Here is a 109,764-nt window from a genome sequence, read left to right as displayed (position 1 = left end):
CCATGTCACGTAACTGGACTGCGAGGTGATGGCGCAGCAGGGCATTATCTTCCACAACCAGAACACGCATAGAATTTCCTTACCTTCAACTCAGTGATGATGGCGAAAAGTATACGCTACGCCAGCTAAACCGCAGATTAACACTCCGCTGTGATGCACTGGCAGGGAAACCTCAGCCACCACGTGACGTGCGTGACTGAGGTAACACCAACTTGCCATAGCCTGAGTTTTCAGAGCAAGGAATTACTTCAGGTCGTCAACCATCTGAATCGCGCGGCCGAGGTAGTTGGCTGGCGTCATCTGCTTCAGGCGCACTTTCTCTGCTTCCGGCAGCTCCAGGCTGTCGATAAACGCCTGCATACCGGCTGCGTCCACGCGCTTGCCGCGCGTCAGCTCTTTCAGCTTCTCGTACGGCTTTTCAATGCCGTAGCGGCGCATCACGGTCTGGATCGGCTCAGCCAGGACTTCCCAGTTGTGATCCAGCTCGTCCAGCAGGCGATCGCGGTTCACTTCCAGCTTGGAGATACCTTTGAGCGTGGCCTGATAGGCGATCAAGGCATAGCCGACGCCGACGCCGAGGTTACGCAGCACGGTAGAATCGGTCAGATCGCGCTGCCAGCGTGATACCGGCAGTTTGCTGGCCAGGTGCTGCATCACCGCATTGGCCAGCCCCAGATTCCCTTCGGAGTTTTCGAAGTCGATAGGGTTAACCTTGTGCGGCATGGTTGAAGAGCCAATTTCGCCAGCAATGGTTTTCTGTTTGAAATGGTTCAGGGCGATGTAACCCCAGATGTCGCGGTCAAAATCAATCAGGATGGTATTGAAGCGCGCGATGCAGTCAAACAGCTCGGCGATGTAGTCATGCGGCTCGATCTGCGTGGTGTACGGGTTCCAGCTGATGCCCAGTGAGGTCACAAACTGCTCGCTCAGCTGATGCCAGTCCACTTCCGGATAAGCGGCGATGTGCGCATTGTAGTTGCCCACCGCGCCGTTGATTTTGCCCAGCACTTCCACCTTGCTCAGCTGACGCAGCTGGCGTTCCATGCGGTAGGCCACGTTGGCCATCTCTTTGCCCATGGTGGACGGCGTTGCCGGCTGACCGTGAGTGCGCGACAGCAGCGGAATGTCGCGATACTCCTGCGCCAGTCCCTTCACGGCGGTGATGATCTGGTTCCAGAACGGCACGATCACGTCGCGGCGTGCGGTTTCCAGCATCAGCGCGTGTGACAGGTTATTGATATCTTCAGAGGTGCAGGCGAAATGGATAAACTCAGACACCGCATGCAGCGCCGGCACGTTGGCCACTTTCTCTTTCAGAAAGTACTCTACGGCTTTCACGTCATGGTTGGTGGTGCGCTCAATGGTTTTGATGCGCGCCGCATCTTCTTCGCTGAAACCGGCGACAATTGCATCAAGGAAAGCGTTTGCGTCGGCATCAAATGCAGGAACTTCCTTGATCTCTGCGGTCGCGGCCAGTTTCTGTAACCAGCGAACTTCAACCTCAACGCGGAATTTCAGCAAACCGTACTCGCTGAAAATCGCACGCAGCGGGCTGACTTTATCGCCGTAACGACCATCGACAGGTGAGACGGCGGTCAGAGAGGATAATTCCATCAGTGCAACTCCTGAATCGTTAACAATATAGGGCAGGGCGGCGCTTAATACGCCGGACCCAGCCGGGATAAAAGGGTTTTCGCTTCGCGCAGCAGACGCTGGCGCGCAAACATCAGCTGCAGACGACCGCCGCCGACCTGCTGCCACAGCACCGCCGCGCGGATACCGGCCAGCAGCGCAGCGCGAACTTTGCTCTGCACCTGCGAATTCTGCAGCACCTGCGGTGAGCCGGTCACCTGAATGCGCGGGCCGAGCGGCCTAATCACATCGACGTAAATGCCGGCCATAGCGCTGGTGATGGTGTCTGATTCCAGTTCGTAATGCGCCAGCTGACGATCAAGCTGGCTGATGCGCTGTGCCAGGGTGTTTAGCGCGGTTTTGTTACCGTGCAGTTTACGCTCCAGCACCATCAGGCTCAGGGTATAACGCGTCAGGTCGGCGCTGGCACCCTGCCGGCTGCCGCTGTTCAGCACCGCCATCAGCGCTTCCAGCCCGGGGCGCAGGTTGGCTTCATCGTTGCCAAACACCGCCAGCGTTGAGCCTGGATTTAAATCCAGCAGGCTGCGCAGCGACACCTGCAGCGCCGCGTTGTTGCAGTGCCCCTGGTGTGCCAGCTGTTGCACCAGATGGGCTGCCTGGCAAACGCCGGCCAGCGCCAGCGTTATCTCATAATAGTTTTTAGCCACGCTTCACTCCTGTAGACGCGTCGGCAGTGCCGACTCAGGCCTCTGTCAGCGGCAGGCGCTGTTCAATAATACCGCCACCAAGGCACACGTCACCGAGGTAAAATACCGCGGACTGGCCCGGAGTGACGGCCGCGACCGGCTCATCGAAACGCACTTCAATACGATCGTCGCCGTGCGGAATGATCTCGCAGGGAATGTCGCTCTGACGATAGCGGGTTTTCACCGTGCAGCGTAGCGCAGCGGTCACTGGCTGGCGATCGACCCAATGCAGCTGCTGTGCTATCAGGCCCACCGACATCAGGCGCGGATGATCGCCGCCCTGTGCCACAATCAGCGTATTGCGCGCGACATCTTTGTCGACCACATACCACGGATCGTCATTGCTCTCTTTGCGTCCGCCGATGCCCAGCCCTTTACGCTGACCCAGGGTGTGATACATCAGCCCCTGGTGTTCACCGACCACTTCACCGTCAACGGTTTCGATGACGCCCGGCTGAGCCGGCAGGTAACGACCGAGGAAGTCGCGGAATTTACGCTCGCCGATAAAGCAAATACCGGTGGAGTCTTTTTTCTTCGCCGTAATCAGATCGAGCTGTTCGGCGATGCGGCGCACCTCAGGCTTCTCCAGTTCGCCGACCGGGAACAGGCTCTGTGCAATCTGCTGGTGACTGAGCGTGTAGAGGAAATAGCTCTGATCTTTGTTGCCGTCGAGACCGCGCAGCAGCTGGCTGGTGCCGTTGACATCGGCACGGCGCACATAGTGGCCGGTGGCAATGTAGTCTGCGCCGAGATCGTCTGCAGCGAATTCGAGAAACGCTTTGAACTTGATCTCTTTGTTACACAGAATATCCGGGTTCGGCGTGCGTCCGGCCTTGTACTCTTCCAGAAAGTGCTCGAATACGTTGTCCCAGTACTCAGCGGCGAAATTGATTTTGTGCAGTTTGATGCCGAGCTTGTCACACACGGCCTGTGCGTCAGCCAGATCGTCAGCGGCGGTGCAATACTCCTCGCCATCGTCTTCCTCCCAGTTCTTCATGAACAGGCCTTCAACCTGATAGCCCTGCTGCTGCAGTAACCAGGCGGAAACGGAAGAATCGACGCCGCCGGACATCCCGACGATCACTTTTTTCTGGCTGTTGTCAGACATGACGCACTCTTGATTACGATAAAAACAGGCGGCGCATTCTATCACGCGGAAGCGTTGTGCGCACCCTCATGAAACGGCCACTGATACGGGGCTATCAGCTGCAGCGGATAGCGGACCCCCTGCTGCCACAGCCGCACGCTTTCGGCCACCAGCGGCGAACGCAGCGTCTCTGCGCTGAGAATCTGCTCCGGCGACAGCCACCAGCAGCAGTCAATATCGCTGTCGTGCGGCGTGGTGGCAAGGGTGGCAGGCAGATCGAGGCCAAACAGAAAACGCACAAAAGGTGTATGGTCCGGCGCAATCCACTGCTGCACGCCGAGGAAATAGTCGGGCTGCGCGGCAATGCCGGTCTCTTCATACAGCTCGCGCTGTGCCGCTTCCAGCAGCGTCTCATCGGCCTCAAGATGTCCGGCCGGCTGATTCCAGGTGATGCGTCCGTCGACACGCTCTTCCACCACCAGCAATTTACCCTGCGCGTGCACCAGGCAGGCGACAGTTACATGAGGTTTAAACATCGTTTCTCCTGAATCGTTAACCTGACGTTATCGAAATGTATAAATTACGTCCGGTCGCTGATGTCGCGCCATTCGCCCGGTGCCAAATCCTGCAGCTGGTAATCACCCATGGCAAAACGGATCAGGCGTAATGTCGGAAAGCCAATGTGCGCCGTCATCCTTCGGACCTGGCGATTGCGCCCTTCATACAGCGTGATTTTCAGCCAGCAGGTGGGGATGGCTTTGCGCTCGCGAATCGGCGGGGTGCGCGGCCACAGCCACGCGGGTTCGGGCACCACTTCTGCGCCCGCCGGCAACGCTGGACCATCGTTAAGGGTGATGCCACTGCGCAGGCGGGATAAATCTGATTCCTGCGGTACGCCTTCCACCTGAACGTAATAGATTTTGCCGGTGCGCTTGCCCGGCTGCGTCAGCTGCGCCTGCAGTGCGCCATCGTTGGTCAGAATCATCAACCCTTCGCTGTCGCGGTCGAGACGGCCTGCGGCATACACCTCGCTCACCGGCACAAAATCTTTCAGCGTGCGGCGGCCAGCCTCATCGCTGAACTGCGGCAGAACATCGAAAGGTTTGTTAAAGAGTATGACGCGACGCGGACCTTTTGGTCGTGTGTCACGCCGCGCGGGCTGGCGCGCCGGGGCAGCAGGGCGCTTATGCTGGTGAATTCGTTGAGAAGTTTTTCGCATGGGCTTTGCAGTTGGTAACAATCGGCGCATTATAGCGCGAAACTGCGGTGATTGGCGTGGCGGAAATATTCAAGTAGTATTGACGCGCATCTTACAAATCATTAACAAAAAATCGCTCGAAGGAGAGGTTAATGGAAAGCAAAGTAGTTGTTCCGGCGGAAGGTCAAAAAATCACCCTGGATCAGGGCAAACTGAATGTCCCGAATAACCCGATCATCCCCTACATTGAAGGTGACGGTATTGGGGTTGACGTTTCCCCGGTGATGCTGAAAGTGGTTGATGCCGCTGTGAAGAAAGCCTACAACGGCGAGCGAAAAATTTCCTGGATGGAAATTTACACCGGCGAAAAATCCGTCGAACTCTATGGCCAGGATGTCTGGCTGCCGCAGGAAACCCTCGATTTAATCAAAGAATACCGCGTGGCCATTAAAGGCCCACTGACTACCCCGGTAGGTGGCGGTATTCGTTCCCTGAACGTGGCACTGCGCCAGGAACTGGACCTGTACGTGTGTCTGCGTCCGGTACGTTACTACAAAGGTACGCCAAGCCCGGTTAAACGTCCTGAAGATACCGACATGGTGATCTTCCGCGAAAACTCCGAAGATATCTATGCTGGTATCGAGTGGAAAGCCGGTACGCCGGAAGCGGACAAAGTGATCAAATTCCTGCGTGAAGAGATGGGCGTGAAGAAAATTCGCTTCCCGCAGCAGTGTGGTATTGGCGTGAAGCCGTGTTCAGAAGAGGGCACGAAACGTCTGGTGCGTGCCGCGGTTGAATACACCATCACCAATGACCGTGATTCCCTGACGCTGGTGCACAAAGGCAACATCATGAAGTTCACCGAAGGCTCTTTCAAAGACTGGGGCTACCAGCTGGTGAAAGAAGAGTTCGGCGGCGAGCTGATCGATGGCGGTCCGTGGATGAAGTTCAAAAACCCGAACACCGGTAAAGAGATCATCGTTAAAGATGTGATCGCCGACGCCTTCCTGCAGCAGATCCTGCTGCGTCCAGCCGAGTATGACGTTATCGCCTGTATGAACCTGAACGGTGACTACATTTCTGATGCCCTGGCGGCACAGGTAGGCGGCATTGGTATCGCACCGGGCGCCAACATCGGTGACGAGTGCGCACTGTTCGAAGCTACCCATGGTACTGCACCGAAGTATGCGGGCCAGGATAAAGTGAACCCAGGTTCCGTGATCCTGTCTGCAGAAATGATGCTGCGTCACCTGGAGTGGTTCGAAGCGGCTGACCTGATTGTTAAAGGCATGGAAGGCGCAATCGCTGCCAAAACCGTGACCTACGACTTTGAGCGTCTGATGGACGGCGCTAAGCTGCTGAAATGTTCTGAGTTTGGTGACGCGATCATCGCGAACATGTAATTTGCCCTGAGCAAATGCAACATGAAAGGGAGCCGCAGGGCTCCCTTTTTTATGCTGGCAGCCGGAAGGACTTCATGTCACCGCCGGTTTGCCATGCATGACGACTGTGCGATGCGTGGCTTTATTCCGCCGGAGGCTGTAACTGACCGATCTGGCTATCGCGCGCCTGCGACAAACGCCAGAAATCATTGCCGGCCGGATGCTGGTAAATCCGCAGCGAAAACTGACCGACAATCGCGTAGATGAATTCAAATATCGCCGACTGGGAATTCTCGTAATCAACCCACAGCACCGAGGAGGTAAAGCAGTAAACCTCTACCGGCAATCCCTCCGGTGAGGGTTTCATCGCGCGCACCACGATATACATATCTTTTTTAATATCGTCGCGCTGCGCCAGCCAGGCGGTGAAATAGTGACGGAACACCGTGAGGTTGGTAATGCCGTTTTCGGCAAACCAGCGGTCACCGACCACGCTGCTATCGCGGCCATCCATCAGGATTGAAAGCTGCTCACTGACGCCGCGAATCTGGCTCATCTGCTGCACCATTTGCTGATCGAGAAAGCGAATCGAGGTCTGGTCGAGATGAAAGCTGCGCATGATACGCCGCGCGCCGGAGGAGAACATCGCCTGCCAGTTGGTGTAGGTTTCGGTCAGGAAATTTTTGGTCGGGATCCGCGACAGCGTATTGTCCCAGTTGCGGATGGTAATGGTATGCAGAGCGATATCAATCACTTCACCGCTGATGCCGTTATCCGGCATTTCAATCCAGTCGCCAAGCTGCAGCACATCGTTCGATGACACCTGAATATTGGCCACCAGCGACAGCAGGGTGTGCTGAAACACTAACATCAATACCGCCGCGACCGCACCCAGACTGGAGATGATAATTACCGGCGATTTGTTCGACATGATAGCCAGAATCATGATGGCGGAAATGATGTGCACCAGGATCTTACCGATCTGGATATAGCCTTTTATCGAGTGGTTCTTACGCTTCGACTTACGCGAATAGGAGTTATTAACGATCTCCAGCACTTCGTTAAAGAACAGCGACAGATATACAAAAAACAGAATGCCGCAGATGGTTTTCACCGCGATCAGCAGATGCTCGGGCAGGTCCGGCATAAACTGCAGCAGGTAATAGACGGTGATCACCGGAATAAAATTCGACAGCTTTTCTGAGAGCCGGACGTCTTTATCCAGCGGCACCTGGTTTTTATGCGTGCTAAAGAACACGCGGCGCACCACTTTTACCACGAAGAACTTGCAGATCAGATGGGTGACCATGCCGGCAACCAGTAACAGCAGCAGGCTGAAGGTGGCGGAGAGCACCGTGTTGCCTTCAATAAACGTTTGTATGTCGCGTAAGTAATTCATTTTAACCACATGCCGGCCGGTTGAGGCGGGAATTCAAACATAAAGCGGCCACGGACGATAAGCGACGCGTGCGCAAAAGTGTTGCTACGAGACCAGCGCTTTGCGTGCCGCCTCGGCAAGAAAATGGCTGCGGCTGCTGTAGCGCGCGTTATTACTGACCATCTTATCGATCTTCTCAATCAGCAGATGCGGCATAGTGATATTGATGCGCTCGGATTTGCCCAGATAGCGGGTGACATCAATATCAACGTAGATCCACACGCCGGGCTGGCTAAATTCCTGCTGCCAGTGCTGCGCCGGCTCCGGAATCAATAAGCCTTTCTCCGCCATCAGTTCAAAGTGGGCATGCAGCGCAGATTGCGCATCCTGCAGCGTTTGCTCGGGCGTATCACCGGCAAAATAACAGCCGGTGACATCCGGGAAATAACCACTGGCCGAGCCGTCAGCGTCAATCTCTACCAAAGCGGGAAACAGCATCATGTCACCTCTGAGCAAGCGGAATAAAACCAGCATGGATCAATCCAGCCTGGCGTCTTTCAGAATCTGCATCAGCGTGCCTGTCTTCATATCCTTCTGCGGATGCGGCACGGTGATCAGATGAGCAAAATCCGGGTGCGAGAACTGATGATGACTGCCGCGTATGCGCTCCAGCTTCCAGCCATTCTTTTGCAGCAGTTTAATCAGCGTCGCGCTCTTCATCGGACTTCCTGTAGGTGAAATTATACACACAATACACACTGATGCAAGGCGGTCTCTGCCATCACATCGGCGGGTCATGGCCAAACTAACCGGGACGGCCGCGACAGGCACCCATTGATGCTGCGTTCTGCGTGCTGTTTTCCACGGCTTTTTCCCGCTGCGATAGTGGTTTGCGTAAAACTTTGAAATAGTTAACATCCCGGCACCGGCGCGCGTGCCATTTGCGGGCTGAACCGCTATCTTCAGCCTTCATCAATCCGGAGGTGCTATGCAAGGTGTGATCAAGTTTGTAAAAGGCTGGCTGATTTTTTCCCTGCTGTGGGGCATTTTCATGTGGTTTGTATCCTGGCAGGCACAGGGCAAAACGCCGGGCATGATGATTGTCATGAGCCTGTATGCCGGTTTGATTTATCAGGCATTAATGACCATGGTGGCGCGTTATAAAGCGCGGCGCGCACAGGCCTGATTATTCACAACTGCCGACATAGCTTTGCGTCGCGCTGACGCTAATTTGCATGCCATCCGGCAAGCTGAGCGCTCACTAATCAGCGTGTAAGGCGGGCAGGATGGGAAGAACGTTACTGACGGGATGGTTTTTTTTGCTGCTATCACTGGCGGCCAGTGCACAATTACCGGTGGGGCCTGTGGTGATAGCGGGGCAGCATGGGCGCCACCTTGCCGGGCACAGCAGTACGGCAGATGTCGCCGAGACGCCGGATGAACATATTCAGGAACGACGGGACGGCGTGCCGCAGCGGCATTGAGTATCGGGGCCGCACGGGCCCCGATCGCCGGGGATTATTTACGGCCCAGCAGGAAACCGACAATCACGCCGATGCTGGCGGCAACGGCCAGTCCGGTCGCCGGGTTGTCGCGTACCGATCTCACCACGCAGTCTGCTGCATCCTGCACCGCATAACTGGCCTGCGCCGGATAGCGTCGCGCGGCACCGCGTGCCTGATGACGGCGTGAACCGGTGAACTCGCCAAATTTTTCCTGTACGGCACCCGCCGCTTCATTCAATTTTGCTTCCGCTTTATCGGTCATATTGACTCCCTGAGAGTGGTGAATGTCTCTTTCAGCGTAGACAGAGAAGTGCAGACCAGCAACCTGGTGGCTTTTCAGGATGTAACAGTGGTTTGCAGGAATCGGCATTGCTGTCCATACCTGGTAAGGACCACGTTAAGCTGCACGAACCTCACGCAGCGCCCACTGAACGGAGGAGAAATGAAACGCGATATCCTGAATGAAGACGATTACGATGAAGTTTGCCGGGTGATTGGCGATGCGGTGATTGTCCTTTCCGAGTGCGGTCATGAAACCAGACGGGAGGAGATTGCCCGTTTGCTGCAGCGTACGCGCCACGATCGCGCCCACGACGAACGCGATGAACAGCGTATGCTGGAGCACGCGATTCGTCTGGTACGGCCTTGAGCGCAGGGCGTCACGCGGACGCCCTCACTGCTGGCCGCGATACGCCGGGTACCAGCTCACCAGGAAGTGGCGCAGATGATCAAAACACCATTCGGCATCGTCCGCCTGCTGGCAGTAATAGCGAATGGTGACCTTCTCATAGCGACGATGGCGCTGCTGCAGCGGCGACCAGCTCCAGTCCAGCACCGCGCGCGCATAGTTGACCAGCGCGTCGCGCGGCATGCTGTGCTGCTGCTCCTGGCGGCGCAGATACATCTCAAAGAACTGATCGAGACTCTGTGTCTCTTCGCTGCTACAGTCCAGCGTGGGGCGGAACGCCACATCGAGAAAGCCGCACACGCCGTCTGCGCGCTGCTGCCAGTCACAGGCCAGCGTCATAAACAGGCCATCCTGCAGATTGACCTCTTCCAGCAGACGACGCAAATTTTCAGAATGTTTACCGGCGGCGATCTCATCAATGCGATCGGTTTCCAGCGTCAGGTCAAAACCGCACGGGTTGACCGAGCCATCCGCGTCTCGGGTGGCCGGAAAGGGGAAATCGATATAACCGTTATTGTCCAGACTCTTTTCCATAATGCAGGTCCGCAGCATGACAAACGCTGACAATAAACCATCTGCGCGCGCCACGCACGGCTTATGGACACGTCCAGGTAATCATGGTGTTACGCGCCGGGTTGATCAGGCGGAACTGCTTGTCGCTGAGCCGCTGTGCATAAAAGCCTTCCGGCGTCACGGCAGAAGGGACATAGCGGAAACGGTCGGTGGAGTGCAGTGCGCCGCTGCTCAGCGTTACGCCATCGCGCGCCACCGAAAACGAATTCACTAAATCGAAAATGCGCCCTTCGGTGTGGCCCAGCGACTGACCATAGAGCGTTGCGACCTCGCCGGGGCAATCGACGCCTTTCGGCGTGGAGCTGCAGCCAGCCAGCAGGATAAGTGTGAGTAGAAAACTGAGTCTTAACATGGTCCTGTTCCTGGTGCATTCCCTGATTTATGCTGGCCTGACGATGCGCGCCACTGATCCGATCATAGCATGTCTGACGCCACTGCCCATTTGCCATTTGTTTAATCGTTAAGCGGTAAGCATGTAAAGGGGTGACTTTGCTAGCAGATAAACGTTATTCTTGCCAGCGTTGCGCACCAGGTAAGCAAAACAAGGGTAAATCCATGAGAGAAGAAGAAGCCAGTTTAATGATTCTTCAGCACGCGATTGATAAGTTAGACGCCGACAAAAAACAGCAGGTGATGAACTGCGTGACGGCGATCCATGAAGTTATGCAGCGTTTCGATCCAGACGATGCCGGACTGGCGCTGATGCTGGTGGCCGCGCAGGTCGCGGCAGAGTAGCGCCATCCCATCCCGGTCTTAACCATTTATTTCACCCACCAGCCAGCGGTGGATCACCCGCACCATATATTGCTGCTGCTCTGCCGTTAACGGCTGATGCGCAGCAATGCCATGCCATTTTGCCAGACAGCCGCGGCAGCAGGTTGCCGTGGCGTGCTGGGCGATAAATACCGGATGGCCGCGCATTGGCGTCTGTTTGCCATCATTCTTTGGTTCGGCTGCGGCCAGTCTTTGCTGGATAAAATCGGCCGCGTGTTGGTCGATCACCGCCGGGCCTTTCTCAATACAGTACTGTCGCTCTTTCGCGCCTAAATGGAAGCGGCGGCGAAACGGCGATTGCGCCAGCCGCGCGAATAATGCCTGTTCATCTCGCATAACATCCTCCTGACGCGATCTTAGCGCATTTTACTTAACTCGTTACAAAGATATCCCGATCGCATAAAACCTCACAAAATCAGTGATGTGGAGGCGTTCTTCCTGCCCGCAGTGGCTGACCCGCGGTCGCAGGTTACCGCACCGGCGGCGGTTGTATGTTACCCTCTGGCCAATTAAATTCCTGTAAAATCATGATCTAACCTCAGTGGAGAACCCCATGAAGGCGATAACCCTTGCCGCGCTCCTGATGGCTTGCCAGATTGCCCCCGCGTGGAGCGAAAGCGAATTCCAGATTACCTGCCCGGGCCGCCCCACCATGACGGTATCGCGTGCCGCTTACGGGCTCAGCACGCTGATGTGGCCAACCCGGCATTTCCAGATTGCCGCCGGGCAGCAGCGCACGCGTCTGCAGGACGGCGATAAGGTCGCCATTACCCGTTTCCGCAATGGCGATCAGTTGATCGTGAATAAAAACAGCGGCGAAACCTTTTTCGTCTACGCCGACAGCGATAAGCTGTTGCCATGCAACCGCACGGAAAAACGCGATGCTGATATTCTGTCGCTGGAGCGCTACGACGACCGCCAGCACCCCTCTTCATAATGCCGCCACAAGGAGCCGACCATGCAATTAAGCGTTACGGATAGCGTCACGCATCAGGATCTGGATGAAATGCGCCTCGGCCTGAACGCCTTCAACAGCCGCTTTATTGACATCAATGAGATGAAAGCCATCGGTGTGTTCATTAAAGACGGCGCCGGGAAAAAGCTGGCGGGACTGACGGGCTCAACCTATGGCAACTGGTTACGCATTGATATGCTGTGGGTCAGCGATGGGTTACGCGGGCAGGGCGCCGGCAGCCAGCTGATTCAGGCTGCCGAACAGGAAGCCCGCGCACGCGGCTGCCGTTACGCGCAGGTGGATACCGCCAGCTTTCAGGCTCGGCCGTTTTATGAAAAGCTTGGCTATACGCTACGTTTCAGCCTTGATCACTATCCGCGCGAACATCAGCGTCACTATCTGAGCAAGACGCTGTAATCACAGCAGTGGCTGCTGGCGCAGATCCAGCGGCGACTGTTCCGCTTCATCAATCGCGGCCAGCCAGCTCTGTAAATCGACCTTCGCCCAGGAGAGATGTCCGCGCGTGGTGCTCATCAGCACTACATCCGGACGCAGCGAGCGGTACAGCTCCAGCGACTGCTGCAGCTCCGCAGGATTACTGTCCGGCACCAGCACGCTGATCCAGCGATGGTAATCCCGCGTCAGGGTGTCGCCGACAAACAGGTAGGTCTGGCCGAGCGGTGAATGGTACAGGTAGCTGCAGCTGCCTGGCGTGTGGCCCGGCGTGGGCAGCAGGTGAAAGTCGCCAAAGTGCACGTCCTGATGCGTGAAGGTTTCGTCCGGCTCAATCACCAGGCTCACCGGGCCGAGCGATCGGCTGTGGCAATACAGCGCACTATTGAAGCGCTGCTGAATGGCCCGCGCGCCCGGCGCGGCTTCGTGCCAGTGGGTAAAATAGTGGCGAATCACACCGCCCGCGTCCGCGAGCACTTCATGATCCAGTAGCTGCTCAACGCGGCCAATCAACAGGTTGCCGCGCGGATGGCGCAGCATAAACCCGTGCATCATTAAATCATTTGCCGTCTCTTCCGCGGGAAATTCCGGCGTGGAGATCCACAAGTCTTCGTACAGCGGCTTCAATAGCGGTCTCCTGCGGCAACACGTCAGCGCAACGTCGGATGGCCGGTAAAGGCTAACCGCGCGGCGCCCTGGTCAATTTCAAGCGTGGCGCTGGCGCCGAGCGGCAGCGTCACGGTATCGGCATCATGGCCAAACGGCAGATCGCTGATTACCGCAATCTGGTACTCATCACGCAACCGCTGCCACACCGTGGCGAAATCAAAGCCGTTGTCGTAATCGGACAGGGCGGTGCTGGTGAAGCTGCCGGTGACAATGGCGCGCTGGCGCGCCAGAATACCGCTCTGCTGCAGCTGAATCAGCATACGCTCAATGCGGAACGGATGCTCATTCACATCCTCGATCACCAGAATGCCGTCTTCAATCTGCGGCAGCCACGGCGTGCCAATCAGGGAGCAGATCATCGCCAGATTGCCGCCCCACAGCGTACCCTGCCAGCGGCCGCGATCCGAACTGACGCTGTGCCACGCCAGATTGACTGTAGGAGATGTTAGCGCCTGCCAAAAGTGGCTGACGGTAAATTCAGATAAAGCCTCCGCGCCAAAATTGCCGGCCAGCATCGGTCCGCTGAAGGTGATCAGCCCGGTCTGCGCCAGCAGCGCCAGCTGAATAGCGGTGAAATCACTGTGGCCGCACAGCGCGACAGGCTGATTAAGCAGGCGACGCTGCAGCGCCACATAGTCGAGGTGATCGAGCAGGCGTGAGGCACCATAGCCGCCGCGCACCGCCAGTACGATATCCGGCAGCGACGCCAGCGACGCCAGCGCATTCACATCCTGCAGGCGCTGCGCGTCATCACCGGCAAAACGCTGCCAGCGGCGCGTAATGGCTTCCGGGTTTTGCAGTTGATGGCCTTCCGCCTGCAGGCGCTCCACCGCGCGCCGGGCGGCGTCCTGATTGTGGCAATAACCGGAAGGGGCGATGAGGCGTATTGAACGAGGGGCGAGCATAACTTCCATCCTGCTGTCTGTTGGCCTGCCGATGATGACGAAATGCGTTACTGAAGTCACGGTAGCACAAGGTTTTTTACGTATTTAGGATAAACGGTAATTTTACCTTTTACCGTCATGGTTATGATAGCTTGCGCCAATCTTATAGCGGAACCAAAAATCAGTGAAAATTCGACTACTTATGCTGTCTGCTTTGCTGCTGGCTGGCTGTGCCAGCGAGCCGGAAAAACCGGTGACGCCGGAGAAGAATACGCCATTAACCCAGGCGCCGCCGTCGAAAGTGAATGATGCATGGTCACTGTTTACCGAAGATGCCGCCAGTCATTATGGCGTTGATGAGAAGCTGATCAGCGCCATTATTAGTGTCGAATCCGGGGGCAACCCAACCGTGGTAAGCCGTTCTAACGCGGTCGGGCTGATGCAGATCAAAGCCGCCACCGCCGGACGCGAGGTGTATCGCGCACAGGGACGCCACGGCCAGCCGAGTAACTCCGAACTGCGCGACCCGGCGAAAAATATTGATATCGGCGCGGCCTATATCCGGATTCTGCAGGATTCCGCACTGGCGGGCATTCGCGATCCGCTGACGCTGCGCTATGCCACCATTGTTTCCTATGCCAACGGCGCCGGCGCGCTGCTGCGCACCTTCTCGCGCGACCGCGATCGCGCCATTGCAATGATCAACGCCATGACGCCGGATGAGTTCTACCAGCACGTGCAAAACAAGCATCCGGCCGCCCAGGCGCCGCGCTACCTGTGGAAAGTCACCACCGCCTATCGCACCATCGGCTAAGGCTGCTGGCGGGGCTCAGTGCTGTGCGCGCTCTGCCGCAGCCTCATTTGAGGCATCGCTGAGGTTAATGCGCGGCAGCACGCCGCCGGTGAACTCCACGCGGCGCATCGGGAAGGCGAAACGAATCTGTTTCTGCTCCAGCTGAGCCATCAGTTGCAGGTTAATCTCCTGCTGAATGTCCATGTATTTGTTGTAATCGGCGCTCAGCACGAAATAGACCACCTCAAACGTCAGCTGCGATTCGTCAAACGACAGGAAATGGGCGCGATCAAAACGCGTGTCCGGCACGCCTTCAATGATGCGTTGCACCATGCCGCCAATCTGCCGCACTTTCTCCGCCGGCGTGCCGTAATTAATCCCGAACTTAAACACGATGCGCCGCTGCTGCATGCGTTTGTAATTGTGGATGGTTTGCTGCAGCAGAATGGTGTTGGAGCAGACAATCTGTTCGCCGCCGAGACTGCGCAGCCGGGTGGTTTTCAGGCCAATGTGCTCAATGGAGCCAGCGATGTCGCCGAACACAATAAAGTCGCCGTGCTCAAAGGGCTTATCGAAGCCAATCGCCAGCGAAGCGAACACATCGCTCAGCACCGTTTGAATCGCCAGCGCGATGGCGATACCACCGACGCCGAGGCTGGCCACCAGCGCGGTGATATTGATCCCCATATTGGAGAGGATTGCCAGCAGCATCATCACCCACACCACGACGCGCAGCAGAATGCCGAGGATCACCGTGGTGACCGGATTGCGCACGTGCAGCGGATCGCGCAGCAACGAGTGCAGCCACAGGCGAATGCCGCCGTCAATCCACAGCGTGAGTTGCAGAATCAGCGCCAGGAACCAGCCGTGGGCGATGGCGACGCTCCAGCTGTCCGGCAGATCGACAAATTTCAGGGTGATCAGCAGCGAGAAGATCAGCAGCAGCAGCTGACTGGTGCTGCGCAGAATCTCCACCAGAATGCCGGTGAAGCGCACGTGGCGCTGTTCGCTGTAGTGGGCGATGCGGTTAGAGACAAAGCGAATGACGGTGCGCAGCAGCCAGTAAACAATCAGCGTGCCGAACACAATGATGGCGCTATTAATCCAGAAGTTTCGATTGAGAAAGATAAGTTGTAAACGATGGGCAGAAAGCCAGTTTTCCATTGGGGAGAATCTCCTTGCCGGGAGCCGGTGAAAAGAATGTGCAAGGAGAAAGCATAGACTACGCTGGCGCCGCGCGGGACGCCGGCGGTTTACTGGAAACGATTGGCCTTGTCGCGCGCCAGCCGCTCCAGCGCAAAAATCACCTGCTGCAGCTGACGCTCCTGCACCGGTTCGATGGCGGTAAAACGGAAGCTGAGTCGCGGCGTGATGCGGGTTTCGTTCTTGCTGGTCACGGTGCTGCGCTCGCCGATGTGCAGCAGCTGTGCGGTCACTTCGAACTGGCCATATTCGCCCAGCTCAACGCGCAGCTTTTTGAAGGTATCGCCACGGTTAAGACCTTCCGGCAGCGCCTCATCCAGCAACACGCCGACGCCGCCAAGCGACAGATCCTGCAGGCGAAAGCGCGCGGTACTGCCGTCCGGCCACTGGCTGTGGCAGTAGAATACTGGTTCGAGCGGCGCGTTGACGCGAAAGAATTCCCGGCGCTGAATCTGCCACACCAGGTCGGGCAGCGTGGCGGCAAAGGCGGGCAGGCCGTCATAATCGATGCGGGTTAATCCCTGCAGCCCAAACTCCACTTTGGCACCGTGGGTTTCGGCCGCAATATTCACTTCGCCACCCTGCAGTGCCAAATCATTGTCCAGCGCGTTGCTGCCGAGATCAAAAATCACCCGATCTTCATCCGCGGCCAGCAGCCGGCTGATGAACTGACCACGGGAGAAATTGACCATCAGCAGGGTTTGATAACGCAACAAATCCTTCATCACGTTCAACACCGCCAGCGTACCGCGCTTGAGATATTGTTCTTTATCGGCGTCTTTCACGTCCTGCTCCACCTGTCCGATTGCTATTTTACGAGTGCCACTGCTCTTCGTCGGTTATCGACCGGGGCGGTAAAAGCTTTAGCCGGCGTGAACGAATTCATCATGATGTTGATGTAGCAGAGAAAAAATTCCCGGCTATACTTAGCGCGATGAACACCTTGATTCATAACGTAAGGAGCAGCAAATGGGTATTCTTTCATGGATTATTTTTGGTCTGATTGCCGGGATTATCGCTAAATGGATCATGCCAGGTAAAGATGGCGGCGGATTTATTTTGACCGTGGTACTCGGGATTGTCGGTGCGGTGGTGGGCGGCTGGATCAGTACCCTGTTCGGCTTTGGCCGGGTTGACGGCTTCAACTTTGGCAGCTTTGTGGTCGCGGTGATCGGTGCCATTGTGGTGCTGTGGATCTACCGTAAAGTCCGCAGCTGACGCCAAATCACGATTCAACAAGATCCGCAGTCCCGTCCGGGGCTGCGGATTTTTTTATGTCGTCAGAAATCGTAGCCGATTGTGGCGGTCAGCGTCCGCTCCGCGCCGCGATAGCAGTAACCGGTGCCGTAGCAGGCTGCCAGATACTTTTTATCCGTCAGATTGCGGGCATTCAGCTGCAGCCAGGCACCTTTCAGGCTCGACTGCCACGCGCCCAGATCGGCGCGCAGCGAGGCGTCAAACAGGGTCACCGACGGCAGACGGGTGGTGTTTTCGTTATCGGCCCACTGGCGGCCAATGTAGCGTACCCCGGCACCCGCGCTCAGGCCGTAATCAAACTGATAATGCCCCCACAGCGACGCCATGCTATTTGGCGTGACGTACGGCGTATGGCCATCGTTGCCGTCCACGGAATCCTTAAAGCGCAGATGGTTGAGCGTATAACCGGCAATGGTGCTGAACCGTTCGGTCAGTTGGCTGCGCGCCTCCAGTTCAATGCCCTGCGCATGCACTTTGCCGGACGGGGTGTAGGTGCCGTCCTGCACGTTACGGTTGGCCACATCGTTCTGCGTCAGATCGTACAGGGCCACGCTGTAGAGATCGCGCGTGCCGTTCGGCTGGTATTTCACTCCGGCTTCATACTGTTCTGAGGTGGTCGGTTTCAGCTGATTCCCGTCGGGATCGGTCAGCGAAGCCGGGGTAATCGCCTGGCTCCAGCTGACGTACGGCGACACGCCGTTATCAAAGGCGTACAGCAGCGCGGCGCGGCCGCTGACGTGATCGTCCTGACGACGACTATTGCCATTCTCTGACACGATACGGTCATAGCGACCAGACAAATCCAGATGCCAGCGCTGCCACGCCATCTCATCCTGCAGATAGAGGCCGGTCTGGTAATAGCGGCGCGTCTGCGCTGTCCAGAGGTAATCCGGCTGGCTGCCGATGGCCTCGCCGCTCCAGGCATTCAGCGGTGAGGCAGCACCGCTGGCGTCGCTCAGATCATTTTTGTAGCGGTGATACTCCGCGCCAAGCGTGACGCGATGCTGCAGCGCACCGCTGGCAAACTCCGCCTGCAGCTGGTTATCGGTCGCCCACGCGCTGAGCGAAGAGCGCTCAGCGGAGTAGTAGCGATTAAGCAGGTCCGGATTGTCGCTGTTCCAGCCAATCTGGTACACCTGGTCGAGCGCCACGCTGGAATGGCTGTAGCTGCCGGTGCTGTGCACCGACCATACCTCATCGAAACGGTGCGAAAAGTCGTAGCCGTAAATCTGCTCATGACGTTTGAACTGATCCAGCGCGCTGTCGCCCTCATAGAAGCCGTCGCTCAGCCAGCGGCCATTGTGGCTGTACAGCGTGCCTTCCGCCGGCACCGAGCCGTGATAGCCGCCTGAGGGATCTTTTTGCAGATAAGCACGCAGCAGCAGGCTGGTGTCTTCATCCGGCTGCCACAGTAGCTGGGGTGACAGCGCGTATTTCTCTTCGCGCGTGTGGTCGTACTGGGTATCGCTGTTGCGCGTGATGCCGGTCAGGCGGTACGCCCATTGATCGTTAATTGCGTCGGTGTAATCAAAGGCGGCGCTGTTACTGGCATTGCTGCCGGTGGCGAAGCGTAAATGGCCCTGTGAAGCAAACTGCGGCCGCTTCGTGACCATGTTCACCAGCCCGCCCGGCACCGTCTGGCCATAAAGGGCAGAAGAGGGGCCTTTAATTACGTCGATGCGGTCAAGGAACCAGTTATCCACCTGCAGGATATTGAAGCTGCCGCCGTCGCTCATCACGCGCAGACCGTCAAGGAAGGTGTTGTCGACGTCACCGCCGTGGAAACCGCGCAGCGAGATAGTGTCGTAACGCGTGGCCGCGCCACCAAAGTTGGTGAAAACCCCCGGGGTATAGCCCAGCGCCTGGTTCAGATCCTGCGCACCCTGATCGTCAATCTGCTGGCGCGTCACCACGGAAATGGACTGCGGCGTGGTGACGAGTGGACGATCGCTTTTCGTGGCGCCGCTGCGGGTGGCGAGATAGCCCGCCGTAGGCGAGGTGGCGCTCTCCTGCGGCTGTGCGGTGACCACCAGAGAGGGTTCGGCTACGCCGAGTGCCGGAAACGCCAGCGCCAGCGCGCACAGCAGCCGGCCACGGTTGAGGGGGAACAGCGCGGTCATAATGATTCCTTTGGCTGAGAACAAAAGCCGCACCACACCAGCGCGGCGGTTAATGATGAGAAAAAGAGTCATTTTAAGATTGAGAATTATTATCTTTTAGTAAGGGGTGTTTCAAGATGTAAAAGATAAGTAATGGAAAAGTGTGATGCGCAGGGGGATGCCGCAGCGCCGGGCGTGGCCATCGCCTGGCTGTGGCATCGGGCCTGAGAAGCAGGTGCGCACGGCGGCGCACCTGACGTCAGGGTTATTTCGCCGCGTTTAGCGTCGGCATTGAGGGGATGTCGCGTGTGCTGTTACAGGTTTTATCTTTCGGACAATACTTATCCAGCAGCTTCAGCGTTACGCCGTTGGTCCAGCCAAAACCGTCCTGCAGCGGATACTCGCCGCCACCACCACCGCCCAGCTGGGCGCCGTCGACCACATACTTCTCAACCAGCTTGTGCTCGCGATCGTAAGTTTGCTGCACATTTTGCAGGAAGCGCTGACCAATCTGCTGCGCCAGCTGGTTCTGCTTATAGTGCTCCAGACCTTCGACCGCTACCCACTGCAGCGGGGCCCAGCCGTTAGGCGCATCCCACTGCTGGCCGTTGTTTACCGTCGTGGTGACCAGCCCGCCCGGTTTCAGCAGCTGTTTTTCCACGGCGGCGGCGGTACGTTCCGCCTGTTTGTCGCCCGCCAGCTGCATATACAGCGGGAACAGCGTGGCGGCGGTGAGCTGATTGTGCACCTGCTTTTTCTGGAAATCGTAGTCGGCATACCAGCCCTGTTTGTCATCCCACAGGTAACGATTGATCGCCGCCTGGCGCTTCTCTGCATCCGCCGCAAACTGCTGCGCTTTATCATTCTGTTTTGCCAGCTTCGCGGCTTTCGCCAGCGTCTGCTCCAGGTGGAACAGCAGACTGTTGAGGTCAACCGGGGCCAGCTGGGTGGTGCGAATCGAGGCCAGATTGTGCGCATCGGTGAACCAGCGTGAGCTGAAGTCCCAGCCCGAGGCGGCGCCCGCGCGCAGATCGCGATACACCTGCTGTTTATTGCGCTCAGGCGCTTTTTTCGCGGTGTTGACATCGTCCAGCCAGGATTCGGTGCGCGGCACGTCACGGTCATCCCAGTAGCGATTGAGCAGGGTGCCGTCGCTCAGCTTCACCACGCGCTTGCTCGCCTGGCCAGCAGCCACCTTGTCGCTGTCCGCCATCCAGTAGTCATACTCTTTTTGCAGCTGTGGCAGATACTGGCGGTAGACATCATCTCCCTTGTGGCTGGCCAGCAAATCCACCATCAGGCTGAAGAACGGCGGCTGCGAGCGGCTGAGATAGTAGCTGCGGTTGCCGTTGGGGATGTGGCCGTACTTGTCCAGCTCGCTGGCGAAGTTGTCCACCATATCCTGCACCCGATCCCAGTGGCCGCTCTCTGCCAGCCCGAGCATGGTGAAGTAGCTGTCCCAGTAATAGACTTCGCGGAAACGCCCGCCCGGCACCACGTACGGTTTCGGCAGTGGCAGCAGCGAATCGTACTGGCTGGCCGTTGGCGTGCTGCGCGTCAGCACCGGCCACAGGCCATTGATGTGCGCGCGCAGGCTCTGGCCGGCGGGCGGCACGTATTTATCCTGCGCTTTGGGCAGGGTGAAGTTGGTTTCCACGAAGCGCCTGAGATCGAAATTACGCTGATTTTTCTGCATCTGCCAGTCGGCGAGAATCGACGCCGGGTCATATTTGGGGACCGCATCGGCAAAGGTTTTCTGGTCCGGATAAAATCTGGCCTGCTGCACGGCACTGAATAGTGGGCCGAGTCGCACATCCGGCGGCTGCGGCTGGGCGCTGAGCATGCGGCTGTTATCCTCAGCGTGCACAGCAGACGCGCTCAGCAGCGCCGCGCTGAGCAACAGGGTAAGACGCGCAGGCGTAAACACTACATTTTTTATCATCGGTTTTTCTCCTTGTCCGAAAAGGTGGTGCGCTAACGCATTGACCACCCGAACAACTTTAGACGTTAACGCGCCGCTTAGCCTTTTGCAGCGGCGGAAATGTGAAGCCTTCGCGATTAATCGCCGGAAAATTGCGGTGCGGCGCGGGTTTTTACTTGCCCTGCGCCGCTATTTGACTGAGGCTGAAAGAAAAAAAGGAGAGCAGTATGGAGATCATCTGGTATCACCCGTCACTGAATCCGCAGCCGTGGCTGGACGGCATGCGCCAGCGTCTGCCGTCGGTTCGCATCCGCCAGTGGCAGCCGGGCGACAGTGCGCCCGCCGACTACGCCATTGTGCGATCGCCGCCGGTGGAGATGCTGGCGGGACGGGCGCTGCGTGGCGTATTCGCCATGGGGGCCGGCGTGGACGAAATTTTGCGGCAGCTGCGCACGCACCCTGAGATGCTGGCAGATGCGGTGCCGCTCTACCGGCTGGAAGACACCGGCATGGCACGCCAGATGCAGGAGTATGCGAACTGGTGCGTGCTGGGCTGGTTCCGCCGCTTCGCCGACTATCACCAGCAGCAGCGACAGGCGCTGTGGCAGCCGCTGCCGGACCGCGAACGTGCTACTTTTACCATTGGCGTGCTGGGGGCGGGCGTGCTCGGCCGCAGCGTACTGGAGAGCCTGCGCCAGTGGGGCTTCCCGCTGCGCTGCTGGAGCCGCTCGCCGAAGCAGATAGCGGGGGTCACCACCTTTCATGGCCGCGACCAGCTAACTGAATTCCTTGCCGGCACGCAGATACTGATTGATTTGCTGCCCGCCACGCCGGAAACCAGCAACCTGATCGATAGCGCGTTTCTTAGCGCGCTACCGCACGGCGCCTGTTTCCTCAATCTCGCGCGCGGTGCGCACGTGGTGGAGGCCGATCTGCTGGCGGCGCTGGAGAGCGGTCAGCTGGCCGCCGCCGCGCTGGACGTATTCCAGGTGGAACCGCTGCCAGCCGCGAGTCCGCTGTGGTCTCATCCGCGTGTCATGATTACCCCGCATAATGCCGCCACCACCTTGCCGCATGAGGCGATGGACTATATCGCCGGTGCCATCACGGCACTGGAGCAGGGCCAACAGCCGCGCGGTCTGGTCGATCGCCAGCGTGGCTATTAATTCAGCAGAGGAGAAGAGGATGTATCCCGTCGATTTACATATGCACACCGTGGCCAGCACCCATGCGTACAGCACGCTGCACGATTACGTCGCGCAGGCGAAACAGAACGGCCTGAAGCTGTTCGCCATTACCGATCACGGTCCGGACATGGCCGATGCGCCGCACTACTGGCATTTTGTCAATATGCGCATCTGGCCGCGCGTGATTGACGGCGTCGGCGTGCTGCGCGGCATTGAAGCCAACATCAAAAATCAGCAGGGTGAGATTGATTGCAGCGGGCCGATGCTGGATGCGCTGGATTTGATCGTCGCCGGCTTCCATGAGCCGGTCTATGCGCCGCGCGACAAGGCTCACCACACCGAAGCGATGATCGCCACCATGGCCAGCGGACTGGTACACATCATCAGCCATCCGGGTAACCCGAAATTCCCGGTGGATATTCGCGCCATCGCGGAAGCCGCCGCGCACTACGATGTGGCGCTGGAGATCAACAACTCGTCATTTACCCATTCGCGTCCGGGCAGTGAACCTAACTGCCGTGCGATTGCGGAAGCGGTGCGTGACGCCGGTGGACGGCTGGCGTTTGGCTCCGATTCGCACACCGCCTTTACCCTCGGCGATTTCGAACACTGCCTGCGTATTACGCGCGAAGTGGATTTTCCGCAGGATCGCGTGTTAAATGTCACGCCGCGTCGCCTGCTCGACTTTCTCGAACAGCGCACCGGCAAACACATTGCGGAATTTGCCGACTTTTAACTTTTTTGCCTCAAGGAATTCTGTTGCATGAATGAGTTTTCCATTCTCTGCCGCGTCATCGGCTCGCTGTTTAATCGCCAGCCGCAGGACCCGCTGCTGGTGCCGCTGTTCACCCTGCTGCGTGAAGGCAAACTGAAAGAACAGTGGCCGCTGGAGCAGGATGAACTGCTGACCCGGCTGCAGCAGAATAGCGATCCGCAGGCGCTGGCGGCGGATTACAACGCGCTGTTCGTCGGCAGCGACTGCAGCGTACCGCCGTACGCCTCACAGTGGCCGAACGGACCGCAGGAAGCCGAGGTGCGGGCGTTTTTAACCTCACGCGGTATGCCACTGAGCGAGTCGCCGGCCGATCACTTTGGCGTGCTGCTGCTGGCGGCCTCCTGGCTGGAAGATCAGTCTGCGGAAGATGAGGCGGCAGCCCAGCTGGCGCTGTTCGATGACTACCTGCTGCCGTGGTGCGGTGCCTTCCTCGGTAAAGTGGAAGCCCACGCCACCACCGCGTTTTATCGCACGCTGGCGGCGCTGAGCCGTGAGGCGATTCAGGCGATGTATGACGAACTGCGTGAAGAGGGCGACGACGCCTGAGTCGTCACCAGCAGGGATGGCTGCTGCCGGGCAGCTGCGCCGGTGCCCCGCACAGCATCGGCGTACCGGGCAGATAAGCCGCGGCGCGCAGGCGCTCGCCAATCCCCCAGCGATTGATCTCCAGCGCGCTCAGCGCATCGTGCGGCTGCGGCGTAATGCCACGCTGTTCGCCTTGTGGCGCTGCGCCGTGCTGCTGAAGCAGCAGCGCGGTACGCGCCAGCGACAAACGCGCCTGCCAGCCGGTGCCGTTAACGCGGCGCTGGCGTAATCCTTCCAGCACCGCGGCCGCCATCATATAGCCGGTGGCGTGATCCAGCGCCTGCACCGGCAGCGGCGTCGGTTTAACGCCTGCCTGCCAGCGCATACCCTGTTCGGCGATGCCGCAGGCCATCTGCACCAGGCTGTCAAAACCGCGCCGGTTGCGCCACGGCCCGTGCCAGCCCCAGGCGTTGAGGCTGACATCCACCAGCCCCGGCGCCAGCCGCTGACGGCTCTCCGCATCCAGCCCCAGCTTTTCCAGTGCGTCCGCGCGGTAGCCGTGCACCAGCACGTCCGCATGCTGTAGCAGCGTAATCAGCCGATCGCGCCCGGCGCGGGTTTTGATATCCAGCTGCGCGCAGCGTTTGCCGCAGTTGATCTCCTCTTCCAGCGTCGGTTCACGCCAGCCGGGCGGATCGATGCGCAGCACCTGCGCGCCGAGGCTGGCCAGAAAGCGGGTCGCTACCGGTCCGGCAATGATGCGCGTCAGATCCAGCACCCGCACGCCCAGCAGCGGTCGCGCCGGCAGCAGCGCCCAGCCCGGCGTGGGCGCTTCGCCGGTTGCCCGTTGGGCAATCAGCGCTTCTTCGCTTACCGCCAGCCCCTGCGCGTGCTGCTGCCACTGCTGTGCGCTGCGCATCCAGGCGGCACAGCCGCCGGCGTCGACCACGGCCTGCTCCAGCGCGTGTCCCTGCCAGCGTGCCACCACCGCCGCCAGCGATGACCGATCGGCGTGCTCGCCCAGCACGCTTGCCATGGCGGCGCGATGATGCGGTGCGTTGGTGTGCAGGCGGATCCAGCCATCCTCGCACGGATAGTCACCGGCCAGCGCGTCCCACTGGTCGGCTGGCGGACGGTTTAGCGGCGTCAGGCTGTGCTGAAACCAGCGCGAGGCCAGGCGGACGTTGACGCTGACCGGGGCCGGACGCTCCAGCAGATCGCTCAGCGCCTGGCTGGCGAGGCCGATGCTGGTGGCGGCGAGTTCGCTAACGGCAAAAGCCGAGGGGAAGCTGTCGGTCTGAAGAAAGTGGATCGTCGGCGCGTGTTCCGCACCCCGCAATCCCTGCCACAGTTGCTGCCACAATGCGGCAGCGCGTTGAGAATCCATGCTAAACCTCCGGAAAACACGCGAGCTTCAAGCATAGCAGAGTGGATTAGCGGCGGCGCAGACGCGGAAAGCGGGCATGCATGCGCAGGTTACGCAGGTTAATCACCGCAATCGTCGTCCCCAGCACCACCAGCGACGCACCCAGAATTTTGAAGCTGTTCATGCTGTCGCCCAGCACCAGCACGCCCATCAGTACCGCCAGCACCGGCGTCAGCAGCGAGTAGGGCATGATCAGGTTGACGTTATATTTTTTCAGCAGTGCATACCACAGCGTGTAGGCGACAATCGACGAGGCGAGGGCGCTGTACAGGATGCCAAACCAGCCGCGCCAGCCGGCGTGGCTCAGCGCGGTAAACTGCTGCGATTCAGTCAGCCACGAGGCCGCGCCGACAATCGGCACCGCAAGGAAGGAGATCCAGCCGGTCAGCGTCAGCGGTTTAATCGGCGGCGACTTTTTCACAATCATGTTGCTCACCGCCCAGCCGGTGGCGCTGCACAGCAGAATACACAGCACCCACCACGCCGGAATTGTCGGGCTGCCGGAGAGCACCACCACCCCGGCCAGCGAGATGGCGATACCGCACAGCTGCACCAGCCGCAGTTTCTCCTTCAGCACCACCATCGCCAGCAACATGGCAATCGGCGTACCCAGCTGGACCACAATGGCGCCGGTGCCGGCATCGGTATAGCGCATGCCGACAAACAGCAGCGAAAAGTGCATGAAGCCAAAGGTAAACGCCAGCGTCAGCAGCCACGGCAGCTGGGCGCGCGTGATGCGGCAAAACGGCACCAGCACGATGGCCACCACGACAAAGCGCATCCAGGTGAGAAACAGCGGCGGAAGCTCCAGCAATCCCCATTTCACCGCCACGTTATTGAAGGCCCAGATGCAAACTACCATCAGAACCAGAAAAAAATGCCGCACCGCCACGCTGCTGTCCTTGGTTTGAGAAAGGTTGTCACCGTCTAATGATGGCACGAAGGCGATCGGTTAGCGCAGGCGGGCGGTGCTTTTTTTCGCGCTGGCATGAGCTTATGCCAGAAAAATACAGGACAAGGCGCAAAATTACTGTCAGAGTGGATGTCCGAAACACGATCATTTGAGGACCGTATTCGGCATGACACAGACCCGCACCTTACCCCTTGCTTTGATTCAACTCGAAACGCCGCCGCCGCAGGTGGTGGCAAAAATTGGTGAACAACCACAGTGGTTTATTACAGCCCTGGCGCTACAGCCGGATGATTATGTCATTGTGCGGCCGCATCTCGGGGAAGAGCTGCCGGCTTTCTCTGGCATTAGCGGCGCGATTTTCAGCGGTTCGTGGGCGATGGTAACCGATCACGCCGACTGGAGCGAGCGCACCGCCGCCTGGATTCGTGCGGCCATCGACGCGCAACTGCCGCTGCTCGGCGTTTGCTATGGTCATCAGCTGATGGCCTATGCGCTGGGCGGTAAAGTGGGTGATAACCCGAACGGCTGGGAGCGCGGGCTGAAAACCCTGACGCGCACCCCGCACCGCGATCCGTGGCTGGCACAGTTGCCGGAGGCCTTCCCGGCGTGGTTGTCGCACCGCCAGTCGGTGCTGGTACCGCCGCCGCAGGCACAGGTGCTGGCGCGTTCAGCGCTGGATGGTTGCCAGATCCTGCGCTATTCGCCGCAGGCGCTGTCAGTGCAGTTCCATCCGGAGTTCGACCATAACATCATGACCGCCTGTCTGCCTTCCGGCGTCAGCGATGATGGCGCGCAGCTGTCAGGCGAAGACTGGGCGCGCGAGCTGCTGCAGCGTTTCTGGCAGCAAACGCGCCCGCAGGCGCAGGCTCAGGGCGCGTAATGCCGCGTACAGCGATAAACCCAGGCGGGGGGCATATTTTTCAGCACCCGCTGGCGCTGCCAGGTGAAGTAGCGTGACAGGCTGGGCTGCGTCAGCGAGGTGTATTGAAACTGGACAAACACGCCACGCGACCCCAGTCCTTCATGCACCGCGCTAAGAATGGCGTCGCGCGTTACGGGCGGCAGCGACAGCAGCGGCAGGCCGGAAAAAATCACGTCGTACTCCCCGGACAGATATTCTGCCGAGCAGGCGCGCACCTGCATGCGCGCATCGTTCCAGCGGCGTAACCCTTTTACCAGTTCGGGACTGATTTCAAATACATCCAGCCGCGCCTGCGGTGCCATATGTGCCAGCAGATGACGGGTCAGCACGCCGTCGCCGGCGCCCAGCTCGGCAATGCGCAGGCTGTGCTCCCAGTTGACCGTTTCACACATGGCGCGACACAGGGCGGCTGAAGAGGGCGTGATGCTGCCCATTTTGCGCGGATTGCGGATAAATTGCTGAACGAAGTTCGCTTTGGCGCGCATTACCATCAGGGCTGAAGCCAGCATCTTGTTCTCCTGTTCACGGGTCTGCTTCATATTGACCGCACAAATCGCACATGTTCCGCTTTTCATCGCGCTTATGGCCAAACTCGGAATTATCTGTCTGCGACAGGCGCAGGTTATGGCGTGACGGCAGGGCAGTTTCTTAATGCCTTCTTTTCCTTCGATGCGGTCACAGTTTCCCGCTGAGCGATCTGACAGGCTGGCATTGTTCGCTCAATGTTAATAACAAGTTTAAATGTTGTTAATCGCTACTCTGTCCCGCAAGGAGAAACACCATGCGTTACGCTGCTCCGGGAGAAACCGGTTCTCTCATCCACCTGCAATCGCGTTATGGCAACTTCATCAACGGCGAATTTGTTCCGCCGGTAAACGGTAACTATTTTGTTAACACCACGCCGATCAACGGTTCGACCATCGGCGAATTTCCGCGCTCGGATAAACAGGATATCGACAACGCCGTGGCCGCCGCGCAGGCCGCTGCGGACGCATGGGGCAAAACCTCGCCGCAGGCGCGTTCGCTGCTGCTGCTGAAAATTGCCGACCGGCTGGAAGCCAATCTGGAAGCCATCGCGGTCAATGAAACCTGGGATAACGGTAAGCCGGTACGTGAAACCCTGGCGGCTGATTTGCCGCTGGCGGTTGACCACTTCCGCTACTTTGCCGGCTGCGTGCGCGCCCAGGAAGGCACCGCGGCAGAGATCGACGAATTCACCGCCGCCTACCACTTCCATGAGCCGCTTGGGGTCGTCGGACAAATTATCCCGTGGAACTTCCCGCTGTTGATGGCGGCGTGGAAACTGGCGCCGGCGCTGGGTGCCGGTAACTGCGTGGTGCTGAAGCCCGCCGAACAGACGCCGCTCTCCATTACCCTGTTGATGGAGCTGATTAAAGACCTGGTGCCGCCGGGCGTGATTAACGTGGTGCACGGCTACGGCAAAGAGGCCGGCGAGGCGCTGGCTTCGCATCCGGGTATCGCCAAGATCGCCTTTACCGGATCGACCGCCACCGGCGGCCACATTCTTGAGCTGGCGGCAAAAAGCCTGATCCCGTCCACCGTCGAGCTGGGCGGCAAGTCGCCCAACATTTTCTTTGAAGACATCATGCAGGCGGAGGAGAGCTTCATCGAAAAAGCGGCCGAAGGCGTAGTGCTGGGCTTCCTCAATCAGGGCGAAGTCTGTACCTGTCCGTCACGCGCGCTGGTGCAGGAGTCGATTTTTGAGCCGTTTATGGCGGCGGTGATGAAGCGCATCCAGACCATTAAACGTGGCGATCCGCTCGACACTGAGACCATGATCGGCGCGCAGGCGTCGCAGCAGCAGTTCGACAAAATTCTCTCTTACCTGGAGATTGCTCAGCAGGAGGGCGCGCAGGTGCTGCACGGCGGCGGGGTGGAAAAAATCGGTGAGGCGTTTGCCAGCGGTTACTACATTCAGCCGACGCTGCTGAAAGGTGATAACAGCATGCGCGTCTTCCAGGAGGAGATTTTCGGACCGGTGGTCGGCGTGCTGACCTTTAAAGACGAAGCGGAAGCGATTGCCATCGCCAACGATTCGATTTACGGCCTCGGTGCGGGCGTGTGGACGCGCGATATTAACCGTGCTTACCGCGTAGGTCGCGCGATCAAAGCCGGTCGCGTCTGGACCAACTGCTATCACCTCTATCCGGCGCACGCCGCGTTTGGCGGCTATAAAAAATCCGGGATTGGCCGTGAAACCCACAAAATGATGCTCGATCACTACCAGCAGACTAAAAATCTGCTGGTCAGCTACAGTACGCAGCCTCTCGGCTTTTTCTGATTTAACCGGCAGCGGTGCGCGCCGCTGCCGCCTTCATGGCAACGTCACACAGCCCTGTCACAGTGCTGACAGAAAAAACAGATTATTCCCCCTGTTATTAAGACGCGTCTTGTCGATATTAAGAGACGTGAGTTTATACAGTAACGCACCGTTTTTAAGGAGAGAAGATGAACACCCTGTACCACTTTCAGGAGCAGCACGACGAAGTGCTGGATGCGGTCGAAGAGAATATCATTACCGTAAATCTGCCGGGCCGCCAGGCGATCTACGTGATTGGCCAGAACGACGACGATGCCGATCTGTTGCTGGACGTGCAGCTGCGCGGTGTGTGAGCGCAGCAGGGGCTGGCAGACAAAAAAATCCGCAGCTTTTACGCCGCGGATTTTTTTATTGCTGGCCGGCTTATTTCACGCAGGCAGCACACTGGTTGTGGATCTGCTGGAAGAAGTCATTGCCTTTGTCATCCACCAGGATGAACGCCGGGAAGTTCTCCACTTCAATTTTCCAGATCGCTTCCATGCCCAGTTCGGCATACTCCACGCACTCCAGACTCTTAATGCTTTGCTGCGCCAGCACCGCCGCCGGGCCGCCAATACTGCCCAGATAGAAGCCGCCGTGTTTATGGCAGGCATCAGTGACCTGCTGGCTGCGGTTACCTTTGGCCAGCATCACCATGCTGCCGCCGTTAGCCTGCAGCAGATCGACGTAGGAGTCCATGCGGCCGGCGGTGGTCGGACCGAGTGAACCGGACGCGTAACCTTCCGGCGTTTTCGCCGGGCCTGCATAGTACACCGGGTGATCTTTGATGTACTGCGGCAGACCTTCGCCGTTGTCGATGCGCTCTTTCAGTTTGGCGTGCGCAATATCACGCGCCACGATGATGGTACCGTTCAGCGACAGACGCGTTGCCACCGGGTAAGCGGAGAGCTGGGCGAGGATCTCGCTCATCGGGCGATTGAGATCGACGCTGACCACTTCGCCTTCACCCTGCTGACGCAGCGCTTCCGGGATATAGCGACCCGGATTGTCTTCCAGCTTCTCGATCCAGATGCCTTCGCGGTTAATTTTGGCTTTGATGTTGCGGTCAGCCGAGCAGGAAACGCCCATGCCCACCGGGCAGGATGCGCCGTGACGCGGCAGACGCACCACGCGGATATCGTGAGCAAAATATTTACCGCCAAACTGCGCGCCGAGGCCGAGTTTCTGCGAGGCTTCCAGCAGTTCCTGTTCCAGCTGCACGTCACGAAACGCCTGACCGTGTTCGTTGCCTTCGGTCGGCAGCGAATCGTAATAGTGGGTTGACGCCAGCTTGACGGTTTTCAGCGTGCTCTCAGCGGAAGTGCCGCCGATGACAAACGCAATGTGGTACGGCGGACAGGCCGCCGTGCCGAGCGACATCATTTTATCAATCAGGTAGTTTTTCAGCTTCGCTGGTGTGATCAGCGCTTTGGTTTCCTGATACAGATAGGTTTTGTTAGCAGAACCGCCACCTTTGGCGATGCACAGGAATTTGTATTCGTCGCCGTCAACGCTGTAGAGATCGATCTGCGCCGGCAGGTTGGTGCCGGTGTTGACCTCTTTATACATATCAAGCGGCGCATTCTGCGAGTAGCGCAGGTTATCTTCGATAAAGGTGTTGTAAACGCCCTGAGACAGCGCAGCTTCATCGCCACCGCCGGTCCAGACGCGCTGGCCTTTTTTACCCATGATGATGGCGGTACCGGTGTCCTGGCAGGTCGGCAGCACGCCTTTGGCGGCGATTTCCGAGTTGCGCAGGAACTGCAGCGCCACGTATTTGTCGTTCTGGCTGGCTTCATCGTCCGCCAGAATTGACGCCACCTGCTGCTGATGTGAGGCGCGCAGCATAAAAGAGGCATCGTGGAACGCCTGCTGCGCCAGCAGCGTCAGCGCTTTCGGGTCGACTTTCAGGACTTCTTCGCCGTCAAAGTTGGCCACCGAAACATGGTCGCGGCTCAGCAGATAGTACTCGGTATCATCTTTGGCGAGAGGAAAGGGATTCTGGTAGTAGAAGGGTTTGTTCGACATGTTGGCTCACTTAGCTTCGTGTTGCCCGCCAGCATGACGGGCGACAAATTAGGCGATCTGTTATTCGATTTTCTCTCGCCAGTCCGCGGCAAGAGCTGACTGGCGAGTATCATACCACTTTAACGTTGTTACGCGGCTGCGTTTTTAACATCAAAGCAACATCATCAGAACATCATCACCATCCACGGGTAGGCAATGACCATCAGCGCCACCAGGAACAGGGCACCAAAGATGGTACCGAGACGCCAGTAGTCTTTGGTTGGCAGGTAGCCGCTACCGTAGTAAATCGGGCTTGGGCCCGTGCCGTACGGGGTGATAATGCCCATCACACCCAGTGAGGTACACATCATCAGGCAGAACACCGGCATGTTGATGCCCGGAATCGAGGCGGCAATGGTCAGCATGGCAGGCAGCAGGGCGGTGGTGTGCGCCGTGGTGCTGGCGAACAGATAGTGCAGCAGGTAGAAGGCGACCAGCAGTACCACCGCAGACACCTGCGGGTCGTAGCCGTGCAGCAGCAGCGCACCCTCTTTACCCAGCCAGGCGATGAAGCCCACGCGCGCCAGACCATCAGCCAGTGCGACCAGCGTGGCAAACCAGGCGAAGGTGTTCCAGGCGGCTTTGTTGCTGGTGATGTCGTTCCAGTTCAGCACGCCGGTCCACAGCATCAGCACGATAACCAGCAGGGCGGCCATCGCCGGTTCAATCCATGCAGTGGCGAAGATCCACATCATCAGCGCAGCGACCACGAACACCAGCAGCAGAATTTCATTGCGCGACAGCGGACCCAGTTTCTCCAGCTCGGCTTTAGCCCAGCGTGGCACTTCGTCATTCACTTTCACTTCTGGTGGATAGAGCCAGTAAGCCAGCAGCGGCATGGTGAGAATCAGCAGGATCCCCAGCGGCAGGAAGGCGAGGAACCACATGCCCCACGAGATATCAAAGCCAACCACGCTTTTTACCAGCGCCAGCGCCAGCAGGTTAGGGGCCAGCGCGGAGAGGAACATTGAGCTGGTGATACAGGCGGCGGTGATAGCAACCCACATCAGGTAAGAACCAATTTTGCGTGCGCTTGGGTCGTTAGGTTTAGAACCGTACAGCGGCGGCAGGTTGGCAATGATGGGATAGATCGTCCCGCCGCTGCGCGCGGTGTTGGATGGCGTAAACGGTGCCAGCAGCAGGTCGGCAAAGGTGATGGCATAGCCGAGCGTCAGGCTGCGACGGCCGAGATATTTCACCAGAATCAGCGCCAGGCGGCGACCGAACTGGGTTTTATCGTAGCCGGCGGCAAACATGAAGGCGCCGAAAATCAGCCACACGGTGGAGTTGCCGAAGCCGCTCACCGCCCATTTAAACGCCTGTCCGGCCGTTTTGAACTTCGGATCGGCCAGTTCTGCCGGGCTGAACAGCACGTACTGGCTGAACAGCGCGATGATCACCACACCGGTCAGGCCGATGACCGCGCCCGGCAGCGGTTCGAAGATCAGGCCGACAATCACCCCGACGAAGATGGCGAAGAAGTGCCACGCGTACGGCTCCAGCCCGGCAGGGGTGGGCACCAGCAGCAACAGCACGGCAACCACGATCGGCAGGCACAACATGACTAGCCGGTTCTTTTTCCCCGGTGCGGCAGGTGGCGCCTTTAGGGGTTCACTCTGGGTTGTTTGTGTATTCATAGTTTTGGTCTGCAAGTTATGGGAATGCGATTGACGGCCCGGTCGGGTTGATTTTTTTAGTTACGAAACGCTTGTAGCAGATCAACCGGGACGTTTTAAAGTGTCTTTTACATGAATCTTCGTTATTGCAATTTTGCTTCGCGAATTATCAATTGAATGACGCTATGATGCGATTAATTAAAATATCTATTTTGATCTGGATCAATAAAATTATTAGCGGGTTTTTTGTTTTAACGTTTTGCGCCGTAATAAATGAACCAACAGGTGTAAAATATGTGTTAAAAGTGAACGGAACGGCAAAAATACCGCCATAATTGGGCGAAAGTCGCTTTTTATCTCTTTGATATTACTTCATTTGTTTTAAATGTAAGGAAAAAGTTGATTTTTGTCAAGTATTGGTTAAAACTTAGCGGAGCGCGGATTTCAGCAATGAGCAATAAAAAGTATTTTCACGCGTAAAACTTATATAACTAACATTCTGGGTTATGTAACTAAATAAAATGGTATATTTATACCATGAAGTCGGACCACTTAAATTAATTATAAAGACCTCCGAACTGCCAAAGAATTGAATACACGATTTCTTAATTCTGGAGTTGCTCATCATGAATACGCTCACCCCGATTCTTAATCCGCTGACCTTACCGAAAGGGGCGGTGCTGAAAAACCGCCTGGTGATGGCCCCGATGACCACCTGTACCGGCTATTACGACGGCGGCGTGACCAGCGATCTCGTTGAGTATTATCGCGTGCGTGCCGGCAGCATCGGCACCGTGATCGTCGAGTGCGCCTTTATCGATAACCGCGGTCCGGCGTTCCCGGGCGCTATCGGCATCGACAGCGACAACAAAATTCCCGGCCTGGCCAGAATTGCGCACGCCATCAAGTCCCAGGGTTCCAAAGCCATTCTGCAGATTTACCACGGCGGCCGCATGGTTGAGCCGGCGCTGATCGGCGGGAAAACCCCGGTCGCGCCCAGCGCTATCGCCGCGCCGCGTGAAGGCGCCAGCACCCCGCAGGCGCTGACGGCGGAAGAAGTGGAGGTGATGATCACTAAGTTTGGTGATGCGGTGAACCGCGCCATCAAAGCCGGCTTCGACGGCGTGGAGATCCACGGCGCTAACACCTACCTGATTCAGCAGTTCTACTCGCCTAACTCTAACCAGCGTGACGACAAATGGGGCGGCAGCCGCGACAACCGCGCGCGCTTCCCGCTGGAAGTGCTGGAAATCACCCACAAAATGGCGGAGCGCTTCGCCGCAGCGGATTTCATCATCGGCTATCGCTTCTCGCCGGAAGAGCTGGAAGTGCCCGGTATCCGCTGGGACGACACGCTGTACCTGCTGGAAAAACTGGCGGCGCGCGGGCTGGATTACGTGCACTTCTCCGTCGGCCAGCTGCTGCGTCCGTCGATTGTCGACACCCAGGATCCGACGCCGTTAATCAGCAAATACATTGAACAGCGCTCGGCGACGCTGGCGAAAGTGCCGGTGATTGGCGTTGGCGGCGTGGTGAACAAAGAGGATGCCGAACTGGCGCTGGCCTCGGGCTTCGATCTGGTGGCGATTGGTAAAGCCTGTATTGCCTATCCGGACTGGGCCGATCGCATCATCAAAAACGAGCACATGGATCTGTACATCGACAGCACCAAACGCGAAGCGCTGACCATTCCGGAACCGCTGTGGCGCTTCTCGCTGGTGGATGCGATGATCCGTGACGTCAGCGATGGCCATCGTAAGTACAAAGCCGGCGTTTACCAGGCGAAAGTGGAAGCCGAAGCGCTGAAGCTGAAAATCAACGTAACGCTCGACACCGACCGTATCACCGACATTTCGCTGGTGCCGGATCCTAACCTCGACGTCGATTTCACCAGCACCTTTGAAAGCCTGCGTGAACGTATTCTGGTGGCGAACAGCCCGCACGTCGATGCCATCACCGGTGCTACCACGCAGAGTGAGGCGCTGAAGAAAGCGGTATCGCGCGCGCTGACCACCTCCAGCAAAGAGTATGTGATTGAAGAGGGCGGTAACCCGAATGCGCCGGTCAATTACGATGTGGTGGTGGTTGGTACCGGCGGGGCCGGTCTGGCGGCGGCGATTCAGGCGCACGATGACGGCGCGCGCGTGGTGATCATTGAGAAGATGCCCACCATCGGCGGTAACACCATCAAAGCGTCGGTGGGGATGAACGCGGCGGAAACCCGTTATCAGAAACTGAAAGGCATCGAAGACAGCAAAGAGCTGTTCTACGAGGAAACGCTGAAAGGCGGCAAGTTCAAAAACAACCCGGTGCTGCTGCGTGAGTTCGTTGAGCGTGCGCCAGAAGCCATTGAGTGGCTGGCGGCGAAAGACATTGAGCTGAGCGATATCACCATCACCGGCGGCATGAGCATTGACCGTACGCACCGTCCGGAAGATCGCTCGGCGGTGGGCGGCTTCCTGATTAGCGGCCTGGTGAAAAACGTTAACCAGCGCAACATCGAAGTGCTGCTGGAAACCTCGGTGGCCGAGATCCTGTTTGAAAACGGTGCGGTGACCGGCGTGAAAGTGGTTGATGAGTACAACGACAGCCGCATCCTGAATGCGAAAAGCGTGATTGTGGCCACCGGTGGCTTCAGCGCCAACCGCGAGATGGTGGTGAAATACCGTCCGGAGCTGGATGGTTTCGTCACCACCAACCACAAAGGCGCCACCGGCAGCGGTATCGCCATGCTGCAGAAAATTGGCGCCGAGACCGTCGACATGGGTGAAATCCAGATTCACCCAACGGTTGAGCAGACCACCTCGTACCTGATTTCCGAAGCGATGCGCGGCGGCGGGGCGATTCTGGTCAGCCAGGCCGGTAAGCGTTTCTACAATGAAATGGAAACCCGTGACAAAGTTTCTGCCGAGATTATCGCGCTGCCGGAAAAAAGCGCGTGGATCGTGTTCGATGAGCAGGTACGTGCCAACAACAAAGCGGCGGACGAATACATCGCCAAAGGCTTTGTGATTAGCGCGCCAACGCCACACGAGCTGGCGGTGAAACTCAACATGGATCAGGAAACGCTGCAAAGCACGCTGGGCCGTTACAATGAGTTTGTAATTAACCAGAAAGACGAAGACTTTGGCCGTGCCACCGCGCTGCGTCATCCGCTCAATCAGGGGCCGTTCTTCGCGATTCGTATCGCACCGGGCGTGCACCACACCATGGGCGGCGTGACCATCAACACCGAGACCGCGGTGCTTGACGCGCAGAAACAGGTGATTCCTGGTGCCTGGGCGGCGGGTGAAGTGGTCGGCGGTATCCACGGTGCGAACCGCATCGGCGGTAACGCCGTCGCCGATATCATTATCTTTGGTATCAAAGCGGGTCGTAATGCCGCTAAACTGGCGTTAGGTAACTAAGCTATCACGATGCCCGCGCCCTGCGGGCATCGTTCTCTTGCGGGGCCACAATGACAAGCGACGCTGGCGTCCATTCCTATTCTGCCGTCCTCATGGGTTCGCCCATTCTGCTCAAACTGTTCGAAGACAATCCCACGCTGGCCAGCCAGGTCTTTCGCCTGATCAAACAGCAGGAAAACCTGTTTACCGTCAACCGCGCCGAATCCGAAGTGATGGCCATTAATCACGCCGCCGGACGCCATCCGGTGGTGGTGAGCGCGCCGGTGTTTGAGCTGATTAGTGTGGCGCACGCGGTGAGCATCCTGCCGGACAGCGCGTTTAACTTCACCATCGGTCCGGTGGTGAAACGCTGGAAGATTGGTTTTCAGGGGCGTGAAGTGCCGCCCGCAGCGGAGATTGAGGCGCTGCTGCGCCTGACCGATCCGCATCAGGTGGTACTGGATGCCGAACAGCACTCGGTGTTTCTGCCGCTGCCGGGCATGGAGATCGATTTGGGCGCCATTGCGAAAGGCTACATCGCCGATGTGGTGCAGGCATTTCTGCGTCAGCAGGGTGTTGCGCAGGCGCTGATTAATCTCGGTGGCAATGTGCAGACGCTCGGCAGCCCGCCGCATCAGCCGCAGGGCTGGGGCATCGGGCTCAAAAAACCGTTTGGCCGGGACGATGAGCTGCTGGGTACGCTGCAGGTGCAGGGCAAATCGGTGGTGACGTCCGGGATTTATGAGCGCTACTTTGAACGCGACGGCCGCTGCTGGCATCACATCTTTGATCCGCGCACCGGCTATCCGCTGGACAATGCGTTATTGAGCGTGACGGTGATTGCCGATCGCTCGCTGGATGGCGATATCTATACCACGCTGCTGTACGGCATGGGCGTAGAGCAGGGGCTGGCGTATCTCGCCGGCCAGCCTGATATCGACGCGGTGTTTGTCACCCGCGATCGGCAGATTATCTGCTCGCCGGCGCGCCATTTCCGCTTCAGCCAGCTGGATTTCAGCTGGCAGCTGCGTCATTGACAGTACTGCTGCAGCAGCGAATGGTACTCCGGCTGCAGGCGATAGCGATACACCGGTCGGCCGGTGGCGCCGTAGTGAATGCTGGTGAACAGAATATTAATCTGCGCCAGCCAGATCAGGTATTTGCGACACGAAACGCGCGAAATGTTCACCTCTGCCGCCAGCTCGTCGGTGGAGAACTCATGGCCGGGATGGGCGTCAATCCACTGACACAGCGTGCGCAGCGTCTGCGGCGTTAAGCCTTTCGGCAGCCGTTTGTTGTCGTGCTGGGTGGCCGGGCTGCCGTGCATCAGCAGATCGAGGTCCGACTGCTGATAATAGTGCTGATTGTCCATCAGCGATTTTTTCTGCCGCCAGCCGGTCAGCGCCTCTTCAAAACGCGGGAACTGGAACGGTTTGATCAGATAATCCACCACGCCGTAGTGCAGCGAGGTTTTGATGTTCTCCGCATCGGCCGCTGACGAAATGATGATCACTTCCACCGAACTCTGCGCCTGGCGCAGCTCCGGCAGCAGATCGAGCCCATTTTCCTGCTGCATATAGATATCCAGCAGCACCAGGTCGATCGGCGTTTCGCTATTAAACAGGAACTCGCGCGCCTGCTGCAGCGTTGCGGCGGTACCCACGCAGTGAAAGCCCGGCACCTGGCCGATAAAGCTGCGGTTCAGCTCGGCCACCATGGCGTCATCGTCGACCACTAACACGTTAATCATGCGGTTTGGTTCCTCCATCCCACGGAAGTTGGACTAAAAATTGGGTGAACACGCCGGGCTCGGACTCCACGCTGACGCTGCCGCCGAGGTGCTCCGTCTGCTGTTTCAGCAGGAACAGGCCGACCCCGCGATCCTCGCCTTTGGTGGAGAAGCCCTTGTCGAACACGGTTGCCAGATGCTGCGGCGCAATGCCCGGTCCGTCATCGCTCACTTCACAGGTCAGCCAGCCGTTCTGGTAGTGCAGCATGACGTGGATTTCGCCCTCGGTCTGCTCGCTCATCGCATCCAGCGCATTCTCCACCAGGTTGCCGACCACGGTGATCAGCGCCGCCATTTGCTGCTCGTTGCCGCTGTCCGGCAGGTAACTGGCATCGCTGATGGTCAGGCGATGGCCGCAATCAGAGGCGCGGTTAATTTTGCTGAGCAGAAAACCGGCAATCACCGGTGATTTGATCTTCTCCAGCAGGAAGCCGATTTCCGTCTGATAGTTATTAGCGGTCTTCAGAATATAGGCTTCTACCTGCGCATAGTTTTTCATGTGCAGCAGGCCGAGGATCACGTGCAGTTTATTCATGAACTCGTGCGAGCGCTCACGCAGGGCATCAACATAGTTTACCATGCCGGTCAGACGCTGCATCAGCTGGCTGATTTCGGTCTTGTCCCTGAAGGTGCAGACCGCGCCGATAATGCGTCCCTGACTGCGCACCGGCACGGTGTTGCTCAGCAGCAGACGGCCATTGACGTTGAGCTCCTCATCGCGCCGTGCGCGACCGCCGTTGAGCACTTCCTGCAGATGCTGGTCGATCACCGAAGCATCATAAATGCGCGCGGTACTCACTACGCTGCTGCCCATTTTATCGCTCAGCAGCTGGCGCGCCGCCTGATTGACCAGCGTCACCTCGCCCTGATCGTCCATCGCCACCACGCCTTCCTTGACGGAGTTGAGGATCGCCTGGCGCTGCTCAAACAGGGTGGAAATTTCGTAAGGCTCAAGGCCGAACAGGATGCGCTTCAGCACGCGCACCAGGATAAAGGTGCCAACCGCGCCGGCAAAAGTACCGATCAGAATGGTCCACAGAATGCTCCAGCGACTCTGGTTGATCTGGTCGGTGACCGCCTCCAGCGAGATGCCGATAGCCACCACGCCAATCTGCCGCTGCTGGGCGTCATACACCGGGGTAAACACGCGCAGCGATTTGGCCAGCGAGCCCTGATTCACGGAGACATTCTCGTTGCCGCGCAGCGCCGGTTCGATGTCCGGGCCGATAAAGTGTTTGCCCACCAGCTCCGGATTACGGTGTGAGTAGCGGATGCCATCCATGTTGGTGATGCTGATAAACAGCAGATGGTTGCTCTCTTCCACCGCTTTGGCGATGGGCTGGATAGCGGCCCGATCGGGCGGCAGGCGCAGCGCCTGCTGAATTTCGGGGGATTTCGCCAGCGTGCGCGCTACCGCCATGGCTTTATCCTCCAGCTGGCTGCGCGTCGCGGCGCCAATCTGGAAGAAATAAAACATGTGTACGCTCAGCAGCACCAGCACAATCACCGCGCTGAGCATCAGCGTTACCAGGGTGTTGAGCTTCATCGGTCGCCTGCGCACCGGCGTGGCTTGCTGTGGTGAGATCATGGTCGTGCTCTGCGGAAAACGGGGGGCTATTATGACGGATAATCCGCAGCGGGTCGCGCTAAATGCAGGAAGGCCGTCAGCGATGACGACCTTCCGTGGGGGAGAGCGGGCGGGTTAACCCTGTTTCACCCGGTTAGCGAAGCTTTTCCGCAGTTTCTGCAGCTTCGGCGGGATCACCGCCAGGCAGTAACCATTGCGCTGACCCGCGCCATCCCAGTAATCCTGATGATAATCTTCTGCCGGATACCAGGCTTTCAGCGGCTCGATAGTGGTCACCACCGGCACGCTGTGATCTTCCTGCGCGCGGGCAATTGCCGCAATCGCTTCGGCTTCCTGCTCCGCGTTAGCCGGGAAAATCGCCGAACGGTACTGGGTGCCGACATCATTACCCTGACGGTTCAGCTGGGTAGGATCGTGGGTGGCAAAGCTGATGTCCAGCAGATCGCCGTAGCTCACTTTCTCCGGATCGAAGCCTACGCGAATCGCTTCGGCGTGGCCGGTCGCACCGCTGCACACCTGCTCGTAGGTAGGATTAGGACGTTCACCGCCGGTGTAACCACTTTCGACTGACTCGACGCCAATCACATCTTTGAATACTGCTTCGGTGCACCAGAAACAGCCACCCGCGATAATCGCATATTCGGTTGCCATTGTTTTACTCCTGTCAGGGCGAAAGCGTTAGAGTGGGGGTTCAGCACGCTGAATTCAAGCCGCTTTCTGTTAACATTTCTGGCGCAACCCGGCGCGGCTTAGCCCGCCGCTGCTCGCTCATCACGCGTAAACGGCCTGGGCTGATCGCATGCAGCATCATTTGGCCTTCACGCGCGGCACGTCACTAATACGCGTGGTGTAAGCCGGAGACAGCATGTCGCGTTTCATCGCCCAGGGTTTCTGGATGCCCTGACCGGCAAACCACAAGGCACCCCGCTGGTGGGCGTTGATCTTATCCATCAGCGCCATCAGCTGATCGCTGTTACGGCGCGGCTGATAGTCAGCAAACAGATCAAGCTGCGCCACCCCGTCGCTGAAGAAGTCTCCCAGCATCACGCCGCCTTTCAGGTAGCGCTTGCCGGGAATCCAGATGCGATCCAGACAGTTGAGCGTGGCCTGAATAATGTCGCGGCTGTCGGCGGTAGGGGTAATCAGCGTCTGGCTTGCGGCGTTGGCATAGTAGGGCTGATGCGGATCGTGCGGGCTGGTGCGGATAAAGGTGCCGATGTAGCGGCAATACTGGCGCTCGCTGCGCAGTTTCTCCGCTGCGCGTGCCGCATAGCTGGCGATGGCTTCGCGCATATCCTGATAATCGGTAATGCGATCGCCAAACGAGCGCGAGCAGAGGATATTTTGCCGGTGCGGAATCACCTCTTCAAACGCCAGGCAGGGTTCGCCGCGCAGCTCGCGCACGGTGCGCTCCAGCACCACGCCGAAATGCTTGCGGATCAGCGCAGTGGGCGTCTCCGCCAGCTGCAGAGCGGTTTGAATGCCCATCAGGTTCAGCTTGTTCGATAAACGGCGGCCGACGCCCCACACTTCCTCTACGCCCACCCGCTGCATCAGGCCGCGCTGGCGCGCCGGATCAGAGAGGTCCATGACGTTTTCGGCTTTGGTCCAGCGTTTGGCCGCCCAGTTAGCCAGCTTGGCGAGGGTTTTCGTTGGCGCGATGCCGACGCCCACTTTCAGGTGCGTCTCTTTCCACAGGCAGTCACGTACCTGCTGTCCAAAGCGCGTCAGCGAGGTGTAACCTTCAATTCCACTGACATCAAGAAAGGCCTCATCAATCGAGTAGACATCCACGCGCGGCGCCAGCCGGTCGAGCGTCTCCATCACGCGCGCCGACATGTTGCCGTACAGCGCATAGTTAGATGAAAACACCACCACCTGATGACGCATCAGCTCGTCGCGATGTTTAAACCAGGGCGCACCCATTTTGATGCCGAGCGCCTTCGCTTCGCGGCTCAGCGAGATAATGCAGCCATCATTGTTTGACAGCACCACGATCGGCCTGCCGCGCAGATCCGGGCGAAACACGGTTTCGCAACTGGCGTAGAAAGAGTTTACGTCGACCAATGCATACATCATCGGCACCCTGAGAATACTGTATATAAAAACAGTATAGGTCAGATGCAGGAAAAATGAGAAGCAGAAATCGATCTGTCCGGCCAGGTTGCTTATGGGGGAAAAGAACAGAGTGGTTACAGACAGCAGGACGAAAAAAACGGCGTTCCCGTCAGGGAAACGCCGTGGGCCAGGGGCGAGTTACTGCGCGAGAAAAAAACGTGTCACTGCCTGGTCTGACTGAACGTCAGGGCGCCTTCTTGCTGCCTGCTTCCGCTCCGGTAATCGGGTCGATCAGCGGATCGGATGCGGTGCGTGCTGCCAGCGCGTCAATGTCGCGCTGCTCATCCGGCGACAGCGTCACAGAAGGCAGACCATCGCCGCCATCCACCGCCGGTTGCGGATCGGCCACATAATCGAAGTTGTCATCGGAGTTCCAACTACCACGCACGTCATCACCTTCTGACATGTTGTAGTAGTTGTGCGCATACTGCTCAATTGGCGGCAGCTTGCCCGGTGGGAAGTTGTCGCGAATGGAGTACAGCGCTTTCTCAAATGAAAGCTGGTGCGCGGCTTCACGCGTCATCAGGAAGCCTAACGCATCCTTTACGCCAACATCGTCAGTGACGTTGATCAGGCGTTCATAGATGATTTTGGCGCGCGCTTCGGCGGCGATATTAGAACGCAAATCCGCCGTCACTTCGCCGATGGTATCCACGTAAGCCGCGGTCCACGGCACGCCGCCGGAGTTGGTCAGCGGCGGACCACCGCCATAAAGAATCGAAGTCAGATGGCTATCGTTACCGGCACCCGTGATTGAGCGATACAGTTCGCCTTCCTCTTCAGTGCCTTCGGCCAGCTTGCCTTTGGCGCCTTTATTGAGCATGCCAACCAGCGAGCCGATAATCTCAAGATGGCTGAGCTCTTCGGTAGCGATATCCATCAGCAGGTCGCGGCGTCCTAAATCCTCATCGCCGAGGCCCTGGGTAAAATAGCGCATGGCCGCAGCCAGTTCGCCCTGCGGACCGCCAAACTGCTCTAACAGCAGATTGGCCAGGCCCGGGTTCGGCGCACTGACGCGCACCGTGTACTGCAGTTTCTTAACGTGTCGAAACATAGCTCACCTCAAAAAGTCTCTTACGAAAAGAGAAAATCAGCGTTTCGCTTTCGCGTCCGGGTCTTCGCTGCGCAGCAGGAACTGATCGGTCAGTTCAGGCATGTGCGTTAACATCCAGTCCGCCATCGCGATCTCCTGCTCACAGATCTGTTTGAGAATGGCCACGCTCTCCTGATCACCGGCACGCGTGGCGGCGCTGATCAGGCTGGTGTAGCTGCCAATCTCGGCATTCTCGAACACGTAGCCGCTGATAGCGCCTTTCACCACTTCGTCTTCCGCGAAGGTACCGCCGAAGGCCTGGCCCATGGCAGCCATTTTCCCCATAACGTCTTTCACGCTGGAGTGGGAAATGCCGTGACGGTCGAGAATGGATTCCAGCAAAGACTGCTGCTGGCGGGTTTCTTCGATGTGCTGCTCAATGCGTGCACGCAGCTGCGGGTAGTTTTCCAGGCGTTTTGCCATCTGTTCGAGCATGGTTTCGGCCTGTTTTTCCATGGCATGAGCGTCGCGCAGCCAGTCGTGATAATGTGAGAGTGCGGATGTGGTCGTCATATCTACCTCCGTTGTACGGCAGTCGCGTTACTGTTTTTCCGCGATATCCGTGAGTTTTTCATCGGTGGATTTTTCTTCTGCCAGCGTGGCAGCCAGCAACTCTGCGGCCTGGTTCAGCTCCAGCTTTTTCGCCATGGCCACCAGCGTGCCGTAAGTGGCAATTTCGTAGTGCTCAACCTTCTGCGCTGCGCCGATCAGGCCAGCATCGCGCACCGGGCCGGCTTCGGTGGATTCAATCAGCTCCTGCGCTTCTTCTACCAGGCCTTCCAGCGCGTGGCACTTCATACGCATGATGCGCAGCTCATCGTGGCTCTCTACGACCTGATCGAGGCGCTCAATTTGTCCCTGGGTCTCTTCCAGATGTTGCTGAAAAGCGTTTTTTAAACTTTCATCGGAGGCTGCCCGGACCAGTTTGGGTAACGCACGGGTGATCTGTTTCTCCGCGCTGTAAACGTCCGAAAGATCGTGAATAAAAAGATCGAGTAGCGATTTAACTTTCATGGAATATTCTCCGAATCGGTGATTAACGGGAGGCTGAAGCCATTTAGTGATAACGCGATTAAGAGAGGGAATGAAACGAAGCAATAAATCCCTGTCATCCTGTTGATGACGGAGCATTCCCTGCTCCGAGACATTCCTTACTCTGCGTTACAGCGCATCAGGAATCGCGATGGCTATTCTGTCCGCCTTTTTTGCCGGCTTCGGACGCTTTCTCACGGTCGTTTTTGAAATTACCGCCGCTGTTTTGTCCGCCTTTTTTACCCGCTTCAGATGCTTTCTCTTTGTCTTCTGCGAAATTACCTGAACCGCCTCTATGCTCTGTCATACTATTACCTCGTGATGAGTAATAAATAACATGACGCATCTGCCGCCATGCATGTTTTGCACACTTAATACTAATGCAGGCTGCCTCACTGACAAGCGCGACGGTTATATTTTTCACGCCTCGCTAACGCTATATTAATGAGAAGGCTGGAGATTGTGGTGTAAAATAACCACGCTATTTTTAGCGAGCCGGTCAATATTACGGTCTCGCTTTTAACCCGCCTGATGATTATTTATGCTCAACACATTTTCCTCCGGTGGGATTTTATCCGCCCGGCTTATTTATTTACGTTTAATCATTGAACGGCGAAGCGGCGCTAAATAGCGTCGAGCAGACGGTTCAATTCCGCCAGACTAAAAAGGGTCGCTTTGCGCACAACTTCTTCACCTTCACCTGAAAACCATTGCCGGCTGGTGTGCACGCTGCCATCTGCCAGACACCATGCAAACCACACGGTGCCGGCTGGCGTGCCGTCCTCACCGCCGTCCGGGCCGGCATAGCCACTGACGGCAATAGCCAGCGTATCCCCGGAGAGCTTTTTCGCGCCGCAGGCCATCTCCCGTACCGCGGCTTCACTGACGGCGGTATCACGCGCCAGCGTCTCTGCGCTGACGCCCAGCACGCGCTGCTTCGCCTGATTGGTGTAAGTAATAAAGCCGCTGCTGTAAAAGCGGCTACTGTCGCTGGCGGCCGCCAGCGCGGAACCGACCCAGCCAGAGGTGCAGGATTCGGCGGTGGTGACGCTCAGGCCGGCGGCCAGTAATTTATTACCCACTTCGGTCGCTAAATTAACCAGTTCTTCATCCATATTCTGTATCCCTTGTCAGAGTGAAATTAATAAACGCCGTCTCTGCCGCTGCTCATATGCATTGCCAGCGGCGTGCATCCGAATTATAGGAGTAATTTCTGCACCGCTGCTCAGCCGAATTAAACTGTTACCGAAGCTCCCGGCGTTTACCGCTAAGCTTAAAACTCAGAACGAAGAGGGAATAACCGGAGCGACATGATGTCAGCTAATTAACCGCAAGAGGAATAACACCATGAAGAAAGATGAGTTAGCCAGCCGTGATTATCCGGTGCAGGAGGATATGCGCTGGCAACGCAGGGAAAGCGTGATACAGCGTATCGGTGAATACGTGCTAATGGTGATTGTGATCCTGGGTGCCTGCGGGTTGTTTTCCAAAGGCATATTAAGCGACGGGCAGGCGCAGTCGGCTGATGGTTCCGTCAGCATTCGCTATGAACGTTTTGGTCGCATCGACAGCAATATGAACCTGCGGATTCGCGTGGCACCGCAGAGCGGCGAGCATTTCACCGTCACGCTAGGCAGCGGCGCGTTAGACGATTTGCAGATCCAGACGCTACAGCCACAGCCACAGCAGGCCATCACGCGGGATAACACGCTGCAGCTGACTTACGCCAGCGAGGCGGCAGAAGGTCATGTGATCTGGCTGGGGATTCAGCCGCAGGCGGCGGGACGGGTTGCGCTGAGAGTGCACGTCAATCATCAGGTACCGGTAAAGGTATCGCAGTGGATTTACCCATAAAAGGAGAGCGTTATGGAAACGGTATTACGCGCAGCCGCCATTTATCTGTTGTTAATGGTGGTATTTAAAATTGCCGGTCGACGCACACTGCTGCAAATGACCTCATTCGATTTGATTCTGCTGCTGATTATTAGCGAAGCCACACAGCAGGCATTGCTGGGTGATGACTTTTCCGTTACCGGTGCCAGCCTCACCATCATTACCTTAATCACTATTGATATTGTGCTGGGCAAACTCAAAGCGCGCTTTCCGCTATTCGAACAAATGGCGGAGGGAGGACCGCTGGTTTTGGTGGAGCATGGCCGGATATTAACGCAGCGGCTAAAAATGTCGGGCATCAGTCGGGAAGATATCCTCGAGGCCGCGCGTTCAGGTCAGGGGCTGGAACGCATCGATCAAATTAAATACGCGGTGCTGGAAGTGAGCGGTCATATTTCCATCATCCCGGAAAATTCAGATAAAACTGAAAAATAGCAACAATCTCTCAATACTTGTTTGTGATGCAGATCACACTTTTGTTAATTAATTGATTTTATACCACTAAAATTATTTTGTACAAGTTTGAAAAAAAATCTTTACAAGCAACCCGCTATAAGCGCAGCGGTGAAAATAACCATTTGCGCATGGCTTTTTGTCAGCGCAAATATGCATATTAAATGTTGTTTTATCTCCAATCCCATCCATATTGTTCCTGTGTGGAGATATTCTGTCGTTTAACTACTTAATTATTTTTATCAATGGGGTGACATATGACACAACGACGTGGTGGTGCAGGTAATTTTGCAGAAAATACCGAGCGTGCTCGCGAAGCGGGTAAAAAAGGCGGCAGCGTCAGCAGCGGGAATTTTAAAAACTGTCCTGAAAGGGCAGTAGAAGCGGGCAGACGCGGTGGAAAAGTAAGTCGTCGCGGCAAAACCGCAGCGGCGGAAGCTTAAACCGCCTTCTATAATATAAATGCAGTCAGCGTAATCAGTTAAGCTACCCTGAGGCGGCTTAATCGGTAACGCAGCGGCGCAATTCAGGGAGTGGTCCATTGCGCCGCACGCATTTTATATCACCAGCTGCCGTGCTGCAGGGAACGAAAAATGACGCGCGGTAATATCTGATAAGCGCAGCGGCTGCAACCACCAATAACGATTGTTAGCGCGAGAGGAAATAAGTAACAGGCAGATTAGGTGGCACTGATAACGAAGCGATACGTTATCGACTCATTATTAATGTGGACCTGATCGGGCGTTGGCGATGTTAAAAAATTTCAATTTATGCATGGGTTAATAACTTTTCGGTAGCACTTTTTGCAACAAAAATCCCCCATTCAGTTGTTTATCCTCTTGTACAGATTTTGAAAAACTTGTACAACTTAGCCAGAACATTTTTCTGACAATTTAATGTTAACGGGAGTCACTTATGCGCCAGAACGGATACACTCCGAACTCAGTCGAGGCGATTGCCAACTATTTTAGCAAAGCTACGCTGCCTTCGCAGCAGGAGACGCTGGGCCAGGTCGTGGTCGAAATCCTGCGTGAAGGCCGTAATCTGAACCGTAAATCGCTGTGTACTAAGCTGCTGCGTCGTCTGGAGCTCGCTTCTACCACGGAAGAAGAGCACCATTATCACCAGCTGATTGGCCTGCTATTTGAACGCGAGAGCTGAGAGCGAAGCGAAAGCGTCCAGGTTGTACACACGAAAACGCCATTCTGATAACGTATCACTGCATGTATGACTTGTGACGGGCTGTATCGCGCCGCAGGATAGCGGCGCTGTTTTTCTGTCGCGTTCCCGGTCGGGGCAGGCAGCATGCAGAGATTTATTATGTTATGAACAGAAGCGAACACCAGACTCTTATTGATGAGATCATCGGCGAAGCGGCGTTAACGCTGCTGCAGCGCTCCGGGCCGGTCACCACCCAGGCGTTGCTTGATGAGCTCCACATTATGCAGCAGCAGGCCAGCGATGATGCGCAGGCGGCTGCGATTCGCACGGCAATCGATGAAGTCCGGTCGAGCATGACGGCTGGACAAAAGCGGCGTGGCGAACAATCGGATCGCGATAATGTGCATCCGCTGTTTGGCCACAACGGTCAGGGTGGCGGCAGCCGCAAGCACTGACTGACAGTTAAATTATAATCTGACTGTATTGCTCACAGTACGGGAAAAGAACGATGTCGGAGAATCACTCTCTCTATTCTGCGCTGCCGGACACGGAACTGGCGGCGCATTTTCGCGATGCCGGAGTGGCATTGAGTGAAGAGGCCGCGGTACTGAATGATGTCATTCGTAGCGTGCTGGCCAGCGAAGGCCGCGTCAGTAACAAATCCATCATTCTATGTCTGATTATGGCGCTGGAAGCGACACAGGACGAAGCGCAGGCAAGTGTGCTGCGCAGAACGCTGGAAATTGTGGTGGGTTATACGCCAGACGACGCCTGAGGTAGTGGTCCCCGCGCAGGCGGGGATCGGTTCAGTGCATAAGATCTGCCAGTAGCCTTATTGCGGCATCGCAGCGATGCCGGAAATCCTCATCACGCGCGTCTGCTTTCATCGTATGCAGCACCTGCGTCACGTCATGTATCCTGAATACGCTACCTTCCCTGATAAAGTCCGTCACCGCGATGCCTATCAGCGCATACAGATCCGGTGCAGGACGGTTAACTTGTTTCACGTCACCTCCGGGACTTGTATATCCGTACAGTGTTGCACAGGTGATAACAACTCAACACCTTTTTCTGCTGTCAGTGAAAATGGCCCAGGTTATTCGTCAGACAGATTGCCAGGCGTTATCACGCTGCGCGAATAGTAATACGCTGCTGTAGCAGATTCATGCAACTAAAAAATGGTTAAGCATGCCGATAACTCTATTTTAGCGCTGCGCTTATTGCGCCCGGAACATTCACCGACACGCTGCGCGGCGGGCGGGAATTATCGCGCCTGCTGCGACCGAGATTAAATTTATGCAGCCAGCTGCGATACTGCCTGATTAATTCCTGCGCATTTTTTTCATCACTGACGCGACAAATAAACAGCTGGCTCATGGTCTGGTGCTCAGCCGCCGTGGCGTAGATCTCGCAGGCCATCTCGCGTTGCTGCAGTTCAATCGCCGTAAAATGTAACTGCGGCCACTGCTGCAGTCGGTTAGCGAACATTTTATAGTCCATTTTAGGATCCTTTTATTTTTCTATTTTCTACTGGTATTACCTGTAAAGGCACAATAGACCAAAAGTGAAAAAGCGCCAGTTTTGCGGGTCACGACCCATTAAATAGTGCACAAAATGAAAAAAATATTAACGTGTACAGCTTTTACCGCTGCGCTTATATTTTCGTGAAAGATTGAATAAGCGCAGCGGCTAATAGCGACAGTGCAGAAATACCGTCTGGCTCGCAGCATCGCCTATCCTCTATTAGGGTTAACTGATGGCTAACCAAAGGAGAAGAGGGCATGACCAATCCGAGTGCCGCCGATGAACTGGCGCTGATCGATCGCTACTGGCGCGCCGCCAATTATCTGTCCGTCGGGCAAATCTACCTGATGGCCAATCCGCTGTTACGCGAACCACTGCAGCCCGGGCATATCAAGCCACGTCTGCTCGGCCACTGGGGCACGACGCCCGGCCTGAACTTTATCTATGCGCACCTCAACCGCATCATCCGCCAGCGCGAGGTGGATCTGCTGTACGTCTGCGGCCCGGGGCACGGCGGGCCGGGGATGGTGGCGAACAGCTGGCTCGAAGGCAGCTACAGCGAAATCTATCCGCACGTCAGTGAAGATGCCGCCGGTATGCAGCGCCTGTTTAAGCAGTTTTCGTTTCCCGGAGGTATTCCCAGCCATGCGGCACCAGAAACGCCGGGCTCGATTAATGAAGGCGGCGAGCTGGGCTATTCGCTGTCGCATGCGTTTGGCGCGGTTTTCGATCATCCGCAGCTGATCGTACCCTGCGTGATTGGTGACGGCGAAGCCGAAACCGGGCCGCTTGCCGCCAGCTGGCACGGCATCAAATTCCTCAATCCGCAGCGTGATGGTGCGGTGCTACCCATTCTGCATCTGAACGGCTACAAAATTGCCAACCCGACGCTGCTGGGGCGCAGCAGTGATGACGATCTGCAGCAGCTGTTCAGCGGTTACGGTTATGAGCCGCTGTTTGTCTGCGGGCACGAGCCGGCCGACATGCATCAGCAGATGGCGGCAGCGCTGGATAACGCGTTTGATAAGATTGCCGCTTATCAGCAGCAGGCACGCAGCGGCCAGGCAGAGCAGGCGATCCCGCGCTGGCCGATGATTGTGCTGCGCAGCCCGAAGGGCTGGACCGGCCCGAAAGAGGTGGACGGTAAAAAGGTGGAAGATTTCTGGCGTGCGCATCAGGTGCCGGTGGCGGCGTGTCGCGAAGACGCGTCGCATCGGCAGGTGTTAGAGCAGTGGCTGCGCAGCTATCAGCCGGAGGATCTGTTTGACGAGGCGGGTAAGCTCAGGCCGGAACTGCGTGCGCTGGCGCCGCAGGGGGATAAACGCATGAGCGCCTCACCCTATGCCAACGGCGGACGGCTGCGCCGCACGCTCAACACGCCTGACATCCGCGAGTTTGCGCTCGACACCGGCGCGCCGGGCAGCCAGCGCGGCGAAGCCACTAAGCAGTTCGGCCACTACCTCAGCGCGATTTTTCAGCGCAACGCCGATAACTTCCGTCTGTTCGGGCCAGATGAGACCGCCTCGAATCGCCTGACGCCGGTCTTTGACGTCACCAGCCGCAGCTGGATGGCAGACATCGAACCGTATGATGAGCAGCTGGCGCGTGACGGTCGGGTGATGGAAATTCTCAGCGAGCATCAGTGTCAGGGCTGGCTGGAGGGCTATCTGCTCACCGGACGACACGGGCTGTTTAACTGCTATGAAGCCTTTATTCATATCATCGATTCGATGTTCAATCAGCACGCCAAATGGCTGAAGGTGACGCGCAAGCTGGGCTGGCGCCAGCCGATCTCGTCGCTCAACTATCTGTTGTCTTCACACGTCTGGCGCCAGGATCACAACGGTTACAGCCATCAGGATCCCGGTTTTATCGATCACGTGGCGAATAAAAAGGCGGATATCGTGCGCATCTATCTGCCGCCAGACGCGAACACCCTGCTGTGGGTGGGCGATCACTGTCTGCGCACCTGGGATCGCATCAACGTGATTGTCGCTGGCAAGCAGCCGTCACCGCAGTGGCTGGACATCGACAGCGCCATTGCCCACTGTGAGGCGGGTATGGGCGAATGGCGCTGGGCGAGCGATGACGGCGAGCCGGACGTGGTGATGGCCTGCGCCGGCGATGTGCCCACCATGGAGACGCTGGCGGCGGTGGATCTGCTGCGAAACTATCTGCCCACGCTGCGCATTCGCGTGGTCAACGTGGTGGATCTGCTGGCGCTGCAGACGCAGCAGCAGCACCCGCACGGCAAGTCGGAAGAGGATTTCGATGCGCTGTTTACCCGCGACAAACCGGTAATTTTCGCCTTTCATGGCTATCCCAGCCTGATTCATCGTCTGACCTATCAGCGCAGCAACCACGCCAATTTCCACGTGCACGGCTTCAACGAAGAGGGCACCACCACCACGCCGTTTGATATGACGGTGCTCAACGAGCTGGACCGCTATCATCTGGCGCAGGCGGCGATTTTGCATGTGCCGGGCCTGGCCGATCGCCATCCTGAATTGCTCGACGACCTGCAGCAGCGCATCGCGGAGCACCACCGCTACGTGCGCGAATACGGTGAAGACGTGCCGGAAGTACGTAACTGGCTGTGGCCGGGCTAACCCGACCCGGGCGCGAAAAAAAACCGCCTGAGAAGGCGGTTTATGGTTTATTCGGCCTGTTTATCCCCGGATTCAGGCGCGCTGGTTTCGTCATCTTTCGGCTTCTGGTCGGGGCTGTTTTTACGCGGATCGTAATCCGGCTGGTCGCCGTGAACGGGACGATCGGTCATTGTATACTCCTTAACGGTTACCATGTGAACCCGCGCCACCGTTGCCAGCTGCGCGGATGAAAGGGTGGCTGCGCGGCTCAGCCCGGAACATTCTGCCGCTTCTCTGTGTGCTGATGTTTCCCCATAGCCAGTGCGCTGGCGCTGGCCGGATCGAACAGCGACAGGCTTTCAATCTGGTCGACCATCAGCACCTTACGGAACTCCAGCGCGCTTTTGGGTTTGGAGACAAAGCTAATCTCGTGCTGGTGATACCAGCGGCTGTAGTTATGCTCAATCGCCAGATTCAGCGTGCGCGAATCGCGATAGCCGCTGAGCATCGGAATAAGCACGATATTGGCGGTGCTGGGATATTCAAAGGTGGCAGCGTGAATCATGCCGATGTAGATACGGCGCGATTTCAGCGTAACCCAGGCCAGTTCGCCTTCTTCCATGCAGTGCAGCAGCAGTTGTTCAATACCGTTAGAGCGCGACAGGCGCTGATATAGCTCTTTGCGACTGCCGGCGGTCAGCCGCGCGCTGCCGGAATTGGAACGATACACACAAAACAGCACGGCAAACGCCAGCATGATCACCACCGGTGCCTGAATGCCGAGAAAACTCCATGTCATGAAATCGACGTGCCAGCGCGCATGGAGATCGGCAGACAGCGCCAGGCTGTTATTGATGGCCGATGCCGCCAGCAGTAGCAGCCAGACCAGGCCGGTGGCGACCACGCCCTGAACGACAAAAATGCAGCCGTACAGCGCAATGAGAAAATAGACGTCCCAGCCAAAGGAGCGTTTTATTTTCAGGCGGCTGGACATATCGCGACTGGTGTACCAGTAGCCGCAGACCATCAGCACCATAAATATCGCGGTTCCCATCAGATATCCTTTAAGCGCTTAATATGATCGGCGAAGTCCTGCTGTACCTGCGGGCTGAGGGGATTAACCGAAGCGTTACCGTCTTCGTCAATAATAATCCGGTCACCTTCCTGAATGGATTCACGAATATCCTGGCGGCTCATCACCTGCAGTAATGATTCCGGACTGGAAAAAAGAGAGGTAAAATAGCGCAATATCACGTCAGGCTGTTCCTGTAAGGCAATAAATAGTTAATTGATCATATAACGTTTTCTGCCAGATTCAGGCGGTTTCAGAGTTATCTGTTAAACGTGAGGAAAGTCAGCGCAGGGTAAGACAATAATCCGGGGGGTAACGGCGCGCTCCCTGCGCCATGGCCGCCTCATCCTGTGCTGGCCGGCTAATCACGAGCCGCGATTGCTGCTCTGACCGCCTTTTTTACCGGCTTCGGACGCTTTTTCGCGGTCGTTTTTAAAGTTGCCGCCGCTGTGCTGTCCGCCTTTTTTACCGGCTTCTGATGCTTTCTGTTTATCTTCTGCGAAATTACCTGAACCGCCTCGATGCTGAGTCATAATATATCCTCTTCATGAGTAATAAATAACATGACGTTGTTGCGCTGTCATGTGCGTGTTGCGTATTTAATAGTAATCGCTGGTGCTATTTCTGCAAGCGTGACGGCGCATAAAAAAGGGCGTTTTTATTTTTAATCTTAGTTTGTTGAAATAACAATAATTCTGCGCTGTCGCTGCGCTTATTTAAAACTTTTGCGGCGGTGAAGTAATAAAATGAAACACTCCAGTGCACCCAACCGGCCGGGCCAGACAGCTGACCCGGCGCCGTGAGCCACGCTAAATAACCATGCCTAAAATCTGCAGGATGCTCTGTTGCGAAGCAGTAATAAAAGGAATGTCTTTGATGTGCTGCATGCCAAAGGCTTCATAAAATTTGCGTGCGCGCACGTTCTCGCCCATCACTTCCAGCCACAGATAGCCTTCCTGCTTATCGCGTGCGGCGTGGATAATGCTTTCGAACATGCGCCGGCCATAGTTTTTACCGGTTTCCTGCGGATTGAGGTAGAGCTTATTCAGCTGGGCACCGCTCATGCCGGAGTCCGGTACCGGCGTATTCCAGGTCACTTTGGCAAAGCCGATGGGTTTGTTGGTTTCGGCAATCAGCCAGCTTTCGTTGGGGGCCACCAGGCTGCTGCGCAGTTCGGCCAGGCCGTACTCTTTATCGATGAATTCATCCAGCTCGGCTTCGGAGACCCACATATGTTTGAAGTGGGCGCTGTAGGTCATGCGCCCCAGCTGATGCAGCAGTTCGGCATCATCAGGCTGCGCGTTGCGTATGGTGAATTCCATGCCAGTCTTCCTTCAGTTTTTATGTTTTATCCTGCGTTACGGCAGAGTGGGGGTGTCAGCGGGCATCCTGCCCGTACAGGTGACCCGTCATTATGCGCGAATCAAACCGGGTGTCATCCCTTTTGCGGTAAGGATGTTGGCTGAATGTCTTGATTTTTTAACAGGAAAGGAGGCAGGCGCAGGATGTCCAGCGGGCGGAGCATCCTGAATTGAGGCGGGTGGTGCGAATTAAAAGCCGTAACTGGTGAGGCGATGGTAAAAATCCATATGGTTTTTGCAGCCCAGCTTGCGTGAGATGGTGTTCTTGTAGTGGCTGATGGTCTTATTGCTGAGGTGCAACGCATGCCCGATCTCAGTCATGCGGCGCGGACCCGCCAGCCAGCGCAGCAACGTGAACTCGCGCTCGGTCAGCACATCGGCATTGCCGTGCGGTGCGGCGACGGTGGCAACGTTTTCCGGCGTCAGCACTGCACTGACCAGCGTCGCCAGCGGGCATTTTTTACTCAGGATCAGCGCTTTCTTCAGGTGGCGGGCCACGTAATTCAGCACGGCTTCATCGCTGATGTCGGTGAGAATCACCAGCTCAACGCCCGGCGTTTTGAGCTGCATCAGCAGCAGGCTACGCAGCGTCTCTTCCAGGTTTTTACTGGCAAAATGCAGCTCGCTGATCACCACGTTGCGCCCGTGTCCGGTGGGGATTGGGTCATCCGGCGAGGTGAGCGTCAGGCAGCTTATCATCTGCCCGGAAAAGTAGAGGCGCAGACCTTCCGTAATCCAGCGGTCGCTATCCATAGTGAAGATGTTCAGCATTGTTTCCTCCTGTGCTCGCGGTTAACCCATTTGAACGGAAACCGCGCGGAGCCGATATCAGACGGCCTGCGTCAGGTTGTAGGAAAAGGCTGAGAAATGTCCGGGATGGCTGAGCTGCAGGGGGACAACATGAAAGCTGGTTTCTGATGAATGAAGCAAAACCGGTACGGTGGCGAACCGGGGAGATCGCCCGGGATGATGTCAGCTGCCACTGTTGCTCTGCAATTTCATTTTCCTGTCATTTTTAGTCTTTAGGGTGTCAGCTCCTCTGTATGGACATGAATAATATGAAAAGAAAAACGCTTCCTTTGATTCTCGGTTGTACCCTCTCGTTATCCACGCTAGCGGCGCAGCCGCAAACCGAACGCTATAGCGTCACTTTTCCTCAGGGGACGCGCGTCAGCTACAGCGGTGCGTTCGCCAGCGCGTTTCCGGAGGGTTTGCCGGTGGGCATCGGTTCCGGTTTGCTGTTTACCGGCAGGCAGGGAGACACGCTCAACTTTGTGACCGTCACCGACCGCGGACCGAACGCCGACTCGCCTGACATGGGTAAACAGGAGTCGAAAATTTTCGTCACGCCGGACTTCGCGCCACTGCTGATGAATATCCAGGTGAAGAACGGCAAAGCGCAGGCGACGGACGCCCGACCGCTGCACGACGCAAAGGGCAATATTAACGGCTTGCCGCTGCAGAATGGCGTCATCGGGTCAACCAATGAGATCGCGCTAAGCGATAAATTGAACGTGCTGCAGGGCGATAACCGGGGTCTGGATACGGAAGGCATTACGCTGGACGGGAAGGGCGGATACTGGCTGTGCGATGAGTATGGTCCGTTCCTGATTAACGTTGATAAGCAGGGCAGGATTCTGGCGATTCACGGGCCGCAGGCCATGGAAGGGGAAAAATCGATCGCGGGTGGTCTGCCGAACGTTCTTAAATGGCGCCAGCCAAATCGTGGCTTTGAAGGGATCACGCGCATGCCGGATGGACGTATCATCGCCGCGGTGCAGAGCACGCTCGATATCAACGGGAAAAGTAAAAAGCAGGCACGCTTTACCCGCCTGGTGAGCTTCGATCCGGCCACCGGGAAAACCGCGATGTATGGTTACCCTATCGACAGCGAGGCGTACAGTAAAAACAGCGACGCGAAAATTGGCGATATCGTGGCGATCGATAATCAGCATATCCTGCTGATTGAGCAGGGCAGCGACAAAGACGACGCGATGCGTAACCTTATCTATAAGGTGGATCTCAGTCAGGCTAGCGATCTGGCCGCATTCGATAAGGCCGGTGACTACCCGGAGTTTGACGACGCCAAAACGCTGGCGCAGCGCGGCATCGTGCTGGCAACGAAAACGCGGGTGGTGGATCTGCGTCAACTCGGCTGGCAGCAGGAGAAGGCCGAAGGGCTGGCGCTGATCGACAGCAACACGCTGGCGGTCATCAATGACAATGACTTCGGCGTGAAAATGGTGCTACAAAATCCGGTGGAAGGTAAGAAGCGCAAGGATTATCGGGTCAACGACCAGGGCAGGCTGACGGTAGATGACAAGCCGGTTGCCACCACCATCAGCGTGAAGCCGCTGGATAAAGCCAGATCGGACAGTGAGTTGTTTATCATAACGCTGGCGGAACCGCTGCAACCCTAGAGGCTGCCGTGCTGGCGCTGAACACCGGTGCCAGCACGAAAACGCTTAAGGCTGAATGACTCCCCGTTGTGTCATCGGGGAGGTCATCGCGGCCTCGTGTTTAACAGGATGTGGAAACTCAGGGTGGCTATTGCTCAGGTGATTAAGAGATATCGCCTGATAAATTTACCCTGATACAGCGCACAGCCATTAAATGGCCTGAAACGGCAGCGTCAGTTCCTGGGATAAGGCAGACTGACTCTCAGGAAAAATTTTTGCCTGGAGTGAGAAGCAGGCATTGATTCATAGATTAAGGCAAATAATCGCGCGGCGTTGCATTCAGGATGGAGCGAAAAGCAGCGGTATAAGCAGCAGGACATGAAAAACCGAGCTTATAAGCGACCTGTTTGATAGGGATGTTATTAGCAAGGAGATCTAACGAAGCATAAATTCTTGCTCTTTGCTTCCAGGTTCTGAAACTAAAACCCGTATCCTTAATAAACAATCGCGAAAAGGTACGTTCAGACATTGACGCGATAAAAGCCAGATCGCTCAGTGGTATTTCCCAGCGATGATTTACCACAAGTTCTCTGGCCGCAGAGAATAATCGCTCATCACGTGGCATTGGAAGTTCCGCAGTAAGAGAAGGCGCTTCGCTGAGTATTTCCAGAAGCAACAGAGCCATTTTCCGCTGGCTCGGTCTGTTGTAGTTATCACTGAACAGACCGGTTATCAGTTCTTTCACCAGTGGCGTAGCCGTAATGACATGCACCTGGTCACTCTTCGCAAAATTTGTACATTCCGCGATAAGGCTGTCACTGAAATAGACGGCCCTGAGATCTGTGTGAGACAGCAGATTGTAACTATGTATCTGCAGAGGCGGTAGCCACAATGCACGCTGAGGGGGGATAACCCAGCGGTTGTTTTCCGTTTCGACCAGCATCACGCCTCTGGTTGCATAGAGGAGTTGCCCTTCAAGGTGATGATGAGGAGGATCGGTTTCTCCTCGCTGATAGCTAATCGCTGTGCCGGACCAGCCAGTGGATGCTTCATGTCTTGGCGCTTTATCTATACTACCTGGCATTTCAGATTAGAGTCCTGCAACTATGATGCTGCCTCGAAACCATCCGGTGTACCAACTCACTGGATGAGTGTGTCGTTTATCAGTCAGATTATCACAGGTATAACAGGAGCCTATCCTCATGCGGGTACACTTTATCGTACATGAAAGTTTTGAAGCGCCAGGGGCTTATGAAACATGGGCCAGAAATCAAGGTCATAATGTGACTTACTCGCGTGTATACGCAGGCGATGAGCTACCCGTGGACGCCGAAGGTATTGATTTCCTGATCGTGATGGGCGGTCCGCAGGACCCGTCCACGACCCAGAGAGAGTGTCCGCACTTCGATGCGAAAGGCGAGCAGGCGCTGATTGCTGCTGCTGTTAAAACCGGTAAAGCCGTTATCGGTATCTGCCTTGGCTCACAGCTGATCGGTGAGGCGCTGGGCGCGCCGTTTGCTCACAGCCCTGAAAAAGAGATTGGTAAGTTCCCGATCACGCTAACTGAAGAGGCTCGCGAGGATGCGTTGTTTTCTCACTTTGCGAAGTCGCTTGAGGTCGGTCACTGGCATAACGACATGCCGGGCCTGACCGCGGATGCAAAAATCATCGCCTACAGCGAAGGCTGTCCCCGCCAGATCGTTTCCTATTCAGATCGCGTCTTTGGTTTTCAGTGCCACATGGAACTGACGCTGGATGTTGTAGAACGGCTCATCGCTCATTCGCAGCAAGACCTGAGCCGAGCCGCAGAGTATCGCTTTGTTCATACGCCAGAAGAACTTCGTGCGCACGACTACAGCGAAATGAATCAGGTACTTTTTGGCTTCATGGATAAGCTCGAAGCGCGCTACAAATCAGCTTAAACACCGCTTTATGCCCGGTGATGTTTATCTCCGGGCATTCTTTATCAGAAGCTGATACATGCAGGCACCATGACCTTTTGTGCACCCTTCAAACCCTACTTTCTATCAACTGCTCGGCACAGGACCGATTCCGCCGGAGCGTTACTTAAGGTCCAGAGCGGCCATCACTGCTGCTACATCTGCCACCTCTGCGGCCGATAAGGGTAACAGGGGACGAGGCAGACAGTCGGCTTCGGTCAGCCCCAGTATGCCTGCTGCCGCTGCGATCACGCGGATACTTCCGCCATGCTTACGGAACAGATCCCATAAAGGTTGCAGGCGGTGAGTTAAGGCAGTAACGCGTTCAGCGTCGTTAATGGCTGCGGCCTGCGTAATTTGTTTGGCGGTTTCCGGGAAGATACCGCCGCAAACAGAATACCAGACTTCGCAACCGGCATTCAGCCCCAGCCCCGCACTGGCGTCACCACTAATACCCAGGGTCACGCCAGGACGAAGATGTTGTCGTAATGCAGCAACGCGTTCAGCTGCAGCGATGGGGGTATCCGGTACTCCCGGAATTTTAATTGAGCGAATCCCTTTCAGTGACGACAGCTGCCCGAGCAGTTCGTCGGTAAAGCGGAAATGCGTGGTGCCGGGGTTGTCATAAACACAAACCGGTACTGAAGCATGGCGGGTAACCGTCTCAAAGAGGGCATACACCTCTTCATTACGCAGCGGCTGGTAACTCATCGCCGGCAGCAGCAGCGCAGCAGCGCCTGCGGACTGCGCATCTTCAGCCAGATGCAGTACGGCATCGGTACTGATAGCACCCACGCAAACCATCACGGGAATCTCCCCGGCAACCTGACGGGCCAGCGTTGCGCTGCGTTTGCGCTGTTCCCTGCTCAGGTAAGCATAGCTGCCGGTTGAACCCAGAACCCCCAAAGAATCGACACGGGCTGCCGTCAGGCGAGCCAGGATCTTCGTGAATCCCTGTTCATCGACACCACGCGCGGTGACAGGCGTTAACGGGAAAGCAGACAAGCCGGTGAACATGCAGAGTCTCCAGAACTGAGTTAAAGGTGTTACTCGCCGATGAGGGTGACGTTACACTGCCGTCCGGGCATCATTTCTTCAAGGCCGTCGGTCAGCATCTTTCCGGCTTCATGCAGCTGATCGGGCGGCATCTGCGGCAGACTTTCCAGAATAAACCACATGTGTTGCGCTTCAACGCTTAAGCGAGTCCTGATTCCCTGCCGCCAGTTCCAGCGACGGCAGGTTACGCCGGCATCATCACACCAGACGACTTCGCCAGGCGCAGGATATTCCACCGCCATAACCCCTTCTTTCATGGTATCAAAGGGTTCCGTGCCTGTTGCCACCGTCAGGCGAGGTGCACCCCGGTACGCGGCAATATTTTCTCCCCCTACGGGCACGGCATAACGCAGACTGACAGCGTTATAAAGATCAACGACCGGATCGAGCGCGGGCAGGGTGCCATCGCGAAGCACGCGTTTGCGTAGCGCCTCAGCAGAACAGGGCGTGCGTTTGGGTTTGGCACCAAATTTCTGAAACACATCGGCCCATGCGGCCAGATGGGATTCAGCCCAGTTGGGGGAATCTGACAGCACCGCCTCACAGGCCGCCTTCAGTGCCGTTACCCCGACGTGCGGATTCACGACAGGCGCTGCCTGCACGCTGATGCTGAGCGCCCGAAAACCGGGGGCGATTTGATAGACTTCAGGGGAAATTGACGGGGAAACGATTAACACGCGATAATCCTGTAATGACCATTTTATTTCATAATATCGACCAATGACCAAAAAAGTCAATTTAGTGACCTTTGCCGGTGCAGATGTCAACACGGTTAATGAAGCCGTATCTCTGCGGATTAAGCAGTTTCGTAAACAAAGAAAAATTTCTCTCGATGAGTTATCCCGCAAAGCCAGTGTCAGTAAGGGGATGCTGGTTGAGATAGAAGGGTGCAAGGCTAATCCCAGCATTGCACTGCTATGCCGGCTTGCTGCTGCCATGGGCGTGTCCGTGGCGGATTTTGTTGATGTCAGCGCCAGGCCTGATGTGCACATCATCGCTGATACGGACATCCCCGAACTCTGGACAGGAGACAAAGGGGGAAGTGCCAGGCTGCTGGCCGGCTCAGGTGGACCCGATATGCTTGAGCTGTGGCTGTGGGAAATGCGGCCAGGCGAAAAGTTTGAATCACCCGGGCATACCTCAGGCACGCTGGAGCTACTGCACGTAAAATCCGGAACCCTCACGCTTGGCGTGAAAGAGAGCGTATTTCAGGTAACGGCGGGATCCTCCGTTACAGCCAAAACCGATGTTCCACATTTCTACGCAAACCAGGGAGAAAACACGCTGAACTTTATCATGACGGTAAATGAAAAAGCGTCATAAACGTTTTTCAATGGACGGCCAAAGAAGCCCTGATTTGTGCGCAAATAATCATCCTTGGTTTTCGCTATTCATGTCCGTTTCTGCCACCAGGCGGACTGTGTATTCGCCATGAGCGAGGAGCGGATATTAGCGACAAAGAGCCGGGGAATATCACATAGCGGCCAGGTCGATATCGCACATGGCTTGATCTAATAGCCGCTGGCGCCTTATTAAGGTGTATAAAATATCCGGATCGCTACCAGAATGGATCGATGAGGATATCTGACTACACCGTTGGAATAGTGCCGCCATCGATGACAAATTCAGTACCGGTGATCGCGGCAGCATAAGATGATGCGAGGAAGACAATGAGATTTGCTACCTCAATGGGTTGAGAAGGGCGTCCCAGCGGAATACCGCCAAGTGCCTTCATGATGATCTGCTTACCGCCTTCGTAATCTGTTCCTGCCTGCTGCGCCAGCCGTTCCGCCATGGCCACGGAAGCTTCGGTTTCGATCCAGCCGGGTGCCACGCGAACCACCCGAACCCCCTGCGACGCAACCTCTTTCGACAGGCTTTTACTGTAGGCTGACAGCGCCGCTTTCGCTGCTGCATAACCCGTGGTTGATTCTGGTAAGGGCAGTTCTCGCTGGATAGAAGTGACATGGATGATCACTCCGCCCCCCTGCTGCAGCATGGCAGGCAACAGCGCACGATCTAAACGTACCGCGGGCAACAGATTAAGATTGAGCTCCTGTTGCCACTCCTCTTCACCCAATGCTGCAAAGCCACCACCGGGTGCAGTAGAACCGCCAGCCACATGAACAATGATGTCGACGCCTCCCAGATGTGTCTGAACGGCTTCCGCGACTGAGTTACACCCTTTAACCGTGGTCAGGTCTGCCGTTACGAAAGCGTCTGCTCTACATTCTGCGGATGCGTGGCGTGCGGTTGTTAATACTGTTGCACCCAGCTGTTTGAATAGCCCAACTACCGCTTTACCCACACCTTTGGTACCCGCAGTGACCAATATGCGTTTACCGTGGAAATCGAGATCACATGGCATTGGAGAATCTCCGGTCTGTTGATGTGGCAGTACAATAATCAGTAATGCTGGCAATATCGCCACCCTTGCTGAGCGCGAAGTCGTCATAAATAGCGAGCAGTAATGTAAATGGCATAGACCTGTACTCCCTTTGTTTACAGTACGGTCATATTCCACATAGACTGTTAAATTGACAAGTACGCACAAAAAAGTGAGTTACTGAATGATGAGTAAGTTATACAGTCCGGAATCAGCCGCAAGCGGAGTGGCGCAGGTTATTCAACTGCTGGAAGGGCGCTGGAAATTAATCATCCTTTTTCATCTGTTCGACGGCAAAGTACAGCGCTATTCAGATTTTGAAAAATTAATTCCCGGTATTTCGCAGAAGATGCTGGCGCAACAACTGAGACAGCTGGAAGCCGACGGTATAGTGTCGCGGATGGTGTATCCTCAGGTGCCACCGAAAGTGGAATATCGACTCACTGAATGGGGACAGGCACTTTGTCCTGCTCTTGATGCCATGCTGAAATGGGCGGAAAGGCGCCCGACTTAACCAGCCTCCCGCCGGATGCCATCAATTTCCGCCGTGCTCTAAAATTAATGCTGCGAATCCGGCAACGCTCCACCTTAAAGTGCAGCGATTATCGCGGCTTCCATTTTTTCCGGGGGCGTGATCGGTGCAAAGCGTTTCAGCGGCTGGCCGTCGCGTCCGATGAGAAACTTGGTGAAATTCCACTTAATCCGTCCGCCCAGCACGCCGGGTAGTTCCGCTTTCAGATAGCGAAATATCGGGTGCGCTGCGCTGCCGTTAACCTCGACTTTGCCGAACATCGGGAAGCTTACCCCGTAATTAACATGACAGGTTTGTGAGATGTCATCAGCGTTTCCCGGTTCCTGCTTACCGAATTGATTGCAGGGATAGCCAAGCACCACCAGACCCTGCGCGGCATATTTCTGATAGAGCGCTTCAAGGCCGGCGTACTGGGGCGTGAAGCCGCAATGACTGGCGGTATTCACCACCAGAACCACCTTGCCAGCGTAATCGGCCATTGAGATAGGTTGACCGGTCAGGCTGGTGGCCGAAAACTGATAAAAAGGGGTCATGTCAGTGTCCTCAAAACAGCACAGGTTCGATGTTGATGTTGCCACGCGGGCCCAATAGCGGGCTTCGTAGCCTGGCGCGCACAGCATAACTTTCTGCGCGCCGTTGTCACAATAACACTGACATCTAACCTTACAGACAGAGCCTGATCGCCGGCACAAAACTCTGCCTGCCAGTCTCACTCAGACGCCTCTGCCAGCAGTGCCGCCTGCACAGCTGGGCGCGCATTGATCCTTGCCATGTACGCCAGTAGCGCAGGCCAGCGATTCAGCGTGAGTTTGGACTGGTGTGTTCGCCATCCGGTCAGTCTTCTGTTGCCGCGCAGTCACTGCTGACGACGCTGCGTAAAGAAAGATAAGCGGCGGTCCGGAGGTCACTTCATCTGCTGGCTAACCGTCAGTTTCATAATGAAGGGCCTCGCCGCAATCTGTCAGCCGCATGAAAACCGGGAGGTTAATAAAAATCCGTGGCATCCGTGTGTTATGCCATCATGGCGCAATGACCGCCGACATCTGCTTCAACACTTCGTCACGTGCTCTCAGGCCAGCATTCGGCGTTAACACCTGTTCATCCTGAATCAGTTTGGCAAAAACAATTTTTTTCCTGCCTTTGGTCGCCCAGCCGACATACCAGCCATAGGCATGGTGCGGATCGTATTGATTATTTTTCCCCGGTGAGCCGGTTCCTGTTTTGCCGTGCACCGTCCAGCCCTTAACGCTGACGTCGTAGCGGGTAATATTATCTGTCATGTCATAGGCATGCTTGTTTACATGCAGCTCACGGTTAACGACTTTCCTTAAAAAGCCAATCTGCTGAACCGGTGAAATCTGCAGGGATGACATAACCCACACCCCATTCTGACCGGGGGCGCTGACGTCAACGGCGGAAACATCTTCGTTTCCGTAAGCAAACGCCTTTACATAGTCTTCAAAGCGATGTTGCCCGATTTTTTTAACAACCTGCTGCGAATACCAGAAGACCGAATATTTTAGCCATGCCGTGGGATCGATTTTATTCATCCAGTTTTTACCGCCCCAGTCCGGGTATCCTTGTTGGTAATCCCAGGCGGGTTCCTTTTCATTTTTCAGCACGCCGGCATCAAATCCCATCAGGCTGATGGCTATTTTAAAAGTGGATGCGGGTGTGACTTCTCCACTGCAGTCGTTGCCACTCTCCAGCAGGACTTTGCCTGATTCAGCGTCAACAATCAGGGTGCACAGGTTTTTGGCAAATGCCTGCTGTGAAAATAATATCGCAGCAACAGAGGCCATTACGGCCAGACGGGTTTTCATTGATGATTGAATCCAAAGTTAAATGCTAACGTAATTTACAACCTGAGAAAGGGCACTGAACGCGGTCAGGCTGTGCATAAAGAGACTGTTCACGCCACATCCCTTTATCATCTGCAAATTATCGCGTCCGGTGTGCTTATTAATAACCCTGAGCAGGGGTAAATAAAAACGATTTAATCTGCGCCTGTTTTTTAGGAAAACTAAACGATGCGAAACCGCATTTCCGGATGACAAACGGCGTGAAAACGACGCTATTGCGATCTGCACACCTGCGGCATTTTTCGTCTCGACGGTGATATAAGCGGTAATTAATGGATTGTAGTCCTGCGCCTACATAACCGGTAAGCACATCCGATGGTCAGAGATATTAATACGTGACAAGCTTATCCGCAGTTCACGGCAATCCTCTGCCAGGCATAATGAGAATGTATTTTCAGGAGTGGTTATGCAGCCGGTTAAACGTTGGCAACGCGATGTCTGCAATTTAAATACCCGGGCGTTAACCTGGGTGGCGGCGGGCGCATTTTGCGCGGGCTGCTGGTTATTGATCAGCGTGCTGGTACTAACCCTGTAACGCGTAGCCAGTGCGAAGAGAATTAGCGTCAGCCGGAAGGGAGTCCGCACCAGGGCGTCAGGGATGAAATTTTTGTAGTGGTTGGGGGCGCGTTGCCCCCTTTTTTTTGCCTGCAGACAGGGGTAATGCAATGCGCAGCCCGTGCGATTACGGCCCGAGACGCAGCGTTTCGGCGCGTTTTGCTGTCTCGTAAACGTATTGCAGCATCGGTTCTAAATCGGCATCCGGTCCGGCGCTGATAATTTTGCCGCGCAGCCATTCAATTTCACTGGTGATATCAGGATGAAAGATGGTGTTGTTTTGCGCGTTGCGTAACCACTTCAGCAAAAAGTTATTTTTCCCGCGTACGCCGCCGGACTTCTTGCTGTTCACATAGAGTTTTAACGCAACCAGAATGCAGTAATAGAAATGGACGCGCTGACTATAATTCTGCAACATCTCTTGGCTCTTCATCTGCCGTTTTTCACGCCCGCCAGTGTGCATTGATGTGAAAAGCAGGTCAAACACAATTGGCCGCGCGCCTGTCACAATTGCGAGCGCAACCAACATTTTAAGAATTTCTTTAGCAGCAGATAAATTGTGCCCGTCAGCAGCTGGATGCTTTACCGGGCAGAATAGCCTGTGATTATTTGTTAATAATCACAAAAAAGCACAGCCGTATCTGATAATTAGATAGATCCGATTCTCTAAATGAATTTCCCCTCCGCATCGCCATCTGCAACTCTGTTCTCCGCGCTGGCCACCTTTGCGTTTTACCGGCCGGTGAAATTTTTATTTGCATCAACATGGCTGTCATAAACAGGAGGTGAATTATGACAAAACCTGCTCTGGCGTTCGCTGCGGCCTTACTGGCGCTCAATGCCACCGCATCCGTTGCGGCTCAGCCGCATCACGTTTATACCAATAAAGATTTCTATAAAAATGGCGTCTTCCAGAAAGAGGTGGCGAAAGATGCAATAGCGCAACTGCTCGCCTCTTATGGTCATACGCTGACGCCGGCCATGCGCCAGCAGCTGTGGGTCAATGATTTCGGGCTGGGCGATTATCAGCATGTTGGCCTGGCCAGCATCACCTGGGTCAATAATCTGGATTACGGTTATTACGCTATGACCATGTATCTGCTGCCGAACCAGATGATTCCGGAGCATCGACACATGCCGATTAGCGCGCCGCCGGCACGTCCGGCAAAACATGAATCATGGCGCGTCCTCGATGGCTGGGTATATAACTTCTCAGAAATTGGCGCCGCATCAGCGGATATTCCGCCGACGCCGAAAAGTTTTGGTCCGGTGCAAAGCCACAATGTCGTCATTCAGCATCAGGGCGAAACGCTGTCGCTGAAAAAACTGGAGAGTTATCATTTCCTGATGGCCAACAGTAAAGGGGCGATTGTGGATGAATATGGCAACTGGCAGGATCGCCGTGGCTGGTTCAGCTCCAATCCTAAAGTCGCCCCTACGCCGTAAACCGTGCCCTGCGAGAGATAGTCGATGTGATTTCCCTGTAGCCACCGGAGGCGTTCGCGCCTCCTTTTTAATTAATGGCCTTTACCGGGATGCGCAGAGAGCCGCTCAGCCACGGCGATTTACCCGGTGCAGACGAATATCACGCTGTTTCATCTCTTCAACGGCAGCACAGGGGCAATCGTCATCGGTGATCACACCGTCCAGCTGCTGCAGCTTACATACGGAATACACGCTGTAACGACCATATTTGCTGCTGTCAGCCACCAGATAACGCTGCGCTGAGGCGGCCAGCACCGCCTGATTCACCAGCAAGGTGTCTTCGTCGGGTGTCGAGAGGCCGTGCGTGACATCCCACGCGCTGGCGCTGAGGAAGGCCAGATCAATATTGAACGCGGCAAGGGCGGTCGCCGCCATGGCACCCACGCTGGCAATATGCCGTTTATCGACTTTGCCACCCGTATGAAATAGCGTGATGTGGCTGTGACGCATCAGCCAGGCGGCAATCGTAAAGTCGTTAGTCAGCACGGTGAGACTTGCCTGATCGCCTAACGCACGCGCAATTTCATAGCTGGTGGTACCGGCATCGAGGTAGACCACCTGGCCATCCTGTACCAGCGATGCGGCATAGCGGCCAGGGCTTTGTTTGGCGTGCACGTTCAGCTGCGCCTTCTCCACATACGGCAATGCCTGATGGACCACGGCAGGCAATCTGGCGCCGCCGTGTATGCCAACCACCAGGCCGGCGTCCTGCAGGAATTTAATATCGCGGCGGATGGTCATCGCCGACACCGCCATCAGCGTGGCCAGTTCGTGAATGGTGGCCGATCGTTTCGCAAACAGGTAGCGATAAATAGCGTCTTTTCGGTCTTCGGGCAGCATCATGAGCTCGGGGTTAAAAGTGACGTTTTGCCTGCCATGCCACGCACGCATAGCGTCCGGTACGGCAGCTTCGCTATGATAGCTCATCTGAAGTTGAATCAGATTCAACGAGGCAATGAGTCAGGAGACACCGAAATGCCCGCCCTGCAACGTAATGAACTGGCCGATCTGAATGTTTTTCTGCTGATTTGCCGGCGCAAGAGCTTCCGCCTCGCCGCGCTGGAACTGGGGGTCACCACGTCGGCCATCAGCCACACGTTGCGCAGTCTTGAAGCGCGTCTTGGCGTGCGCCTGCTCAATCGCACCAGCCGGGCGGTGGTGCCGACGGACGCCGGTGCCGCTTTTTTGCGCCATCTGGAAACCGGCTTTGCGCAGATTGAGCTGGCGCTGAACGATCTGCACCTGTATCGCGAATCACCCAGCGGCCGCCTGCGGCTGAACATCCCGCGTGATGCCGGGCAGCTGCTGTTTCGGCCGATCCTGGCGCGCTTTATGGCGACCTATCCGGAGCTCAGTCTGGAAATTACGGTGGATAACAATCTGGTGGATATCATCGGCAGCGGCTATGACGCCGGGATTCGCTACGGCGCCAGCGTACCGAAAGATATGATCGCCATGCCGCTGACGCCCAAACTGCGCTGGATCGTGGTGGCGTCACCCGATTACGTGCGCGACGCGCCGCCGCTGCAGCATCCGGACGATCTGCGCAACCATCGCTGTATTCGCATGCGCCTTGGCAATGGCACGCTGTATAAGTGGCCGCTGGCGCAGGGCAAGGTGACGTATGAGGTCGATGTGCCGGGCACGCTGACGCTCAATGAGAGCGACATGATTATTGATGCGGTCGCCGGCGGTTAGGGTCTCGGCTACTGCCCGGAGCGCTACGTACAGGCGCAGCTGGCGAGCGGGCAGCTGGTGCGCGTGCTGACGGACTGGTGCAGCGAAGACGAACCGCTGGTGATGTATTACCCCGACCGTCGCCAGCTGCACCCGGGTTTACGCCGGCTGATTGAGATGATCCGCGCCGAAACGATGCGCTAACGCTGGACGCGTGCGGCGTAAATAATAAACGTCACCACGCCAAAAATTTCCAGCTCCTCCTCTTCACGCAGCCGGATGGGCTGATAGCGCGGATTCATCGGCATCAGCTGTACGCAGGGATGCGTCTGTAGCCGCTTGACGGTGAACTCGCCGTTAATGGCGGCGATTACGATGTCGTCGTGCCGGGCATTGAGTGAGCTGTCGACCACCAGCAGGTCGCCTTCGCGGATATTGGCATCGCGCATCGAGTCGCCTTCGACGCGCACAAAATAGGTGGCGCTGGGGCGGGTCACCAGCAGCTCATTGAGATCAATCTGGCGCTCAATGTAGTCCTGAGCGGGCGAGGGGAAACCACCGTGCACCGCGTCAAGGAATAGCGGGCGGGAGCGCGAAGGCGGTGAAAGCTGTGGCAAAAAGAAACGCGTCATAGCGAATATTCCATAGATACTGTTTTTATATACAGTATCAGGCGGTTTTTGCTATGATCAAGTCTGCCCGCGGTAAAAAAAGCGAAGCGTATGAAAAACAGCAGAATTCAGTTTTTTGCCGCGCAAACCGCTGAAAAGTGCACTCTTCGCTAAGCACTCTGTGCGCCCGTCTGGCGAAACTTCAATTGTTGTCTACACTTAATGTTGCCGATGTTCGTAGTGCGGTTGCAGTGTTGATGAAAATTTCGTTTAGTTCTGGAGCGTTACCCTTTCGATTCCCGTGTTTACGGAAAAACCTCCTCACTTCCTGCCTGCCTGCGAACAGACTGCCCGTTTACGTTCAGATACAGGAGGAGACGTGACCCCTGCGGTTAATGAGAACAGCACCCTGCCGTCGCTAAGTGGCGGACTTTACGCCTTCTTTTTTGATGTTGACGGCACGCTGGCCGCGCTTCAGTCGCAGCCCGAGTCGGTTTCCATCCCCGCATCGGTGCGCCAGCATCTGCAACAAATTTCTAATTTAAGTCACGGCGCGCTGGCGCTGGTTTCCGGCCGTCCGATCAGCCAGCTGGATGAGCTGGTCGCGCCGCTGGAAGCCCCGGCGGCGGGCGTGCACGGCGCTGAGCGCCGCGATGCCAGCGGACATCTGCATCGTCAGTCGCTGCCGGATGAGGTGGCGCAAACGCTGCAGGTTGAACTGCAGCAGACCCTTGACCAGTGGCCCGGTACGCTGCTGGAAGTGAAAGGCATGGCCTTTGCGCTGCACTACCGCAACGCGCCAGAGTATGAAAACGCCATCATGCAGCTGGCCGAAGAGGCGGTAACCCGCTTTCCGGCGCTGGCGCTGCAGCCAGGTAAATGTGTGGTGGAACTGAAACCGCAGGGCATCGATAAAGGTGCTGCGGTACGCGAATTTATGCAGGAAGCGCCATTTACCGGTCGCATTCCGGTATTTGTGGGCGACGATCTGACCGATGAGAAAGGCTTTCTTGCAGTCAATGCCATGCACGGCATCTCGGTCAAGGTCGGTGAAGGTCCAAGCCAGGCGCGCTATCGTCTGCCCGATGTGGCAGCGGTCTGGCACTGGCTGGAACAACTATTATTACAACTAGAACATGACAACGTCGGTAAGGAGTTTAGGTTATGAGTCGTTTAGTCGTCGTATCTAACCGTATCGCTATTCCTGATGGAAGCAAAACCAACGCAGGCGGTCTCGCCGTCGGCATTCTGGATGCGCTGCAGACCACCGGAGGATTGTGGTTTGGCTGGAACGGAGAGATCAGTGAGTTTTCCGGTGAAGAAGATGAGGAACTTACCCAGATCGAACAAGACGGCATTACCTATGCCTCATTCCCCCTCAATCAAAACGATTACGATCAGTACTACTGCCAGTTTTCTAACACGGTGATCTGGCCCGCGTTCCACTATCGCCTCGATCTGGTGCAGTACCAGCGTGAAGCCTGGGAAGGCTACTGCCGCGTGAATACCCTGCTGGCGCAGCGGCTGAAACCGCTGATCAAGCCGGACGATATCCTGTGGATCCACGATTACCACCTGCTGCCGTTTGCCGCTGAACTGCGTAAACAGGGCATCAATAACCGAATCGGATTCTTTCTGCATATCCCGTTCCCGACGCCGGAAATTTTCAATGCGCTGCCGCCGCATCAGGAACTGCTGGAAATGCTGTGTGAATACGATCTGCTGGGTTTCCAGACAGAATCCGATCGCGTGGCGTTTCTCGACAGCCTGAGCCAGCTGACGCAGCTGCAGAATAAAGGCGAGAAGAAGCATCGCGCCTTTGGCAATACCTTTATGACCGAGGTTTACCCTATCGGTATCGAGCCGGACAGCATTAAAGAGATGGCGGAAGGGCCGCTGCCACCGAAGATGGCCGCGATGAAGCGTGAGCTGGGCGATTTGCAGAATATTATCGCCTGTGAGCGTCTCGACTATTCCAAAGGCTTGCCGGAGCGTTTCCTTGCCTATGAAGCGCTGCTGGAAAACTTCCCGCAGCATCGCGGCAAAATCCGTTACTCACAGATTGCGCCGACCTCGCGCGGCGACGTGCAGGCCTATCAGGATATTCGTCACCAGCTGGAGACGGAAGCGGGGCGCATTAACGGTAAATACGGCACGCTGGGCTGGACGCCGCTCTATTATCTCAACCAGCATTTTGACCGCCGTCTGCTGATGAAGATTTTCCGCCTGACCGACGTGGGGCTGGTTACGCCGCTGCGTGACGGCATGAACCTGGTGGCGAAAGAGTATGTCGCGGCGCAGGATCCGGACGATCCGGGCGTGCTGGTGCTGTCGCGCTTTGCCGGAGCGGCCAACGAGCTGACTTCTGCGCTGATCGTTAACCCGTACGATCGTGATGATGTGGCGGCGGCGCTGGACCGCGCGCTGACCATGCCGCGCACCGAGCGTATCTCGCGCTATAACGACATGATGGCCGTACTGCGTAAGCAGGACATTTCGCACTGGCGCGAAAGCTTCCTGAACGATCTGAACACGCTGCCGGCACGCAGCGCCAGCCACGGTAGCGATAACAAGGTCGCGACGTTTCAGAAGCTGGCGTAATTAGCCCCGCAAGGCGCGATGTTCCCCTCAGGCAATGCCTCTCCCGTACGCGGGAGAGGTATCCGTCAGACGACGCAGGCAGGACCGTGCTGCGTAGCGTTTTCACGCGACACCCTCACCAGATGAAATCGATTTCATTTTGTTAAGCGCTAACCCGCTGACCCGGCACCAAAAAACGCACGAATTGGTTAAAATTAAGCCAGTTAATCACTGAAACGCTGAATTTTTTCTTCCGACCCTAAAGATTTGGCTGGCCAGGCCGATAGTTCTAATACATCAGTGTGTTAGTTAGTCAATTCATTCATATCGCTAATGTAACGTGCTGTTACATCCCTTGTGACTCGCTAAACCCTCCCTACAAACTCTTTACACACCACAAGCGCGCTGCATCCACTCTTCACGCTTCGCTAGCACAGCGCCATTAGTCCTGCGTGGCAATATTCCCTGTAAGTGATTAATTTAAAAGCGAATAATTACGGCGATTTTTGGTGTTTTATGCTGCATTTTTGGTTTATTTCGGGGTCTTGTCTTTGCCTAAAGCCAACGTAGCAGATAAAAGATCGTCCCATGGCGGCGATCTGCGACACACTTCAAAATTCAGACTTTTCCTGTGAAATATTAGCGAAACGTTTCAAAATCGCTCAAAAAAAGAACAACAGAAAAGCATTACTGAAGCTTCACTTGAAAAATTTGCCTTAAAAGTGTGACGTAGATCACACTTTATCTAAAATTTCATACCAATCACGTTGTATGTCGAAATCAGACGATATAGATTTGCCTTGTTTTCGGATTAGTCTTAAAAAACTGTAAGCAGACGTCACGGAAGATGGTTACAACTCAAGAAAAGATTGGCCTGGAGTTTTGACTACTACTGATCAATATCCCGGTGGGAAGTGAAACAGTTCAGTACGCGTTGGCTTATGCCTGATTATTTTTTGCCATCTTTAGATTTACCAACCAGCAACCCGAACCATAGAACACTTAATTCTGTGGCCGTATATATGTCGCGTCTATCAGGATGGAAAAAAATGGGTACATCAGAATTACTAAAACACATATATGACATCAATCTGTCATATTTATTGCTTGCACAGCGTTTGATAAACCAGGAAAAAGCTTCAGCAATGTTTCGTTTAGGTATCGATGAGCCAATGGCGGATGCATTGCAGCAATTGACTTTACCTGAGATGGTAAAATTAGCGGAAACCAATCAACTGGTTTGCCAGTTCCGCTTTACCGATCACAATCTTATTAACCGTTTAACGCAGGAATCACGTGTGGATGATTTGCAGCAAATCCACACCGGTATTTTATTATCCAGCCGTTTATTGCGCAGCGCATCGAAAGATGATGTCTCTGCTAAAAAGAGGGCGGTGTAATGACCGAAAAAAGTATCGTTCAGGAAGCGCGTGATATTCAGCTGGCAATGGAGCTGATTACCCTGGGCGCACGACTGCAGATGCTGGAAAGTGAAACCCAGCTGAGCCGCGGTCGCCTGATTAAACTGTACAAAGAGCTGCGTGGGGCACCACCACCGAAAGGCATGCTGCCATTCTCTACCGACTGGTTCATGACCTGGGAACAAAATATTCATGCGTCGATGTTCTGCAACGCCTGGCAGTTTCTGCTGAAAACCCGGCTGAGCAGTGGCGTAGAGGCGGTTATCAAAGCGTATCGCCTGTATCTTGAGCAGTGTCCGCAATCGGACGAGGGCCCGCTGTTGGCGCTGACCCGCGCCTGGACCCTGGTGCGATTTGTTGAAAGTGGCATGCTGGAATTGTCTGACTGTAAATGCTGTGGCGGAAGCTTCATCAACCACGCGCATCAGCCGCCGGGCAGCTTTGTTTGCAGCCTGTGCCAGCCGCCATCACGTGCCGTAAAAAGACGTAAACTTTCTGCAGATTCTGCCGATACCTTTCCACAACTGCTGGATGAACAGGTTAAACGCGCCGTTTAAGTTTGTTCGCATCGTGGAAAGCATCCAGCAGCGGTTAATACCGCTGCTTTTTTTTTGCCCACACCCTGCGAATAACACCTGCGGCTCTCTGGCTTAACTTCCACCAACACGTTACGGACGTAAGGATGTTTTTGTGCTGATTATTGTGGGTTATATCGTAGTCCTCGGTTCCGTGCTGGGCGGTTACATGATGGTAGGCGGCCATCTGGGCGCGCTTTACCAGCCGTCGGAGTTGCTGATTATTGGCGGCGCCGGCATTGGTGCGTTTCTGGTGGGCAACAACGGCAAATCGATTAAAAAGACGCTAAAAGCGCTGCCTTTGTTAATGCGCGGCTCAAAATATAACAAAGCCGTATACATGGATTTAATGGCGCTGCTGTATCGCCTGATGGCGAAATCACGTCAGCAGGGCATGCTGTCGCTGGAACGCGATATTGAAGATCCCAGCCAGAGCGAAATTTTCGCTAACTATCCGCGTATTTTGTCCGATAAACCTTTAGTGGATTTTATTACCGACTATTTACGTCTGATGGTGAGCGGAAATATGAATGCTTTCGAGATCGAAGCCCTGATGGATGAAGAGATCGAAACCTATGAACACGAGTGCGAAGTACCAGCACAAAGCTTAGCGGCAGTCGGTGATGGCCTGCCGGCGTTTGGTATCGTCGCCGCGGTAATGGGCGTGGTGCACGCGCTGGCCTCCGCGGACCGCCCGGCGGCAGAACTGGGCGCGCTGATTGCGCACGCCATGGTGGGAACCTTCCTCGGTATTCTGCTGGCTTACGGCTTCATTTCGCCGCTGGCATCCGTGCTGCGCCAGAAGTGCGCGGAAACCACCAAGATGATGCAGTGCGTCAAAGTCACGCTGCTCTCCAGCCTGAACGGTTATGCGCCGCAGATCGCCGTCGAGTTTGGTCGTAAAACCCTATATTCCACCGAGCGTCCGTCCTTTACCGAGCTGGAAGAGCACGTGCGCAACGCGAAAAACCCGGCTAAGCAGACTTCGGATACGCCTTCATGAAGCACGGTAATCGCCCGATTGTGCTGGTCAAACGGCGCAAACATAAAAAGCATGAAGGCAGCCATGGCTCATGGAAGATTGCCTATGCCGACTTTATGACGGCGATGATGGCGTTCTTCATGGTGATGTGGCTGATCTCGATCGCCAATCCGCAGGAGCTGGTGCAGATTGCCGAATATTTTAAAACGCCGCTCAAGGTCGCCCTGACCGGCGGTCAGCGTAGCAGCGACAGCGAAAGTCCGATTCCCGGCGGCGGCGATGATCCGACGCAGAAGAAAGGCGAAGTGCAGAAACAGGTCGACATGGATGCGCAAAAGCGCCAGCTGGATGACATTCGCCTGAACCGGCTGCGTGAAAAACTCGACCAGCTGATTGAGGCCGATCCGCGCCTGAAAGCGCTGCGTCCGCATCTGATCATCAACATGGTGGAAGAGGGGCTGCGCATTCAGATTATCGATAGCCAGAACCGCCCGATGTTTAAAACCGGCAGCGCTGAAGTGGAGCCGTACATGCGCGATATCCTGCGCGCCATTGCGCCGCTGCTGAATGATATTCCTAACAAAATCAGTTTGTCCGGTCATACCGATGACTTCCAGTACGCCAGCGGCGATCGCGGCTACAGCAACTGGGAACTGTCGGCGGATCGTGCCAATGCCTCACGCCGTGAGCTGGTGGCGGGCGGGCTGGACGGCGGCAAAATGCTGCGCGTGGTCGGCATGGCCGACACCATGAAACTGAAAAACCGCGGCGCCAACGACGCGGTGAACCGTCGTATCAGCCTGCTGGTGTTGAACCATGACACCGAAGCGGCGATTGAAAAAGAGAATGCCGAGAGCGATGCCGTTCAGGTGAGTGACCCGGCGCAGATTTTACCTAGCATTACCGCACCGGCTGGTCCGGCGGCGCCAACTGCCCCCACGGGTTCTACCGCAGCACCGGCCACACCGGCAGCCGCGGCGAATCCGCCGGCAGCGGCACCGCCCGCCGCCAGCGCGGTGACACCAGACCAACCCTCACAGCCGAGGTGATCCCGTGAGCATGGACATCAGCGATTTTTACCAGACGTTTTTTGATGAAGCCGATGAGCTGTTAGCGGATATGGAGCAACACCTGTTGGGACTGGATCCCCAGGAGCCCGATTCCGAGCAGTTGAATGCCATCTTCCGCGCCGCCCACTCCATTAAGGGCGGAGCCGGTACGTTTGGCTTTACGGTTTTACAGGAAACCACCCACATCCTGGAAAACATTCTGGATGGTGCGCGCCGTGGCGAAATGCAGCTCAGCACCGACATCATCAACCTGTTTTTGGAAACCAAAGATATTATGCAGGAACAGCTCGATGCCTATAAAACCGCGCAGGAGCCAAACGCAGAAAGCTTTAACTACATCTGTGAAGCCCTGCGCCAGCTGGCGCTGGAAGCCAAAGGAATAGCCCCGCAAGCCGCCGCACCGGTGGTGGCGCTCGCCGACGTGGCAGCACCTGCCGCACCTGCCAGCAGCGGCCTGCGCCTGCAGCTGATCAATCTGAAAGAGAAAGAGCCGGATCTGCTGCTGGAAGAGCTGGGCAACCTCGGCACCCTGACCGATGTGGTGAAAGGCGCCAGCTCGCTGGAAGCCACCATCGACGGTGTCGGCAAAGACGATATCGTGGCGGTGCTGTGTTTCGTGATTGATGAAGCGCAGATTCAGTTCCCACAGGACGCCGCACCCGCCGCCATTGCCGCCGCGCCCGTCGCAGAGGCCGAAGCCGAAGCGCCGGTGCAGCAAACGGCGACCGTCACCGACATTACTCCGGCGGTGAAGCGTGAGAGCAAGCGTGCTGCCGCGCCCGCCAAAAGCAGCGAATCCAGCAGTATTCGCGTGGCGGTGGAAAAAGTTGACCAGCTGATCAACCTGGTCGGCGAGCTGGTGATTACCCAGTCAATGCTGGCGCAGCGCTCTGGTGCGCTGGATCCGGTGGCACATGGTGACCTGCTCAACAGCATGGGTCAGCTGGAGCGTAACGCCCGCGACCTGCAGGAATCGGTGATGTCGATTCGTATGATGCCGATGGAGTACGTGTTCAGCCGCTTCCCGCGTCTGGTGCGCGATCTGGCCAGCAAGCTGGGCAAAGAGGTTGAACTGACGCTGCTCGGCAGCTCAACCGAACTGGATAAGAGCCTGATTGAACGCATCATCGATCCGTTAACGCACCTGGTGCGTAACAGCCTCGACCACGGCATCGAAACCCCGGAAAAACGGCTGGCCGCCAGCAAAACGGCGGTCGGCAATCTGACGCTGTCCGCGGAACACCAGGGCGGCAACATCTGCATCGAAGTGATCGATGACGGTGCCGGCCTCAACCGTGAACGTATCCTGGCGAAAGCGCTCTCGTCCGGCCTGCCGGTCAGCGACAGCATGAGCGATGAAGAAGTCGGCATGTTGATCTTCGCGCCAGGCTTCTCGACCGCCGAACAGGTGACCGACGTATCAGGCCGCGGCGTCGGCATGGACGTGGTGAAACGTAATATCCAGGAGATGGGCGGTCACGTCGAAATCTCCTCGAAGCAGGGCAAAGGCACCACCATTCGCATTCTGCTGCCGCTGACGCTGGCGATCCTCGACGGGATGTCGGTGCGCGTGGCAGACGAAGTGTTCATCCTGCCGCTGAACGCGGTGATGGAGTCACTGCAGCCCACGGCTGAAGAGCTGAAACCGCTGGCCGGTGGCGAGCGCGTACTGGAAGTGCGCGGCGAGTACCTGCCGCTGGTTGAGTTGTGGAACGTGTTTGACGTGCAGAACGCCAAAACCGACGCCACGCAGGGCATCGTGGTGATCCTGCAGAGCGCAGGACGTCGCTATGCGCTGCTGGTTGATCAGCTGATTGGTCAGCATCAGGTGGTGGTGAAGAACCTGGAAAGCAACTACCGCAAAGTGCCGGGCATTTCCGCCGCCACCATCCTCGGCGATGGCAGCGTTGCGCTGATTGTCGACGTATCGGCACTGCAATCATTGAACCGTGAGAAGCGTGTGGCCGGTGCCGCAGCGTAACAGATAACGAAAGGGTAAAAAAATGACTGACATGGCAACCGTGACGAAAATCGCTGGCGAAACCGTCGGCCAGGAGTTCCTGGTTTTCACCCTCGGTGACGAAGAGTACGGCATCGATATCCTTAAAGTGCAGGAGATTCGTGGTTACGATCAGGTAACGCGTATCGCTAACACGCCGGAGTTCATCAAGGGCGTGACTAACCTGCGTGGCGTAATTGTGCCGATTATCGACCTGCGCGTGAAGTTCTCGCAGCCGGACGTGGAGTACAACGAAAACACCGTAGTGATCGTGCTGAATCTTGAGCATCGCGTGGTCGGCATCGTGGTGGATGGCGTGTCTGATGTGCTGTCGCTGACGCAGGATCAGATCCGTCCGGCACCGGAATTTGCCGTCACCATGTCGACCGAGTACCTCACCGGTCTCGGTGCGCTGGGCGAGCGTATGCTGATTCTGGTCGACATCGAAAAACTGCTGAGCAGTGAAGAGATGGCGCTGGTGGATACGCTGCGTAGCGCATAATCGTTCGCAGAGAGTCACGGGTCGCTGATGCGGCCCGTGACTATTACATCCTTTATTAAACCGTTATAAATCAATAACAAAGCCCACAAATATTTCCTGCCCTCGCTCAATATTCCCGCCGCCAGGTCGATAACTGTATTGCACGATTTTTCTTCATTTCCCAGGGCAAACTATGTTTACGAAAATCCGCGTTGTGACCAGCCTGTTGCTGGTGTTGTTGGTGTTTGGCGTACTGCAGCTGGCTTCCGGCTCGCTGTTTTTTAAAGCGCTGAGTGACGACAAAAAAAGTTTCAATACCTCTCAGCTGGCGAGCAAAAACATTGCCGCCATCAATGATGCTTACATGAGCCTTAACCAAAGCCGCGTGATCCTGACGCGCATCCAGCTGCGTATTGCCACCAGTAAACTGACCGGCACCGAAGCCGACATCGGTACGCTGTTCGGGCAGAGCAGGACGTTCCAGCAGACGGCGCAGGATAACTTCACCCTGTTTAAAAACACGCCGGACACGCCGGGCCAGAATCTGCAGCTCAATCAGCAGCTGGAACAGACCTATAAAGCTTACGCCAGCGCACTGGCTGAGATGCAGCAGGTACTGCAGCACAACGATACCGCCGCAGCCGGCAAAGTACCGGTGGCCCCGACGCAAAGTGCCTTTCTGGAAAACTACACCCAGTGGCGCGCCGATCAGGATCGTCTGACGGCGGCCGGCGTGGCGGCGAACAGCGCCGCTTACGAGCACATGATGTGGCTGCTGGGGCTGGTACTGGCGCTGGTGGTGGGCGTGATCGTGCTGTGCTGGTTCGGCCTGCGTAAGGTGCTGATTAAGCCGCTCAACGACAGCATCCAGCACATTGAATACATTGCGCAGGGCGATTTAACCCAGACCATCACCGTCGAAGGACGCAATGAAATGAGCCAGCTGGCGAGCAAGCTGCAGGAGATGCAGCAGGCGCTGGTGCGCACCGTCAGCAACGTGCGCGACGGCTCGGACGCTATTTTTACCGGCGCCAGCGAAATCTCCGCCGGCAATAACGATCTCTCGGCGCGTACCGAACAGCAGGCGGCGTCGCTGGAGCAGACTGCGGCCAGCATGGAGCAGCTCACCGCCACGGTGAAGCAGAACGCCGAGAACGCGCGGCAGGCCTCGCAGCTGGCGCTCAGTGCATCGGAAACCGCGCAGAAAGGCGGAGAAGTGGTGGAAGGCGTGGTGCGCACCATGCACGATATCGCCGGCAGTTCGAAGAAGATTGCCGACATTACCAGCGTGATTGACGGTATCGCTTTCCAGACCAACATCCTCGCGCTCAACGCCGCAGTCGAAGCGGCGCGCGCCGGGGAACAGGGCCGTGGCTTCGCGGTGGTGGCCGGTGAAGTGCGCAACCTTGCCCAGCGCAGCGCGCAGGCGGCGAAGGAGATCAAAGGGCTGATTGAAGACTCGGTGCGTCGCGTTGACAGCGGCTCACAGCTGGTCGGCACGGCGGGCGATACCATGGGCGAAATCGTCAATGCGGTGACGCGCGTCACCGACATCATGGGCGAGATCGCCTCGGCGTCGGACGAGCAGAGTCGCGGTATCGATCAGGTCGGCCAGGCGGTGACCGAGATGGACCGCGTCACGCAGCAGAACGCCTCGCTGGTGGAAGAGTCGGCGGCGGCGGCGGCCTCGCTGGAGGAGCAGGCCAGCCGTCTCAGCCAGTCGGTGGCGGTGTTCCGCATTCCACGTGGCGCTCAGCCTGTCAGCAGCACGGGTGTGCGCCATCCGCAGATCGCCCCCCCGCAGGCCAGTGCGCCACGCAAAGCGCTGACCGCGCCGGTCAGCGACGCCAACTGGGAAACGTTCTAAGCTGAAACGGGAGCGGACAACGCGCCGCTCCCTCATCTCCTGCTTTCTTTACTTATAAAACGCTGTAAAAAAGCTTTAATTCAGCATTATCCCTCGTAAAGTCCGGTAAACCCTCTCAAATATTCAGCGCAGCGGTCGATAAACAGGGCGTAACCCCCCTTTTTGGAGACACCATGTTAAAACGAATCAACGTCGTCACCAGCCTGATCGCCGTCCTGCTGGTGTTCGGTGCTATGCAATTACTGTCCGGCGGGCTGTTCTGGTCGGCATTACAAAAAGATAAAGAGGCGTTTGCTGTGGCACAAACGTCAAGTAATAACGTCGCTGCCATGTCCGATGCCTGGATTGAACTCAATCAAACCCGTACCGTGCTCAACCGCGCCATGCTGCGCATGCAGGGCAGCATGGCGTCGCAGACCAACGGCGGTCAGCTTAATGCACTGATCGCGCAGACGGAGAAACAGCTCGACACCGCGGCCGGTCACTATCAGCGCTATTACGATTTGCCTGCGACGCCAGGACTGTCTGATGCGCTGCGCGACCGGCTGGAAGCGGATTATGCCGCGTTCAATAACGGCCTGAAGGCGATGCTGGCCCGGCTGAAAGCCAACGATCTGCAGGGCATGTTTGATCAGAACATTGAAGCCAAACAGGTCAAAATGAAAGCCACCTATGAAGAGTGGCGCAGCGCGCAGAGTGCTTTAGCCGCTGAGGGCGTGGCGCAGAACCAGCGTGCCTTCCACACCATGATGTGGCTGCTGGCGATCGTCGCCGTGATGGTGATCGCGGTAATTGTCGCCTGCTGGTTTGGCCTGCGCACGGTGCTGATTCAGCCGCTGCATCAGTTGCTCGGTCACATTCGCCATATCGCCGCAGGCGATCTGACGCAGACCATCACCGTTGAAGGGCGTAACGAAATGAGCCAGCTGGCCAGCAGTCTGCATGAAATGCAGCAGTCGCTGGTGCACACCGTCGGCAACGTACGCGACGGTTCGGACGCCATCTTTACCGGCGCGAGCGAAATTTCCGCCGGCAACAACGATCTCTCGGCGCGTACCGAACAGCAGGCGGCATCGCTGGAGCAGACCGCGGCCAGCATGGAGCAGCTCACCGCCACGGTGAAGCAGAACGCCGAGAACGCCCGGCAGGCCTCGCAGCTGGCGCTCAGCGCGTCGGAGACCGCACGCAAAGGTGGCGACGTGGTCGAAGGCGTGGTGCGCACCATGCATGACATCGCCGGCAGTTCGAAGAAGATCGCGGATATCACCAGCGTGATCGACGGCATTGCCTTCCAGACCAACATCCTGGCGCTTAACGCGGCGGTCGAAGCGGCGCGCGCCGGTGAGCAGGGCCGTGGTTTTGCCGTGGTAGCGGGCGAGGTGCGTAACCTGGCGCAGCGCAGCGCGCAGGCGGCGAAGGAGATCAAAGGACTGATTGACGATTCGGTCAGCCGGGTTAACGCCGGTTCGCAGCTGGTCGGCACCGCAGGTGACACTATGCAGGATATCGTCGGTGCGGTGACGCGCGTGACTGACATCATGGGCGAAATTGCTTCGGCCTCGGATGAGCAGAGCCGTGGCATCGACCAGGTGGGCCAGGCGGTGACCGAGATGGACCGCGTCACGCAGCAGAACGCCTCGCTGGTAGAAGAGTCGGCCGCCGCCGCGGCCTCGCTGGAGGAGCAGGCCAGCCGCCTGAGCCAGTCGGTGTCGGTGTTCCGCATTCCGCGCGCGTCGGCAGCGGCCCCTGTGCGTCCCCCGCTGACCACGACACCGCCGGCGGCGCGCAAAGCCGCTGCGGCCCCGGTGAGTGACGGAAACTGGGAAACGTTTTAATCACTGCCTGAATCGCCCCCTCTCCCGCAGCGGGAGAGGGTCGCGTGGCTGACCCTTCCCCGGTTTGCTGCTGGTCTTACCCCTTTCACCTCACATAAAGATCCGCGCCTGCGCGCCGATAACACCAGCGATCCGCCAATTAATGAGGTGTTTATGTTTAGTCGTGTTCGAGTGGTATCCGGCCTGCTGTGTGTGCTGGCGTTATTTGCCTTACTGCAGCTGTTTTCCGGAGGAATGTTTTTTTCAACGGTGAAAGCCGATAAAGATAATTTTGCGTACAACCAACGTCTTAGCACCCTGCAAAGGGCGATGGGCACCTCATGGGTTTCGCTGGTACAGGCGCGTAACACACTGAACCGTGCCGGTATCCGCTATCTGCTGGACAGTCAGCAGGCCGGCTCCGGTGCCACGGTAAAAGATCTGGTGGCGCTGGCCAATACGGAGCTGAAAACCGCCGATCAGAGCTTTGCCGAGTTCAACGCTAACCTGTCGGAAAAGGGCAAAAGCGCGGAGAACGTGCTGACGCTGCAGGCTAACTACAACGCGTTTCGCGGGGCGCTGGCCGAGCTGATTGATTTTCTCAGTGCCGGTAACTTTAAAGGCTTTGTCGATCAGCCAACGCAGGGTTTTCAGGACAAATTTGAAAAGGATTACAACGCCTGGCTCGCCTACAACATTGTGCTGGCAAAACAGGGCATTGACGCCAATGAGAGCGCTTACCAACACGCGATTATGCTGGTAGTCGGCACGCTGCTGGTGACGCTGCTGGTGATTGCGCTGGTGTGGAGCGGCATGCGTACGGCGCTGATCCGTCCGCTGCAGCAGAGCATTGAGCACATCCGCCATATTGCGCGCGGCGATCTGACGCAGCCGGTCGATCTCAGCGTACGTAACGAAATGGGCGACCTGCTCAGTTCGCTGCAGCACATGCAGCAGGAGCTGGCGCGCACCGTACGCATCGTGCGCGACGGTTCGGACGCCATCTACACCGGCGCCAGCGAAATCGCCATGGGCAACAACGATCTCTCTTCGCGTACCGAACAGCAGGCCGCATCGCTGGAGCAGACCGCGGCCAGCATGGAGCAGCTGACCGCCACCGTGAAGCAAAACGCGGAAAACGCCCGTCAGGCGTCGCAGCTGGCGCTGAACGCGTCCGAAACGGCGCAGCAGGGCGGCAAAGTGGTCGATGGCGTGGTCAGCACCATGAAGGACATCGCCGGCAGCTCGAAGAAGATTGCCGATATCACCAGCGTGATTGACGGTATCGCCTTCCAGACCAATATCCTCGCGCTGAACGCCGCGGTGGAAGCGGCACGCGCCGGTGAGCAGGGGCGTGGTTTCGCCGTGGTCGCGGGCGAGGTGCGCAGTCTGGCCCAGCGCAGCGCGCAGGCGGCGAAGGAGATCAAAGGCCTGATTGAAGACTCGGTCAGCCGCGTCAATACCGGCTCGGTGCTGGTAGAGAGCGCGGGCGAAACCATGAGCGAGATCGTCAACGCGGTGACCCGCGTGACCGACATCATGGGCGAAATCGCCTCGGCTTCCGATGAGCAGAGCCGCGGTATCGACCAGGTTGGCCTGGCGGTGAACGAGATGGACCGCGTCACCCAGCAGAACGCGGCGCTGGTGGAAGAGTCCGCGACGGCGGCAGCGGCGCTGGAAGATCAGGCCAGCCGACTGAAACAGTCGGTGGCGGTGTTCAATATTGGTAAAGAATTTGTCGCCCAGGCCGTTAACGTAACTACAGCGCCAAAAATTGCGCGTCCGTCTGCACCGCAGGCGCTGGCGCCAGCGGCAGGAGCTCGTGGCGCTGACGATAACTGGGAAACCTTTTAACCCTTGTGGCCGCCGCAGGGCGGCCCGTGTGAATGGTGTGCACTGGCAGCACAGTAGCAACCGCAGTATCACAATTTAATCAGTTTGTTGCCGGGTGACCCGAAATGAAGAAATCGACGTTATTGGATCAAAATGAAGCCACGACGCTGCTCTCACAAATGGTGCAGCGCCTGCCGCTTTCCGATACACATTTTCGTCGTATCAGCCAGCTGATCTATCAGCGCGCGGGCATCGTGCTGGCCGACCACAAACGCGAGATGGTTTACAACCGTCTGGTACGTCGGCTGCGCATGCTGAATATTGATGATTTTGGTCGCTATCTGGCGCTGCTGGAGCAGGACCCGAACAGTGCCGAGTGGCAGGCGTTTATTAACGCACTGACCACCAACCTGACCTCATTTTTCCGTGAGGCGCACCACTTCCCGATTCTGGCAGAGCATGCGCGCAAACGCAGCGGCAACTACAGCGTGTGGAGCACCGCCGCCTCAACCGGTGAAGAGCCATACTCGATTGCCATGACGCTGGCAGAAACGCTGGGCACCGGACCGGGGAAATTTTCCGTCCACGCCAGTGATATTGATACCCAGGTGCTGGAGAAAGCGGTAGCGGGCGTTTATCGCCAGGAGGAGCTGCGCACCTTATCGCAGTCGCAGCTGCAGCGCTTCTTCCTGCGCGGCACCGGCCCGCACGCCGGCATGGTGCGCGTGCGCAGCGAGCTGGCCAACATGGTGAACTATGCGCAACTCAATTTACTGGCGCACGACTGGGCGTTGCCGGGGCCGTTCGACGCGATTTTCTGTCGTAACGTGATGATCTATTTCGATAAAGAGACGCAGGAACAAATTCTGCGCCGTTTTGTCCCCCTGCTGAAGCCGGGCGGTCTGCTGTTTGCCGGGCATTCGGAAAACTTCAGTCAGATCAGTAAAGAGTTCTGGCTGCGTGGACAGACTGTCTATGGACTGACCAAGGAAAGACGATGAGCAAAATCACCGTGATGTGCGTGGATGATTCCGCGCTGATGCGCCAGTTGATGACGGAGATCATCAACAGCCATCCCGATATGGAGATGGTCGCGACGGCGCCGGACCCGCTGGTAGCGCGGGATTTGATCAAACAGTACAACCCGCAGGTGCTGACGCTGGATGTCGAAATGCCGCGTATGGATGGCCTCGACTTCCTCGAAAAACTGATGCGCCTGCGGCCGATGCCGGTGGTGATGGTTTCGTCGCTGACCGGTAAAGGATCGGAAGTGACGCTGCGTGCGCTGGAGTTAGGCGCGGTAGATTTCGTCACCAAGCCGCAGCTCGGCATCCGTGAAGGCATGCTGGCCTACAGCCAGATGATCGCCGACAAGATTCGCGCCGCCGCGCGCGCCAAACTGCATGCGCGTGCCGCCACGCCGCAGCCGGTAATGCTGAAAGCGGGACCGCTGCTGAGCAGTGAAAAGCTGATTGCTATCGGCTCTTCAACCGGCGGCACCGAGGCGATTCGCCATGTGCTGCAGCCGCTGCCGGCCACCAGCCCGGCGCTGCTGATTACGCAGCATATGCCGCCCGGTTTTACCCGCTCGTTTGCCGAGCGGCTGAACAAGCTGTGCCAGATCACCGTAAAAGAGGCGGAAGACGGCGAGCGAATTTTGCCCGGTCACGCCTATATCGCGCCGGGCGCGATGCACATGGAGCTGGCGCGCAGCGGTGCCAACTACGTGGTGAAACTGAACGACGGACCGCCGGTGAACCGCCATAAACCGTCGGTGGACGTCCTGTTCCGCTCGGTTGCGGTCAACGCCGGGCGAAATGCAGTGGGGGTCATTCTGACCGGCATGGGCAACGACGGCGCGGCCGGGATGCTGGAAATGCACCGCGCCGGCGCGTGGACCATCGCCCAGGATGAAGCCAGCTGTGTGGTATTTGGTATGCCGCGCGAAGCGATAGCGATGGGCGGCACCAGTGAAGTGGTCGATCTGGGCCACATCAGCCAGCATATGCTGGCCAAAATTAGCGCCGGACAGGCATTGCGAATTTAACGAGCCGGTCCTGCCGGACAAGACAACACAGGAGTAGATATGGCTGATAAAAACATGCGCTTTTTGGTAGTGGACGACTTCAACACGATGCGTCGTATCGTCCGTAACCTGCTGAAAGAGCTAGGATTCAATAACGTGGAAGAGGCCGAGGATGGCGTCGACGCCCTGACCAAACTGCGTGCAGGCGGCTTCGATTTCGTTATCTCTGACTGGAACATGCCGAACATGGACGGTCTGGAACTGCTGCAGACCATTCGCGCCGACGCCACGCTGGGCAAACTGCCGGTGCTGATGGTCACTGCCGAAGCCAAGAAAGAGAACATCATCGCCGCCGCGCAGGCCGGTGCCAGCGGTTACGTGGTGAAGCCTTTCACCGCCGCCACGCTGGAAGAGAAGTTGGGCAAAATCTTCGAAAAACTGGGTATGTAAGGAGATGTGATGAGCGACCTTCCGAAACCAACTGAAGAAGCTTCGGCACACGAGATTATTGCCCGGATTGGCTCTCTGACACGTATGCTGCGTGACAGCCTGCGCGAACTGGGGCTGGATCAGGCCATTGCCGAAGCGGCAGAAGCGATTCCGGACGCGCGTGACCGTCTGGATTATGTGGTGCAGATGACCGCACAGGCAGCGGAACGTGCGCTGAACTGTGTGGAAGCGGCGCAGCCACACCAGGACCAGATGGAAGCCGGCGCCACCCAGCTGAAAGGCCGCTGGGATGCCTGGTTTGAAAACCCGATCGAGCTGGCGGATGCACGCGAGTTGGTTTCGGACACGCGCCAGTTCCTTGACGACGTGCCGTCTCACACGGCGTACACCAACAAGCAGCTGCTGGAAATCATGATGGCGCAGGATTTCCAGGACCTGACCGGTCAGGTAATCAAGCGCATGATGGATGTGATCCAGGAGATCGAACGCCAGCTGCTGATGGTACTGCTGGAGAACATGCCGGAAGCCAATGCGGCGGCACGTAAAGAGGGCAACAGCCTGCTGAACGGTCCGCAGATCCATGCTAACGCGCCAGGTGTGGTATCCAGCCAGGACCAGGTTGACGACCTGCTGGACAGTTTAGGTTTTTAATGCTGATCGGGTGTTCAACCCGCATCCGAACCCTCTCCCGCCCGGGAGAGGGGGCCGCACGACGTGTTTTCCCGTCTGATCGCCCTGCATGCCCTTGGGTGGCGTAAATTCTGAAACATAGCAAGACAAGTCCTACGTTGGCGCGAGGATATGTTAAGGTAACCTCGTACAGTTTTGTGAGCTACTTCAAATTCTAAACTGAAACGACTACTCTTTTGCTATGCTGCCATTGGTTCTGACCCGCAAAATTTTCGCTGCTGTAACCTTAGGGGCCCCTGTACTGGTGGCCGTTGCGCCTGCGCAGGCCTTCACCGGCAACAGCGACGTCTCCGCAACACCGTTTGCCGATCCGGCACGTTTCCAGAAAATCGCTGATGAATTACCGGCGCTGGGCTATCAGGACGATACGTCGGCGTTCAGTAAAAAGCTGGCGGGCATTGCCAAAAGCATTGGCGAGGCCAGCCAGAACAGCGACAGCGACACCACGCTGGGCCAGCAGGCCGGTATCTGGGCGTTTAACCATTTTCGTGATGAGGTTGCTACCCGGGTGGCGGATGAAGGGCAGTCGCTGCTGTCACCTTATGGCCAGGCACAGATCGATCTTAACGTCGATATGGAGGGCAACTTCAGCGGCAGCGGGGCTTCGCTGCTGACGCCATGGACCGATCGCTACAATTACCTCACGTTCAGCCAGCTGGGCGTGCACCAGACCGATGACGGGCTGGTGGGCAATGCCGGGCTGGGACAGCGCTGGGTGGCCGGCAGCTGGCTGCTGGGCTATAACGGCTTCGTTGATAGGCTGTTTGACAGCGGCTTGCAGCGCGCTTCGCTGGGCACCGAGGCCTGGAGCGATTACCTGCGCTTATCCGCCAACTACTACACACCGCTGTCCGGCTGGCGCAATCGCAACCCGTTCCAGCAGCAGCGGCTGGCGCGCGGGTATGATGTCACTACCCAGGGCTATCTGCCGTTTTACCGCCAGCTGGGCGTGTCGGTCAGCTGGCAGCAGTATCTCGGCAACAATGTCGATCTGTTTAATTCCGGCAACAGCTACCACAATCCTTCAGCGCTGACGCTGGGCGTCTCCTACACGCCAGTGCCGCTGGTCACCGTATCGGCCAGCCACAAAACCAGTAATGAAGGCGAGAGCCAGGATCAGCTCGGCTTACGTCTCAACTACCGCTTTGGCGTGGCGCTCAGTCAGCAGCTCAATCCGGATAACGTCGCCGCCGCGCGTTCGCTGCGCGGTAGTCGCTATGATTTGGTCACGCGCAGCAATACGCCGGTGCTGGAGTTCCGCCAGCGTAAAACCCTGTCGGTATTCCTCGCCACGCCGCCGTGGCAGCTCAATGCGGGCGAGAGTTTGCCGCTGAAACTGCAGATCCGCAGTGCACATCCAATCAGTAAAGTCAGCTGGCAGGGCGATACGCAGGCGCTGAGCCTGACGCCGGGTGCCGATCCCAACGATCCACAGGGCTGGAGTATCATTATGCCGGCGTGGGATGCGTCGCCTGAGGCGAACAACAGTTATCGCCTGTCAGTGACACTGGAGGACAGCAAGCAAAATCGCGTGACTTCCAACTGGATTACGCTGCAGGTGCAGCCGCCGGTGATGCTGGAGCAGGGGGGCGAAAACCGCTTCGACCTGCTGGCGCCATAATCAGCGCGGCACCAAAGAAAAAGGGCAGCCGGAGCTGCCCTTTGCTGCATCCTCAGCCGACACTTGCCGGGATGCCATGAGGGTAAATCACCATCAGAACTGGTACACCAGACCTACCGCGGTAATATCGTCGGTTTTCAGGCGCAGCGCGTTGTCATCTTTCAGCAGGTTGATGCGGTATTCGCTGTAGACCGACATGTTCTTGTTGAAGTAGTAGGTGGCACCCACGGACGCGTATTTGAACAGCCAGGCGTCGCCGACGTTTTCAATATTTTTGCCCTTTGAGCTCACGTAGCCCAGCGACGGACGGAAACCGTTCAGGAACTGATACTGCGCCACGGCTTCAAAATTCACCGCTTTGTTGGCGAACCCGATGTTACCGATTGGCGTAGCGTTGTGGGATTCGCCGTAGATGGTCGCCAGATAGAGCTGGTTAGCATCATATTTCACCCCGGTTTCCCAGTGTTCGGCTTTCTCACCTCTGCCGTAGGTGGCAAGGTTTTGCGCGCTGACGCGATTGAGGCTGGCATAGGCGGCAACCGCGCTCAGGCCAAAGTCGGTATCATACGAGGTGGAAAGGGCGAAACCATCACCGTTAGAGCGACGTACCGCCAGGTTTGGCGTTGCCGCGCTGTCGCTGCGCTCGTTTTTCCCTTCGTACTGCGCTGCGACGTTCCAGCCTTTAACCAGACCGAAGAAATCTTTGTTACGCCAGGTCAGCACGCCGGTGGAGCGACCGGACAGGAAAGCATCGACATAACCGGAATCACCGCCGAAGAAAGGCAGCATATCGGTATAGCCCAGCACGTCATAAATCAGACCATAGTTACGGCCATAGTCGATCGAACCAAACTGCGCAAACTTCAGACCCGCATAGCCGAGGCGGGTTTTGTTACCGGCCTGCGCATCGGCGCCTTCCGTGTTACGCAGACTGAACTGCGATTGCCAGAAACCGTAGCCGGTCAGCTGATCGGTAATTTTGGTTTCGCCCTTAAAACCGATACGGACATACGATGAGGTATCACCATCATTGGTGGTGTCATCGGAGAACAGGTGCGACACGTTAATTTTGCCGACCAGATCCAGCTTGTTACCATCCTTATTATAGATTTCAGCGGCCTGAGCCACAGAAAGTCCCAGCAGCAATGGCATGACTGCTGCCAGTAAAGTGCGCTTCATCATTTATATTTTTACCCTGTGTTATTTTTTAATTTTTTAAGCCCCTGGTGGGGTGACAAGAAAATGACACAAAAGGATAAAGATCAGTAGTGCAATAGTTGTAACAAATAATTTCTTATTGGCTATTTGTGCGATTTTCATACGCCAATTCCATTATTCGGAAATGAGAATCGCTTTTACTTATCATGATTAAGTGAGCGTTTAATCGACGATTAATATTTATCTTATTGATAAATAATGATTAAATTAAGATGGGTATGACTTAATAAAAATAGCGTTTTATTGCCTTAAATAGCACAAGCCTATGCCATAAAGTTCAATGCTTATGAATCAAAGCAGGCTGATAGTCACCCCGTAAATTATCCGCATTGACGCACTGTGTCGGTTTATTTCAGGCTAAATAATATCCCGAGCTTTAATACGTTTAATTACCGGCCAGCCTGGCACAGGCTAGCCAAAATAAGTTAATCAGTTGTTACTAATAAGCGGCCGACCTGTACCACGCCGATGCCTGAACCGGACTGTCACTTGCACCCGTTAAGCGCAGTGCGCCCCAAAATGGCGCAGCAGACGCCTCATTTTGGCGAAATATCTGCTGTGCGATCACAAAAGCAATATTTCATTTTGCGAATGCATAAATCCGCTAAACAAATTACTGCGGTGCCGCTGTTATCGGATGGTTATTCACTTTTTATGCATTAAATGTGCATAGCGAAAGGGCGTAAATCATTGATATTTCGTTGCTGAACCTGATTTATGCATTTTTTCCTCTGGCTGGCACGTTAACTGCACTCTATAGTCGAGCTGCAACTCAGCAACTTTTAACAATTTTAAAACAAAAGCTTCACCCGAAGTGAGGCAGGAGAAATGGCTATGTCACTGCAGGTTTCACGTCACGATTTCGATCAATGGATGATGCCGGTTTATGCCCCTGCGGCTTTTGTGCCGGTGCGTGCCGAAGGTTCTACGCTGTGGGATCAGCAGGGCAAAGAGTACATCGATTTTGCCGGTGGCATCGCGGTGAACGCGCTTGGCCATGCCCATCCCGCGCTGCAGCAGGCGCTGACCGAGCAGGCCGGTAAACTGTGGCACACCGGCAACGGCTACACCAACGAACCGATTCTGCGCCTGGCGAAGCAGCTGATTGATGCCACCTTTGCTGACCGCGTGTTCTTCTGTAACTCCGGGGCGGAAGCCAACGAGGCCGCGCTGAAGCTGGCGCGTAAAGTGGCGCACGACCGTTTCGGTGCCGAAAAAAACGGTATCGTCGCCTTCACCAATGCTTTCCACGGCCGCACCCTGTTCACCGTTTCAGCTGGCGGCCAGCCCGCCTATTCGCGCGACTTCGCCCCGTTACCGCCAGCCATTCAGCATGCCACCTTTAACGATCTGGCCTCGGCGGCGGCCTTAATTAATGACCAGACCTGCGCGGTCATCGTCGAGCCGATTCAGGGCGAGGGCGGTGTATTACCGGCCGATCCGGCGTTCCTGCGCGGACTGCGCGAACTGTGCGACCGCCACCAGGCGCTGCTGATTTTTGATGAAGTGCAGAGCGGCGTCGGCCGTACCGGCTCGCTGTATGCCTATATGCATTACGGCGTCACGCCTGATGTGCTAAGCACCGCCAAGGCGCTGGGCGGCGGCTTCCCCATCGGTGCGATGCTGACGCGTGAAGATCTGGCGCAGGTGATGGGCGTCGGCACGCACGGCACCACCTACGGCGGCAACCCGCTGGCCGGTGCGGTGGCCGGTAAAGTGATGGAGCTGATCAATCAGCCTGAGTTTATGGCTGGCGTGGCCGAGCGGCACCAGTGGTTTGTCACGGCGCTGCAGGAGATCAACCAGCGGCTGCCGGTGTTTAAAGAGATTCGCGGCCTGGGGCTGCTGATTGGCGCGGTACTGAATGACGATTTTGCCGGTAAAGCCAAACAGTTCAACCTGACGGCGGCGGAAGAGGGCGTGATGGTACTGATCGCCGGTGCCAGCGTGGTGCGCTTTGCGCCGGCGCTGAACATCAGCGAGCGTGAAGTAAAAGAAGGGCTGGCGCGCTTCGAACGCGCCTGCGCACGCGTGCTCAAAGGAGCCACATCATGATGGTGATTCGCCCCGTCGAACGTGACGATCTGCCGCAGCTGCTGGCGCTGGCGGGGAAAACCGGCGGCGGTCTGACCTCGCTGCCCGCTGACAGCGAGACGCTGAAGGCGCGCATTGAGCGCTCGCTGCAGACCTGGCAGGACGCGCTGCCGCGCGCTGAACAGGGCTACGTGTTTGTGCTGGCGGATAGCAGTGATAATCGCGCCGTCGGCATCTGCGCCATTGAAGTGGCGGTAGGTTTGCAGGATCCCTGGTACAACTTCCGCGTCGGTACCCAGGTACACGCCTCGAAAGAGCTGAACGTTTACGCCAGTTTGCCGACGCTGTCGCTGAGTAACGATCACACCGGCAGCAGCGAACTGTGCACGCTGTTCCTCGATCCTGACTACCGCGACGGAAAAAATGGCCATCTGCTGTCCAAGTCGCGCTTTCTGTTTATGGCGAATTTCCGCGAGCGCTTCATGAAGCACGTGGTTGCGGAGATGCGCGGCGTCAGCGACGAGCAGGGACATTCGCCATTCTGGGATAGCGTGGGCAGCCGTTTCTTCTCCATGGAGTTTCGCCAGGCCGATTTTCTCAGCGGCACCGGGCAAAAAGCTTTTATCGCAGAACTGATGCCCAAGCATCCGCTGTATATCCACTATCTGTCGGAAGCGGCACAGCAGGTGATTGGTGAAGTCCACCCGAAAACCGCGCCGGCGCGCGCGGTGCTGGAAGCCGAGGGTTTCCGCTATCTCAACTATATCGACATCTTTGACGGCGGCCCGACGCTGGAGTGTGAGATCGACCGCATCCGCGCCATCCGCAAGAGCAAAGTGCTGACCGCCAGCGAAGGCGAAGCTGAGGCGCACTGGCCGCTGTGTCTGGTGGCGAACTGCGACTATCAGCAGTTCCGCGTGGCGATGCTGCCGGTCGATATCGCATCCGGTCAGGTTCTGATTAATCAGCAGCAGCGCACCGCGCTGCGCTGCGACTATGGCGATTCGCTGCGGGTGGTTACCCTGGGTCGCGAGGAGAATAACGCATGACGCATTTTATCAACGGTGAATGGCAGCCGGGCAGCGCGGAGACGCTGAGTAAACACAATCCGGTGAGCGGCAAGATCTTATGGCAGGGCAACGCTGCTTCTGCGGCGCAGGTGGCGGCGGCCTGTGAGGCGGCTCGCGCGGCGTTCCCGGCATGGGCACGTCTGCCGTTTGCTGCCCGCCAGGCGCGGGTAGAGGATTTTGCCCGTCTGCTGGAGCGGGATAAAACCGAGCTGGCGGCGATCATCGCACGTGAGACCGGCAAACCGCGCTGGGAAACGCTGACCGAAGTGCAGGCGATGATCAATAAAGTGGCCATTTCGATTAAGGCTTATCACACCCGCACCGGCGAGCAGGCGGAGGGTGAGAGTTCACTGCGCCACCGGCCGCACGGCGTGCTGGCAGTATTCGGCCCGTATAACTTCCCCGGTCATCTGCCGAACGGACATATCGTGCCGGCGCTGCTGGCGGGCAACTGCGTGTTGTTTAAACCGAGCGAACTGACCCCCGCCACCGCAGAGAAAACCGTGCAGCTGTGGCAGGAAGCGGGCCTGCCGGCGGGTACGCTGGCGCTGTTACAGGGCGGACGTGATACCGGCCAGGCGCTGGCGCAGGCGGAGCAGATTGACGGCCTGCTGTTTACCGGTAGCGCGGCTACCGGCTATCACCTGCATCGCCAGTTCGCCGGACAGCCGGAGAAAATGCTGGCGCTGGAGATGGGCGGCAACAATGCGCTGATTGTGGAAGATCCGGCCGACATTGATGGCGCGGTGCATATCGCCATTCAGTCGGCGTTCATTACCGCCGGCCAGCGCTGCACCTGCGCGCGTCGTTTGCTGGTGAAACGCGGTGCGGCGGGTGATGCCTTCCTGCAGCGCCTGGTCGAGGTGAGTGCGCGCCTCAAACCGGCAGCGTGGGACGCCGAACCGCAGCCGTTTATGGGCAGCGTGATTTCGCCCGCCGCCGCCGGGCAGATCTTCGCCGCCTGGCAGCAGCGGGTTGAGCTGGGTGGCAAGGAGTTGCTGGCGATGCGCTGGCCGGATCGCGACAGCGCCATTATCACGCCCGGCATCATCGACATGACCGGCGTCGCCGGACTGCCTGACGAAGAGGTGTTCGGACCGCTGCTGCAGGTCATCCGCTACGATCATTACGCGCAGGCGATTCGCCTCGCCAACGACACGCGCTACGGATTGTCGTGCGGGCTGGTGTCACCGCAGCGTGACCAGTTTGATCAGCTGCTGCTGGAAGCGCGCGCCGGCATCGTGAACTGGAATAAACCGCTGACCGGCGCCGCCAGTTCGGCACCCTTTGGCGGCGTGGGCGCTTCCGGTAATCACCGTGCCAGCGCCTGGTACGCGGCGGATTACTGCGCCTGGCCGATGGCCTCGCTGGAGAGCAGCAGCTTAGCGCTGCCGGGCAGCCTGTCGCCGGGGCTCGATTTTGCTGCTTCAGGAGCGACATCATGAAGGCGTTTGAAGCAAACTTTGATGGTCTGGTCGGCCTGACGCACCACTACGCTGGCCTGTCGTTTGGCAACGAAGCCTCCACGCGCAATCAGCTGCAGCTCTCCAATCCGCGACTGGCGGCCAAACAGGGGCTGCTGAAAATGAAGGCGCTGGCCGACATGGGCTATGTGCAGGGGGTTATCCCTCCGCACGAGCGGCCTAATCTGCCGCTGCTGCGCCAGCTGGGATTCAGCGGCAGCGATGCGCAGGTGCTAGCCAAAGCAGCCCGGCAGGCACCGCAGCTGCTGTCAGCGGCCAGTTCGGCGTCGGCGATGTGGGTGGCCAATGCGGCCACGGTTTCGCCATCGGCCGACAGCGCCGACGGCAAAGTGCATTTTACCGTTGCTAACCTCAACAATAAGTTCCACCGGGCGATTGAAGCGCCGGAAACCGCCGATCTGCTGCGCGCCATCTTCCGCGATGGCCGCCACTTCAGCGTACACGACGCGCTGCCGCAGGTGGCGCTGTTTGGTGACGAAGGCGCAGCCAACCATAACCGCTTCGGCGCTGACTATGGCGCGCCCGGCGTTCAGCTGTTTGTCTACGGTCGCGACGGCCAGCAGCAGGGCAGTGCACCGGCGCGCTATCCGGCGCGCCAGACGCGTGAAGCCAGCGCGGCGGTGGCGAGACTGCATCAGCTGGATGACGCGCGCACGCTGTTTGCTCAGCAAAATCCGGCGGTGATCGATCAGGGGGTGTTCCACAATGATGTAATCGCCGTCAGCAATCAGCAGGTGTTTTTCTGCCACGAAGAGGCGTTTGTCGACCAGCCCCAGCTGCTGCAACAGCTGGCGGAACAGGTGCCGGGTTTCCAGCCGGTTGTGGTGCCGCGCGATCGCGTGTCAGTGGCCGATGCGGTGAACACCTATCTGTTTAACAGCCAGCTGCTGCAGCATCCGGACGGCGGCATGCGGCTGGTGCTGCCGGAAGAGTCGCGCCAGCATCCCGGCGTGTGGCGCTACCTGAGCGAGCTGGTGGAGAGCGGCGGCCCGATTCGCGCGCTGCAGGTGTTTGATCTGCGTGAGAGCATGTGCAACGGCGGCGGACCGGCTTGTCTGCGTCTGCGCGTGGTGTTAACCGAGGCGGAGCGTCAGGCCGTCAATCCGGCGGTGCTGATGAACGATCGCCTGTTTACGCGTCTGAATGACTGGGTGGATCGTCACTATCGCGACCGGCTGACGCAGGCCGACCTGGCCGATCCGCAGCTGCTGAGCGAAGGGCGAAGCGCGCTGGACGAGCTGACACAGCTGCTAGACTTAGGCAGTGTCTACGCGTTTCAGCGTTAACGCCGGGGGCAAATGTGTTGCCCCCTGTGTCAGAAAGGAGTGAACATGCAGGACTTTTTACAGCAAACCCTGTCAGGCAGGCCGCCCGCGCAGCGGCAGGGCAGTAACGCCCACCTGCACTGGCAGTGGCATGATGAGGGCATACTATCCCTGACACCGCATACGTCCACGCAGCAGGCGCTGGTTCTCTCCGCCGGGATTCACGGCAACGAGACTGCCCCGGTGGAGATCCTCAATCTGTTGCTGACGCCGCTGCTGCAGGGGGAAAAACCGCTGGCCGTGCGCCTGCTGGTGATCCTCGGCAACCCGGCGGCGCTGCGCAGCGGCAAACGCTACCAGCATTATGATATCAACCGGCTGTTCGGTGGCCGCTGGCAACAGGTGGCCGACGTACCGGAGGCGCAGCGCGCGCTGCAACTGGAGCAGGCGCTGGAGAACTTCTGGTGCGAGTGTCTCGATCACGAAATTCGCTGGCATCTCGATTTGCACACCGCGATTCGGGGTTCGTGGCATACGCGCTTTGGCGTGATGCCGCTCAACAGCCAGCCGTGGCCAGCGGATTTTTTACACTGGCTGGCAGCGGCCGAGCTGGAGGCGCTGGTGTTTCACCGTGCGCCGGGCGGCACCTTCACCCACTTCAGCTGTGAACACTACGCGGCAGCCAGCTGTACGCTGGAGCTGGGAAAGGCGCTGCCGTTTGGCGAGAACGATCTTACTCAGTTCAGCGGCGTGCAGCGTGCGCTGGCGGCGCTGCTGTACGGTGAGGCGCTGCCGGCGGTGCGCGAGACGCCGCGCCATTACCGCGTGGCGCAGCAAATCACCCGGCACGGCGAGCAGTTTGTTCTGCATATGGGCCCGGAAACTCTCAACTTCACGGCTTTCCCGCAGGGCACGCTGCTGGCAGAAGAGGGTGAGCGGCGCTATTACGTGCAGCAGGCGCGTGAATATGTGCTGTTCCCCAATCCCAACGTGGCACCGGGCCTGCGCGCCGGGCTGATGCTGGTGGAGGAGAGTGAGCAGACCCAGGCGCTGGAGTTGTAATCGAAAGCTTTACCCGGCAATCCCTCCTCTCCCTGTGACGGGAGAGGTCACGGGTGAGCAGAGAACGTGCGCAAATTAACGACATTTTCCCTTCCGCAAAACCGACAAAGCCATTACACTCCTCCTTAATTCCTGCGCTTTCCCCTTGATCGTCATACTCTTTTGCAATTCCTCACGCATTTCTTCGCAATCTCTCCATGATTGCCCGATAACTGTCTTTTATGCTTGCAGGGCTTTACTCAGCCTCTGAGTAGTTGACGTTCAGCGTCGTATGCTTGTTTCCGAAGACGCGACACAGGCTGTCGTCATTAAACTGAAAAGTAAGGACAATATTATGCGTAAACTGACCTCCCTGTTTCTGGCTACCGCAATGGCTTTCGGCGCCGCCAATATCGTCCATGCTGCGGCTGACAACCTGACGCCGCCGCCAGCGGGCAGTGAAAAACCGATGCACAAGCCGATGCGCCACCACGGCATGGACATGATGTTCAAAGACCTCAACCTGACCGACGCACAGAAAACCCAGATTCGCGACATCCTGCGTGACAGCCACAAAGACATGAAGCGTCCATCGCTGGAAGAGCGTCGTGCTAACCACAGCATCATCGCATCCGACACCTTTGACCGTGCCAAAGCCGAAGCGCAGGCAGACAAAATGAGCGCCAATGCAAAAGAGCATGCGCTGAAGATGCTGGAAACCCAGAACAAGATCTATAACGTGCTGACGCCAGACCAGAAGAAGCAGTACAACGCCAACTTTGAGAAACGTCTGACAGAAAAAGGCCCGCACGACGGTAAAATGCCGCCACCGCCGGCTGATGGCGAATAAGCCGTTTAGCTCACCGGTTTGAGACCGCCGACGTTGTCCATTGCACACGCTGCTTTGGGCAGCGTCGGCGGTTTTGCGTTACAGCTCAATCAACGGATAAACGCCGGACAGCAGCGGTCGGCAGAGAATTTTGTAGCCGTCATGGTCGAAGCCGTGACGCGCACGCTGCAGCTGACGCGCTTCCTGCTCACTGCTGACCGATCCCAGCCAGAACCAGTGATCGATGACGTGAATCTGCGTCATCTCCGTCCCGCGCTCCACCATACCCACCGGGCCCTGCCACGGCCAGCACACCACGCGCAGCTGCTCCAGCCCTGCCAGCAGGCGCTCTTGATGCGCCGCCAACGGTTCCGCCCCGCAGCAGGCACCGGCACAGCGTTTAAGCGCCGCGCGGAAACAGCCGCGTCCCGGCTGCAGGCGCTCTAATCCCAGCAGGCCGTGACACAGGCGCAGCTCATCGGCAAGGCTTTTCAGCTTCTCTAACGCGGCAAAGCGGCTGCGGAATAGTCCGTACAGGTCTGGCGAGGTGGAGAAATCGAGATCGCGCGCGTACACCACCTGCGGTGCGCCGTCGCCCAGCTGCAGCGAGCACAGCTGGCGGTTTTTGCGCAGGCGCTTATTAAACAGCGGCTGCTGCGTTTTGATCATCTGCGCTTCGAGCAGCTGTGCGCCCACGTCCCCGGCGGTAGGGATCCAGCTGACGCGTCGCGCCTGGCGCAGCATGCTGGCTTCATCTGCCGTGCGAAAGTGCGCCATCACCCGGCTGCGCAGGTTGATACTCTTGCCGATGTACAGCGGCAGGTTGTCGTTATCACCGTGGAAAGTGTAAACGCCCGGCTGATTAGGCAAGCCTTCCAGCCACTGACGCAGATGTTCGGGATATTGATAGATAGCCGCCGCATCAAATTCGAGGCGATGGCGGTTTGCTCGTCTGACCAAAGAACGCTCCGCTTACTGGTTGTGCATACAGTATATCAGCGTGCGCGTTTTCTCGCCAGCGGGGACGTGAAGAGGCAGGCTTCCCGCAAGGGGAGCGGGAAGCCGCAGGGATTACTTCTTCCAGAAATCGTCGAACACGGTGATCGGCGGACGACGTTTATGCTCGGTTTTGGTATACCAGCCTTCAATGATTTTCGCCGCGTCGGCGTCGATGGTTTTGCCTTCGAGGAAATCATCAATCTGCTGATAGGTCACGCCCAGCGCCACTTCATCCTGCAGACCGGGACGATCGTCCTCCAGATCGGCGGTGGGGTGTTTGAGATAGAGGTGTTCCGGGCAGCCGAGCGCTTTCAGCAGCTGTTTGCCCTGGCCTTTGTTGAGGCGGAAAATCGGGTTGATGTCGCTGCCGCCGTCGCCGTACTTGGTAAAGAAGCCGGTCACGGCTTCTGCGGCGTGATCGGTGCCGACCACGACGCCTTTGGTCATGCCGGCAATGCTGTACTGGGCTTTCATGCGTTCGCGCGCTTTCTCGTTGCCGCGCACAAAATCCGACAGGGCAATGCCCGCCTCCTGCAGCGCGCGCTCGCTGGCCAGTACCGCTTCTTTGATGTTGACCACCAGCGTGCGATCCGGCTGGATAAATGCCAGCGCATCCTGACAATCCTGCTCGTCAGCCTGCACGCCATACGGCAGGCGCACGGCGATAAAGCTGTAGTCGTGATCGCCGGTCTCTTCACGCAGTTCAGTGATAGCAGTCTGCGCCAGCTTGCCGGTCAGCGTTGAGTCCTGACCGCCGCTGATGCCGAGCACAAGGGTTTTGATAAACGGATGGGCTTTCAGATAGGACTTCAGAAAATCGACGCTGACGCGGATCTCCTGCTGCGGGTCGATAACCGGTTTAACACCCAGGGCCTGAATGATTTCCTGCTGCAGTGACATGAACCTCTCCTCAAGTCGGTAGCCTGACGGCACAATGCGAATCATGTGCTAAAGCTAACGCCTCCGCAGAAAAACAACAAGCTGAACGGCTTGTTGTCCGGTGTTTCTGTTGGCAATTCAGGCGCTTTTTGGTTTCTGCGCCAGCAGCATGAACATCACGATGGCCAGCATAAAGCAGCCAAAGATGGTGGCCGTCATGCTGATGACCGAGGTGCCGCCGAGGCCGGTGATCGGTACGCTGAGCGCGCCGAGCGAGAACATCGCAACGCCGATCACCGCCGAGGCGCTGCCGGCGCGGTGGCCCTGGCTCTGCATCGCCAGCGATGACGCGGTGGTGGCGATCACGCCGTTACTGGCGATGGTGAAGAACAGCGCCACCAGCACCAGCGGCAGCGGCGCGCCGCTCACGCCGGCCAGTAGCAGGCAGCTGGAGGCGACTAACGCCAGCGTCAGGCCGCCCTTCAGCACGCGATATTCGCCCCACAGCGGACAGAGCCGGGCGCTGGTCTGGGAAGCAATCACCAGGCCAATACCGTTCGCCGCAAAGCACAAGCTGAACGCCTGTGGTGACAGGCCGTAAATCTGCTGCAGTACAAACGGCGAGGCGCCGATATAAGCAAACATGCCGGACATCATGAAGCCCTGCGTCAGGCAGAAGCCCATAAACGGCCGGTGGGTGATGACCTGGCCGAGCGCCGCCCAGGCGGAGAAGATCGATCCCTGGCTACGGCGTTCGGCTGGCAGGGTTTCGCGCAGCTTCCAGCGCGCCAGCAGAATCAGCAGCACGGCAATCGCGCCCAGCACCACGAAGATGCCGCGCCAGTCCAGCACCGTCATCAGCGCACCGCCCAGCACCGGCGCACCAATCGGCGCCAGGCCATTCACCAGCATCAGCAGGGCAAAAAAGCGCGTCAGCTCATGGCCGCTATACATATCGCGGGCAATGGCACGCGACAGCACCGCGCCGCCGGCACCGGCCAGCCCTTCAAACAGGCGTGCCACCAGCAGAGCGTGAATATCCTTTGCCAGCGCACAGCCAATCGAGGCGATGAACAGCAGCGCCAGCGACAGCAGCAGCGGACGAATACGACCAAACTTATCGCTCATCGGACCAAACAGCAGCTGTCCGGCGCCCAGCCCCAGCAGACCGGCGGTCAGACTTAGCTGTGCGGTGGCGGTTTCGCTACCGAGGTCGCGCGCCAGTTCAGGCAGGGCAGGCAGATAGAGATCGATACAAAGCGGCCCGAGCGCGGCGAGCAGGCCGAGCGTGATGGCATAAACCAGCCGGTTAGGGTGTGCAGGTGTCATTGATCCTCTGTGTTATTTTTGGCTTTAAGATGTATCTTGCGCCGCGATTATACGGAGCCGGTGACGGCAACACAGCATCTTTACGTAATCCTGACGCTTCAGAACTGACCGAAAGCACCGCCATTGAGTTGATAAATCTGGAATTATGTTCCAGGCTTAGTGGGACATGGACAAAGTATGAGGAACAACAAGATGAATAAAGTGCTGGGATGTATCGCTGCCGCTATGACGCTGGCAGCCCTGTCTGGTTGTACAACTTACGATCGTGCGGAAAGCTACGTGACTAAGCCTGTGGTGAAGGATGTGAAAAAAGGCATGACGCGTGAACAGGTGCGCCAGATTGCCGGACCGGCGTCAACCGAAATCACCATGGTTCACGCACGGGGTACCTGCCAGACCTACGTGATTGGTGAGCGTGATGGCAAACAGCAGACTTACTTTGTGAGCTATAACGACACCGGTCGCGTCATGAACTACGGCTTCCAGAGCTGTAAGGATTACGATACCGATCCGCAAGCCGCGCAGTAACGGCAGCAGAATAACAAACGGCCCGTCTCAGACGGGCCGTTTTTCTTTGTGCGCTTACAGCCCATACGGCCGCGGCACCTCAATGTAGCTGCCGCTGATCTCGCGCTGATAGTAGTGACCATCCTGCACGTAATAGCGTTTGCCGTTGTAATCCAGAACGCGCATGGCGCTGGCCGGTGGGCCATCCGGCGGCTGGACCACCACGTAGGTGTCGCCCTGCCGCTGGTAGTAGCTACCGTTTAGCAGATAGTAGGTCAGTCCGCCAATCAGCACGGCGGTCGCGGCCTCCGGCAGAAAACGCAGCGGTCCGGGATGGCCCCAGCGGGGTCCCGGACCACCCCAGTGCGGGCCGGGGCCCGGACCCCAGCCATACGGATGAGCAAAACTTACAGTTGGCGCTATCAGGGTTAACGCCAGCATTGAGGCGATAACGTTTCTCATGAGGGTTCTCCTGCGGTAACTCCCCGCAGCATTCGCCTTTCAGCGCGCAAACTCAAGCAAAAAACCGTCGATTTTGCCTCCGTTTACCATGCTTAACGTTTTCCTGACGTTAGCGCCATGATTGCGGAAAAAAGTGCAGAAAACGGCAAAAAAAACGGCAGGCTTTGCGGCCTGCCGTTACGGGAAAACGGGTTAATTAGCGGTGCGCCAGTTCCGCGTGTTCGTCGCTCTCCAGCACTTTTTTGTCGGTCATACCCAGCCAGCGGCTGGTCAGTGAACCGGCGGTCATCGAGCCGTTAACGTTGAGCGCGGTACGGCCCATATCAATCAGCGGTTCGATGGAGATCAGCAATGCCACCAGCGTGACCGGCAGTCCCATCGCCGGCAGGACGATCAGCGCGGCAAAGGTCGCGCCGCCACCGACGCCCGCCACACCGGCTGAGCTCAGCGTGACAATACCGACCAGCGTGGCGATCCATACCGGGTCAAACGGGTTGATACCCACGGTCGGCGCTACCATCACCGCCAGCATGGTGGGATAGAGGCCGGCACAGCCGTTCTGGCCGATGGTCGCGCCAAACGAGGCCGAGAAGCTGGCGATGGATTCCGGTACGCCCAGACGACGCGTCTGTGTCTCCACGTTCAGCGGAATACTGGCGGCACTGGAACGGCTGGTGAAGGCAAAGGTAATCACCGGCCAGACTTTACGGAAGAAGCGCAGCGGGTTGATACCGTTGATTGACAGCAGCAGCGCGTGAACGCCAAACATGATTGCAAGGCCGAGATACGAGGCCACCACAAAGCCGCCCAGCTTGATGATGTCCTGCAGGTTGGAACCGGCAACCACTTTGGTCATCAGCGCCAGCACGCCGTACGGCGTCAGCTTCATGATCAGACGGACCAGCTTCATCACCCAGGATTGCAGGGTATCAATCGCCACCAGCACGCGCTCGCCTTTGGCTTTGTCATCTTTCAGCAGCTGCAGCGCCGCCACGCCGAGGAAAGCGGCGAAAATCACTACGCTGATGATCGACGTTGGATTGGCACCGGCCAGATCGGCAAACGGGTTTTTCGGGATAAAGGAGAGCAGCAGCTGCGGCGTACTGAGATCCGCGACTTTACCAACGTAGTTGCTCTGGATGGCGCTCAGACGCGCGGTTTCCTGCGCGCCCTGTACCAGCCCCTCGGCGCTGAGGTGGAACAGGCCGGTCACCAGCACGCCCACCAGTGCGGAAATGGCGGTGGTAAACAGCAGCACGCCGATGGTCAGCACGCTGATTTTGCCCAGCGACGAGGCGTTATGCAGCCGCGCCACCGCACTGAGGATCGAGGCAAATACCAGTGGCATGACAATCATCTGCAGCAGCTGAACATAGCCGTTGCCGATGATGTTGAACCAGCCAATCGACTCTTTCACCACCGGGCTGTTTTCGCCATAAATGGCCTGCAGTGCCAGGCCAAAGATCACCCCCAGCACCAGGCCGGTCAGCACACGCTTCGACAGGCTCCAGCTCTGGTTGCCGACGCGGTTTAACGCAATCAGCAGCGCGACAAATGCCACGATATTGATGATCAGAGGAATATTCATTGTTAACTCCTGAAGGTCGCCACGCGATCGCGCCGCGTAACCGAAAATAGCAGAGGGATCCTCTGTAACTGTCGCGGCATGGTACCAGTTGGCCCTGCGGGAACAATATATCTAAATCGTCTGGGTTATAACTAAATGGAATTTAAGGCGATTATTTCAGCAATCGCTGGCAGAAGGAAAAACACATCATCGCGTACTGCCGTTCACCAGCCGGCCAATGCCGTTCTGCAGGTTGTTGAACAGCTGCTCCGGCCAGCCGTTAGCGCCAAACGACGGCATACCGGGCGGAAACCACAGCGCATAACCTACGAGTGCGAGGCACAGCGCACGCTCCAGCTGATTGCCTTGCTGGCTGTTGAGGATAGGCAGGCGAAAGCGCCAGCGGCACGGCCACAGCAGCGGCACGCCGGCGGGCGTCAGCATATCGGCGACAATGTGGCTCAGATAGCCGAGCGTCATGCCCTGCAGGACATCCGCTGGCAGGAACCAGTCGGCCGGCACGTTAATCTGAAACAACCACAGGCTGACCGCCACCGCCAGCAGGCTATGGGTAAAGCCGCGATGGCCAAAAGCGCGGGCTATTGGCTGCGACAGCCACTTTAGCCGCTGGCCCAGCACCGATTTAGGGTGATCGATATCCGGCAGCAGGCAAGTCAGCAGCGCAGCCGGCACCAGATGCCACCAGTCGGCACTGGTCATCACCGGCGTCAGTTCGGCGCGTTTGGCAAATATCGCACTGGCGATGGCAAAAATGATATGGCCTTCGGCCGTCATGATGGAACCTGGCTGCAAAAACTGTCGATGCATCCAGTATAGGGATTTATCCAGTAAATGAGAACGGTGACGCTGTAACGAAGAGTGAATTTTTTACTGGCCCGCGCCTGAAAAAAGCGCGGGAAATTAACGGTCTGGCTTACTTTTGCGCCTGGCAACCGGGCGAACCATCAGCCAGGCGTAACGCGCGATGCACAGCGATCAGTTAAACAGATGTTCCGCCTGCAGCTGCGTCAGGTTTTCCAGTTGCACATTGGCCAGTGCCCAGCGCGCATCGTGGCGATGTTCGGCGGCAGGCACCACAATGGAACGCATGCGCGCGGCTTTACTGGCGATCATGCCGTTGAACGAGTCTTCCAGTGCCACGCAGTTGAGCGGATCAACCCCCAGCTTTGCCGCAGCATCCAGATACACCTGCGGATGCGGTTTGCTGTAAGGCAGCGCTTCAGCCGAGGCGAGGGCGCTAAAGTAGTGACGCAGGTTGAACATCTCCAGCACGCGTTCCAGCATCGCCAGCGGGGACGCCGAGGCCAGCGCAATCGCCAGTCCCTGTTGCTGACACAGCTGCAGCGCCTGCTCTACGCCAGGCAACAGCGGCCGCGTCTCTTCGACCAGCGCCAGCGCGCGGGCAATAATGCGCTGAGTGACTTCGGCCTGATCCGGTCCGTTCCACGGCAGCGCCTCGTACCACATGCGCACGGTTTGATCGATGCGCAGGCCGAGCGTATCCGGCAGCTCGTGGCGGCGGCTAATATCCACATTCAGGCTGGCAAACACCTCCAGCTCGGCGCGATCCCATAGCGGTTCAGAATCAATCAGTAAGCCATCCATATCAAAAATAGCGGCCAGCACAGGGCGACGATAGGTCATACAACAGCTCCATTGACAGTTTGCCCTACCTTAACATGGGCGGCGGCGAAAACCGACTTACGGCAGGTTACGCATTTTTCAGGAAAATTTGCTGTAGTGCAGGTAGACTTAGGGCAAAACTACTGTTTGTGAAGGGAAGACACCATGACGTATCAACAGGCTGGCCGCATCGCCATCCTCAAGCGAGTGGCTGGCTGGGTGATTTTTATTCCGGCGCTGTTATCCACCCTTATCTCCATCTTAGGCTTCATGTTTAAACACAGCGAAAAGCAGCCCGGCATTGACGCCGTGATGCTCGACTTCGTGCATGTGATGGTGGATATGATTAAGTTCAACACGCCGTTTCTCAATGTGTTCTGGAACAATTCGCCGGTGCCGGAATTCAACGGCGGGGCCAATATTGGCTTCTGGCTGATCTATATCCTGATATTCGTGGGCATCGCTTTGCAGGCCTCGGGCGCACGCATGTGGCGTCAGGCGCGCCATATCAAAGAAGGCATTGAAGACCAGGTGATCCTGGAACAGGCGAAGGGCAGCGAAGGGCGCACGCGGGCGCAGCTGGAAGAGAAAATCCATGTGCCGCGCCACACCATTTTGCTGCAGATTTTTCCGCTGTATATTCTGCCGGTGATCATCGCCGTGGCCGGTTACTTCGTGTTGAAACTGCTCGGCATGCTGTAAGGCGTCAGGCCGGTCTGACCTGGCGCTGGCCCAGCGCATCCTCCTCCAGCAACTGGCCGATAGCGAACTGCGCTTCGCCGGCCCAGTTGCCGCCAAAGACGTTGGCGCGGTTGAGCAGATAGTAGAGCTGATACACCGGCTGACGCTGCGAGAAGCCTTCCGGCAGCGGCCACACCGCATGATACCCTTCGTAAATCTGGCGCGGCAGATCGGCGTAGTAGCTGAGCATCGCCAGGTCGCATTCGCGATCGCCCCAGTAGCAGGCGGGATCGAACAGCCACGGGCCGCTGGCGCTGCCGGCGCAGTTGGCTGGCCACAAATCACCATGCAGTAACGACGGTTGCGGATGGTGATTAGCGAGGCTGCGCTGCACGCAATCCACGATCAACTCCATGTCACCGTAATGCACGCCTTTCTCCGCCGCCAGCTGCAGCTGCCAGCCGATGCGCTGTTCGGCGAAAAACACCGACCATTTGCGTAACCAGCTGTTGGGTTGCGGCGTGGTGGTAATGTTGTTGTCGAAGTCGAGACCAAACTGCGGTTGCTCGCTCCACTGGTGCAGATGGGCCAGCTGCTGGCCGAGCTGGAATGCGCTTTGGGCGTCGAGTGGCTGCGGGGGAATGTATTCCAGTAGCAGAAAGCTGGTGTCACGATCGTTACCGACGCCGTAGACCTTCGGCACGCGTACCGTGTGGGTGCGCGCCAGCAGATCAAGCTGGTCGGCTTCCCAGCTGAACAGCGTCAGCATGTCGCGCGTGTTGCATTTGACGAACACCTCCAGCTCACCGTAGCGCAGGCGCCACGCCGGATGAATATCGCCACCGGGCAACTCATGACGTTCCGTGATTTCGGCATCGCCGGCGTACTCGCTTAACAGACGACTAATGGCTGACCACATCGGGTAATCCTCTTTATTCGCTGCGTAAGGTCGATTGTAACGCGCAAAACTTGCACAACTCCAGCGGCAATGCGCAATTTGCGGATTGCGTCAGGCTTGCGCTTTGAGAAACGCTTCCAGCGTGGTGACATCAGCGTCCGGCTGCTGATCAAGCGCCACTGCCGCCAGCCCGGCGGCGTGTTCCGCCAGCGCCTGCTCCTCCAGCGCACTGACAATGCCAAAGCTGTTGGTGCCCAGCTCGTGCGGATGGCCGTCCGCATCGTGTAACGTGGTGCTATAACCGCCGTTAACCATCGCGCTATTCAGCGCCTGCAGATCGCCGAGACCCCTTTCCTGATAACGGAAGGTGACAACGTAACGCTTGAGATCATGATCGCTCATCTTTTCACCTCATTGTTATCGAACAGATTTCAGCGTAGACCAGCGCCTGCGATAGAGCGAATTCTGCACAATCGCCCGGCGGCGCACAGCGTAAAGTCCTGTCAGGGTCGGCAGAAAATTCTTGTAGCATTTAAGCTGTTATTTGGTTATTTGCCGCCTATAATGCGCGCCGGAAATGGGAAGATTCCCAATCCACAAGCGGTGCCAGCGCAAAACCTGGCGATTCTGGTGCTTTCATACTTTTTTACAAAACTTACCGTAAATTGCATTGATTGCCCGGGAAAATTCTCCAGACTCATCTCTTTTTCAACTGTCGTACGGGTTACCTTTTAATGAAAGCCTTCAATAAGCTGTCCGCTGTTTTGTTGCTCTCCGCCGGAGCATTTTGTCACCAGGCCTTTGCAGATAACGCTGTCTTCACCTCAATGGATGACCCTTCTACGGCAAAAAAACCGTTTGAAGGCACCGCGTCAGCCGGTTACCTGGCACAGACCGGTAACACCACCAGCTCATCGCTGACCGCGTCAACCAGCATGACCTGGTATCAGACCTCAACGGCGTACAGCCTGTGGGGTAACGCCGCGAATACCTCATCCAACGATGAGCGCTCGTCGGAAACCTATAACATCGGTGGCCGTAGCCGTTACAACCTCAACAGCGCTGACTACCTGTTCGGTCAGGCGAGCTGGCTGAGCGACCGCCTGAACGGTTATGATTCACGCGATGTCCTGACCGCCGGTTACGGTCGTCAGATCCTCAACGGTCCGGTGCACTCGCTGCGTGCTGAATTCGGTCCGGGTGTACGTTACGATGACTTCCACGATGGCGGCCACGAAACCAAAGCACTGGGCTACGGCGCGCTGAGCTATCAGTGGCAGCTGACTGACACCACCAAATTCATCCAGGGTGTGTCGGTGCTGAGCAGCTTTGGTGAAGACACCACGCTGAACTCCGAAACCGCACTGCAGGTGGCGATCAACGACCACTTTGCGCTGAAACTGGGCTACAACGTTACCTGGAATAACAATCCGCCAGAATCTGCGCCAGACCGTACCGACACCAAAACCACGGTCCAGCTCTCTTACGCGATGTAAACCAGAGCGCATTGTTACACCGTCGCCCGGCCTGTGCCGCGCGGCGGTTTTTTTTGATCTCTCTTTGGCTTAGCGCATTTCTTCGCGGGTTTTGCTCACTGCGGAAAGCTGTTATCATCGTTGCCGCTTTACGCGCCTGGCGTCATTCCGACAGTGTGGGTCTGACATCGCGCCAGGTTAACCAAACAAAACTCAGTGTTGCATGTAGGCTTTCGTGTGGCTTACCACTGCAATTAAGGATATGAAATGCCAGTAATTACTCTTCCTGATGGCAGCCAGCGCGTATTTGACCGTCCGGTCAGCGTGATGGATATTGCGCTGGATATCGGTCCGGGTCTGGCGAAAGCCTGCATTGCCGGTCGCGTCAATGGCGAACTGGTGGATGCGGTTGATCCGATCACCAGCGATGCGCAGGTCGCCATCATCACCGCGAAAGATGAAGCCGGTCTGGAAATTATTCGTCACTCCTGTGCGCACCTGTTAGGGCATGCGATCAAACAGCTGTGGCCGAATACCAAAATGGCCATCGGTCCGGTTATCGATAACGGCTTCTATTATGATGTCGATCTCGATCATACGCTGACCCAGGAAGATCTTGAGCTGCTGGAAAAGCGCATGCACCAGCTGGCTGAGACCAATTACGACGTCGTGAAGAAGAAGGTGAGCTGGCAGGAAGCGCGTGACGTGTTTGCCGCGCGGGGCGAAAGTTACAAAACCACTATTCTCGACGAAAACATCAGCCATGACGATCGTCCTGGCCTGTATCACCATGAAGAATACATCGACATGTGCCGCGGTCCGCACGTGCCGAATATGCGTTTCTGCCATCATTTTAAACTGCAGAAAATCTCCGGAGCCTACTGGCGCGGCAACAGCGACAACAAAATGCTGCAGCGTATTTACGGTACGGCCTGGGCGGACAAGAAACAGCTGGCGGCGTATCTGCAGCGCCTGGAAGAGGCCGCGAAGCGCGATCACCGTAAAATCGGTAAGCAGCTCGATCTCTACCACATGCAGGAAGAAGCACCGGGTATGGTATTCTGGCACAATGACGGCTGGACCATCTTCCGCGAGCTGGAAGTGTTTGTACGCACCAAGCTGAAAGAGTACGACTACCAGGAAGTGAAAGGTCCGTTCATGATGGACCGCGTGCTGTGGGAAAAAACCGGGCACTGGGACAACTACAAAGAAGCGATGTTCACCACCTCTTCAGAGAACCGTGAATACTGCATCAAACCGATGAACTGTCCGGGTCACGTGCAGATCTTTAACCAGGGTCTGAAATCGTACCGCGACCTGCCGCTGCGTATGGCGGAGTTCGGTAGCTGTCACCGTAACGAACCGTCAGGTGCGCTGCACGGTCTGATGCGCGTGCGCGGCTTTACCCAGGATGACGCCCACATCTTCTGTACTGAAGATCAGGTGCGTGATGAAGTGAACAGCTGCATCCGCATGGTCTATGACATGTACAGCACCTTCGGTTTTGAAAAAATCGTGGTGAAACTGTCGACGCGCCCTGAGAAGCGCATTGGCAGCGATGAGATGTGGGATCGTGCAGAAGTGGACCTCGCCGAAGCGCTGAAAGAGAACAACATTCCGTTCGAATATCAGCCGGGTGAAGGCGCCTTCTACGGCCCGAAAATTGAGTTTACGCTGCACGATTGTCTCGACCGCGCCTGGCAGTGCGGCACCGTTCAGCTAGACTTCTCCCTGCCGAAACGTCTGGACGCCACCTACGTGGGCGAAACCAACGATCGTCAGACGCCAGTGATGATTCACCGTGCGATTCTGGGTTCGATGGAGCGCTTTATCGGGATTCTGACCGAAGAGTTCGCCGGTTTCTTCCCGAGCTGGCTGGCGCCGGTACAGGCAGTGGTGATGAATATCACCGACGGCCAGGCAGAATATGTCAGTGAATTGACGAAGAAATTGCAGAATGCTGGCATTCGTGTCAAAGCAGACTTGAGAAACGAGAAGATAGGCTTTAAAATCCGCGAGCACACATTACGTCGCGTCCCTTACATGCTGGTCTGCGGTGAGAAAGAGGTGGAAGCAGGCAAGGTTGCCGTGCGCACCCGCCGTGGTAAAGACCTCGGGAGCATGGACGTAGATGTGTTTGTTGAGAAGCTGCAACAAGAGATTCGCAGCCGACATCTTCACCAATTAGAGGAATAAGGTTATTAAAGGCGGAAAACGAGTACAACCGACGCGTCCGAACCGTATCAACGGCGAAATCCGTGCCACCGAAGTGCGCTTAACTGGCGTAGACGGCGAGCAACTTGGCATTGTCTCACTGCGCGAAGCGATTGAGAAAGCAGAAGAAGCTGGCGTAGATTTAGTTGAAATTAGCCCGAACGCCGAACCGCCGGTTTGCCGCATTATGGATTACGGCAAGTTCCTTTATGAAAAGAGCAAATCTTCTAAGGAACAGAAGAAGAAGCAAAAAGTTATCCAGGTTAAGGAAATCAAATTCCGTCCTGGT

The 109,764-nt window shown here is 57.0% G+C and carries 116 protein-coding genes and 2 pseudogenes (2 of these 118 running past the window's edge); 57 read left to right on the top strand and 61 right to left on the bottom strand.

Annotated elements, in window-relative coordinates:
• The 6 genes from phoP to rluE all read right to left on the bottom strand — a co-directional run.
• Positions 1-70, bottom strand: partial view of a two-component system response regulator PhoP gene (gene phoP / locus AC6I8F_RS11515; protein ID WP_010617222.1) — the 5' portion only. 599 nt of this gene lie to the left of the window's left edge; only the first 70 of its 669 coding nucleotides appear in the window; its start codon is at positions 68-70; its stop codon lies beyond the left edge, outside the window.
• A gap of 173 nt (positions 71-243) precedes the next feature.
• Positions 244-1,614 (bottom strand): adenylosuccinate lyase, encoded by a 1,371-nt coding sequence (gene purB, locus AC6I8F_RS11510; RefSeq protein WP_021506377.1) that lies wholly within the window; start codon positions 1,612-1,614, stop codon positions 244-246.
• 44 nt (positions 1,615-1,658) lie between these two features.
• On the bottom strand, positions 1,659-2,300 hold the full coding sequence (hflD, locus tag AC6I8F_RS11505; RefSeq protein ID WP_498028040.1) for a high frequency lysogenization protein HflD: 642 nt from the start codon (positions 2,298-2,300) through the stop codon (positions 1,659-1,661).
• A 34-nt stretch (positions 2,301-2,334) separates the two neighbouring features.
• On the bottom strand, positions 2,335-3,447 hold the full coding sequence (gene mnmA, locus AC6I8F_RS11500) for a tRNA 2-thiouridine(34) synthase MnmA (RefSeq protein ID WP_021506375.1): 1,113 nt from the start codon (positions 3,445-3,447) through the stop codon (positions 2,335-2,337).
• A 41-nt stretch (positions 3,448-3,488) separates the two neighbouring features.
• On the bottom strand, positions 3,489-3,962 hold the full coding sequence (locus tag AC6I8F_RS11495) for an NUDIX domain-containing protein (protein WP_238560978.1): 474 nt from the start codon (positions 3,960-3,962) through the stop codon (positions 3,489-3,491).
• Positions 3,963-4,006: 44 nt separating this feature from the next.
• Positions 4,007-4,675 (bottom strand): 23S rRNA pseudouridine(2457) synthase RluE, encoded by a 669-nt coding sequence (gene rluE / locus AC6I8F_RS11490; RefSeq protein ID WP_150058306.1) that lies wholly within the window; start codon positions 4,673-4,675, stop codon positions 4,007-4,009.
• Positions 4,676-4,776: 101 nt separating this feature from the next.
• Here rluE and icd point away from each other — a divergent pair, with 101 nt between their 5' ends.
• Positions 4,777-6,027, top strand: coding sequence for an NADP-dependent isocitrate dehydrogenase (gene icd / locus AC6I8F_RS11485; protein ID WP_010617214.1), 1,251 nt, complete (start codon positions 4,777-4,779; stop codon positions 6,025-6,027).
• Positions 6,028-6,148: 121 nt separating this feature from the next.
• Here the strand turns inward: icd and AC6I8F_RS11480 are convergent, their stop codons facing one another.
• From AC6I8F_RS11480 to AC6I8F_RS11470, 3 genes are all read right to left on the bottom strand, one after another.
• The gene (locus AC6I8F_RS11480; protein WP_498028039.1) at positions 6,149-7,405 is read right to left on the bottom strand and encodes a mechanosensitive ion channel family protein; all 1,257 of its coding nucleotides are present in this window, start codon (positions 7,403-7,405) and stop codon (positions 6,149-6,151) included.
• A gap of 84 nt (positions 7,406-7,489) precedes the next feature.
• Complete coding sequence (locus AC6I8F_RS11475) at positions 7,490-7,882, bottom strand: type II toxin-antitoxin system HicB family antitoxin (RefSeq protein ID WP_022548759.1); 393 nt, start codon at positions 7,880-7,882, stop codon at positions 7,490-7,492.
• 39 nt (positions 7,883-7,921) lie between these two features.
• A complete protein-coding gene (locus tag AC6I8F_RS11470; RefSeq protein ID WP_058757609.1) occupies positions 7,922-8,104 on the bottom strand; it encodes a type II toxin-antitoxin system HicA family toxin in 183 nt (60 codons plus the stop codon).
• A gap of 268 nt (positions 8,105-8,372) precedes the next feature.
• Between AC6I8F_RS11470 and AC6I8F_RS11465 the strand changes: the two genes are divergently transcribed.
• Positions 8,373-8,570, top strand: coding sequence for a DUF6404 family protein (locus tag AC6I8F_RS11465; RefSeq protein WP_021506369.1), 198 nt, complete (start codon positions 8,373-8,375; stop codon positions 8,568-8,570).
• Between the two features lie 332 nt (positions 8,571-8,902).
• Here AC6I8F_RS11465 and AC6I8F_RS11460 read toward each other — a convergent pair whose 3' ends face one another.
• A complete protein-coding gene (locus tag AC6I8F_RS11460) occupies positions 8,903-9,151 on the bottom strand; it encodes a DUF883 family protein (RefSeq protein WP_021506368.1) in 249 nt (82 codons plus the stop codon).
• 180 nt (positions 9,152-9,331) lie between these two features.
• On the opposite strand from AC6I8F_RS11460, the gene AC6I8F_RS11455 reads away from it, so the two are divergent.
• Positions 9,332-9,538 (top strand): DUF2767 family protein, encoded by a 207-nt coding sequence (locus AC6I8F_RS11455; RefSeq protein WP_021506367.1) that lies wholly within the window; start codon positions 9,332-9,334, stop codon positions 9,536-9,538.
• Positions 9,539-9,562: 24 nt separating this feature from the next.
• Here the strand turns inward: AC6I8F_RS11455 and AC6I8F_RS11450 are convergent, their stop codons facing one another.
• Together AC6I8F_RS11450 and AC6I8F_RS11445 are read right to left on the bottom strand one after the other, a co-directional pair.
• Entirely contained in the window at positions 9,563-10,111 is a 549-nt protein-coding gene (locus AC6I8F_RS11450; RefSeq protein WP_058769856.1) for a hypothetical protein, read from the bottom strand.
• A gap of 61 nt (positions 10,112-10,172) precedes the next feature.
• Positions 10,173-10,502 (bottom strand): hypothetical protein, encoded by a 330-nt coding sequence (locus AC6I8F_RS11445; protein ID WP_021506365.1) that lies wholly within the window; start codon positions 10,500-10,502, stop codon positions 10,173-10,175.
• Positions 10,503-10,705: 203 nt separating this feature from the next.
• Here AC6I8F_RS11445 and AC6I8F_RS11440 point away from each other — a divergent pair, with 203 nt between their 5' ends.
• Positions 10,706-10,885, top strand: coding sequence for a hypothetical protein (locus tag AC6I8F_RS11440; RefSeq protein WP_031279245.1), 180 nt, complete (start codon positions 10,706-10,708; stop codon positions 10,883-10,885).
• A gap of 18 nt (positions 10,886-10,903) precedes the next feature.
• Here AC6I8F_RS11440 and AC6I8F_RS11435 read toward each other — a convergent pair whose 3' ends face one another.
• Complete coding sequence (locus AC6I8F_RS11435) at positions 10,904-11,260, bottom strand: DUF4186 domain-containing protein (RefSeq protein WP_010617204.1); 357 nt, start codon at positions 11,258-11,260, stop codon at positions 10,904-10,906.
• A gap of 217 nt (positions 11,261-11,477) precedes the next feature.
• Between AC6I8F_RS11435 and AC6I8F_RS11430 the strand changes: the two genes are divergently transcribed.
• Positions 11,478-11,861, top strand: a complete 384-nt coding sequence (locus AC6I8F_RS11430; RefSeq protein ID WP_058757612.1) for a hypothetical protein — start codon at positions 11,478-11,480, stop codon at positions 11,859-11,861.
• 21 nt (positions 11,862-11,882) lie between these two features.
• Positions 11,883-12,296: a GNAT family N-acetyltransferase gene (locus tag AC6I8F_RS11425; protein ID WP_058757613.1), complete on the top strand. Its 414-nt coding sequence runs from the start codon at positions 11,883-11,885 to the stop codon at positions 12,294-12,296.
• Here the strand turns inward: AC6I8F_RS11425 and AC6I8F_RS11420 are convergent, their stop codons facing one another.
• Positions 12,297-12,959, bottom strand: coding sequence for an MBL fold metallo-hydrolase (locus AC6I8F_RS11420; protein WP_021506360.1), 663 nt, complete (start codon positions 12,957-12,959; stop codon positions 12,297-12,299). It lies immediately after the preceding gene.
• 23 nt (positions 12,960-12,982) lie between these two features.
• Positions 12,983-13,906, bottom strand: coding sequence for a muramoyltetrapeptide carboxypeptidase (gene ldcA / locus AC6I8F_RS11415; protein ID WP_278426521.1), 924 nt, complete (start codon positions 13,904-13,906; stop codon positions 12,983-12,985).
• Between the two features lie 163 nt (positions 13,907-14,069).
• On the opposite strand from ldcA, the gene emtA reads away from it, so the two are divergent.
• Positions 14,070-14,699, top strand: coding sequence for a membrane-bound lytic murein transglycosylase EmtA (gene emtA / locus AC6I8F_RS11410; protein ID WP_072208977.1), 630 nt, complete (start codon positions 14,070-14,072; stop codon positions 14,697-14,699).
• Positions 14,700-14,714: 15 nt separating this feature from the next.
• Here the strand turns inward: emtA and AC6I8F_RS11405 are convergent, their stop codons facing one another.
• Both AC6I8F_RS11405 and AC6I8F_RS11400 read right to left on the bottom strand, forming a co-directional pair.
• Positions 14,715-15,842 carry a mechanosensitive ion channel family protein gene (locus AC6I8F_RS11405; RefSeq protein WP_498028038.1) on the bottom strand — a complete coding sequence of 376 codons (1,128 nt, stop codon included), beginning with the start codon at positions 15,840-15,842 and terminating at the stop codon, positions 14,715-14,717.
• 89 nt (positions 15,843-15,931) lie between these two features.
• On the bottom strand, positions 15,932-16,666 hold the full coding sequence (locus AC6I8F_RS11400) for a flagellar brake protein (protein ID WP_215786115.1): 735 nt from the start codon (positions 16,664-16,666) through the stop codon (positions 15,932-15,934).
• A gap of 184 nt (positions 16,667-16,850) precedes the next feature.
• Here AC6I8F_RS11400 and AC6I8F_RS11395 point away from each other — a divergent pair, with 184 nt between their 5' ends.
• Complete coding sequence (locus AC6I8F_RS11395; RefSeq protein ID WP_021506355.1) at positions 16,851-17,099, top strand: GlsB/YeaQ/YmgE family stress response membrane protein; 249 nt, start codon at positions 16,851-16,853, stop codon at positions 17,097-17,099.
• 62 nt (positions 17,100-17,161) lie between these two features.
• Here the strand turns inward: AC6I8F_RS11395 and AC6I8F_RS11390 are convergent, their stop codons facing one another.
• The gene (locus AC6I8F_RS11390; protein WP_498028037.1) at positions 17,162-19,258 is read right to left on the bottom strand and encodes a TonB-dependent siderophore receptor; all 2,097 of its coding nucleotides are present in this window, start codon (positions 19,256-19,258) and stop codon (positions 17,162-17,164) included.
• Positions 19,259-19,502: 244 nt separating this feature from the next.
• Complete coding sequence (gene treA, locus AC6I8F_RS11385; protein WP_262263906.1) at positions 19,503-21,179, bottom strand: alpha,alpha-trehalase TreA; 1,677 nt, start codon at positions 21,177-21,179, stop codon at positions 19,503-19,505.
• Positions 21,180-21,385: 206 nt separating this feature from the next.
• On the opposite strand from treA, the gene ghrA reads away from it, so the two are divergent.
• The 3 genes from ghrA to AC6I8F_RS11370 are packed head-to-tail and all read left to right on the top strand — an operon-like array spanning position 21,386 to position 23,666.
• Positions 21,386-22,324, top strand: coding sequence for a glyoxylate/hydroxypyruvate reductase GhrA (gene ghrA / locus AC6I8F_RS11380; protein WP_058776499.1), 939 nt, complete (start codon positions 21,386-21,388; stop codon positions 22,322-22,324).
• Between the two features lie 19 nt (positions 22,325-22,343).
• Positions 22,344-23,081: a phosphatase gene (locus tag AC6I8F_RS11375; RefSeq protein ID WP_021506351.1), complete on the top strand. Its 738-nt coding sequence runs from the start codon at positions 22,344-22,346 to the stop codon at positions 23,079-23,081.
• 27 nt (positions 23,082-23,108) lie between these two features.
• The gene (locus AC6I8F_RS11370) at positions 23,109-23,666 is read left to right on the top strand and encodes a TorD/DmsD family molecular chaperone (protein ID WP_104092832.1); all 558 of its coding nucleotides are present in this window, start codon (positions 23,109-23,111) and stop codon (positions 23,664-23,666) included.
• A gap of 4 nt (positions 23,667-23,670) precedes the next feature.
• On the opposite strand, the gene AC6I8F_RS11365 is transcribed toward AC6I8F_RS11370, so the two are convergent.
• Positions 23,671-25,032 (bottom strand): CoA transferase, encoded by a 1,362-nt coding sequence (locus AC6I8F_RS11365; RefSeq protein WP_498028036.1) that lies wholly within the window; start codon positions 25,030-25,032, stop codon positions 23,671-23,673.
• A gap of 46 nt (positions 25,033-25,078) precedes the next feature.
• Positions 25,079-25,963, bottom strand: a complete 885-nt coding sequence (locus tag AC6I8F_RS11360) for a DMT family transporter (RefSeq protein WP_136547911.1) — start codon at positions 25,961-25,963, stop codon at positions 25,079-25,081.
• Between the two features lie 187 nt (positions 25,964-26,150).
• Here AC6I8F_RS11360 and AC6I8F_RS11355 point away from each other — a divergent pair, with 187 nt between their 5' ends.
• Complete coding sequence (locus AC6I8F_RS11355) at positions 26,151-26,864, top strand: glutamine amidotransferase (protein WP_498009653.1); 714 nt, start codon at positions 26,151-26,153, stop codon at positions 26,862-26,864.
• Here AC6I8F_RS11355 and AC6I8F_RS11350 read toward each other — a convergent pair.
• Entirely contained in the window at positions 26,852-27,415 is a 564-nt protein-coding gene (locus AC6I8F_RS11350; RefSeq protein WP_498001142.1) for a class I SAM-dependent methyltransferase, read from the bottom strand. The two genes, AC6I8F_RS11355 and AC6I8F_RS11350, sit on opposite strands and share 13 nt — an antisense overlap.
• 272 nt (positions 27,416-27,687) lie before the next feature.
• On the opposite strand from AC6I8F_RS11350, the gene exaC reads away from it, so the two are divergent.
• The gene (exaC, locus tag AC6I8F_RS11345; protein ID WP_021506345.1) at positions 27,688-29,208 is read left to right on the top strand and encodes an acetaldehyde dehydrogenase ExaC; all 1,521 of its coding nucleotides are present in this window, start codon (positions 27,688-27,690) and stop codon (positions 29,206-29,208) included.
• 167 nt (positions 29,209-29,375) lie between these two features.
• Positions 29,376-29,540 (top strand): hypothetical protein, encoded by a 165-nt coding sequence (locus tag AC6I8F_RS11340; protein ID WP_021506344.1) that lies wholly within the window; start codon positions 29,376-29,378, stop codon positions 29,538-29,540.
• Positions 29,541-29,610: 70 nt separating this feature from the next.
• On the opposite strand, the gene fumA is transcribed toward AC6I8F_RS11340, so the two are convergent.
• Together fumA and AC6I8F_RS11330 are read right to left on the bottom strand one after the other, a co-directional pair.
• Complete coding sequence (gene fumA / locus AC6I8F_RS11335; protein WP_058769655.1) at positions 29,611-31,254, bottom strand: class I fumarate hydratase FumA; 1,644 nt, start codon at positions 31,252-31,254, stop codon at positions 29,611-29,613.
• 164 nt (positions 31,255-31,418) lie between these two features.
• Positions 31,419-32,930 (bottom strand): anion permease, encoded by a 1,512-nt coding sequence (locus tag AC6I8F_RS11330; protein ID WP_058769656.1) that lies wholly within the window; start codon positions 32,928-32,930, stop codon positions 31,419-31,421.
• A 605-nt stretch (positions 32,931-33,535) separates the two neighbouring features.
• On the opposite strand from AC6I8F_RS11330, the gene AC6I8F_RS11325 reads away from it, so the two are divergent.
• Both AC6I8F_RS11325 and AC6I8F_RS11320 read left to right on the top strand, forming a co-directional pair.
• Entirely contained in the window at positions 33,536-36,316 is a 2,781-nt protein-coding gene (locus AC6I8F_RS11325; RefSeq protein WP_021506341.1) for a flavocytochrome c, read from the top strand.
• Between the two features lie 50 nt (positions 36,317-36,366).
• The gene (locus AC6I8F_RS11320) at positions 36,367-37,332 is read left to right on the top strand and encodes an FAD:protein FMN transferase (RefSeq protein ID WP_498028035.1); all 966 of its coding nucleotides are present in this window, start codon (positions 36,367-36,369) and stop codon (positions 37,330-37,332) included.
• On the opposite strand, the gene dcuR is transcribed toward AC6I8F_RS11320, so the two are convergent.
• From dcuR to AC6I8F_RS11275, 9 genes are all read right to left on the bottom strand, one after another.
• Positions 37,326-38,045: a two-component system response regulator DcuR gene (gene dcuR, locus AC6I8F_RS11315; RefSeq protein WP_021506339.1), complete on the bottom strand. Its 720-nt coding sequence runs from the start codon at positions 38,043-38,045 to the stop codon at positions 37,326-37,328. The genes AC6I8F_RS11320 and dcuR overlap by 7 nt on opposite strands.
• Positions 38,038-39,672 (bottom strand): sensor histidine kinase, encoded by a 1,635-nt coding sequence (locus AC6I8F_RS11310; RefSeq protein ID WP_058769658.1) that lies wholly within the window; start codon positions 39,670-39,672, stop codon positions 38,038-38,040. Before AC6I8F_RS11310 ends, dcuR begins: the two co-directional genes overlap by 8 nt.
• Positions 39,673-39,786: 114 nt before the next feature.
• Positions 39,787-40,323, bottom strand: coding sequence for a peptide-methionine (S)-S-oxide reductase MsrA (gene msrA / locus AC6I8F_RS11305; protein WP_021506337.1), 537 nt, complete (start codon positions 40,321-40,323; stop codon positions 39,787-39,789).
• A 156-nt stretch (positions 40,324-40,479) separates the two neighbouring features.
• Positions 40,480-41,748 (bottom strand): translesion error-prone DNA polymerase V subunit UmuC, encoded by a 1,269-nt coding sequence (umuC, locus tag AC6I8F_RS11300; RefSeq protein WP_021506336.1) that lies wholly within the window; start codon positions 41,746-41,748, stop codon positions 40,480-40,482.
• 226 nt (positions 41,749-41,974) lie between these two features.
• The gene (locus AC6I8F_RS11295; protein WP_058757631.1) at positions 41,975-42,844 is read right to left on the bottom strand and encodes a manganese catalase family protein; all 870 of its coding nucleotides are present in this window, start codon (positions 42,842-42,844) and stop codon (positions 41,975-41,977) included.
• 36 nt (positions 42,845-42,880) lie between these two features.
• Entirely contained in the window at positions 42,881-43,396 is a 516-nt protein-coding gene (locus AC6I8F_RS11290; protein ID WP_021506332.1) for a ferritin-like domain-containing protein, read from the bottom strand.
• Positions 43,397-43,423: 27 nt separating this feature from the next.
• Complete coding sequence (locus AC6I8F_RS11285; RefSeq protein WP_021506331.1) at positions 43,424-43,897, bottom strand: YciE/YciF ferroxidase family protein; 474 nt, start codon at positions 43,895-43,897, stop codon at positions 43,424-43,426.
• 157 nt (positions 43,898-44,054) lie between these two features.
• Positions 44,055-44,222 carry a con-10 family general stress protein gene (locus AC6I8F_RS11280; protein ID WP_021506330.1) on the bottom strand — a complete coding sequence of 56 codons (168 nt, stop codon included), beginning with the start codon at positions 44,220-44,222 and terminating at the stop codon, positions 44,055-44,057.
• A 316-nt stretch (positions 44,223-44,538) separates the two neighbouring features.
• Positions 44,539-45,030, bottom strand: coding sequence for a nicotinamide-nucleotide amidohydrolase family protein (locus AC6I8F_RS11275; protein ID WP_058769659.1), 492 nt, complete (start codon positions 45,028-45,030; stop codon positions 44,539-44,541).
• 232 nt (positions 45,031-45,262) lie between these two features.
• On the opposite strand from AC6I8F_RS11275, the gene AC6I8F_RS11270 reads away from it, so the two are divergent.
• The 6 genes from AC6I8F_RS11270 (at position 45,263) to AC6I8F_RS11245 (ending at position 48,197) form a co-directional block, all read left to right on the top strand.
• Complete coding sequence (locus AC6I8F_RS11270; protein ID WP_498028034.1) at positions 45,263-45,769, top strand: hypothetical protein; 507 nt, start codon at positions 45,263-45,265, stop codon at positions 45,767-45,769.
• Positions 45,770-45,781: 12 nt separating this feature from the next.
• On the top strand, positions 45,782-46,243 hold the full coding sequence (locus tag AC6I8F_RS11265) for a DUF421 domain-containing protein (protein WP_058776508.1): 462 nt from the start codon (positions 45,782-45,784) through the stop codon (positions 46,241-46,243).
• A 275-nt stretch (positions 46,244-46,518) separates the two neighbouring features.
• Positions 46,519-46,704 carry a con-10 family general stress protein gene (locus tag AC6I8F_RS11260; RefSeq protein ID WP_071813571.1) on the top strand — a complete coding sequence of 62 codons (186 nt, stop codon included), beginning with the start codon at positions 46,519-46,521 and terminating at the stop codon, positions 46,702-46,704.
• Positions 46,705-47,176: 472 nt separating this feature from the next.
• Positions 47,177-47,422: a regulatory protein YcgZ gene (gene ycgZ / locus AC6I8F_RS11255; RefSeq protein WP_021506325.1), complete on the top strand. Its 246-nt coding sequence runs from the start codon at positions 47,177-47,179 to the stop codon at positions 47,420-47,422.
• A 164-nt stretch (positions 47,423-47,586) separates the two neighbouring features.
• Positions 47,587-47,877, top strand: a complete 291-nt coding sequence (locus AC6I8F_RS11250) for a hypothetical protein (protein ID WP_058769661.1) — start codon at positions 47,587-47,589, stop codon at positions 47,875-47,877.
• A 53-nt stretch (positions 47,878-47,930) separates the two neighbouring features.
• Complete coding sequence (locus tag AC6I8F_RS11245) at positions 47,931-48,197, top strand: biofilm development regulator YmgB/AriR family protein (protein WP_021506323.1); 267 nt, start codon at positions 47,931-47,933, stop codon at positions 48,195-48,197.
• Positions 48,198-48,228: 31 nt separating this feature from the next.
• On the opposite strand, the gene AC6I8F_RS11240 is transcribed toward AC6I8F_RS11245, so the two are convergent.
• Both AC6I8F_RS11240 and AC6I8F_RS11235 read right to left on the bottom strand, forming a co-directional pair.
• The gene (locus AC6I8F_RS11240) at positions 48,229-48,429 is read right to left on the bottom strand and encodes a hypothetical protein (protein WP_262255857.1); all 201 of its coding nucleotides are present in this window, start codon (positions 48,427-48,429) and stop codon (positions 48,229-48,231) included.
• 193 nt (positions 48,430-48,622) lie between these two features.
• Complete coding sequence (locus AC6I8F_RS11235) at positions 48,623-48,922, bottom strand: hypothetical protein (RefSeq protein WP_021506321.1); 300 nt, start codon at positions 48,920-48,922, stop codon at positions 48,623-48,625.
• A gap of 281 nt (positions 48,923-49,203) precedes the next feature.
• Here AC6I8F_RS11235 and AC6I8F_RS11230 point away from each other — a divergent pair, with 281 nt between their 5' ends.
• Entirely contained in the window at positions 49,204-51,555 is a 2,352-nt protein-coding gene (locus AC6I8F_RS11230; RefSeq protein WP_282954167.1) for a phosphoketolase family protein, read from the top strand.
• A gap of 47 nt (positions 51,556-51,602) precedes the next feature.
• On the opposite strand, the gene AC6I8F_RS11225 is transcribed toward AC6I8F_RS11230, so the two are convergent.
• The 6 genes from AC6I8F_RS11225 to AC6I8F_RS11200 form a co-directional block, all read right to left on the bottom strand.
• Complete coding sequence (locus AC6I8F_RS11225; RefSeq protein ID WP_255412066.1) at positions 51,603-51,725, bottom strand: hypothetical protein; 123 nt, start codon at positions 51,723-51,725, stop codon at positions 51,603-51,605.
• A 77-nt stretch (positions 51,726-51,802) separates the two neighbouring features.
• Positions 51,803-52,588: a hypothetical protein gene (locus AC6I8F_RS11220; RefSeq protein ID WP_058776510.1), complete on the bottom strand. Its 786-nt coding sequence runs from the start codon at positions 52,586-52,588 to the stop codon at positions 51,803-51,805.
• Positions 52,588-52,785, bottom strand: coding sequence for a hypothetical protein (locus tag AC6I8F_RS11215; protein WP_031279223.1), 198 nt, complete (start codon positions 52,783-52,785; stop codon positions 52,588-52,590). Before AC6I8F_RS11215 ends, AC6I8F_RS11220 begins: the two co-directional genes overlap by 1 nt.
• A 186-nt stretch (positions 52,786-52,971) precedes the next feature.
• Positions 52,972-53,139, bottom strand: coding sequence for a con-10 family general stress protein (locus tag AC6I8F_RS11210; RefSeq protein ID WP_021506316.1), 168 nt, complete (start codon positions 53,137-53,139; stop codon positions 52,972-52,974).
• 276 nt (positions 53,140-53,415) lie between these two features.
• A complete protein-coding gene (locus AC6I8F_RS11205) occupies positions 53,416-53,928 on the bottom strand; it encodes a GNAT family N-acetyltransferase (RefSeq protein WP_021506315.1) in 513 nt (170 codons plus the stop codon).
• A gap of 228 nt (positions 53,929-54,156) precedes the next feature.
• A complete protein-coding gene (locus AC6I8F_RS11200; RefSeq protein ID WP_394516663.1) occupies positions 54,157-54,738 on the bottom strand; it encodes a response regulator transcription factor in 582 nt (193 codons plus the stop codon).
• Positions 54,739-55,025: 287 nt separating this feature from the next.
• On the opposite strand from AC6I8F_RS11200, the gene AC6I8F_RS11195 reads away from it, so the two are divergent.
• A complete protein-coding gene (locus AC6I8F_RS11195; RefSeq protein ID WP_394516662.1) occupies positions 55,026-56,387 on the top strand; it encodes an esterase-like activity of phytase family protein in 1,362 nt (453 codons plus the stop codon).
• A 289-nt stretch (positions 56,388-56,676) separates the two neighbouring features.
• Here AC6I8F_RS11195 and AC6I8F_RS11190 read toward each other — a convergent pair whose 3' ends face one another.
• Positions 56,677-57,450: an AraC family transcriptional regulator gene (locus AC6I8F_RS11190; protein WP_241797838.1), complete on the bottom strand. Its 774-nt coding sequence runs from the start codon at positions 57,448-57,450 to the stop codon at positions 56,677-56,679.
• A 118-nt stretch (positions 57,451-57,568) separates the two neighbouring features.
• Between AC6I8F_RS11190 and AC6I8F_RS11185 the strand changes: the two genes are divergently transcribed.
• Entirely contained in the window at positions 57,569-58,288 is a 720-nt protein-coding gene (locus AC6I8F_RS11185) for a type 1 glutamine amidotransferase (protein WP_088515888.1), read from the top strand.
• Between the two features lie 141 nt (positions 58,289-58,429).
• On the opposite strand, the gene AC6I8F_RS11180 is transcribed toward AC6I8F_RS11185, so the two are convergent.
• Both AC6I8F_RS11180 and AC6I8F_RS11175 read right to left on the bottom strand, forming a co-directional pair.
• Positions 58,430-59,323: a dihydrodipicolinate synthase family protein gene (locus AC6I8F_RS11180; protein ID WP_394516661.1), complete on the bottom strand. Its 894-nt coding sequence runs from the start codon at positions 59,321-59,323 to the stop codon at positions 58,430-58,432.
• 29 nt (positions 59,324-59,352) lie between these two features.
• Entirely contained in the window at positions 59,353-60,039 is a 687-nt protein-coding gene (locus AC6I8F_RS11175) for a B3/B4 domain-containing protein (protein ID WP_211726270.1), read from the bottom strand.
• A gap of 43 nt (positions 60,040-60,082) precedes the next feature.
• Here AC6I8F_RS11175 and AC6I8F_RS11170 point away from each other — a divergent pair, with 43 nt between their 5' ends.
• Positions 60,083-60,685, top strand: coding sequence for a helix-turn-helix domain-containing protein (locus AC6I8F_RS11170; protein WP_058757649.1), 603 nt, complete (start codon positions 60,083-60,085; stop codon positions 60,683-60,685).
• Positions 60,686-60,950: 265 nt separating this feature from the next.
• Here AC6I8F_RS11170 and AC6I8F_RS11165 read toward each other — a convergent pair whose 3' ends face one another.
• Positions 60,951-61,730 (bottom strand): SDR family oxidoreductase, encoded by a 780-nt coding sequence (locus AC6I8F_RS11165; RefSeq protein ID WP_058757650.1) that lies wholly within the window; start codon positions 61,728-61,730, stop codon positions 60,951-60,953.
• Positions 61,731-61,935: 205 nt separating this feature from the next.
• Between AC6I8F_RS11165 and AC6I8F_RS11160 the strand changes: the two genes are divergently transcribed.
• On the top strand, positions 61,936-62,262 hold the full coding sequence (locus AC6I8F_RS11160) for a winged helix-turn-helix transcriptional regulator (RefSeq protein WP_150361716.1): 327 nt from the start codon (positions 61,936-61,938) through the stop codon (positions 62,260-62,262).
• A 74-nt stretch (positions 62,263-62,336) separates the two neighbouring features.
• Here AC6I8F_RS11160 and AC6I8F_RS11155 read toward each other — a convergent pair whose 3' ends face one another.
• From AC6I8F_RS11155 to blaOXA, 3 genes and pseudogenes are all read right to left on the bottom strand, one after another.
• A complete protein-coding gene (locus tag AC6I8F_RS11155; RefSeq protein ID WP_394517469.1) occupies positions 62,337-62,813 on the bottom strand; it encodes a glutathione peroxidase in 477 nt (158 codons plus the stop codon).
• A 176-nt stretch (positions 62,814-62,989) separates the two neighbouring features.
• Positions 62,990-63,088, bottom strand: a pseudogene (locus AC6I8F_RS11150) (glutathione transferase GstA); the annotation flags it as partial.
• Between the two features lie 211 nt (positions 63,089-63,299).
• Entirely contained in the window at positions 63,300-64,103 is an 804-nt protein-coding gene (gene blaOXA, locus AC6I8F_RS11145; RefSeq protein ID WP_283341767.1) for a class D beta-lactamase, read from the bottom strand.
• A 445-nt stretch (positions 64,104-64,548) separates the two neighbouring features.
• On the opposite strand from blaOXA, the gene AC6I8F_RS11140 reads away from it, so the two are divergent.
• Positions 64,549-64,677, top strand: a complete 129-nt coding sequence (locus AC6I8F_RS11140; protein ID WP_256378112.1) for a hypothetical protein — start codon at positions 64,549-64,551, stop codon at positions 64,675-64,677.
• A 147-nt stretch (positions 64,678-64,824) separates the two neighbouring features.
• Here the strand turns inward: AC6I8F_RS11140 and AC6I8F_RS11135 are convergent, their stop codons facing one another.
• The gene (locus tag AC6I8F_RS11135) at positions 64,825-65,115 is read right to left on the bottom strand and encodes a hypothetical protein (RefSeq protein ID WP_031279201.1); all 291 of its coding nucleotides are present in this window, start codon (positions 65,113-65,115) and stop codon (positions 64,825-64,827) included.
• Positions 65,116-65,489: 374 nt separating this feature from the next.
• Between AC6I8F_RS11135 and AC6I8F_RS11130 the strand changes: the two genes are divergently transcribed.
• Positions 65,490-66,143: a cupin domain-containing protein gene (locus AC6I8F_RS11130; RefSeq protein ID WP_058769674.1), complete on the top strand. Its 654-nt coding sequence runs from the start codon at positions 65,490-65,492 to the stop codon at positions 66,141-66,143.
• 105 nt (positions 66,144-66,248) lie between these two features.
• Here the strand turns inward: AC6I8F_RS11130 and AC6I8F_RS11125 are convergent, their stop codons facing one another.
• On the bottom strand, positions 66,249-67,025 hold the full coding sequence (locus AC6I8F_RS11125) for a DeoR/GlpR family DNA-binding transcription regulator (protein WP_394516660.1): 777 nt from the start codon (positions 67,023-67,025) through the stop codon (positions 66,249-66,251).
• Positions 67,026-67,157: 132 nt separating this feature from the next.
• Here AC6I8F_RS11125 and AC6I8F_RS11120 point away from each other — a divergent pair.
• A pseudogene (locus AC6I8F_RS11120) lies at positions 67,158-68,063 on the top strand (LysR family transcriptional regulator).
• Here the strand turns inward: AC6I8F_RS11120 and umuD are convergent.
• Positions 68,060-68,491 carry a translesion error-prone DNA polymerase V autoproteolytic subunit gene (gene umuD / locus AC6I8F_RS11115; protein WP_021506286.1) on the bottom strand — a complete coding sequence of 144 codons (432 nt, stop codon included), beginning with the start codon at positions 68,489-68,491 and terminating at the stop codon, positions 68,060-68,062. The pseudogene AC6I8F_RS11120 and the gene umuD sit on opposite strands and share 4 nt — an antisense overlap.
• 358 nt (positions 68,492-68,849) lie before the next feature.
• Here umuD and otsB point away from each other — a divergent pair, with 358 nt between their 5' ends.
• The 16 genes from otsB (at position 68,850) to AC6I8F_RS11035 (ending at position 87,879) form a co-directional block, all read left to right on the top strand.
• Positions 68,850-69,638, top strand: coding sequence for a trehalose-phosphatase (otsB, locus tag AC6I8F_RS11110; RefSeq protein WP_021506285.1), 789 nt, complete (start codon positions 68,850-68,852; stop codon positions 69,636-69,638).
• Positions 69,635-71,071, top strand: a complete 1,437-nt coding sequence (gene otsA, locus AC6I8F_RS11105) for an alpha,alpha-trehalose-phosphate synthase (RefSeq protein ID WP_021506284.1) — start codon at positions 69,635-69,637, stop codon at positions 71,069-71,071. The genes otsB and otsA overlap by 4 nt, the downstream gene beginning before the upstream one ends.
• A gap of 1,028 nt (positions 71,072-72,099) precedes the next feature.
• Positions 72,100-72,450: a flagellar transcriptional regulator FlhD gene (flhD, locus tag AC6I8F_RS11100; protein ID WP_021506283.1), complete on the top strand. Its 351-nt coding sequence runs from the start codon at positions 72,100-72,102 to the stop codon at positions 72,448-72,450.
• Entirely contained in the window at positions 72,450-73,028 is a 579-nt protein-coding gene (flhC, locus tag AC6I8F_RS11095; RefSeq protein ID WP_021506282.1) for a flagellar transcriptional regulator FlhC, read from the top strand. Before flhD ends, flhC begins: the two co-directional genes overlap by 1 nt.
• Positions 73,029-73,161: 133 nt before the next feature.
• Positions 73,162-74,049 (top strand): flagellar motor stator protein MotA, encoded by an 888-nt coding sequence (motA, locus tag AC6I8F_RS11090; protein WP_021506281.1) that lies wholly within the window; start codon positions 73,162-73,164, stop codon positions 74,047-74,049.
• Positions 74,046-75,077, top strand: a complete 1,032-nt coding sequence (gene motB, locus AC6I8F_RS11085; RefSeq protein WP_021506280.1) for a flagellar motor protein MotB — start codon at positions 74,046-74,048, stop codon at positions 75,075-75,077. Before motA ends, motB begins: the two co-directional genes overlap by 4 nt.
• Positions 75,078-75,087: 10 nt before the next feature.
• Positions 75,088-77,079 carry a chemotaxis protein CheA gene (gene cheA / locus AC6I8F_RS11080; protein WP_190286075.1) on the top strand — a complete coding sequence of 664 codons (1,992 nt, stop codon included), beginning with the start codon at positions 75,088-75,090 and terminating at the stop codon, positions 77,077-77,079.
• Between the two features lie 22 nt (positions 77,080-77,101).
• Entirely contained in the window at positions 77,102-77,599 is a 498-nt protein-coding gene (gene cheW, locus AC6I8F_RS11075) for a chemotaxis protein CheW (protein ID WP_021506278.1), read from the top strand.
• Between the two features lie 172 nt (positions 77,600-77,771).
• A complete protein-coding gene (locus tag AC6I8F_RS11070; RefSeq protein WP_498028033.1) occupies positions 77,772-79,445 on the top strand; it encodes a methyl-accepting chemotaxis protein in 1,674 nt (557 codons plus the stop codon).
• Positions 79,446-79,618: 173 nt separating this feature from the next.
• Positions 79,619-81,280, top strand: a complete 1,662-nt coding sequence (locus AC6I8F_RS11065; RefSeq protein ID WP_058785636.1) for a methyl-accepting chemotaxis protein — start codon at positions 79,619-79,621, stop codon at positions 81,278-81,280.
• 153 nt (positions 81,281-81,433) lie between these two features.
• Positions 81,434-83,113, top strand: coding sequence for a methyl-accepting chemotaxis protein (locus AC6I8F_RS11060; RefSeq protein WP_058785637.1), 1,680 nt, complete (start codon positions 81,434-81,436; stop codon positions 83,111-83,113).
• A 104-nt stretch (positions 83,114-83,217) separates the two neighbouring features.
• Complete coding sequence (gene cheR / locus AC6I8F_RS11055; protein ID WP_031279190.1) at positions 83,218-84,093, top strand: protein-glutamate O-methyltransferase CheR; 876 nt, start codon at positions 83,218-83,220, stop codon at positions 84,091-84,093.
• On the top strand, positions 84,090-85,139 hold the full coding sequence (locus tag AC6I8F_RS11050; protein ID WP_021506273.1) for a protein-glutamate methylesterase/protein-glutamine glutaminase: 1,050 nt from the start codon (positions 84,090-84,092) through the stop codon (positions 85,137-85,139). Before cheR ends, AC6I8F_RS11050 begins: the two co-directional genes overlap by 4 nt.
• A gap of 39 nt (positions 85,140-85,178) precedes the next feature.
• The gene (gene cheY, locus AC6I8F_RS11045) at positions 85,179-85,568 is read left to right on the top strand and encodes a chemotaxis response regulator CheY (protein ID WP_021506272.1); all 390 of its coding nucleotides are present in this window, start codon (positions 85,179-85,181) and stop codon (positions 85,566-85,568) included.
• A gap of 9 nt (positions 85,569-85,577) precedes the next feature.
• Positions 85,578-86,219 carry a protein phosphatase CheZ gene (cheZ, locus tag AC6I8F_RS11040; protein WP_058757663.1) on the top strand — a complete coding sequence of 214 codons (642 nt, stop codon included), beginning with the start codon at positions 85,578-85,580 and terminating at the stop codon, positions 86,217-86,219.
• 220 nt (positions 86,220-86,439) lie between these two features.
• Positions 86,440-87,879 (top strand): YchO/YchP family invasin, encoded by a 1,440-nt coding sequence (locus AC6I8F_RS11035; protein ID WP_498028032.1) that lies wholly within the window; start codon positions 86,440-86,442, stop codon positions 87,877-87,879.
• A 93-nt stretch (positions 87,880-87,972) separates the two neighbouring features.
• Here the strand turns inward: AC6I8F_RS11035 and AC6I8F_RS11030 are convergent, their stop codons facing one another.
• On the bottom strand, positions 87,973-89,061 hold the full coding sequence (locus tag AC6I8F_RS11030) for a porin (protein WP_150058257.1): 1,089 nt from the start codon (positions 89,059-89,061) through the stop codon (positions 87,973-87,975).
• An 870-nt stretch (positions 89,062-89,931) separates the two neighbouring features.
• On the opposite strand from AC6I8F_RS11030, the gene AC6I8F_RS11025 reads away from it, so the two are divergent.
• The 6 genes from AC6I8F_RS11025 to spy all read left to right on the top strand — a co-directional run bounded on the left by AC6I8F_RS11025 (position 89,932) and on the right by spy (position 96,841).
• Positions 89,932-91,152, top strand: coding sequence for an aspartate aminotransferase family protein (locus AC6I8F_RS11025; protein ID WP_058776245.1), 1,221 nt, complete (start codon positions 89,932-89,934; stop codon positions 91,150-91,152).
• Positions 91,149-92,180 carry an arginine N-succinyltransferase gene (gene astA / locus AC6I8F_RS11020; protein WP_215480234.1) on the top strand — a complete coding sequence of 344 codons (1,032 nt, stop codon included), beginning with the start codon at positions 91,149-91,151 and terminating at the stop codon, positions 92,178-92,180. The genes AC6I8F_RS11025 and astA overlap by 4 nt, the downstream gene beginning before the upstream one ends.
• Positions 92,177-93,646, top strand: a complete 1,470-nt coding sequence (gene astD, locus AC6I8F_RS11015; protein ID WP_498028031.1) for a succinylglutamate-semialdehyde dehydrogenase — start codon at positions 92,177-92,179, stop codon at positions 93,644-93,646. The genes astA and astD overlap by 4 nt, the downstream gene beginning before the upstream one ends.
• Positions 93,643-94,971 (top strand): N-succinylarginine dihydrolase, encoded by a 1,329-nt coding sequence (astB, locus tag AC6I8F_RS11010; RefSeq protein WP_498028030.1) that lies wholly within the window; start codon positions 93,643-93,645, stop codon positions 94,969-94,971. Before astD ends, astB begins: the two co-directional genes overlap by 4 nt.
• 45 nt (positions 94,972-95,016) lie before the next feature.
• Complete coding sequence (astE, locus tag AC6I8F_RS11005; protein WP_132462820.1) at positions 95,017-96,012, top strand: succinylglutamate desuccinylase; 996 nt, start codon at positions 95,017-95,019, stop codon at positions 96,010-96,012.
• Positions 96,013-96,346: 334 nt separating this feature from the next.
• Complete coding sequence (gene spy, locus AC6I8F_RS11000) at positions 96,347-96,841, top strand: ATP-independent periplasmic protein-refolding chaperone Spy (protein ID WP_021506263.1); 495 nt, start codon at positions 96,347-96,349, stop codon at positions 96,839-96,841.
• A 78-nt stretch (positions 96,842-96,919) separates the two neighbouring features.
• Here the strand turns inward: spy and cho are convergent, their stop codons facing one another.
• The 3 genes from cho to AC6I8F_RS10985 all read right to left on the bottom strand — a co-directional run bounded on the left by cho (position 96,920) and on the right by AC6I8F_RS10985 (position 100,027).
• On the bottom strand, positions 96,920-97,780 hold the full coding sequence (gene cho, locus AC6I8F_RS10995; protein WP_498028029.1) for an excinuclease Cho: 861 nt from the start codon (positions 97,778-97,780) through the stop codon (positions 96,920-96,922).
• A gap of 111 nt (positions 97,781-97,891) precedes the next feature.
• A complete protein-coding gene (gene nadE / locus AC6I8F_RS10990) occupies positions 97,892-98,719 on the bottom strand; it encodes an NAD(+) synthase (protein ID WP_021506261.1) in 828 nt (275 codons plus the stop codon).
• A 117-nt stretch (positions 98,720-98,836) separates the two neighbouring features.
• Positions 98,837-100,027 (bottom strand): multidrug effflux MFS transporter, encoded by a 1,191-nt coding sequence (locus AC6I8F_RS10985; protein WP_498028028.1) that lies wholly within the window; start codon positions 100,025-100,027, stop codon positions 98,837-98,839.
• Positions 100,028-100,219: 192 nt separating this feature from the next.
• Between AC6I8F_RS10985 and osmE the strand changes: the two genes are divergently transcribed.
• The gene (gene osmE / locus AC6I8F_RS10980) at positions 100,220-100,555 is read left to right on the top strand and encodes an osmotically-inducible lipoprotein OsmE (protein ID WP_021506259.1); all 336 of its coding nucleotides are present in this window, start codon (positions 100,220-100,222) and stop codon (positions 100,553-100,555) included.
• A gap of 54 nt (positions 100,556-100,609) precedes the next feature.
• Here osmE and AC6I8F_RS10975 read toward each other — a convergent pair whose 3' ends face one another.
• The 4 genes from AC6I8F_RS10975 to hxpB form a co-directional block, all read right to left on the bottom strand.
• Positions 100,610-100,996: a DUF6515 family protein gene (locus tag AC6I8F_RS10975; protein ID WP_031279187.1), complete on the bottom strand. Its 387-nt coding sequence runs from the start codon at positions 100,994-100,996 to the stop codon at positions 100,610-100,612.
• A 196-nt stretch (positions 100,997-101,192) separates the two neighbouring features.
• On the bottom strand, positions 101,193-102,584 hold the full coding sequence (locus AC6I8F_RS10970) for an L-cystine transporter (protein WP_498028027.1): 1,392 nt from the start codon (positions 102,582-102,584) through the stop codon (positions 101,193-101,195).
• A 186-nt stretch (positions 102,585-102,770) separates the two neighbouring features.
• Positions 102,771-103,358, bottom strand: coding sequence for a metal-dependent hydrolase (locus AC6I8F_RS10965; protein ID WP_104186796.1), 588 nt, complete (start codon positions 103,356-103,358; stop codon positions 102,771-102,773).
• Between the two features lie 201 nt (positions 103,359-103,559).
• Positions 103,560-104,228, bottom strand: coding sequence for a hexitol phosphatase HxpB (gene hxpB / locus AC6I8F_RS10960; protein WP_058757670.1), 669 nt, complete (start codon positions 104,226-104,228; stop codon positions 103,560-103,562).
• A 144-nt stretch (positions 104,229-104,372) separates the two neighbouring features.
• Here hxpB and AC6I8F_RS10955 point away from each other — a divergent pair, with 144 nt between their 5' ends.
• Positions 104,373-104,909, top strand: coding sequence for a YniB family protein (locus AC6I8F_RS10955; protein ID WP_211725571.1), 537 nt, complete (start codon positions 104,373-104,375; stop codon positions 104,907-104,909).
• A gap of 4 nt (positions 104,910-104,913) precedes the next feature.
• Here AC6I8F_RS10955 and AC6I8F_RS10950 read toward each other — a convergent pair whose 3' ends face one another.
• Together AC6I8F_RS10950 and ghoS are read right to left on the bottom strand one after the other, a co-directional pair.
• On the bottom strand, positions 104,914-105,807 hold the full coding sequence (locus AC6I8F_RS10950) for a fructosamine kinase family protein (protein ID WP_058757671.1): 894 nt from the start codon (positions 105,805-105,807) through the stop codon (positions 104,914-104,916).
• A gap of 90 nt (positions 105,808-105,897) precedes the next feature.
• Entirely contained in the window at positions 105,898-106,188 is a 291-nt protein-coding gene (gene ghoS, locus AC6I8F_RS10945) for a type V toxin-antitoxin system endoribonuclease antitoxin GhoS (protein WP_058757672.1), read from the bottom strand.
• 332 nt (positions 106,189-106,520) lie between these two features.
• Between ghoS and AC6I8F_RS10940 the strand changes: the two genes are divergently transcribed.
• The 3 genes from AC6I8F_RS10940 to infC all read left to right on the top strand — a co-directional run.
• Positions 106,521-107,282 carry a DUF481 domain-containing protein gene (locus tag AC6I8F_RS10940; protein WP_031279185.1) on the top strand — a complete coding sequence of 254 codons (762 nt, stop codon included), beginning with the start codon at positions 106,521-106,523 and terminating at the stop codon, positions 107,280-107,282.
• Between the two features lie 246 nt (positions 107,283-107,528).
• Complete coding sequence (gene thrS / locus AC6I8F_RS10935; RefSeq protein ID WP_021506250.1) at positions 107,529-109,457, top strand: threonine--tRNA ligase; 1,929 nt, start codon at positions 107,529-107,531, stop codon at positions 109,455-109,457.
• A gap of 4 nt (positions 109,458-109,461) precedes the next feature.
• Positions 109,462-109,764, top strand: the 5' portion of a protein-coding gene (infC, locus tag AC6I8F_RS10930) for a translation initiation factor IF-3 (protein WP_058757673.1). 240 nt of this gene lie beyond the right edge of the window; the window shows 303 of its 543 coding nt (coding positions 1-303); its start codon is at positions 109,462-109,464; its stop codon lies off the right edge, out of view.

This window comes from gamma proteobacterium symbiont of Axiagastus rosmarus (genome assembly GCF_059730925.1).
The sequence above is the reverse complement of the archived record's forward strand: the minus strand, read 5'-3'. Positions and strand labels throughout refer to the sequence as shown.

What these genes read in the sequence shown, in the direction of transcription:
- ldcA (WP_278426521.1), bottom strand. Translation starts at nt 13,906, where the DNA reads ATGCTCGCCCCTCGTTCAATACGCCTCATCGCCCCTTCCGGTTATTGC.
- AC6I8F_RS11320 (WP_498028035.1), top strand. Translation starts at nt 36,367, where the DNA reads ATGACAAGCGACGCTGGCGTCCATTCCTATTCTGCCGTCCTCATGGGT.
- AC6I8F_RS11405 (WP_498028038.1), bottom strand. Translation starts at nt 15,842, where the DNA reads ATGGAAAACTGGCTTTCTGCCCATCGTTTACAACTTATCTTTCTCAAT.
- AC6I8F_RS11260 (WP_071813571.1), top strand. Translation starts at nt 46,519, where the DNA reads ATGACACAACGACGTGGTGGTGCAGGTAATTTTGCAGAAAATACCGAG.
- flhC (WP_021506282.1), top strand. Translation starts at nt 72,450, where the DNA reads ATGACCGAAAAAAGTATCGTTCAGGAAGCGCGTGATATTCAGCTGGCA.
- AC6I8F_RS11330 (WP_058769656.1), bottom strand. Translation starts at nt 32,930, where the DNA reads ATGAATACACAAACAACCCAGAGTGAACCCCTAAAGGCGCCACCTGCC.
- AC6I8F_RS11310 (WP_058769658.1), bottom strand. Translation starts at nt 39,672, where the DNA reads ATGATCTCACCACAGCAAGCCACGCCGGTGCGCAGGCGACCGATGAAG.
- AC6I8F_RS11230 (WP_282954167.1), top strand. Translation starts at nt 49,204, where the DNA reads ATGACCAATCCGAGTGCCGCCGATGAACTGGCGCTGATCGATCGCTAC.
- icd (WP_010617214.1), top strand. Translation starts at nt 4,777, where the DNA reads ATGGAAAGCAAAGTAGTTGTTCCGGCGGAAGGTCAAAAAATCACCCTG.
- hxpB (WP_058757670.1), bottom strand. Translation starts at nt 104,228, where the DNA reads ATGACCTATCGTCGCCCTGTGCTGGCCGCTATTTTTGATATGGATGGC.
- AC6I8F_RS11060 (WP_058785637.1), top strand. Translation starts at nt 81,434, where the DNA reads ATGTTTAGTCGTGTTCGAGTGGTATCCGGCCTGCTGTGTGTGCTGGCG.
- AC6I8F_RS11445 (WP_021506365.1), bottom strand. Translation starts at nt 10,502, where the DNA reads ATGTTAAGACTCAGTTTTCTACTCACACTTATCCTGCTGGCTGGCTGC.
- AC6I8F_RS11495 (WP_238560978.1), bottom strand. Translation starts at nt 3,962, where the DNA reads ATGTTTAAACCTCATGTAACTGTCGCCTGCCTGGTGCACGCGCAGGGT.
- nadE (WP_021506261.1), bottom strand. Translation starts at nt 98,719, where the DNA reads ATGTCACTGCAGCAGGAAATCATTCAGGCCCTGGGTGTTAAACCGGTT.
- cheR (WP_031279190.1), top strand. Translation starts at nt 83,218, where the DNA reads ATGAAGAAATCGACGTTATTGGATCAAAATGAAGCCACGACGCTGCTC.
- astE (WP_132462820.1), top strand. Translation starts at nt 95,017, where the DNA reads ATGCAGGACTTTTTACAGCAAACCCTGTCAGGCAGGCCGCCCGCGCAG.
- AC6I8F_RS11430 (WP_058757612.1), top strand. Translation starts at nt 11,478, where the DNA reads ATGAAGGCGATAACCCTTGCCGCGCTCCTGATGGCTTGCCAGATTGCC.
- AC6I8F_RS11290 (WP_021506332.1), bottom strand. Translation starts at nt 43,396, where the DNA reads ATGACGACCACATCCGCACTCTCACATTATCACGACTGGCTGCGCGAC.
- AC6I8F_RS11225 (WP_255412066.1), bottom strand. Translation starts at nt 51,725, where the DNA reads ATGACCGATCGTCCCGTTCACGGCGACCAGCCGGATTACGATCCGCGT.
- ghoS (WP_058757672.1), bottom strand. Translation starts at nt 106,188, where the DNA reads ATGAGCGATCATGATCTCAAGCGTTACGTTGTCACCTTCCGTTATCAG.
- AC6I8F_RS11030 (WP_150058257.1), bottom strand. Translation starts at nt 89,061, where the DNA reads ATGATGAAGCGCACTTTACTGGCAGCAGTCATGCCATTGCTGCTGGGA.
- AC6I8F_RS11130 (WP_058769674.1), top strand. Translation starts at nt 65,490, where the DNA reads ATGACAAAACCTGCTCTGGCGTTCGCTGCGGCCTTACTGGCGCTCAAT.
- AC6I8F_RS11470 (WP_058757609.1), bottom strand. Translation starts at nt 8,104, where the DNA reads ATGAAGAGCGCGACGCTGATTAAACTGCTGCAAAAGAATGGCTGGAAG.
- exaC (WP_021506345.1), top strand. Translation starts at nt 27,688, where the DNA reads ATGCGTTACGCTGCTCCGGGAGAAACCGGTTCTCTCATCCACCTGCAA.
- AC6I8F_RS11035 (WP_498028032.1), top strand. Translation starts at nt 86,440, where the DNA reads ATGCTGCCATTGGTTCTGACCCGCAAAATTTTCGCTGCTGTAACCTTA.
- blaOXA (WP_283341767.1), bottom strand. Translation starts at nt 64,103, where the DNA reads ATGAAAACCCGTCTGGCCGTAATGGCCTCTGTTGCTGCGATATTATTT.
- AC6I8F_RS11160 (WP_150361716.1), top strand. Translation starts at nt 61,936, where the DNA reads ATGAGTAAGTTATACAGTCCGGAATCAGCCGCAAGCGGAGTGGCGCAG.
- AC6I8F_RS11275 (WP_058769659.1), bottom strand. Translation starts at nt 45,030, where the DNA reads ATGGATGAAGAACTGGTTAATTTAGCGACCGAAGTGGGTAATAAATTA.
- AC6I8F_RS11170 (WP_058757649.1), top strand. Translation starts at nt 60,083, where the DNA reads ATGACCAAAAAAGTCAATTTAGTGACCTTTGCCGGTGCAGATGTCAAC.
- mnmA (WP_021506375.1), bottom strand. Translation starts at nt 3,447, where the DNA reads ATGTCTGACAACAGCCAGAAAAAAGTGATCGTCGGGATGTCCGGCGGC.
- astB (WP_498028030.1), top strand. Translation starts at nt 93,643, where the DNA reads ATGAAGGCGTTTGAAGCAAACTTTGATGGTCTGGTCGGCCTGACGCAC.
- AC6I8F_RS11210 (WP_021506316.1), bottom strand. Translation starts at nt 53,139, where the DNA reads ATGACTCAGCATCGAGGCGGTTCAGGTAATTTCGCAGAAGATAAACAG.
- flhD (WP_021506283.1), top strand. Translation starts at nt 72,100, where the DNA reads ATGGGTACATCAGAATTACTAAAACACATATATGACATCAATCTGTCA.
- dcuR (WP_021506339.1), bottom strand. Translation starts at nt 38,045, where the DNA reads ATGATTAACGTGTTAGTGGTCGACGATGACGCCATGGTGGCCGAGCTG.
- AC6I8F_RS11050 (WP_021506273.1), top strand. Translation starts at nt 84,090, where the DNA reads ATGAGCAAAATCACCGTGATGTGCGTGGATGATTCCGCGCTGATGCGC.
- AC6I8F_RS11265 (WP_058776508.1), top strand. Translation starts at nt 45,782, where the DNA reads ATGGAAACGGTATTACGCGCAGCCGCCATTTATCTGTTGTTAATGGTG.
- AC6I8F_RS11220 (WP_058776510.1), bottom strand. Translation starts at nt 52,588, where the DNA reads ATGGGAACCGCGATATTTATGGTGCTGATGGTCTGCGGCTACTGGTAC.
- AC6I8F_RS11070 (WP_498028033.1), top strand. Translation starts at nt 77,772, where the DNA reads ATGTTTACGAAAATCCGCGTTGTGACCAGCCTGTTGCTGGTGTTGTTG.
- astA (WP_215480234.1), top strand. Translation starts at nt 91,149, where the DNA reads ATGATGGTGATTCGCCCCGTCGAACGTGACGATCTGCCGCAGCTGCTG.
- AC6I8F_RS11165 (WP_058757650.1), bottom strand. Translation starts at nt 61,730, where the DNA reads ATGCCATGTGATCTCGATTTCCACGGTAAACGCATATTGGTCACTGCG.
- AC6I8F_RS11395 (WP_021506355.1), top strand. Translation starts at nt 16,851, where the DNA reads ATGGGTATTCTTTCATGGATTATTTTTGGTCTGATTGCCGGGATTATC.
- AC6I8F_RS11245 (WP_021506323.1), top strand. Translation starts at nt 47,931, where the DNA reads ATGTCGGAGAATCACTCTCTCTATTCTGCGCTGCCGGACACGGAACTG.
- AC6I8F_RS10955 (WP_211725571.1), top strand. Translation starts at nt 104,373, where the DNA reads ATGACGTATCAACAGGCTGGCCGCATCGCCATCCTCAAGCGAGTGGCT.
- AC6I8F_RS11465 (WP_021506369.1), top strand. Translation starts at nt 8,373, where the DNA reads ATGCAAGGTGTGATCAAGTTTGTAAAAGGCTGGCTGATTTTTTCCCTG.
- AC6I8F_RS10970 (WP_498028027.1), bottom strand. Translation starts at nt 102,584, where the DNA reads ATGAATATTCCTCTGATCATCAATATCGTGGCATTTGTCGCGCTGCTG.
- AC6I8F_RS11355 (WP_498009653.1), top strand. Translation starts at nt 26,151, where the DNA reads ATGACACAGACCCGCACCTTACCCCTTGCTTTGATTCAACTCGAAACG.
- AC6I8F_RS11185 (WP_088515888.1), top strand. Translation starts at nt 57,569, where the DNA reads ATGCGGGTACACTTTATCGTACATGAAAGTTTTGAAGCGCCAGGGGCT.
- AC6I8F_RS11390 (WP_498028037.1), bottom strand. Translation starts at nt 19,258, where the DNA reads ATGACCGCGCTGTTCCCCCTCAACCGTGGCCGGCTGCTGTGCGCGCTG.
- fumA (WP_058769655.1), bottom strand. Translation starts at nt 31,254, where the DNA reads ATGTCGAACAAACCCTTCTACTACCAGAATCCCTTTCCTCTCGCCAAA.
- AC6I8F_RS10965 (WP_104186796.1), bottom strand. Translation starts at nt 103,358, where the DNA reads ATGACGGCCGAAGGCCATATCATTTTTGCCATCGCCAGTGCGATATTT.
- AC6I8F_RS11455 (WP_021506367.1), top strand. Translation starts at nt 9,332, where the DNA reads ATGAAACGCGATATCCTGAATGAAGACGATTACGATGAAGTTTGCCGG.
- AC6I8F_RS11140 (WP_256378112.1), top strand. Translation starts at nt 64,549, where the DNA reads ATGCAGCCGGTTAAACGTTGGCAACGCGATGTCTGCAATTTAAATACC.
- AC6I8F_RS10940 (WP_031279185.1), top strand. Translation starts at nt 106,521, where the DNA reads ATGAAAGCCTTCAATAAGCTGTCCGCTGTTTTGTTGCTCTCCGCCGGA.
- AC6I8F_RS11370 (WP_104092832.1), top strand. Translation starts at nt 23,109, where the DNA reads ATGAATGAGTTTTCCATTCTCTGCCGCGTCATCGGCTCGCTGTTTAAT.
- umuC (WP_021506336.1), bottom strand. Translation starts at nt 41,748, where the DNA reads ATGTATGCATTGGTCGACGTAAACTCTTTCTACGCCAGTTGCGAAACC.
- AC6I8F_RS11450 (WP_058769856.1), bottom strand. Translation starts at nt 10,111, where the DNA reads ATGGAAAAGAGTCTGGACAATAACGGTTATATCGATTTCCCCTTTCCG.
- thrS (WP_021506250.1), top strand. Translation starts at nt 107,529, where the DNA reads ATGCCAGTAATTACTCTTCCTGATGGCAGCCAGCGCGTATTTGACCGT.
- AC6I8F_RS11475 (WP_022548759.1), bottom strand. Translation starts at nt 7,882, where the DNA reads ATGCTGTTTCCCGCTTTGGTAGAGATTGACGCTGACGGCTCGGCCAGT.
- AC6I8F_RS11375 (WP_021506351.1), top strand. Translation starts at nt 22,344, where the DNA reads ATGTATCCCGTCGATTTACATATGCACACCGTGGCCAGCACCCATGCG.
- AC6I8F_RS11195 (WP_394516662.1), top strand. Translation starts at nt 55,026, where the DNA reads ATGAAAAGAAAAACGCTTCCTTTGATTCTCGGTTGTACCCTCTCGTTA.
- cheW (WP_021506278.1), top strand. Translation starts at nt 77,102, where the DNA reads ATGACTGACATGGCAACCGTGACGAAAATCGCTGGCGAAACCGTCGGC.
- cheA (WP_190286075.1), top strand. Translation starts at nt 75,088, where the DNA reads ATGGACATCAGCGATTTTTACCAGACGTTTTTTGATGAAGCCGATGAG.
- AC6I8F_RS11235 (WP_021506321.1), bottom strand. Translation starts at nt 48,922, where the DNA reads ATGGACTATAAAATGTTCGCTAACCGACTGCAGCAGTGGCCGCAGTTA.
- AC6I8F_RS11295 (WP_058757631.1), bottom strand. Translation starts at nt 42,844, where the DNA reads ATGTTTCGACACGTTAAGAAACTGCAGTACACGGTGCGCGTCAGTGCG.
- AC6I8F_RS11250 (WP_058769661.1), top strand. Translation starts at nt 47,587, where the DNA reads ATGAACAGAAGCGAACACCAGACTCTTATTGATGAGATCATCGGCGAA.
- AC6I8F_RS11155 (WP_394517469.1), bottom strand. Translation starts at nt 62,813, where the DNA reads ATGACCCCTTTTTATCAGTTTTCGGCCACCAGCCTGACCGGTCAACCT.
- AC6I8F_RS11440 (WP_031279245.1), top strand. Translation starts at nt 10,706, where the DNA reads ATGAGAGAAGAAGAAGCCAGTTTAATGATTCTTCAGCACGCGATTGAT.
- AC6I8F_RS11460 (WP_021506368.1), bottom strand. Translation starts at nt 9,151, where the DNA reads ATGACCGATAAAGCGGAAGCAAAATTGAATGAAGCGGCGGGTGCCGTA.
- cheZ (WP_058757663.1), top strand. Translation starts at nt 85,578, where the DNA reads ATGAGCGACCTTCCGAAACCAACTGAAGAAGCTTCGGCACACGAGATT.
- treA (WP_262263906.1), bottom strand. Translation starts at nt 21,179, where the DNA reads ATGATAAAAAATGTAGTGTTTACGCCTGCGCGTCTTACCCTGTTGCTC.
- AC6I8F_RS11480 (WP_498028039.1), bottom strand. Translation starts at nt 7,405, where the DNA reads ATGAATTACTTACGCGACATACAAACGTTTATTGAAGGCAACACGGTG.
- AC6I8F_RS11135 (WP_031279201.1), bottom strand. Translation starts at nt 65,115, where the DNA reads ATGTTGCAGAATTATAGTCAGCGCGTCCATTTCTATTACTGCATTCTG.
- AC6I8F_RS11200 (WP_394516663.1), bottom strand. Translation starts at nt 54,738, where the DNA reads ATGCTGAACATCTTCACTATGGATAGCGACCGCTGGATTACGGAAGGT.
- purB (WP_021506377.1), bottom strand. Translation starts at nt 1,614, where the DNA reads ATGGAATTATCCTCTCTGACCGCCGTCTCACCTGTCGATGGTCGTTAC.
- spy (WP_021506263.1), top strand. Translation starts at nt 96,347, where the DNA reads ATGCGTAAACTGACCTCCCTGTTTCTGGCTACCGCAATGGCTTTCGGC.
- osmE (WP_021506259.1), top strand. Translation starts at nt 100,220, where the DNA reads ATGAATAAAGTGCTGGGATGTATCGCTGCCGCTATGACGCTGGCAGCC.
- AC6I8F_RS11365 (WP_498028036.1), bottom strand. Translation starts at nt 25,032, where the DNA reads ATGGATTCTCAACGCGCTGCCGCATTGTGGCAGCAACTGTGGCAGGGA.
- otsA (WP_021506284.1), top strand. Translation starts at nt 69,635, where the DNA reads ATGAGTCGTTTAGTCGTCGTATCTAACCGTATCGCTATTCCTGATGGA.
- AC6I8F_RS11285 (WP_021506331.1), bottom strand. Translation starts at nt 43,897, where the DNA reads ATGAAAGTTAAATCGCTACTCGATCTTTTTATTCACGATCTTTCGGAC.
- AC6I8F_RS11190 (WP_241797838.1), bottom strand. Translation starts at nt 57,450, where the DNA reads ATGCCAGGTAGTATAGATAAAGCGCCAAGACATGAAGCATCCACTGGC.
- motB (WP_021506280.1), top strand. Translation starts at nt 74,046, where the DNA reads ATGAAGCACGGTAATCGCCCGATTGTGCTGGTCAAACGGCGCAAACAT.
- AC6I8F_RS10985 (WP_498028028.1), bottom strand. Translation starts at nt 100,027, where the DNA reads ATGACACCTGCACACCCTAACCGGCTGGTTTATGCCATCACGCTCGGC.
- AC6I8F_RS11025 (WP_058776245.1), top strand. Translation starts at nt 89,932, where the DNA reads ATGTCACTGCAGGTTTCACGTCACGATTTCGATCAATGGATGATGCCG.
- AC6I8F_RS11350 (WP_498001142.1), bottom strand. Translation starts at nt 27,415, where the DNA reads ATGCTGGCTTCAGCCCTGATGGTAATGCGCGCCAAAGCGAACTTCGTT.
- astD (WP_498028031.1), top strand. Translation starts at nt 92,177, where the DNA reads ATGACGCATTTTATCAACGGTGAATGGCAGCCGGGCAGCGCGGAGACG.
- umuD (WP_021506286.1), bottom strand. Translation starts at nt 68,491, where the DNA reads ATGACGCGTTTCTTTTTGCCACAGCTTTCACCGCCTTCGCGCTCCCGC.
- AC6I8F_RS11325 (WP_021506341.1), top strand. Translation starts at nt 33,536, where the DNA reads ATGAATACGCTCACCCCGATTCTTAATCCGCTGACCTTACCGAAAGGG.
- rluE (WP_150058306.1), bottom strand. Translation starts at nt 4,675, where the DNA reads ATGCGCCGATTGTTACCAACTGCAAAGCCCATGCGAAAAACTTCTCAA.
- AC6I8F_RS11340 (WP_021506344.1), top strand. Translation starts at nt 29,376, where the DNA reads ATGAACACCCTGTACCACTTTCAGGAGCAGCACGACGAAGTGCTGGAT.
- AC6I8F_RS11270 (WP_498028034.1), top strand. Translation starts at nt 45,263, where the DNA reads ATGAAGAAAGATGAGTTAGCCAGCCGTGATTATCCGGTGCAGGAGGAT.
- AC6I8F_RS11280 (WP_021506330.1), bottom strand. Translation starts at nt 44,222, where the DNA reads ATGACAGAGCATAGAGGCGGTTCAGGTAATTTCGCAGAAGACAAAGAG.
- AC6I8F_RS11205 (WP_021506315.1), bottom strand. Translation starts at nt 53,928, where the DNA reads ATGGAATTCACCATACGCAACGCGCAGCCTGATGATGCCGAACTGCTG.
- AC6I8F_RS11180 (WP_394516661.1), bottom strand. Translation starts at nt 59,323, where the DNA reads ATGTTCACCGGCTTGTCTGCTTTCCCGTTAACGCCTGTCACCGCGCGT.
- msrA (WP_021506337.1), bottom strand. Translation starts at nt 40,323, where the DNA reads ATGGCAACCGAATATGCGATTATCGCGGGTGGCTGTTTCTGGTGCACC.
- AC6I8F_RS11125 (WP_394516660.1), bottom strand. Translation starts at nt 67,025, where the DNA reads ATGATGCTGCCCGAAGACCGAAAAGACGCTATTTATCGCTACCTGTTT.
- ghrA (WP_058776499.1), top strand. Translation starts at nt 21,386, where the DNA reads ATGGAGATCATCTGGTATCACCCGTCACTGAATCCGCAGCCGTGGCTG.
- AC6I8F_RS11065 (WP_058785636.1), top strand. Translation starts at nt 79,619, where the DNA reads ATGTTAAAACGAATCAACGTCGTCACCAGCCTGATCGCCGTCCTGCTG.
- AC6I8F_RS10975 (WP_031279187.1), bottom strand. Translation starts at nt 100,996, where the DNA reads ATGAGAAACGTTATCGCCTCAATGCTGGCGTTAACCCTGATAGCGCCA.
- AC6I8F_RS11425 (WP_058757613.1), top strand. Translation starts at nt 11,883, where the DNA reads ATGCAATTAAGCGTTACGGATAGCGTCACGCATCAGGATCTGGATGAA.
- AC6I8F_RS10950 (WP_058757671.1), bottom strand. Translation starts at nt 105,807, where the DNA reads ATGTGGTCAGCCATTAGTCGTCTGTTAAGCGAGTACGCCGGCGATGCC.
- AC6I8F_RS11435 (WP_010617204.1), bottom strand. Translation starts at nt 11,260, where the DNA reads ATGCGAGATGAACAGGCATTATTCGCGCGGCTGGCGCAATCGCCGTTT.
- cheY (WP_021506272.1), top strand. Translation starts at nt 85,179, where the DNA reads ATGGCTGATAAAAACATGCGCTTTTTGGTAGTGGACGACTTCAACACG.
- ycgZ (WP_021506325.1), top strand. Translation starts at nt 47,177, where the DNA reads ATGCGCCAGAACGGATACACTCCGAACTCAGTCGAGGCGATTGCCAAC.